The sequence below is a fragment of the Cyanobium sp. Tous-M-B4 genome (assembly GCF_024345395.1).
Taxonomy (GTDB): Bacteria; Cyanobacteriota; Cyanobacteriia; order PCC-6307; family Cyanobiaceae; genus Cyanobium_A.
The window spans coordinates 219028-330701 of the sequence record NZ_JAGQBA010000001.1 but is presented as its reverse complement, the minus strand read 5'-3'; the positions used below and the strand labels follow the sequence as shown (position 1 = coordinate 330701).

Here is a 111674-nt window from a genome sequence, read left to right as displayed (position 1 = left end):
GGGCCGCTGCTCTGGAATCTGGGGGCCTACCTCTGGCTAGCCGATCGCTTCGAAAGCCTTGCAGATGCCCTCGAGCAAGCGCAGGCTCTGCTGGCCTCGAGATGCGGCGAGCGACTGCGGCAAACCCTTGCCGATCCCAGCAAAAGCGGCAATTGGTAGCAATTGCAACCCTCAACTTGAAGCCAGCCGTGGTCTTGTAATTGGGTCGGTCAGCTTGAGCGCCGGCTCGATTTTTAGACCGGTTCGGTGCGCTTCTTTGTGGAGCCCGTCCGGAGTGCAGTTGCCGCCACTCCGGCCCATCCCAATCCAGCCATGTCCAACCTTTCGCGCCGCAAGTTTCTGATCACCGCCGCCGGTTCGGCAGCTGGAGCCATCTGGCTAGCTGCCTGTGGCAGCCCCAACAAAAAATCTGAAAATCAACCAACAAGTCAGACCGGCGGTGCTGATGCGCCTGAGCTGAAGACTGCCACCTTGGGCTTCATCGCCCTCACCGACGCCGCGCCCCTGATCATTGCCCTGGAGAAGGGTTTGTTCGCCAAGCACGGCATGCCCGAGGTGAAGGTGGTGAAGCAAACCTCCTGGGCCGCCACCCGCGACAACCTGGAGCTAGGCAGCAGCCGCGGCGGCATTGATGGCGCCCACATCCTTTCGCCAATGCCGCTGCTGCTAACTGCCGGCACGATCACCAAGACCAAACAGCCCCTGCCGATGTACACCCTGGCGCGGCTCAACCTGCAGGGCCAGGGGCTGTCGGTGTCGAAGGACTACCTGGCTAACAAGCTCAGCATCGACAACAAAGAGGGCCTTGCAAAAGCAACGCAACAGGCCAGCGCTAAGGGCAAGAAGTTCAAGGCGGCCGTTACCTTCCCCGGCGGCACCCACGACCTATGGATGCGCTACTGGCTCTCCGCCAATGGCATCGATCCCAATAAGGATGCCGACCTGGTAGTGGTGCCACCCCCCCAGATGGTGGCGAACATGCAGACCGGCACCATGGACACCTTCTGCGTTGGTGAACCTTGGAATCAGCGCCTGGTCAATAAGAAGCTGGGTTACACCGCCGCCGTCACCGGCGAACTCTGGAAAAACCACCCCGAGAAAGCCTTCTCGATGCGCGCCGACTGGGTTGATAAAAATCCCAAGGCCGCCAAAGCCCTGCTGATGGCCGTTCAGGAGGCTCAGATCTGGTGTGAAGACCCAGCAAACCTTGATGAGCTCTCTGAAATCACTGCCAAGGACAAATACTTCAAAGCCAACGTGGCAGACATTAAACCCCGTCTGGCCGGCGACATCGACTACGGCGATGGCCGCGTAGTTAAAAACAGCCCCCTAAGAATGCGCTTCTGGAGCGAAAACGCCTCCTTCCCCTTCAAGAGCCACGACCAGTGGTTCGTTACCGAAGATATGCGCTGGGGCTACCTACCCTCGGACACCGATATCGATGCCTTGGTGAACAAGGTGAACCGGGCTGATCTCTGGAAGGAGGCTGCCACTGCAATCGGTCAAGAAAAGGCCATTCCCAGCAGCGATTCGCGCGGCAAGGAAACCTTCTTCGACGGTGTGGTGTTCGACCCGGAAAATCCCAAGGCCTACCTAAACGCCCTGGCAATCAAGGCGATGAAGTGAGCTCCAACGCCCAGCAACTTCCCCGTTCCCACTCCCGCCATCCGTGACCCCCACCGCTTCCCCGGGCCGGCGCTCCCGCCGGCGCCGGCTGCTGCCGGCACTGCCCCAGATCCTGCCCTACCTGCTCTGCATCGGTGCCTTTCTGCTGGTTTGGCAGTTGCTTTCGGGCGCCCTTGGCGCTGCGCGACTGCCCGGCCCGATCAACGTGCTGGTTGATACCTGGGATCCCTACATCAGCCAGCCGTTTTTCGATGACGGTGGCACCAGCAAGGGCCTGGGCTGGCAGATCCTGATCTCGTTGCAACGGGTAGCTGTGGGCTACGGCCTAGCGGCCGTAGTAGGAGTTGCGGTCGGCGGCCTGCTGGGATTAAATCGCTTCGCCGGCAAAGGGTTTGATCCGGTGGTGCAGGTGCTGCGCACCGTGCCTCCGCTGGCCTGGTTTCCGATTTCACTGATGGTGTTTCAAGACGCCAATACCTCGGCGGTATTTGTGATCTTCATCACGGCGATCTGGCCGATCATTATCAATACGGCTGTGGGTATCCAGGAGATCCCCCAGGACTACACCAACGTGGCCCGGGTGCTGCGCCTTAGCAAGCGGGCCTACATCAGCAACATCGTGATTCCAGCCACGGTGCCCTACGTGTTCACCGGCCTGCGCATCGCCGTGGGCCTGGCCTGGCTGGCAATCGTGGCCGCAGAGATGCTGAAGGCCGACGGCGGCATTGGCTACTTCATCTGGGATGCCTACAACGCCGGCGGCGATGCCAGCTCCAGCCAAATAATCTTGGCGATCATTTATGTGGGCGTGGTGGGCCTGCTGCTGGATCGCCTAGTGGCCTGGGTGGGTCGCAAGGTGAGCAAGGGAGCCGCCTAAATGACCACTCCAGCTGGATTGATCAGCGTCGATGCCGTAACCCAGGTATTTCCCCTCGATGACGGCGGCCGCTACGTAGCTCTGCAGGGCATCAATCTCGATATCGCCGCAGGCGAATTTGTGTCGCTGATTGGCCACTCGGGTTGCGGCAAGAGCACCCTGCTCAACCTGTTAGCCGGGCTCGACCAGGCCAGCGAGGGCGGCATCTTGATGAATGGCCGTCAAGTGACCGATCCAGGCCCTGATCGCATGGTGGTGTTTCAGAACTATTCCCTGTTGCCCTGGCTCACGGTGCGCCAAAACATCGCCCTTGCCGTAAACACCGTCTACCCCTCCCAAAGCAACCAGGAGCGGCGCGAAATCGTTGAGCGCAACATCCAGACGGTGAATCTCAGCGCCGCCGCTAACAAATTTCCGGCCGAACTCTCTGGCGGCATGAAGCAGCGGGTGGCGATTGCTCGGGCCCTGGCCATACGGCCCAAGCTGCTGCTGCTCGATGAACCCTTTGGCGCCCTCGACGCCCTCACCCGCGGCAATTTGCAACAGCAGCTGATGCAGATATGCCAGGAATCGGGGCTCACCGCCGTGATGGTCACCCACGACGTTGACGAAGCCCTGCTGCTCTCAGATCGGGTCGTGTGCCTGAGCAACGGACCAGCAGCCGGCATCGGCCACATCTTGAAGGTGCCCCTGCCGCGCCCCCGGGACAGGCTCACGGTGATGGACCACCCCGCCTACTACCAGCTACGCGCCGAGCTGATCCACTTCCTGCAGGAGCAGCGCCGGCTCAAGCAACTAGCCGCCACCTCGCGATGACCACCGCTGCCTCTAGCCCTGCCTTCCTCGAGTTTCGGGACGTAGGCCAGGTGTTCCAGACTCGGCGCGGGCCATTTGAGGCCCTGCGTGACATCAATCTCCAGGTACGTCAGGGGGAATTCCTCTGTGTGATCGGCCACTCCGGTTGCGGCAAGAGCACCCTGCTCAACATGGTGTCTGGCTTTCTGCAGCCCAGCCACGGTTCGGTGACGCTGCACGGCAAGCCGATCACAGGGCCCGGCCCCGACCGGATGGTGGTGTTTCAGAACTACTCCCTGCTGCCCTGGCTCACGGTGTGGCAAAACGTGGAGATGGCCGTCAAAGCGGCCCGGCCCGAACTGGCTGCCGGCAGCCGGCGCGAGGTTGTGACTCACCACCTAGAGATGGTGGGCCTGATGGAGGCGCACACCAAACGACCTGGGCAGATTTCGGGGGGCATGCGCCAGCGGGTGGCGATCGCCCGCGCCCTAGCCGTGTCACCAGCGGTGCTGGTGCTGGATGAACCATTCGGTGCCCTTGATGCCATCACCAAGGAGGAGCTCCAAGAAGAGCTGCTGGCGATCTGGCGCGAGCAGAAACCCACCGTGCTGATGATCACCCACGACATCGACGAGGCCCTGTTTCTGGCCGATCGGGTCGTGATGATGACCAACGGCCCTGCCGCCGGCATCGGCGAAATTCTCGAGGTGCCCTTTGAGCGGCCCCGTCGCTACGAAGCCATCCAAGACGACCCCCGCTACGGCCAGCTGCGCAACCACGCCCTCGATTTTCTATATCGCCGCTTCGCCCACGACGTGGATTAGGTCAGGCCGGCGTCAGCGCCACCGCCGCTGCCTTGAGCTCCGGCTGCTTCGAAATCGGGCAGCCCAGCTCATGCATCAGTCGATTGGCCTCGCAGGCCAGCTCGCCTTGGGAAGCGCCCCAGTGCATCGGCAAAAACACGGTACCGGGCCGAATGCGATCGGTGATTTGCACCTTCACCGACACCGCACCGCGGCGCGACCGCACCTGGGCCCGGGCCCCATCCACCAAGCCCATCCGGGTCGCATCGCTTGGATGCACCTCCAGCAGCGGTTCGGGGTGGGCCTTAAGCGCCCGCGCCACATGGGCCGTGCGGGTCATGGTGTGCCAGTGGCCCAGCAGCCGACCCACGGTGAGCACCAGGGGATAGGAGTCGCAGGGGGGTTCGGCCAGGCCCAGGGGCGGATCAGCCCAGAGGCGTGCCTTGCCGGAAGGGGTAGGGAAGGCCAAATCGACATAGAGGCGCGCTGCGCCGCCGCCGGGGGCGGTGCCGGCGGGGAAGGGCCACTGCTGGGGGCCGTGCTCGGCCAGGAGCCTGTGGCTGAGGCCGCTGCTATCGCAGAGCCGACCGGCCGTGAGTGCCACAAATTCGGCATACACCTCTGCGGCGGAGACGTAGCTGAACTGATCGACAAAACCGAGGCGCCGGCCCAACTCCGCAAAGATCGCCCAGTCGGGCCGGGCTTCGCCGGGGGCCTGGCGGAAGGCAGAGCAGAGGGTGACGCGGCGCTCGGAGTTCACCATCACGCCAGCCTTCTCACTCCACTGGGCCGCCGGCAGCACCAGGTGGGCCAGGGCCTCGGTTTCCGTGCCGGCATAGGCCTCGCTCAGCACCACCAGCGGGCAGTGCGCCACCGCCGCCCTCACCCGATCGAGGCTGGGCATGCTCACCAGCGGGTTTGTGGCGGCCACCCACCAGAGGTCGAGCTCGCCGCGCTCCATCGCCTCGATCTGCTGCCACACCGCCAAACCGGGCTCTGGCGAAATCGAGCCAGCAGCAAAGCCCCAGTGGCTCTCCACCTCGGCCCGGTGCGCTGGATCACCTACGGCGCGGTAACCAGGCAACAGCTGGGCCAGCCCGCCCACCTCGCGGCCGCCCATGGCGTTGGGCTGGCCGGTGAGCGAGAAAGGTCCGGCGCCAGGGCGGCCGATCTGGCCACTCGCCAGGTGCAGGTTGCAGATCCCGGCCACGGTGGCGCTGCCCTCGCGGCTCTGGTTCACCCCCATCGACCAGAGGCTGAGCGCCGCATGGCTGGCGATCCACCAGTCGGCCAGCTGGCGCAGGTCAGCTTCGGCGATGCCGCATACCGCCGCCACCCGCGCCGGCTGCCAGCCCCGCCAGAGGGTCTCCAGCTCGGCAAAACCCTCGGTGCGGGCCTCCACGAAGGCCTGATCCACACCGCCATGCTCCAGCAACAGATAACCCAGGCCGCAGAGCAGGGCCAGGTCGGTGCCGGGGGCGATCGCCAGGTGCAGATCGGCGGCGTCGCTGGTGGCGGTGGCGCGCGGATCCACCACCACCAGGCGCGGCCCGGCCCCCTTGCGCCGGCGCTTGAGCAGCCGCTGGAAAAGCACCGGATGGCACTCGGCCGTGTTGGTGCCGATCAGCAGCACCAAATCGGCCAGATCGAGGTCGTCGTAGCAGCAGGGCGGGCCATCGGAGCCGAGGCTGCGGGCATAGCCGGCCACCGCCGAACTCATGCACAGGCGCGAGTTGGCGTCGAAGTTGTTGCTGCCCAGGGCGCCCTTGAGCAGCTTGTTGGCTGCGTAGTAGTCCTCAGAGAGGAACTGACCGGAGCCATAGATCGCCAACGCCTGCGGCCCCTTCGTGGCCAGGGTGGCCTGGATGCGCTCCACCAGGATGGTGAAAGCCCGCTGCCAGCTGATCGGCTCAAAGGGCTGGTCGGTTCGCGCGCGCCAAAGGGGCGTGGTGAGGCGGTTGTGGTGCAGGGTTTCACCCACCGTGGCGCCCTTGATGCACACCTGGCCCAGCGACGAGGGATGGTGGCGGTCGCCGCGGGCGGTCCAGAGGCCGCCGGGTTCGGCCGGAGCCTTCAGCTCCAGGCCGCAGCCCACGCCGCAGTAGGGGCACTGGGCTAGGGCAGCTGGACTGGCGGCCGGGCTGGCGGGATCACTGGCCATGGGGCCATTGGATCAAGCCGGAGCGCCCCATGATGGTGGCAGTTGTTACCGCAGTTCCCCTGGGCTCCCCCCTGGCCAGCACCTGCTTCGACTTCGAGGCCGACTTCAGCGCCGACCTGCGCTGCATTCCGATGGCCGTGCGGCGCAAGCTCGATCTGGCCGGCATCAAGCTGAAGCTGCAGCACTGGAGCGAGCTGGGCGAGGCCGAGCGCGCTGAGCTGCTGGCCTGGGCTGACGACCCCGTCGCCATCGAGGCACTGCGCCAGCACCTGCAGGCGCGCACCAACGCCCTCAGCGCCGGCCAGGCCAAGGACCTGCCCCGAGCCGACGCTGAGCCCTGGCAGCAGGCCGACCAACTGCCAGAAGTGCTGGCCGCCTCCTGCGCCCAGCTGAACCTTGAGCTGCGCTGCGGCGGCTGGGCGGAACTGAACGAACTGCAGCGCTTCGCCCTGGTGAAGCTCAGCCACCCGGGCCACGAGCACCGCAACCTGCCGCGGGCCCTGGCGGAGTTCGGGCTGCTGGCGTGAGCTCGCGAAGGCTGCCGGCCGCTGAACCAGGCCTGCCCCTACGCGCCTGTCTGCTCAGCGGTGGTGAGAGCCGGCGCATGGGCAGCGACAAGGCGCTACTGCCCCACCCTGAAGGCGGCACCTGGCTGGAGCGCAGCTTGCGCCTGCTGGCCCAGCTGGAGACGCCAATCACCCTGCTGAGCCGCCATGGGGCGCATCTGGAGCTGGCAGAAGAGTTGGCCCTCGAGCTGGCCCCGGGCTCGCCGATGACGGCCCTGACCGAACCACCGCCCTGGGAGGGGCCGCTGCTGGCCCTGCACCGGCTGATGCAGCAGCACCCCGACGAGCTGCTGCTGCTCTGCCCGGTGGACATGCCTGATCTCAGCCTGGCCGCCATGCAAACCCTGCTGGCGAGCGCAGCAACAGGGAGCCCGACCAGGCTCCAGCTGGCCCACGACGGTGAGCGGCTGCAACCGCTGCTGGGCCTGTATCCGAGCAGCCCACCGATCCGGGCCCACCTGGCCGCGGCGGTGGGGCTGGGCGAACGGCGCCTGCAGAGCTGGCTGGCCTCGCTGCCCTACCAGGCGGTGCCGCTGGATCCCCGCGCCATCCGCAACGTGAACCGGCCCTAAGCCAAGTCAGTTGGCCGATTCGCCCAGCGCCGCCACCATGCGCTCGCACCGCTCCAGCTCCGCCTCGACCAGTGCCAGCAGCTCCTGCCGCGGTGCCGGCAGCGGGAAGGGTCCCTCCTCATAGCGGGCCTCCACCGCAAACACCTGCAGCTCAAGCAGAAGGGGATCAAGCTGCTGACCAGCCAGAGCAACCAAATCTTCGAGGTCATGGACCCGGGGCGGCTGGCGATCAGCCAGCACAATCCAGGCTTTGAGCAGTTTCTCCACCGCCTGCTGGGCGGTGAAGCCCCAGTCTTCGTCGGGATAGGCAAGGTCAAGGGTCAGCCCCAGGCTGCGCACATGGCGGCGCACAATCGCCAGGAGCAGCAAGGCGTCTTCAGCGGGCGACATACAGCACCCGACCCTCACGAGCCACATCACCGAACACATGCCAACGGGAGCCACTCAGGCGCTCGGCATCAGAGCTGCCCGCCACCACTAGGTCGACAGCCACTCCCTGCCGACCCAGCGCTCGGTTGAAACGCTTCCAGCAAGCCATCTTTTCGGCCGGCGTGAGCTGGGGCTGGCCCACGATCACCGCTAGATCCAGATCTGAGTCGGGCCGTGCCTCACCCCTGGCCCGGGAACCAAACGCGATCACCGCCTGCACATCGGGTTCGGCGCACAGACGCGCCAAGGCTTCCCCAGACCTCTGGGGATCCACCCCCGGACCCAGCTCAGGAGCCGGCTCCAGCGCCAGGGGATGGCGCCAGGGGATGGTGGGCGGCGTGAAACGCTCGGCAGCGGAGGCGTCCATGCTGAAACGCTACCCCCGTCGACCTGTTGCCCGCCATAGCGTGATCGCCATGGCCAGTGCCACCGACCAGCTCAACCGGCCCCTGGGGGTGCTGCGGCTGTCGCTCACGGCCCGCTGCAACCTGGCCTGCCCTTACTGCTTGCCGGATGGGGTGGAGCCACCCGGCCTACTCACGCTGGAGCAGCGGCTGCAGGTGATCGGGGCGGCGGTGAGCCTGGGAGCCCGGAGCCTGCGGCTGACCGGCGGCGAACCCCTCCTGCACGGCGGCCTGGAAGAACTGATCGCCGCCGTGCAGCCCCTGCGCGCCACACACCCGGAGCGTCCCGGCCTACGCGAGATCGCCCTCACCAGCAATGGCCTGCTGCTAAGCGCTGAGCGAGCCCAGCAGCTACACGCCGCCGGCCTCGACCGGATCACCCTCAGCCTCGATGGCACCACGGCTGGGTCGGTTGCCCACATGGCTGGCCTGCCAGATGCCGCCGCTGGCGAGCGGGCCTTGGCGGCGGTGCTGGCGGCGATCGAGCACGCCCGCGCCGCCGGCTTTGATCCCGCCCGCGGCGCCCTCAAGCTCAACGCTGTGATTCAGCGGGGCGCCAACGATGATCAGGTGCTGCCCCTAGCGGCTCTGGCAAGGAAGCGGGGACTGGAGCTGCGGCTGATCGAGTTCATGGACGTGGGCAGCCGCAACGGCTGGCAGTCCGAGGCGGTGCTGAGTGCCGCCGAAATGCTGGAGCAAATCGGCGGCAGCTGGCCGCTTGAGCCGCTGGGTCGCACCGCCCACGGCACCGCGAGCCGCTGGCGCTACCGGGATGGAGGCGGAAGCCTGGCGGTGGTGGCATCGGTGAGTGCACCTTTCTGCGGCGACTGCAACCGTCTGCGGGTTACCGCAGATGGCGTCGCGTACTCCTGCCTTTTTGCCGCCCCGGGCAGCGGCTTGGATCTCAAACCATGGCTGCAGGAGGAGTCAGGCGCCGCAAAACTCGAGTTAGCCATGGCCAGCCTCTGGAATCAACGAAGCGACCGCTATAGCGAAGAGCGAAACACTGCAAAATCTGCCAACAGCGCACACGCCGAGATGGCTTACCTAGGGGGCTGAATGGATAACCAGACAGCATCAGCCTCGCCAAGTGGGCATACCTCCAGCCATCAAGGTGCCCCGATGGCGCCATAGCGCTTCGGGAGTGACGGAGATGTGGTTAGCGGCTGCCAACTTGACGGCCTCCTGGGTCGACCGAGTAGCCAGTAGAGCGGCAGTGAATGCAGGATCGCGCCGGGCCAGCTCTTTGAGATCGTGCAGAGCAACGGTGGATTGGGTTTGGCAGGTAGTCATCTCACTTTCCTCAACTATCTGTACCCAGGCTAAGAAGTCTGATTCAGTTCAGAGGTGAGTAAAAACACCCGTCTTGTCAGACACTTAAGGCCAAGACTCATACCTCCCGCAACCGCGGCAGCAGCTGCACCAGATTGCAAGGGCGGGTATCGGCATTGAGCTGGGCAGCAATCAGCCGATCCCAGGCTGTCTGCACCGCATCGAGGGAACCCGGCAGCACAAAAATCACGGTGCCATTAGCCACCCCCGCCAGGCAACGGCTCTGCAAGCTGCTGGTGCCGATCGATTCAAAGGAGAGCACCCGAAACAACTCACCAAAACCATCGATCGTCTTATCGAGCAGGGGCGCCACCGCCTCCGGGGTGCCATCGCGGCCGGTGAGCCCGGTGCCGCCACTGCTGATCACAACCTGCACGCCTGCATCGGCAATCCAGCGGCTCACTTCAGAGCGGATCTGGTAGCGGTCGTCTGGCACCAGCAGGCGCCCCACCAGCCGGTGGCCGGCAGCCTCAAGGCGCTGCTGGAGGGCATCACCGCTGCAGTCCTCAGCAAGTGTGCGCGTGTCCGACACCGTGAGCAGAGCGATGGCGAGGCTCACGGGCAGGGCTCAGGCGTTTGGGGCATTCTGGGCGGCGGAGCTGGGCGCTACCTAGCGATCACTTGACCCGAACCCTGCTGCTACAGGCCATGGCCGTCTCCGCTGATCCGGCATCGCAAGTGCGGGTGCGCCTTTTCGCCGGCTTGCGAGAAGCGATGGGCTGGAGCGAGCAACTCGTCGAGCTGGCCCCAGCCGCAGGAGGAGCCGACCCTGCTGGCACCACACCTGAACAGCTCTGGCGGCAGCTGGGTCTGCAGCCCGACCATCCCCCGACCGGCGTGCGGGTGGCAATCAATCAGCAGTTCGCCACCTGGGACTCAAGCCTGGCCGCTGGCGATGAGCTGGCCTTCCTGCCGCCGATCAGTGGTGGCTAACGCGATGTTGGCAATCCAGCTGGAAGCGGAGCCGTTCGAGCCGCTGTCGGCCCTGGCCGAGTGGCATCAATTGCTGGCTGCAGGGCTGGGAATACGGCCAGCAGCCGAGAGTCATTTCGTGGGCCGAGTGCGCCCCAGCGGCGCCAACGACGCGCCCCTCACAGCTCTGGAGCTGGAGCACTACCCGGGCATGACCGAGGCCTGCATCGCCTCCCTGGCGGCCGCCGCCGCTGGCCGGCACAGGGCGACTGCAGTGCTGGTGAGACATCGGATCGGCCTGGTGTTGCCGGGAGACGCAATCGTGCTGGTGGCTGTAGCGGCCGATCGCCGCGGCCCGGCCCAGCGCTGCTGCCAGGAGCTGCTGGAGGCCCTCAAGCACGAAGCCCCCTTCTGGAAACGGGAATGGAGCCAGGGGGTGGGCAGCTGGATCACGGGCAATACGCCTCTATGAAGCTCGGGCCCAGGAAGAAGTCCGCGACTCAGCAGACCCCAACTGTCTGTGCCACATTCATGGGCAGAAAAACTTGGAGAGCTGGCCGTGCACATGGTGGCGAATTTTTGGCCCGGAGCCACGCTGGAGCAATTCCAGGTGGAACTAGCTCAGCTGGAGGGCAAGGAGCAACCTCAGGCCCAGCTGCTGCGCACGGTGGCGGAGGTGGAAGGGGGTCTGATGATCGTGTCCCTTTGGGAAGGGCAGGCGCAATACGACAGCTGGGCTGAAGCCACCCTCCTGCCCCAGATCGATCTTCCAGGGGGCATGGACGGTCGCCCGGAACAACGCAAAGGGCTGGTAGTGGATCACTACTCCGTGCTGCCGGCCAGCTGAGCAGTTGGGGCCGCGGCCGGCACGCGGCTCAGAAGATCGGCAACCGCAGCAGCTGGGCCCAGAGCTGCGTTCCCGCCTCAAGATTGCCCAGCTCCGCCGGGATCTCCAGCAGCAGATCGGCCCCCTGCAGCGAGCCGATGCGGGAGGAGGCCTGGGAGCCCTCCACCCTGGCCAGCAGAGCCCCATCGGCCGCCACCACCAACCGGGCGCGGGCCAGCTCCGGTCGCCCAGCGCCACGCCGCAGCTCCTGATCCAGCCGCACCCGCAGACGGGGGAGCACCTGAATCGCGCCACCCTCCAACCGCTGCAGCGCCGGCCAGAGCAACTGCAGGGCCGTGATCGCCGCCGCCACCGGATTACCCGGCAACCCAAAAAAGGGCACCCCGACCACCTCTCCCCAGGCAAAGGGCCGGCCGGGCTTAAGGAACAGCTTCCAGAAGCGCACCTCCCCCAGCTCCCCAACCAACTGACGGATCCAGTCGCTGTCGCCAGCGGAGACGCCGCCGGTGCTCACCACCACATCGCAGCCGGCCGCCAGCTCCCGCAGGGCCTGGCGCAGGGGCTCGGGCTGATCGGCTACCACCCGCTGCTGCGTTACCCCATAACCCAGCTGCTCCAGCAAAGCGGCAAGCAGGACCGAATTGCTCTCCCAGATCTGGCCGGGGCCCCGAAGCAATCCGGGACTGAGCAATTCATCACCACTGATCAGCAAACCCAGCCGCGGCCGCTGGGTCACCGTCAACTGGCACACCCCGCAACTGGCCAGGCGTCCCAGCTCCGCCACCCCCAGCCGCTGGCCCGCCGCCACCAGCTCCTGCCCCGCAGCAGCCTCCTCCTCGGGCCCGCGGATCCAAACGGGAGCACCACAGGGTTTCAGCAGCTCCAGCTGATCCCCCTCCACCCCCACCAACTCCTGGGGTAGCACCCGGCCACTGCCCTGGGGCACCACGGCGCCGGTGAGGATCCGCACCGCCTCACCCGCTGCCAAAGCCGCGCCATAGGGGGCACCAGCGGCCGAAGTGCCCCGCAGGCGCCAGCGGGCACCCACCAGCGGCTGCTCGGATCCGGCAATGGCGTAGCCATCCATGATCGAAGCCCAGAAACCAGGCACGGCTGCCGCCGCCAGCACAGGTTCAGCGGTGATACGGCCCAGACAGGCCGCCAAGGGCAGCTGTTCCACCAGCCCCAGGGGCTGCAGCTGCTCCAGAATCCGCTCGCGGGCCAGCTCCAGCGGCAGGCCCTCCGGGCCGAAGGGTTCACCCATGCCGTTGCCACTCCCCACCGCGGCCGCCACTCTTGGCCAGCAGCCGCACCGGACCGATGGTCATGGCTGGATCGGCGGATTTGAGCATGTCGTAGAGGGTGAGCAGGCCCACCTGCACGGCCGTGAGCGCCTCCATCTCCACGCCGGTGGGGCCGATGGTGCGGGCGGTGGCTAGCAGCCGCAGGCCACTGCCATTGGCGGCGGGCTCGAGCTGCACACTCACGCCGCTGAGGGCGATCGGGTGGCAGAGCGGAATCAGTTCCCAGGTGCGCTTAGCAGCCTGGATCGCCGCCACCCGCGCCACCGCCAGCACATCCCCCTTGGGGGCGCGGCCCTCCAGCACCAGGGCCAGGGTGGCCGCCTCCATGCTGATGAACCCCTCAGCCGTGGCCTCGCGGCGACTGGCCGGGCGCTCGCCCACCTCCACCATGTGCACCTCGCCGGCGGCATTGAGGTGGCTCAACTGGGGTGCTGTCATCTCCTCCTCTTCAAACCGGGAGCCAGGCCCAAGCATGGATGGCCCGGCGCCAACCGTCCTCACCTCCCCCCATAACGTGAGGGTCGCTTCCCCCTCGTAATGACCGCTCGCCGCACCATCCCGGTCCTGCTACTCCTGGCCGCCGGCCTCGCCCCCCTGGCGCCACCCAACGCCCAGGCCGGCCCGCTGCTGCGCCGCGCCCAGGAACGCAAGGCCTGCCAGGAATTCGCCGGCAAACTCCAGGCCGCATCCAGCAATCCCCAGCAGGCCCAACTGGTGTACCAGCAGGGAGTGCTGAAGCTGGTCGAAACCTTCGGCGAAAACCCCTGTGGCGACATTCCTGCACCCACCGCAGCTGCTCCAGCTACCCCGGCACCTGCACCAGCCACCTCACCAGTCACCACCAAGCCCACCAATCCCCAGCAGGCTCAGGCATGCCAGGAGTTTGCGAGCAAGCTGCAGGGCGCCCAGGGCAACCCGGCCCAGGCCCAGCAGATCTATGCGATGGGCAGCCAGAAACTGAGCGGCATGTTCGGCCCCAACCCCTGTCCACAAATCAAGGCTCCATGAGCGGCAGCCGGCCGCCTGATCGGTGTGGCCTTAAGCCTGCATGGGGGTTCGCAAAAGCGCCTCAAAGGCCTCCACCTCAAGGGGATGACTGAACCAGTACCCCTGGTAGACATCGCAGCCCAACGCCTCCAGTACCGCCAGCTGGCCGGCGGTCTCCAAGCCCTCTGCCAGGGTCTCCAGGCCGAGGCCCCGACCCATGGCGAGGGCAGTCCTCACGATCGTGCGGGCTGAGTCACTGGTTTCGAGGTGCTGGATGAAGCTGCGGTCGATCTTCAACTTGTGCAGAGGCAGGCGATTAAGCACCGACAGGGAGGAATAACCGGTGCCGAAGTCATCGAGGGCCAGCCTCACGCCCAGGGCCGCCAGGTCCTGCACTTGGGCGGTCACGCCCGCCGCCGGCAGGATGCAGGTTTCGGTGATCTCCAACTCCAGCAGTCCCGCTGGCAGGCGATGGCGAGCTAGCAGGGCGGTCACCTGATCGACCAAGGGCGGCAGGGTGAGCTCAAACTGGCGCGGCGAGAGATTCACAGCCAGCCGGGGGATCTGCAGGCCCTCATCCAGCCAGGCCCGCAGCTGCCGGCAGGCTTCCTCCAGCACCCACTGGCCCAGCGGATGGATCAGGTTGGTGCGCTCAGCCAGGGCCACAAACCGCGCCGGGGGCACGGCTCCATGGATCGGGTCGTCCCAGCGCAACAAGGCCTCCGCGCCCAGGAAACAACCACTGCCGTCGTACTGGGGCTGGTACACCAACCGCAACGCCCCGTCGCCCAAGGCCCGATGCAGGCGCGCCTCCAGCGCCATCTCCCGACGCAGGCGGGTGGTGTACCTGGGCTCATAGGCCAGGGCGGTGCCCGGGGCCACCTCACGGGCGCGGCTGAGAGCGGTGGCCGCCCCCTGCAAGAGCGCTTCAACCTGGTCGCCATGGAGCGGCGCCAGGCTGTAACCGGCACTGAATCCCAGGGCCATGGGAGCCAGCTCATCCCCAACCGGCAGCTGGCTGAGGACAACCCGCAGCTCGCCCAGCACCGCTTCGGCCTGGCGGCCTAGGGCCACCGGATCATCGGCAGGGCCTGGAAGCTCCCGCACCAGCGCAAACTCATCCCCACCGAGTCGAGCCAGCAGATCGGAGGGCCCTGCCCAGGCCCGCAGACCGTTGGCCACGGCCTGCAGCAACCCATCGCCCACCTCCCGCCCGAAGCTGTGGTTGACCCGGCGGAAGCCATCGAGGTCGAGCCAGAGCACCAACCACGAAGGGCCCCCGGCCTGGGCCAACCGGGGCTCCAACTCGCGACGGCAGCCTTCCAGATTGACCAGACCCGTCAGAGGGTCGTGAAAGGCGAGGGCGGTCAGCTCGTCGAGGGCGCGGGTCAGGTCGGTGACATCTCGAAGCAAGAGGCCCACCGCCCGGGTTCGATCCGGCTCCGTGTCGCCGGGGGGGGGAGGCTGCAGGGTCATCTCAACCTGATGCGCCCTGCCGTCGGCCGCCAGCAGCGGCAGGGTGATCCGACGCTCCTGGCCAGCCAGCACCGCTCCCCAGATCTGCTCGAAGGCCCCCCGCCCCTGGGGCGTGAGGAACTCCAGCAGCCGCCGACCCTGCAGCTCCCCTTGCGCCACCGCCAGGATGCGATGCAGAGCGGGATTGGCGAACAACAGCCTGGTTCCCGAATCGATCTGGCCGAGACCATCCGCCAGCTGGGATACCAACGCCCTGTAGCGAGCCTCACTGCTACCCAGCGAGGCGAGCAGGCTGGCCTGCACCTGACGGGCCGTTTCGCTGCTCTCGAGCTGGCGGCGCACGCCGATGTCGCGCAGCGCCAGGGTCCAGCGGGGTTCACCCTGCTGGAGCAGCGGGTGGGCTTCGAGCTCCAGGGCCAGCGGCTCCCCCTGCAAGGGCTGCAGGTCCAGCTCCATCCGCAGCGGCACGGGCTCAGCCGTGGCCGCCAGCCGCTCCTCCAACAGGCGGACCTGGCCAGGATTGGGCATCCACTGCTGTAGCGACTGGCCGTAGAGCGCGTGCTGGGGCACCCCCAGGGCCTCGGCCAGACGGCCATTGGCCTCCAGGATCCGCCCACCGGCCCCTGCCAGGATCAGCAGGTCGCCGCTGAACTGCACCATCTGGCGCAGGTGGGGTAACGCATGAACCGCCTGCTGGAGTTCATGGCGCAGCCGCCGGATCTCCCGCTCCAGGCGCTGCCGATCCTCGGCAGAACAGGCGCTCATCGGCAGGCAGGACCGGCGGGGGGATCGTGAAGGGCCCCCAGCACAAACGCCTCAACGGCCGCCCGGTCCTGCAGCCCCAGGTGACGCGCGCCGGTGGGGGCAAGCATGCAGGGAATGCGGTCGAGCTCCTGACGCCACCAGGTGCTGAGCCGAGCCAAGGCTTTGGGGTCGAGAAACCGCTCCGGATCGGGCTCAACCCCTGCCTGCTGCTGGCAGTGGTGGAGCTGTTGGGCGTTGGCAATGTTGCGCTGATCGCGCCAGAAGGAGCGAAAGATCGCCGTGCGCAGGGGCGCCGCCAGGGCGGGTTCATCGGCTTCCACGGCAGCCTGCAGCAGCAGCGCCTGGTGGGAGTTGACCCACACCGGCGGCAGCTGAACCTCCACCTCAGGCGCGCGGCGCTGCACGTCGGCCACCTCCTTGAGCAGGGTGGTGTGATCGTCCGGTTGGTTGGTGGCGGAGAAATCGAACGGCAGGTGGGATTTGTGCTCCACCCCCACCCAGTACACCCGCTCAGCCACCCCCAGCTGATTCAGCCACTCGTTGAGGGTGAAGCAGTAGGGACAGTTGAAGTCTGAGATCACCACGATCCGGCTGCTCTGCAGTTCCGGCGGCAGTTCCAGCGGCTGGGGTGACACATCGGAACAGCTGATGGGTTCAACTGTAGGCAGTGCCCTGAGGCTTGCCCCATGCGCTGGAGCCGCCCCTCCACCTTCTTCTGCGCCTTCCTCACCCTGCTGAACGACCGGCTGGGGGAAAGCATTGTGTTTCCGCTGCTGCCCTTTTTGCTGGCGGGCTTCACCAGCGATGGCCGGGTGCTGGGCCTGCTGGCGGGCAGCTACGCCATAGCCCAGTTCGCCTTCACGCCCCTGATCGGTGCCCTCAGCGATCGCTACGGCCGCAAACCGGTAATCAGTGTCTGTGTGGCGGGCTCGGTGCTGGGCTTGGCCCTGTTTGCCCTCACCATCAGCCTGCCCTGGGCCAGCCTCTGGCCCGCCGCCCAGGCCGCCGGGTTGCCCCTGGCCCTGCTGTTCGGCGCTCGGCTGATCGATGGGGTGAGCGGCGGCACCGCCGCCACAGCTAGCGCCGTGCTCGCCGACATCTCGCCACCGGAAAAACGGGCTAAGGCCTTCGGCCTAATCGGGGTGGCCTTTGGCCTTGGCTTCATTCTTGGCCCCGCCCTAGGCGGGCTGCTCGGCCAGATCAACGTCACCCTGCCGCTGCTCGTTGCCGTAGCGATCGCCGTGCTCAACCTGGTGCTGGTGCTCACCGTGCTGCCGGAAACCCACCCTCCAGAAGCACGCCGGGCCATGCCGCGCAAACGGGATCTCAACCCCTTTGCCGCCTTGCAACGGGTGTTCACCAACCCCCAGGTGCGGCGCCTTTGCGTGGCATTTTTTCTGTTTTTCCTTGCCTTCAACGGCTTCACCGCCGTGCTGGTGCTCTATTTCAAGCAGGCTTTCAACTGGGGCCCCGGCCTCGCGGCCTCAGCTTTCCTGGTGGTGGGAGTAGTCGCCACCGTGGTGCAGGGCGGCCTGATCGGCCCGCTGGTGAAGCGCTTCGGCGAATGGCGCCTCACCCTGGCAGGCCTGGGCTTTGTGATCGCCGGCTGCCTGCTGATTCCCCTGGCCACCCGGGCCAACGCTCAACCGGTGGTATTCAGCGCCGTGGCGATCCTGGCCCTCGGCACCGGACTGGTCACCCCCTGCCTGCGCAGCCTGGTATCTCGCCGACTCGACAGCGAAGGCCAGGGCGCCGCCCTGGGCAGCCTCCAGGGGCTGCAGAGCCTGGGCAGCTTTGTTGGCCCACCGCTGGCGGGCCTGGCCTACGAAACCACCGGACGCCAAAGCCCCTTCTGGCTTGGCATCGCCTTGCTAGTGGGGGTGGCCCTGCTGGTGGCCGGTGGTCTTCCGGGCCGAAACGCGGCAATGACAGCAGGACTACACGGATCGGACAGTTGAGATTGCTACGTTGCCGCTAATCACAGCCAGGGTGCGGCATGGCGGAATCAACGGCTGAAACCCAGCTAGCTCCCGAGCTTTATATCAACCGAGAACTGAGCTGGCTGGAGTTCAACTACCGGGTGCTGGCACAAGCCCTAGACGAGCGCACGCCGCTACTTGAGCAGGCGAAGTTCAGCGCCATTTTCAGCAACAACCTCGATGAATTCTTCATGGTGAGGGTGGCCTCGCTGAAATCCCAGATAGATGCCGGGGTGAGCAGTCTCAGTGATGACGGACTCACCGCCCAACAACAGCTTCAGGCGATTCGCACCAAGCTGCGCCCCCTGCTGGAAATGCAGCAGCAGCACTACCGCCATTCCCTTAAAAGCCATCTGTCCGACTACGGCGTTCACCTCACCGACTACGCCAACCTCAACGCAGCCCAACGCGATTGGCTCAACGCCTACTTCCAGGGCGCCATTTTCCCGGTTCTCACCCCCCTGGCGGTAGATCCCTCCCACCCCTTTCCCTTCATCAGCAACCTGAGCCTCAACGTGGCCGCCCTGGTGCGCGACCCCGATACGGGTCAGCAGGAATTCGCCCGGGTGAAGGTGCCGCAGAAAAACCTGCCCCGCTTCGTCCAGATCCCCCCCCACCTGAGCGGCAAGCAACCCGAAGCCGTCTACACGGCCGTGCCTCTCGAGCAGGTGGTGGCGTTCAACCTCGGCCTGCTGTTCCCAGGCATGCATGTGGAGGGGCATTACTTCTTCCGCGTCACCCGCGACGCCGACCTGGAGTTGCGCGACCTAGAGGCCGACGATCTGATGGAGGCTCTTGAGGAGGGCCTACGCAAACGCCGCCGAGGCGGTGAGGTGGTGCGGCTGGAGGTGGCCGATGAGATGCCGGAAGCGGTGGTGCAGCTGCTGATGGAAGGCACCGCCGTCGAGGCGGAAGACGTTTACCGGATCAACGGACCCCTGGGTCTCGACGATCTGATGAGCCTGCTGGCCATTCCCTTGCCCCAGCTCAAGGAGAAGGCCCACAAGGGCCGCACCACACCAGCCCTGGCCCGCACCCAGAAGAGCCAGCTGGAAGACGGCTCTATCAAGGCGGAGGAGTTTGAAAGCATCTTCTCGGTGATCCGCCGGGGAGATGTGCTGCTGCATCACCCCTACGACCTGTTTTCCACATCGGTAGAGGAATTCCTCAACCAGGCCGCCGATGACCCCTCGGTATTGGCCATCAAGATGACCCTCTACCGCACCTCTAAGGATTCAGCGGTGGTGGCAGCACTGATCCGGGCCGCCGAAAACGGCAAGCAGGTGATGGCCCTTGTTGAATTAAAAGCCCGCTTCGATGAAGACAACAACATCCAGTGGGCTAAGCAGTTGGAGGCATCTGGGGTGCACGTCGTCTACGGCGTGCTGGGCCTGAAGACCCACACGAAAATCCTGCTGGTAGTTCGCAAGGAGAAGGAGCGCCTCAACAGCTACGTGCATATAGGTACGGGCAACTACAACTCCAAAACCTCCAGCCTCTACACCGATATCGGCCTGCTCACGGCCAGGCCGGAATTCGGCGCCGACCTAGTGGAGTTGTTCAACTACCTCACCGGCTTCTCAAAACAGCAAAGCTTCCGCCGCCTACTGGTGGCTCCAGTGACGCTGCGCAGCCGCATGGAAGGCTTGATCCGCCGCGAAATCGAACATGCCCAGGCCGGCAGGGGCGGCCATATCCGAGCAAAAATGAATGCCCTGGTGGATCCGGCGATCATCGCCCTGCTCTACGAGGCCTCTCAGGCCGGCGTCATGATCGAGCTGGTGGTGCGTGGCATGTGCAGCCTGCGGCCCCAACTGGAGGGCATCAGCGACAACATCCAGGTTGTGAGTGTGATCGGTCGCTTCCTTGAACACTCGCGACTGTTTTGGTTTTGCAATGGCGGCGAGCCCGAACTTTTCTTTGGCAGCGCCGACTGGATGTCACGCAACCTGGACAGACGAGTTGAAGCGGTAGCCCCGATCGAAGATCCAAAACTGCGCCATCAGCTTGAGCAGGTCATCGATCTCTACCTGAATGACACCAGTGCCTGGCACATGGACAATCAAGGAAAGTTCAGTCAACGACAGCTCGAAGGCGAACAACATCTGGTTCAGCGGGAGATGATGCGTCGCTGGCGCGGCGGTTTGGTGGCTTAATCAGCAGCAATCCATACAGGAATTCTTCCAAATCAAGGAGTTACAACCAACGCAACAGTGCTACATTCCAGCCAAATCCAATACGGAGGCTGGGGTGTGGGGACGCCTTTGCAATCCGCTTCAGACGTTGTTGACAGCAACGCCTCGAAGCAGTCGCCATCTTTGATGGCGCCAAATGCTGCTGCTAGCAAATCTGCGTCTGCAAAGGCACGCGCCACAGGCCCAAAAGCCGGAGGCCGGCTTAGTGCCGATTCAATTGGCTGGTATCTAGGCACCATTGGCCGGGTGCCGCTGCTCACGGCCGCCGAAGAAATTGAGCTGGCCCACCACGTGCAGGCCGGCAAACGCCTGCTGGAGCTGCCTGCAGGGGAGCACACCCCCAAGCACAAGCGCCAGCTGCGCATGGCCCAGCGGGCCCGCGATCGCATGATGGCCGCCAACCTGCGCCTGGTGGTGAGCGTCGCCAAGAAATATCAAAACCAGGGGCTGGAGCTGCTGGATCTGGTGCAAGAAGGGGCGATCGGCCTAGAGAGAGCTGTTGACAAGTTCGACCCAGCAATGGGCTACAAATTTTCGACCTACGCCTATTGGTGGATCCGTCAAGGGATGACCCGGGCGATCGACAACAGCGCCCGCACGATTCGTTTGCCGATTCACATCAGCGAAAAGCTGTCGAAGATGCGGCGGATCAGCCGGGAGCTTTCCCATCGGCTCGGCCGTCAGCCCAATCGCCTCGAGCTCTCCCATGCCATGGACATGGCCCCGCGGGACCTCGAAGATCTGATGGCCCAAAGCGCTCCCTGCGCTTCCCTCGATGCCCATGCCCGCGGCGAAGAAGATCGCAGCACCCTGGGTGAACTGATCGCAGATCCGGCCAGCAACGAGCACCTGGACTCGATGGACCGGCACATCCAAAAGGAGCACCTGGGCACCTGGCTCTCCCAGCTAAACGACCGGGAACAGCAGATCCTCAAGCTGCGCTTCGGCCTAGAAGGGGCCGAACCTCTCACCCTCGCGGAGATTGGCCGGCTGATCAATGTGTCTCGAGAGCGGGTGCGGCAGCTGGAGGCAAAGGCAATCATGAAGCTGCGCCTGATGAGCAACTACCAGCAGGCCGCTTGAGCCCATGGCCGCTGGATGGTCGCAGCAGCTGCTGGGAGTGGCGGCCGTTGCTGGCTGGCTGGCCCTGTTGGCGCTAGCGGCGCTGCAGGTGCGGCGTCGCTGGAATGGTCAACGGGAATGGAGTCGCAAGTTGGTGCACATCGGCACCGGCGCCGTGGTGCCGATCGCCTGGGCCACCGGGATCGATCGCCTGATCGCCATCCCCGCCGCCGGCCTGATCACGCTGCTGGCGGCAATGAACCATCGCTTCCGCCTGCTGCCAGCCATCGAAGATGTGGGCAGGGCCAGCTACGGCACCATCGCCTATGGGGCCTCAATAACCCTGCTGCTGCTGCAGTTTTGGCCGCAGCAACCCGCTGCCGTAGCCGCTGGCGTGCTGGTGATGGCCGTGGGTGATGGCCTCGCCGGACTGCTGGGCCCCCTGGTGAGCTCCCCTTGCTGGCTGGTGTGGGGCCAGCGCAAATCCGTCGTTGGCACCGGCGCCATGGCCGCTGGCAGCCTGGCCATGCTGCTGCTCGTGCATCAGCTGGCGATCGCGGCTGGCCTGCCCCACCCGGAGCTACCCGCCCTGCTGGCCATCAGCGCCACTGCAGTGGTGCTGGAGCAGGTGGCGGTGGGGGGCCTCGACAACTTCACGGTGCCGCTGGCAGCCGGCTGGCTCTGGCAACGGCTCAGCTAGAGCACTGGCTTAGCTAGCGCACCGCCTCAGCCAGGGTTTCGAGCACCTCCGAGGTGGTGGCCAGATCGATGCAGGCATCGGTGATGCTCTGGCCGTAGGTGAGCTGGCTTAGGTCTGACGGAATCTTCTGGCTACCAGCCACCAGATGGCTCTCCAGCATCACGCCCATCACGTGGCCAGAGCCGGCGCGCAGCTGGGCTGCCACCTGGGCTGCCACCTCTCCCTGGCGGCGATAGTCCTTGTTGGAGTTGCCGTGGCTGCAATCCACCATCACCCGAGGCGGCAGGCCGGCTTTGGCTAGCTCAGCAGCGGCTTCCTGCACCGCCTCCGGGTGGTAGTTGGTGCCACGCTTGCCACCCCGCAAGACCAGATGGCCATCGGGATTGCCCGTGGTGGTCACAATGGCGGCGTGACCGTCGTGGTTGATGCCCAGGAAATGGTGGGTCTTCGCCGCCGCTTCCATGGCATTGATGGCGGTGATGGCACTGCCGTCGGTGCCATTTTTGAAGCCGATCGGCATCGACAAACCCGAGGCCATCTCCCGGTGGGTCTGGCTTTCGGTGGTGCGGGCGCCGATGGCCGTCCAACTGATCAGATCGGCGATGTATTGGGGCACCACCGGATCGAGCAGCTCGGTAGCCGCCGGCAGGCCCATCTCGGCTAGGTGCAGCAGCAGGCCGCGGGCCACACGCAGTCCCGTATTGATGTCGTAGCTGCCATCGAGGTGGGGATCATTGATCAGGCCCTTCCAGCCCACGGTGGTGCGGGGCTTCTCGAAATAAACCCGCATCACGATCTCGAGCGCGTCCTTGTAGCGCTCATGGGCCTCGGCGATTGCCGCGGCGTATTCGTGGGCCGCGGCCACATCGTGCACCGAGCAGGGCCCCACGATCACCAGCAGACGGGAATCACTGCCATGCAGGATCGCCTTAATACGTTCTCTGGCTTGCTGGACCGTTGCCGTTGAACGATCGCTGATCGGCAGTTCGCGGTGCAAGAGCGCCGGAGGCACCAGCGGCCGGGTTTCCACGATGTGGAGATCGGAGGTGGGAAACATGAACCGGCTAGGCGCTGAGGCAGGCAAACCAGCCTAGAAGCTGCCTGGGTACAGGAGCATCTGCACAATCGGTCCATGCGGGCATGGGCAAGCTCATCCTGTCCTCCGGAGGGCGAATGCTCACCCCAGCCCGATCCCAACAAGGGGGGACGATTAACGTGACGCACACAGGATGTAGCTCAATGAGATTTCTAGCCAAAAGCATCCCCATTGATGACTCACTTACCCCGGCAGCCATAGACATTCAGGCCTCCCAGCTCAGCAGATATCATCTAATCAAGGATCTCGCTCTTAAAGGCACGGAGCAGGTCACCTGCTTTCTCCAGCGGGTCGAACAAATCCACAATCGTCCGGAAAGGTTGCAACTCAACCTGATCACTATCCTTTGCGAAGACGACAGCTCCCCGGAACAATCCCAGATATTACCTTTGTTTGATTTCATCGGCATTCACGGCAGCACTTTCAAGGCCTACGGCGTGATGCTCTCCACTTACCTTCATGACCTAGATCGCAAAGCCATCGATCAAGATCGTATCTCCGGCAGGGAGTCGACAACAGCCAGGATGGCACGACTTTTAGTAGATTCACTATTTTTACCAACATACTACAACAATAACAATCCTCCATTTTTAGATCAGACACCTGTTTTCATCTTTCCCGAAAGCCGAACGCTTAAACAAGGCGGTAGATCCTCTTCGACAGATCACTACATGGCCCAATTAGGCTTCAAAGCTAGCCATTGCTCACTCGAAAAAGAAGCCATTACTTTGCGTTTATTTCGCCATGAAAGCGAGGAGCATTCATGCGAATCGACATGGGCATGTAAGTCAACTAATCGCGCAATTCTTGCCGTCGGCCAGGCCTGTGTGGAAATGGCCAAGGGCATAGTCCCCGTGCCGGGAAGCTGTCTGAAACCGTTTGATCGAGCAGGCCTGAATGGAGACGTTCAAACCAGCCAGACCGCAATCGCCGAGCGTTGGCTGATACGGCACCAAGAAAGTGTCAGCCCTGGGTGACAGGCGAAAGCTGATCGAACAAGTGTTGGAGAGAGTCGTAAAAATTATAGCGAAGGCTCAGAATCCTTTCCATCCCCCTAGCCAGATCGGTGGCTTCACTCCGCTGTAATGCATCTAAGGCAAGAACTTCGCCCCTAGTCCCTGGCGAATGCCCGAGGTAACCATCGATCAGATCCGGCAGATGTTGGCGCTCATCATGATCAATGTGATCGGTGAGCTGCCTTAGGCAATCCTCGTTGGACGGGTCAGCAAACGAAGGGAAAGCGATCCTGAAACCCTTTAAAAAGGCCTGATATTCGATGGGGATGCACTTCTCTGTTGCCATGATCATCCCAACTATTACCGCCAGGCTGTCCTGTGGATCAATGGGATAGGGATCCCATGATTCCGCTGGTAGGCGTGAAAGATGGCAACTCTTGAGAGCCGGAGGATCCAGGAGGTCTAAGGCCGAACTCAACCGCTTTCCCCATTCCGCATGCGCTCCCTCACCAGTCTCTTGGCCTGTATCCGGATTCAGGCCCATTTCATCAGCAATATTGATCTGCAGGGCCCGCACAAGTTCGACCCGGCCTGCTGCCTCGGCCATCTGTTGCGCTAGCGAAAGCATCGGCAGGAAGCTATCAACAATAGTTTTGCGACGCCGATAAATCCAGGCAACTTCTGCCGGAGCAAAACAACCCCGGGCCAATTGCATAAGGAGAGGATGTTCTGCCAAATCGTGACAGAGCTGGCTTAGTTCACGATGGATGTCCGTATCAGCAGATATCTGAAAGCAATCATCTTGATTCTGCCTCAATAAAGCTTCGCTTATCACAACTTATTTGATTTAACTATGCATAAAAACCATATCAGCATTTAGGCCGGGATGCCGGCTCGCCATGGCGGACGCTCTCGTTCTGCAGCATTGCTCACCAAGCAGGGACCCATCGGTGACGAGAATGACACTAGAGATGATCACCCCACGGCCCATGCCCGACGCCGCTATCCCACCCGCCGAGCTGCTGAGCAGCTACCGCGCCGCTGCGGCCGAACGCGAAGCCCTGGGGGTGCCCGCCCTGCCCCTGAGCGCCGCACAAGCCAGTGCCCTCACAGAGCTGCTGAGCGCACCGCCCGCCGGCGAGGAAGCTTTCCTGCTGCACCTGCTGAGCGAGCGCATCCCCCCCGGCGTGGATGAGGCGGCCTACGTGAAGGCCGGCTGGCTCTCGGCCGTGGCCAAGGGCACGGCTACTACCCCCCTCCTGAGCCCCGTGGCGGCCGTAAAGCTGCTGGCCACGATGATCGGCGGCTACAACGTGAGCGCCTTGATCGAGCTGCTCAGCAACTCCGATCCGACCATCGCTAGCGCCGCCGCCGAGGGCCTGAGCAGAACGCTGCTCGTCTACGACGCCTACAACGAGGTGCTGGAGCTGGCGGCTGGCAACCCCTACGGCCAGCAGGTGATCGACAGCTGGGCCGCCGCCGAGTGGTTCACCGCCAAAGCCGAGCTGCCCGCCGAGATCACCGTGACGGTGTTCAAGGTGGAGGGTGAAACCAACACCGACGACCTCTCCCCCGCCACCCACGCCACCACCCGGCCCGACATCCCCCTGCACGCCATGGCGATGCTGGAAACCCGCATGCCCGGCGGCCTGGAGCTGATCAGCCAGCTCAAAACCAAAGGTCACCCGGTGGCCTACGTAGGCGATGTGGTGGGCACAGGCAGCTCGCGCAAATCCGCAATCAACTCCGTGCTTTGGCACACCGGCAGCGACATCCCCCACGTGCCCAACAAGCGCGGCGGCGGTGTGATCCTGGGCGGCAAGATCGCGCCAATCTTCTTCAACACCGCCGAAGATTCCGGCGCCCTGCCGATCGAGTGCGACGTAACGGCGCTCAACTCCGGCGATGTGATCACGATCCGCCCCTACGCCGGCACGATCGAGCGGGCCAGCGGCGAAGCGAATGCCGGAGAGATCGTGGCCCGCTTCGAGCTCAAGCCCAGCACGATCACCGATGAGGTGCGCGCCGGCGGCCGCATCCCACTGCTGATCGGCCGCTCGCTCACCGATAAGTTGCGCGCCCAGCTGGGGCTGGCCCCCTCCGATCTGTTCATCCGCCCAGTGGCCCCGGCCGACACCGGCAAGGGCTTCACCCTGGCCCAAAAGATGGTGGGCAAGGCCTGCGGCCTGGCGGGCGTGCGCCCCGGCAGCAGCTGCGAGCCGCTGATGACCACCGTGGGCTCCCAGGACACCACCGGGCCCATGACCCGCGATGAGATGAAAGAGCTGGCCTGCCTGGGCTTCTCCGCCGATCTGGTGATGCAGAGCTTCTGCCACACCGCCGCCTATCCCAAGCCGGTGGATCTCAAGACCCACGCCGAGCTGCCGGATTTCATGGCGTCCCGCGGCGGCGTGGCCCTGCGCCCTGGCGACGGCATCATCCACAGCTGGCTCAACCGCATGCTCCTGCCCGACACCGTGGGCACCGGCGGCGACAGCCACACCCGTTTCCCGCTCGGCATCTCCTTCCCGGCCGGCTCCGGCCTGGTGGCCTTCGCCGCCGCCATCGGCGCCATGCCGCTGGACATGCCCGAATCGGTGCTGGTGAAGTTCACAGGCAAGCTGCAGCCGGGCGTCACCCTGCGCGATGTGGTGAATGCGATTCCCTACGTGGCGATTCAGCAGGGCCTGCTGACCGTGGCCAAAGAAGGCAAAAAAAACGTGTTCAACGGCCGGATCATGGAGATCGAGGGGCTGCCCGATCTAAAGCTGGAGCAGGCCTTTGAGCTCACCGACGCCACCGCCGAGCGCTCCTGCGCCGGCAGCACCATCAAGCTCAGCGTTGAAACGGTGAGCGAATACCTAAGCAGCAACGTGGCGCTGCTCAAAAACATGATTGCCCGGGGCTACGGCGATGGGCGCACCCTGGCCCGCCGCATCAAGGCGATGGAGGCCTGGCTGGCCAACCCGGTGCTGCTGGAGGCCGATGCCGATGCCGAATACGCCGCCGTGATCGAGATCGATCTCAACCAGATCACAGAACCGATCCTGGCCTGCCCCAACGACCCCGACAACGTCAAAACCCTCTCCGAAGTAGCCGGCGCGGCCATAGATGAGGTGTTCATTGGCAGCTGCATGACCAACATCGGCCACTACCGCGCCGCGGCCAACGTGCTCAAAGGGCAGGGCGAAAATTCCGCGCGGCTCTGGGTATGCCCCCCCACCCGCATGGACGAGGAGATGCTCAAGGAGGAGGGCTACTACGCCATCTTCGAAGCGGCCGGCTCGCGCATGGAGATGCCGGGCTGCTCCCTGTGCATGGGCAATCAAGCCCGAGTCGAAAACGACACCACGGTGTTTTCCACCAGCACCCGCAACTTCAACAACCGCCTCGGCAACGGCGCCCAGGTGTACCTGGGCAGCGCCGAACTAGCGGCGGTGTGCGCCCAGCTGGGCCGCATTCCCTCCAGAAACGAATACCTAAAAGTCGCCGCCGAAAAGATCGATCCCTACGGCGCCGAGCTCTACCGCTACCTCAACTTCGATCAGATCGAAGGCTTCGAAGACAGCGGCCGCGTGCTGAGCAGCGAGCAGGAAGCCCAGGTGCTGGCGGGGGTGTGAGGCTCAGGTCAGCTCATAACAGCTGAGTCACATAATCGAGCTGAGTTAGGCCGCCGTTGCCGTCTGGGTAATTGGCAAAGCCAACTGTCACATCCCCGTACAGCGAATTAGCGGTACTCAGCACGCTGTCCTCTCCATCGCTACTACGCCTCACATCCAAATCCTGCCAACTGGCCTTGGCACGAAATCCACCCCTTTCGTTGCGTTTTACAGTGACGATGGAAGCGATGGAAAGGTCATCCTTAGCGTTCAGGCCAACACTGGTAGCAGGCAGCCGGTAATTGCCATTATCTGTGCGATAAATCCCTTCAAAGTGGCTTATCAAATTCTTATCTCGATTTCGATAAGAGAAGTTCGTGTAGTTCGAGAACTTACCCGTGATGCTGTCGTAATCAATCAGATATCCTTCACCTGCTTCTAATCGCCCTCCTGATCGATTCAAGGCGTCGCCAGATCCCCCAGCAATTGTGTAAGAACCTTTGCCATTGGCCCAGATTCCATAAGCCGTGTGGGTCACCAACGGATCGCGCTCTCCCGGGAAGCGGATGGGGATTTGGCGGCCCGTAGCCAACTCAACGATGAAAGCGGTGGAACTGAGGCTGAAGTAACCGGTGATGCCATCGACATCGGCGTTATCGGTGTTCCCGACTGCCAGGCCCCCATCGACGGAATGGACAAAGGTGTAGGTCCCCTTCGTGCCCAGCTGAGTGGTGCCCTGCACACTGCGCCAACCGCGACCCGTCGTGCCATCCACCGCTCCGGTGTAGACGAAGCCAACAACGGCTGGATTGTTCGCCGATGGAGTCTTACCGCGCAGATCACGGGTATAAGCGCCCACGAGATTGCCCAGGCCGGCACCGAGATTGTCGGGGCCATACACGCTGGTTCCCGCAGCGCCGAATTTCTTTGGCACGGCCACGGTGCTCCAGGTGCCGGAACCGCTAACACCGTTTTTCTCCACCGCATCCAAGGGCCCCTGGTATACCAAACCCAACGGGGTAGGGCCCGGCGAATTGTTAGCGCCAACCAACAGGAAAGTGCCCGGTGCGTCACCACCCTTAAGGCCCTGCAAATAGGTGACCACCGTGGGGTCTTTGCCTGGGTTGTACTGGAAGGGGGAGATGAATTGACGACGCTTGGCTGTCATGGCCAGGGGGCTTCAAAGGATTGTCAGCACTTGGCCGCACCCTGTCAGCTTGGCGCCCACTGCACAAGCTGGCGCAGTTTGGTATCAGTCCTTACAACAAACCGAAAAAATCAGCTCTCCCAGCGGAGGTCCCTAGCGTCCAAAAGTTGGTTGAACAGCTCCTCCATGCGTCGCATTTCTCTGCTCGCCGGCGGCATCGCCCTGGCCCTCGCTGGAGGCCTAAGCCTCACCGGCTGTGACCAGGTCACCCAGAGCGCCAAGGACGCCGCCACCTCTGCTGCCACGGGTGCCGCCCAGACTGCCCTAGGTCCAGCCGTGACCCCGGTGCTCGACCTGCTCAAGCAGGGCCAAAGCAAGGTGGCCTCAGGCGATCTAGCCGGTGCCGCCGCCTCCATGGGCGGCTTCGCGGCCATCTGGGAGAAGGCCGCACCAGTGGTCAAGCCCCTGGCCGGGGATAAGTGGGCCTCCATCGAAAGCGCTGCCCAAGGATTGAGCGGCACCTTCAGCAAGGGCACTCCATCGGCTGCCGATGCCAACGCAGCCATCAGTGGCCTGCTTGGCCCCCTCTCCGCCCTGGCCGGGAAGTAAATCGCGCCCCCGTGGTGAGACGCTGGAGGTCACCGTCCGGCGTCTCACCTGAACCAGGAAACCCTGCTGTTTGAGCCCGCCCAGCCGGCAGCCGGGGCGTTGCGGGCCGTGCTGGCCTTCCCCAGCACCTACACGGTGGGGATCACCAGCCTGGGTTACCAGGTGGTGTGGGCCACCCTGGCCCAGCGGGCCGATGTGGATGTACGCCGCCTATTCACTGACCAGGGCGATCCAGCGCACCGCCACTGCGACCTGTTTGGCCTGTCGCTGAGCTGGGAGCTGGATGGGCCGGTGCTGCTGGATCTGCTGGAGCAGCAGCGCATCCCGATCTGGGCGGCCGAGCGCGGCGACGACGATCCGATCGTTTTCGGCGGTGGGCCGGTGCTCACCGCCAACCCCGAGCCGCTGGCACCATTTTTTGATGTGGTGTTGCTGGGCGATGGCGAACTGTTGCTGCCAGCCTTCGTCGATGCCCTGCAGGCAGGCCGGGACGCTCCCCGGGCCGAACGGCTCAGGCGACTGGCGGCCGTACCCGGCGTGTATGTGCCCAGCCTCTATGTCCCCCGCTATAGCCCCGAGGGCGATCTGCTCGCGGTGGAGCCAAGAGAAGCGGGTATCCCGGCCACGGTGGCAAAACAAACCTGGCGCGGCAACACCTTGAGCCATTCGACTGTGATCACCCCGGAGGCGGCCTGGCCCTCAATCCACATGGTGGAGGTGGTGCGCAGCTGTCCGGAGCTGTGCCGCTTCTGTCTGGCCAGCTACCTCACCCTGCCGTTTCGCACCCCCAGCCTGGAAGACGGCCTGATCCCTGCGGTGGAAAAGGGCCTGGCCGCCACCCAACGGCTGGGATTACTGGGGGCCTCAGTAACCCAGCACCCCCAATTCGCCGACCTGCTGGCCTGGCTCGACCAGGACCGCTTTGAAGGCACGCGGGTGAGCGTCAGCTCGGTGCGGGCCGCCACCGTGACCGCCGAGCTGGGCCGAATCCTGGCCAAACGGGGCAGCAAATCGCTCACGATCGCGATTGAAAGCGGCAGCGAGCGCATGCGCCTGGTGGTGAACAAGAAACTCGCCACCGAAGAGATCTACGCCGCCGCCCGCTACGCCAAGGAGGGCGGGCTCACGGGCCTGAAGCTCTACGGAATGGTGGGCCTGCCTACGGAAGAAGACACTGATGTGGAAGCCACCGCCGAGCTGCTGCTAGCTCTCAAAAAAGCCACTCCCGGCCTGAGGCTCACCCTAGGAGTTAGCAGCTTCGTGCCCAAGGCCCACACGCCCTTTCAGTGGCAAGGCGTGCGTCCCGAAGCCGACAAGCGACTCAAGCTGCTGGCCAAGCGGCTCAAGCCCAAGGGCATCGAGCTGCGCCCCGAGAGCTACGGCTGGAGCGTGATCCAGGCCCTGCTGTCGCGCAGCGACCGGCGCCTAGCGCCGGTGATCGCTGCCGCCCGCGGCAAGCACGAGAGCCTGGGGGGCTGGAAGCAGGCATACCGGGCGGTGCGGGAGCAAACCTCAGGCCCCGAGAGCCCACCAGCCTGGGAGGAAGTGATCCACGCCACCTGGAGCCCGGAGCGGGTGCTGCCCTGGGCGCACCTGGAGGGGCCGCTGCCTGCGGCGACTCTCGCCAAACACAGGCTTGATGCGCTCGGCGAAGCTGCCTGAACCTCAAGCAAACACCGCCGTCCGCCCCCGGTAAACCATCACCTGGCGCTTGAGGTGCAGGCGCACGGCCCGGGCTAGGGCCAGGCGTTCGCAGTCGCGGCCGAGGCGGATCAGGTCGTCGACCTCATCGCGGTGGCCCACGGGCACGGTGGATTGGGCAATGATCGGCCCCCCATCCAGCTGCTCGGTCACGTAGTGACCGGTGGCACCGATCAGCTTCACGCCCCGCTCCCAGGCCCGGTGATAGGGCTGGGCGCCCTGGAAGGCAGGCAGGAAAGAGTGGTGGATATTGATCACTCGGTGGAAAGCATCCGGTGGATCAAAGCTCTCCAAAAATGCCGGCGTCAGCACCTGCATGTACTTGGCCAGTATCACCAGCTCGATTCCGTGCTCAGCAAGCAGCTCCAGGTGCCGTGCTTCAGCCTCCTCCCGGTTAGCGGCTGAGATGGGCACATGGGCAAAGCGGGCCCCAAATTCCTCGGCCAGGGCGCCAAGGTCGGGATGGTTGGAGATCACCAGCGGCACCTGCATCGGCAACTCCCCCGTGCGCGTGCGCCACAGCAAATCCAGCAGGCAGTGGTCCTGCTTGCTCACGAAGATCGCCACCGGCGGGCGCACATCTGAGAAGTTCACCTTGTATTGGCCGCCCAGGCGCTCCGCCAGGGCGCTGGCCGTGGGACAGATCGCCTCCCGCGGCAGCCCGAAACCCTCAAGCTGCCACTCAATCCGGCTCAAAAACAAGCCTGCTCCTTGATCGCTGTGGTGGTCGGCGTGCACGATGTTGCCGCCGTTAGCTGCCACCCAGCCCGAGAGTTCCCGCACCAGCCCAGGTTGATCCGGGCAGATCATCTGCAGGATGGCGGTGGCGGTAGTCATGGCCATGGTCAACGTCAGTTCAGACGTAGCACCTCGGCGGCATTTAGGGCCAGGTTGCGAGGGGCAACAGACAGGCCGGAAGAGCCAGCCCGCCCCGATAAACTCACCCCCACGAAAAGGTGTTGGTACCTGCTGATGGCTTCTGCGCGGATTCCTGAGGTTTTCACTGCTTTCAGCCAGCAGCTGCGCCGTTTAATGGTGCTCTGCCTTGCCACCGTGCTCTGCCTCGGCCTGAGCGCCTGTGACGGCAGCCAGGGCAAGAAGCCGCCGACCATCAGCCCAGAGGACATGGCCCTGATCGAGCGCCAAGCCGAGGGCTTCCTGGCAGCCCGCAACCGCCTGCCCGAGTTGGCCGCCCTCGTGAATGAGCGCAACTGGGTATTCACTGCCAACTTGATCCACGGCCCCATGCAGGAAGTTGGCCGGGAAATGAGCTACATCAACCAAAGGCTGCTGCCCGCCGACCGCCCCGAGGCAGAGAAGCGTGCCACCGCCCTGAAAACGGCCCTAGCCCAGCTCGATGAAGCGTCCCGCCTTCAAGACGGCGACAAGCTGCGTAAGGGTTACATCAAGGTGGCGAGCGGTTTTGGTCTCTATGCCCAGGTGTTGCCAACCCAAGTGCAGGAAGACCTCAAGCAGATCTGATTAAGCAAACCCATCCCGTCGGATCAGCCGTTAGGCGCCTTTCGATCGCTGTAATCGGCGCCGGCTTGGTTGGCCGTGCCTGCGCCTGGCAACTGCTGCAGCGTGGCCACCGAGTTTTGCTGATCGATCCAGGCCTGGACGGCCAGCGCGACCCCAGCTCAGGCAGCGAGGCGGCCCTGGGGGTGCTGATGGCCCAGGTGTTTCACCGCAACAGCGGCCGGGCCTGGCGGTTGCGTCAACGCAGCCTGGAGCTCTGGGGCCAATGGCGTCAGCAGTTGCAGGCCCAGGGCTGGGCGCTGCCCTGGCGGCCGGGCTTGCTACTGCTGGCCAGCACGCCTGAGGAACTGGAGCGCCAGCGGCAGTTGGTGACAAGCCGGCGGCAGCAGGGCTTTGCCTTGGAGCTCTGGGACCAGCCCCGGCTTGACGCCCTGGCACCAGCCCTGCCGATCGGAGCCCTGGGCGGGCTCTACTCCCCGGCCGACGGGCAGCTGGATCCCGGACCCGCCCTCGCAGCCCTGCTAGCCGATGGCCTGCGGCTGGGTCTGCAAACCTGCTGCGATCGAGTTCAGCGCCTCGAACAACGCCCCGGTGGCTGGAGCATGCACACCCGCAGCGGCGAGCTTCTGGAAGTGGAAGCGGTGGTGCTGAGCGCCGGGGTAGCCAGTACCGCTCTGCTGGCGGGCATAGGCCACCAGGTGCCCATGGAGCCGGTGTTAGGCCAGGCCCTGGAACTGGAGTTGCCACTCCCCACAAACTGGAGCAGCGCCAGCCCCTGGCCTGGGGCGGTGCCCTGGCCAGGAGCAGTGGTGTGGCAAGGGCTCAACCTGGTGCCCCGTGCCAGCAGCAAGCTTTGGCTGGGGGCCACCCTGGAGCCTGGCGATCAAGCCGATGCCGCCGCCCTCGCCAACCTGCAACAGCTGGGTGGTGCGGCGCCAGCCTGGCTGCAACAGGCCACCGTGGTACGCCAGTGGCAGGGCCACCGGCCCCATCCGATCGGCCGCCCGGCGCCCCTGCTCGAGCAGCTGGAGCCTGGCCTGGTGCTGGCCAGCGGCCACTACCGCAATGGCGTGCTGCTGGCACCGGCGACAGCGGAATGGGTGGCCGACCAACTGGAGCAAGGCTGAGAAACCAGCCAGCAAAGACCTTCTTAATCAAGCCCTAACCTGCCGGGACGCCACCCTTCACCAGCTACCTCCATGGCCGTCAGCCGCTTTCGCCCCAGCATCCTGTTAAGGGGCGCCCTCGGCTTGGCTGCCCTAATCAGCCTGAGCAGCTGCAGCAACGGCCAGACCTTGCAAGCCGCCGGCGCCAGCTTCCCGGCGGGCCTTTACCAACGCTGGTTTGCAGACCTGGCAAGCAAAGACAAGATTCGGGTCAACTACCAGTCGGTGGGCTCCGGTGCCGGCGTCCGCCAGTTCCAAGCCGGCACGGTGGATTTCGCCGCCAGCGACAAACCCCTGGACGCCCAAGAGGCTGCAGCGATCAAAAGGGGTGTCGTGCAACTACCCCTCACAGCTGGCGCCATCGCCGTGGCCTACAACCTGCCCGGTTGCAAGCTCAAGCTCAGCCAGGAGCAGCTGGTGCAGATCTTCGAGGGCAAGATCAGGAACTTCCAGCAGCTGGGCTGCGCCGACCAGGCGATCCAGGTGGTGGTGCGCTCCGATGGCTCCGGCACCACCTACAACTTCACCAATTCACTGGCCGCCTTCAGCCCCAGCTGGAAGAAAGGGCCCGGCGTTGGCAAGTCGGTGAACTGGCCCACGGGAGTGGGCGCCAAAGGCAATGAGGGCGTCGCCGCCAGCCTGCTGCAAACCAAAGGCAGCATTGGCTACGTGGAGGCGGCCTATGTGCGAGGCGTCCTCCAGGCCGCCGCCATCGCCAATCGCGCCGGCAGCTTCAGCCTGCCCGATGCCGCCAACGCCAGCCAGGCCCTGGCCACGATCAACTTGGGAGACGATCTCACCGGCAACGATCCCAATCCCAGCGCCGGCTATCCAATCGTGACCTTCACCTGGGTGCTGCTCTACAAAGATGGCAATGCAGCCAAGCTGCCCGCCCTGCAGAGCACCTTCAACTACGCCCTCAGCGAAGCAGCCCAAAAGCAAGCTCCATCTCTGGGCTACATCCCCCTGCCCGCTCCTGTCTTGGCCAAAGCGAAGAATGCCCTGGCCACCATTGGCCCCTGAGCCCCCATCAAAAAGCCCCCCTTGCGGGGGGCTAAAGATCACCTAAAGGCGCTCAATAAATCTGATCACTTGCTCTCAGTGAATTCAGCATCGATAACGTCGTCGCTGGATGCAGAGCTAGCCGCATCGGCACCAGCACCATTGCCACCAGGGGCAGCGCCGCCGGCCTCAGCTCCTGCAGCCTGCTGATACACGGCGGCACCAGCGGCATACAAGGCCTGCTGCAGGGTCTCGAGCTCAGACTTCATGGTGTCGAAGTCTTCCTTAGCGATCGCCTCCTTGAGCTTGGCGGAGGAGGATTCCACCTTGGCCTTGTCCTCAGCGCCCACCTTGTCGCCGAGCTCGCCGAGCTGCTTCTCCGACTGATAAACGAGGGTTTCGGCCTGGTTCTTCAGGTCGATCTTTTCGCGCTTCTCCTTGTCGGTAGCAGCGTTGGTCTCGGCATCCTTGACCATCTTCTCCACCTCGTTGTCGCTGAGGGTGGAGGCTCCGGTGATCGAGATGCTCTGCTCCTTGCCGCTGCCCTTGTCCTTAGCGGTGACGCTGAGGATGCCATTGGCATCGATGTCAAAGGTGACCTCGATCTGGGGAACGCCGCGGGGTGAAGGAGGAATGCCGTCGAGGCGGAAGGTGCCGAGCGACTTGTTGTCGCTGGCCATCTCGCGCTCACCCTGGAGCACGTGGATCTCCACGTTGGTCTGACCATCCACCGCCGTGGAATAAACCTCGGTTTTCTTGGTGGGGATGGTGGTGTTGCGAGTGATCATCTTGGTCATCACGCCGCCAAGGGTCTCAACGCCAAGAGACAGGGGGGTGACGTCCAACAGCAGGATGTCCTTGACCTCACCGGCCAACACACCGCCCTGAATCGCAGCACCAACGGCCACAACTTCATCTGGGTTGACGGTTTGGTTGGGGTCCTTGCCGGTAACGCGCTTGACCAGCTCAAGCACCGCCGGGATGCGGGTGGAGCCACCCACCATCACGATTTCGTCGAGTTCAGCAGAGGAGAGCTTGGCGTCCTTGAGGGCCTGCTCTACCGGCACGCGGCAACGATCAATAAGTTTGGAAGCCAACTCCTCAAACTTGGCCCGGGTGAGGGTGAGGTCGAGGTGCTTAGGGCCCTCCGGGGTGGCCGTAATGAACGGCAGGTTGATTTCGCTCTGGGTAGCACTGGAGAGCTCGATTTTTGCCTTCTCTGCCGCTTCGGTGAGACGCTGCAGTGCCTGCTTGTCCTGGCGCAGATCAATGCCCTCATTGGCTTTGAAGCTGGCGGCCAGGTAATCAACGATCACCTTGTCAAAGTCATCGCCGCCCAAGTGGGTGTCACCGGAAGTGGAGAGCACCTCGAACACACCATCGCCCACCTCAAGCACGGAGACGTCGAAGGTGCCGCCGCCCAGGTCGAAAACCAGGATGCGCTCATTGCTCTTGCGATCGAGGCCGTAGGCCAGGGCCGCGGCAGTCGGCTCGTTGATGATGCGCAGCACCTCAAGGCCAGCGATCTTGCCGGCGTCCTTGGTGGCCTGGCGCTGGGAGTCGTTGAAATAGGCGGGAACGGTGATCACCGCTTGGGTCACCGTCTCACCGAGATACTTGCCAGCGTCTTCGGCGAGCTTGCGCAACACCTGGGCGCTCACCTCCTCGGGGGCAAACTGCTTATTGAGAACGGGGCACTTCACCTTCACATTGGCGCCGGCCTTTTCAACGCCGTAGCTCACTTCCTTCGATTCTTCGTTGACTTCATCAACGCGGCGCCCAATGAAGCGCTTCACCGAATAGAAAGTGTTCTCAGGGTTCATCACCGCCTGACGCTTGGCGATTTGGCCCACCAGCTGATCCTGGTTTTTGGTGTATGCCACCACGGAGGGTGTGGTGCGAAACCCTTCGGCGTTGGCAATCACGGTGGGCTTGCCGCCCTCCATAACGGCGACACAGCTGTTTGTGGTGCCTAAATCAATGCCAACGACCTTGCCCATGGGTTACTAACTCCTTACGGTGAGTGGATCTGACTGGAAGCATCTTCAGCAGCTGGGGCCTTCCCAGGCGAGGGGTGGTTCCCGAACAGCTTCAGCCAGCCAGCCCACCTGCATGCCCCAGCCGATCTCCGGAAGTACTGCCCTAGCTGGGGTTCTCGGGGATCCGGTGCGCCACTCCCTATCGCCGGCAATGCACAACGCAGCCCTGGCGGAGCTGGGGCTCAACTGGGTGTACTTGGCCATGCCCACCAGCGCAGACCAGCTGGCGATGGTGGTGCAAGGGCTGGAGGCCATTGACTGCCGCGGCCTCAATGTGACCCTGCCCCACAAGCAAGCCGTGGCTGGTCTCTGCCGCAGCCTCTCGCCCCTGGCACAACGGGTGGGTGCGGTGAACACCTTGGTGCGGCACCAGCAGGGGGGCTGGCTGGGGGAAAACACAGATGTGGAGGGCTTCTTGGCTCCCCTACGCAGCACTGAGCAGAACTGGCAGGAGCGGCGAGCGGTGGTGCTGGGCTGTGGCGGCAGTGCCAGGGCTGTGGTGGCAGCCCTGGTGGAACTGGGCTGCAGCTCGATCGCCATGGCAAGCCGCAGCAGTGATCGCCTCGCAGCCCTGCTGGCCACCTGCCACAGCTGGGCGCCCCAACTGCGGGGGCTGGAATGGGCTGGGGGCAGCACGGCCCTAGCCGAGGCACTGGCCCGGGCAGACCTAGTGGTAAACACCACACCCGTGGGCATGGCTGCCACCGGCAATCCGGATGCGGCCCGGCAGTGCCCACTCGGCCCCAGCGAACTGGAAGCCTTACAACCCGGCGCCACCGTGTATGACCTGATTTACACACCCAGGCCCACGGCCCTGCTGCTGGCGGCGAGCCAGCGGGGCTGCCGGGGCCTGGATGGCCTGGAGATGCTGGTGCAGCAGGGGGCAGCCTCCCTGCGGCGCTGGAGCGGGCTTGAGCAAGTGCCCGTGGCGGCAATGCGCGCGGCAGCCCTAGCCCAGCTGGGCCCCTAGCCTGAAGGCTCTGGAAGTTTCTCCATCCATGCAGGATCCCCCGATCTGGCAGCGAGTGCTGGCGGCCCTGGCCTACCTGTTGCCCTGGAGCGACGCCTTCTCCTTCGGTAGAGGGCTGTTCGGCCTGTTCCCGGCACTGCAGTGGCTTGGGGTGCCGATCCTGCCGATCGCCCTGCTGGAGCAGGCGGTGCCCTTTGGCGGGCTGGTGCTGTTCTTAGTGCTGTTCCTGGCGGTGGTGCGCAACAGCAAGGTGCCCTACGTGATCCGCTTCAACGTGCTGCAGGCGATCCTGATCGACATCGTGGTGGTGCTGGTGAGCCTGGCCTTCCAGGTGCTGCAGCTCGGCGCCCTGGACTTCGTCGGCAAAACCCTCAGCAACACGGTGTTTATCGGCATTTTGGTGCTGGTGCTGTTTGCAGTGGTGCAAAACCTGCGGGGTAAGGAAGCCGATATTCCCAGCCTCTCAGAAGCCGTTCGGATGCAGCTGTAAGGTGTTTGATCCGTCGCTGGTGGGCATCAGCCCGCCGGCCGCTGCCCCAATTCCTGAGGCGACAACCCCGAAGCGACCATGACGCAGCCCTATTACGAGACCATGTACATCCTTCGTCCGGACATTCCGGAAGAAGAGGTGGAAACCCATGTCGCCAAGTACCGCGATCTGGTCACCGAATCCGGTGGTGAAGTGCTTGATTGCCAGATGCGCGGCAAGCGCCGCCTGGCCTATTCGATCGCCAAGCACCGCGAGGGCATCTATGTGCAGCTCAACCACAACGGCGACGGCCAGCAGGTAGGTCCGCTGGAGCGGGCCATGCGTCTCTCGGAAGATGTGATTCGCTATCTCACCGTCAAGCAAGACGGCCCTATGCCGGCACCACGCACCCTGCCCGGCGCCAGCACTGAAGCCGCTCCCATGGAACCAGCCACCGTCTGACCCAGGGACTCCAAATAGCTGCGGAGCTAATTCAGGCCTGGCTTGTAAAAAATCGGGCCCACTCGTAATCTCCGCCCATGGAGCCTGACGCCATACCACCAGCACCGAAGTGGCAGCCCTCTGTCGCTTCGGTTTTTTCTTGGCACCAGCAGCAAGAGCGCCAAAGCGAACTGGAACAGGAACTCGCCAAAACTCGGGAGGAGCTTGAGGCCATGCAGGCCCTGCTCGAAGACCTACCCAGCCTGTTTGAAGACAAATTTCGGCAGCGATTGCAGCCGATGCTCGACCAGCAACAGCGGCTGCTCAGCGACAACGCCAACCTGCGCCAGCACCTGCTGCAGTTACAGCCTGGCAGCGATACGAGTGTCCAGCGCCTGCTGCTGCCCCAGCAAGAGCCTGGCAGACCACGACTGCGCCAAGCCCTACTCCATGCCTTCGGCTTCAGCCCTAACCCGGAGCCCTAACGCCGGCGCTGGTTGGCCGCCCAGAGGCGGGTGGGCAGACCCCACACATAGATAAAGCCCTCGGCAGCCTTGTGGTCGAACTGATCTTCCGCGCCGTAGGTGGCCATATCGGGCACATAGAGGCTGTGGCTCGCACTGCTGCGGCCCACCACGGTGGCATTGCCCTTGTGCAACTTCAGCCGCACAGTGCCGTTCACGGTTTGCTGGGTGCGCTCCATGAAGCCATCAAGCGCATCCTTGAGCGGGCCATACCAAAGGCCCTGATACACCAGATCCGCCCACTGCTGCTCGAGCTGGCGTTTGGTGCGCAGCACATCAGCCGCCAGGGTGAGGCTCTCCAGCTCTTGGTGGGCCTTGATCAACAGCAGCAGGCCAGGGGTTTCGTAGATCTCCCGGCTCTTGATACCAACCACCCGGTTTTCCACCATGTCGAGGCGGCCGAAGCCGTGGCTGCCGGCGAGGGCATTTGCCTGGCGGATCAAGCTCACCGGATCGAGGCGCAGTCCGTCGATGCTCACCGGGTTGCCCTGCTCAAAGCCGATCTCAACGATCTGGGCCTGATCCGGCGCCGCATCCACCGACACGGTCATGGCGTAGATCTCCTCGGGCGGCTCCACGTTTGGATCCTCCAGGGGGCCGGCTTCGATCGAGCGGCCTAGGAGGTTGAGGTCGATCGAATAGGGCGACTTCTTACTCACCGGCGAGGGGATGCCACAGCGCTCGCCGTAGGCGATCGTTTGCTCGCGGCTCATGCCCCACTCCCGCGCCGGGGTGAGCACCTTGAGATCCGGGGCGAGGGCGCCGATAGCCACATCGAAGCGCACCTGATCGTTGCCCTTGCCGGTGCAGCCGTGGGCCACCGCATCGGCGCCCACCTCGCGGGCAATCTCCACCAGTCGCCGCGCGATCAGGGGCCGGGCCAGGGCGGTGGAGAGGGGATAGCGGCCTTCATAGAGGGCGTTAGCCCGGATAGCCGGGAAGGCGAATTCGGTGATGAAGGGCTCGATCAAGTCGCCCACGATCGACTGGCTGGCCCCTGAATCGAGCGCCTTCTGGCGAATCGGCTCCAGCTCGTCGCCCTGGCCTAGGTCAGCGGCGAAGGTGATCACCTCCTCCACGCCCCACTCCTGCTTCAGGTAGGGAATGCAGACGCTGGTGTCTACGCCGCCGGAATAGGCCAGCACCGCCTTCTTCGCCCGACCCATCAACGCCTCTCCATGCGTTTAGTTGCTCGATTCTCCCCTGTCGGGGTGTGGCAGGGACCAGTGGGTCAGCAACCACAACCCCATTAGCAGGGGCGGCAGACCCACCAGCAGCCACACCACCCCCTGCTGCAGGGGCAACGGCTGGGGCCAGCGCTCGCCCGCTGCGGCCAGCGCGGCACTGATGGCCAGGGCCAGGGCCCAGACCTTCAGCACCCCGGCGAGGGGGCTGGCCTTTTGGCTGCTGGTAGGCATGCTCTGGTGGGCTGCATTTGCTTTGCAGCTATGGTGACTGATTGGTCTGTATGGGCCTAGCCCCAGACCTAGCTACCGGTAGGCGCACGCATGAGCACACTCGCGACCAGTGACAGCAGTCGACTCGACACGATCAATCCCTCGCTGACCCGCTACCGGCGCAGCGATCCAGCTCCGGTGCTGCCCTTGCGCGATGAGCCCGATCTGCTGAGCTGGCTGGAGAGCAGTGGCCGCCTAGTAGCGGATGAAGAAACCGCCAGCACCGAAGTGAGCACGGTGGAAGAGGAGGAGCTTTCCGCCCTGATGGGCGAGAAGGAGGACTACAACAAGGACGACGAACAACAAGACGAAGACTGGGAAGACTGAGTTCCGCAGGGGAAACTGGGGCGATCGCCGTCCCTTTCCCTTGCTTGTTTCGACCCCGGCTGCCCTACTCAGCGGTTTGTTGTTGCTGGCCTGTCTGCTGTGCGACTGGCTTAGCGGCGCGCCCCAGCTCACCGTGCCGCTGCTAGCTGCCGGCCTGATCAGCGCTGGAGTCACCGGTTGGGGGGTGCCGCGACTGCGCCAGCTCAAGCTCGGCCAGGTGATTCGCGCTGAGGGGCCCCAGGGCCACCTCAGCAAGGCAGGCACTCCCACCATGGGCGGACTGCTGGTTGTGCCCGTGGGGGTGCTGGTGGGCGGCCTGCTGAGCCCGAGCGATCCACGCCTGCTGGCTGTTGCCGCCGTAACCCTGGCCTACATGGCGATCGGCGCCGTCGATGACTGGCGCAGCCTCACCCGCCGCACCAACACGGGCCTCACGCCCCGGGGCAAATTGCTGCTCCAGGCCGGCGCGGCCCTGTTGTTTCTGATCTGGGCCGCAGCAGGCCAGTGGCTGGGTGGGGCCTCCCCTGGCGACATCGCCCTGCCCCTGGGCTGGGTGCTGCCGATCGGTTTGCTGATCTGGCCGCTGGGGTTGTTTGTGTTTATGGCCGAAAGCAACGCCACCAACCTCACCGATGGCCTCGACGGCCTGGCCGCAGGCTGCGGCGCCGTGGTGTTCACAGGCATGGGGCTGCAGCTGATGCTGCGCGGCCATGAAGGCGATGCGGCTATGGCCGGTTTCTGCGCCGCGATGGCTGGCTGCTGGCTGGGCTTTCTGGTCCACAACCGCCACCCGGCTCGGGTGTTCATGGGCGACACCGGCTCGCTGGCCATGGGCGCAGCCCTCAGCGCCGTCGCCTTGCTCTCCAACAGCCTCTGGCCCCTACTGCTGATGGGCGGCGTCTTCCTAGCGGAATCGCTGTCTGTGATCCTGCAGGTGTGGGTGTTCAAGGCCACCAAAGACCCAGCCACGGGCCAGGGCCGGCGCCTGTTCAAGATGGCGCCGCTGCACCACCACTTCGAACTTGGTGGGCTCAACGAACAGGTGGTCGTGATCCGCTTTTGGCTCGCCAGCCTGCTACTGGTGGGATTGGGTTTAGTGCTGCTGCCCTAAGCCCTGCCCTCGCCTAACACCCATGGCTTACTTCACCTGGAAGGACACCGGCCTCAGCTCCGACTGCGCCAGCCTGGCCGCCATGGCTGCCCGCTTCGAGGAGGCCGCTGGCCTGATGCGCCGCATGGCCAGCGAGGGCTTTCAGCTGGAACGCCACAGCGATGGCCAGCACATCACCCACCCAGATCCAACCGTATTTGAGGCCTATGGGTTCATCAACGAGGAATCGCCGGTGCGGCAGCTGACGTTGCTGAACTAATCAGTTTCGACGCAGATAGCCCACCAGCCACACCACCACAAACGCCAGGGAGGAAAGCCCCAGGTAGATCAGGGCCCATTTCTGCAAGGTGGCGATGTCCCAGCCAAACAACAGGCCGTTGGCGGCGTCCCCAGCCGTACTGAAACCCAAGGGCAATCCCAACAGCCAAGCCATCAACGCGCCCCAGTGTGCAAAAAGATCAGTCCTATCTTGCTGTCCTGCCCGCGATCCGGGCGACCACCATGACCTTTCCTACCCCCCTCACTCTTCCCGCCACCTTGATGCTGCTCGGCAGCGGTGAGCTGGGTAAGGAGGTGGCCATCGCAGCCCAGCGGCTCGGCTGCCGTGTGATCGCAGTGGATCGCTACGCCAACGCCCCGGCCATGCAGGTGGCTGATGTCGCTGAGGTGGTCGCCATGACCGACCCAGAAGCCCTCAAGGCGGTGGTGCGCCAGCACCGGCCCAATCTGGTGATTCCAGAGATAGAAGCTCTAGCGGTGGATGCCCTCGCGGAGCTGGAGGCGGAAGGCATCTGCGTGATTCCCACCGCTCGGGCCACGGCCGTGACCATGAATCGCGACCGCATCCGCGACCTGGCGGCAGCTGAGCTGGGGCTGCGCACCGCCCGCTTTGCCTATGCCAGCAGCGCCAGTGAACTGGCAAGCGCCGCTGCCGGCCTGGGCTGGCCCGTGGTGGTCAAACCGGTGATGAGCTCCTCGGGCAAGGGCCAAAGCGTGGTGCGGGGTCCCGAAGAGATTGCTGCTGCCTGGGAGGCAGCGCTGGCGGGTGCCCGAGGTGGCGGCGAGCTGGTGATCGTGGAGGAGTTCCTGCACTTCGAGCTCGAAATCACCCTGCTCACCGTGAAGCAATGGCAAGGGCCAACGCTCTTCTGTCCGCCGATCGGCCACATCCAGGAGCGGGGCGACTACCAGTGCAGCTGGCAGCCAGCCCAGATGCCGGCCGCCGCTCTAGAGGCGGCCCAGGCCATGGCCCGCAGCCTCACCGACAACCTGGGCGGCGCCGGCCTATTTGGCGTTGAATTTTTCCTATGCAAAAGGCCCAGCAGCAACTCCGATCAGCCAGATGAGCTTGAGGTGGTTTTCTCCGAGCTCTCACCACGCCCCCATGACACCGGCCTGGTGACGCTGGTTGGCCAGAACCTGAGCGAATTCGAACTGCACCTACGGGCGCTGCTAGGCCTGCCGATCCCGTCGATCCAAAGCCTGGGAGCCGCTGCAAGCCGGGTAATTCTGGCCAACACCGACGGAGCAGCGGTCTCCTACGGCGGGGTAGCGCAGGCCCTCAGCGAAACCGATACGGAGGTGCTGCTTTTCGGCAAGCAGCACGCCCGGCCCCAGCGGCGCATGGGCGTAGCCCTGGCCCGCGGCAGTTGTGAGGCGGAAGCACGCCGGAAGGCAGACATGGCCGCAGCCCACATCCAGGTGCGGGCCTCCAGCTGAACAAGCGGCGCTCACCCCCTGGTGCAGCAGGAATCTGGCCCTTAAGGTGCGCGGAATAGGAGCCGATATGAGCCAGGCCCAGCCCCGCCCGCGTAGCAACCGACGCGAAAGCAGCCGCGGGGCTGTGGTCACCGACCTACGCAACCGTCGCGAGCTGCGTCAAGCAGCGCCAACCACCAACGCCAAACCCCAAACACCGCCAAAGCCTCGACGACGCAAACCGCCAGTTCTGGCCTTCTTACTAGGTATAGGCCTGGGCTATGGACTTGCCGGGCCCCTGCCGCAAATGGCCTCAGGGGTTTGGGCAGCCATGTTGCGCGGACCAAGCCAGCTCACCAGCATGATCAACCCATTCGGAAACGGCAACCGGCGCGTCGTTGTGATCGGCACAGACAAGGTGGGCGAAAACACCGATGTGATGTTCACGGTGCAGCTCAAAGATGGGGTCACCCAGCTCACCCAGGTGCCGCGCGACACCTTCGTGGAATCTGCCGAGTTCGGCGTAATTAAAGCCAATGCCCTCTATGCGTTTGGTGGCATGGGCGTCCTGAAACAGGAACTCACCAGCCTGCTAAATGCTCCAGTGGATCGCTATGTGCGGGTGAATATGCGCGCTGTGGAGCACCTAGCCGATGCCATTGGTGGCGTGGAAGTTGATGTGCCTAAGCGAATGTATTACGTAGACAATGCCCAGAACCTTTACATCGACCTTTATCCAGGGCTGCAGGTGCTGAAAGGTGAGCAACTCGAAGGCTTCCTGCGCTTCCGCCATGACGAGATGGGCGATTTAGGACGGATGGAGCGCCAGAAGCTGGTGCTGGCACAAGTATTTCGCAAACTGGCCCAGCCCTCCACCCTGGCCCAGCTACCGGAATTGCTGAAAGTCGCCGGCGAAGACGTCAAAACCGATCTTTCGCCAGTGGAGATGGGCCAACTGATCTCGGCGATGGCCAGCACCAAACTGAGCACCCAGCAACTTCCGGGCCGCCTGTTCTGGCACAACGACCTCAGCTACTGGATGCCCAACGGCAATAGCCACTACGCCGGGGTTGGCAGCGACCAAGACAGCCAATAGGTTGGTGTTGGATTTGGTCTGGACATGGCCGTCGCAATCACGCTAAATCGCTTGCTAGGCCTTGCTAGTGGTCTGCTGCTAATTACTGGCGTCTATGGCTGCGACGAACTATCGCGCGCCCACCGCAAGGATGACCCCACCTCAGCGCTGAATACAAAGACATCCAAATGGCGTGGCAACTCCTCCGACGGTTCTTACAGCAAGGTTGACCAAGTAAGCACGGGAAAAAACAGCTTTGTCTTCACCGAAACCTGGTACAAAAAAGGTCCTAGACCTATCAAAACCTCAGGCTCTGGCCGCTTCGAAGTATCAAACAGCACCAACATCTACACTTACAGCAAACCCTCGGGAGTGGTGGTAGTGCGCACAGAAGATAGCCCCGACGAGATATCTACAGTAGACACCGTAATTAATACCACCATTCCCCTATTCAAGGTAGGAGAGCAGATTACCTACACGGTGCGGGATTAGGTGACCTATCCAGCGTCTGCACTGCAAACGTAGACCTGATGGCATGGGGATCTTGTTGAAACCAACAACACAGATGCATGTCGCAAGCCTTAAGCTGAGATCAATTGACAAACAGTTTCCTTAGGCCATGGGAATTACTTGGGATTGCGCACAATTAAGCACCCCATGGCATCATCCAGAAAAAACTCTGCTTGAGATTGCATCAGAGGCTGATATCGAGATGGTATCGGCATGCGGAGGCAAGACTATTTGCAGCACATGCAAAGTTGAAGTAATTGAAGGCCTAGATCAGCTTGAGCCTAGGTCGCCAGAAGAACTGCGAATAGCTGAACGGCTAAAGTGGGGAGACAATATTCGCCTTGGATGTGCCACCCGCTTCAAAAGTGGTGGCACAGTGGTAATTAAGCGACTAATTAAGCCCCCAAACGAAAGAAAAGCAGAGAAAAGGCGATTAAAGCAAGACGGACTAGGAGTAATCCGCAGCCTAGCGGTTTTATTTGTTGACCTAAGAGGCTTCACTCCATTATCAGAGAGCATCCCAGCGTTCGATTTGGTATATATTCTCAATCGATACTTTACATCACTCAAGGAAGAGATTATAAAAAATAATGGCACAATAAATCTCTGGGTTGGCGATGAAATGAGTTGTGTCTTCGGCATTAATGAAATGAAGCATTCATCCTATTGCGAAGACGCCGTTCAAACTGCTATCTCGATTAAAAAGAGGATTGGAGTTTTATCAGAAGCATTAAAAAATGAATTTTCTGTAGAAATTGACATCGGCATCGGCATTCACTACGGACCTGCCGTTGTTGGCAATATTGGACCGATTGACGACCTGAGATTTGGCCTTGTCGGAGATGCTGTTAATATTGCAAGCAGAGTAGAAAGAAAAACAAGGGAAATTGGCTGCGACATACTTATCACAAGCAATGTTCGCGATAATCTTTCCGAATCCAAGATTTTATTCCCCCAAGAACACCTTGTAGCCCTTAAAGGTGTAAGCAAAGAGATGGCCGTGTACCCACTCAATTGCACAAGCTGAACCAAGCAAGACTGTGGTTTTTTTAAATTAATTCAAATCCCTAATAATTCAAAACCTCTCCTCAGGCAACCACCACCTCAGGAGGATGCTGCTCCAGCACCTGCTTGAGATACCTGCCCGTGTGACTGGTGGGATGCTCGGCAACCTCTTCTGGGGTGCCCGTGACCACGATCTCTCCTCCCTTATCTCCCCCTTCTGGACCAAGATCCACGATCCAGTCGGCACAACGGATCACATCGAGGTTGTGCTCGATCACCAAGATCGAGTTGCCCTTGTCGACGAGGCGTTGCATCACATCCATCAACTTGTGCACATCAAAGAAGCTGAGGCCGGTGGTGGGTTCGTCGATCAGATAAAGGGTTTTGCCAGTAGCGCGCTTGGAAAGTTCGGTGGCCAATTTCACCCGCTGGGCTTCACCCCCCGAAAGGGTGGGGGCTGGCTGGCCGAGCTTCACGTAGCCCAGGCCCACATCCACCAAAGTGCGCAATCGATCAGCAGCCTGGGGGATGGCTGAAAACACATCGGCGGCCTGCTCCACCGTCATTTCCAGCACATCAGCAATCGTGTGACCCTTGTAGGTCACCTGCAACGTTTCGCGGTTGTAGCGAGCTCCCTTACATACATCGCACTGCACATATACATCTGGCAGGAAGTTCATCTCAATCACATTGACGCCCTGGCCACTGCAGGCCTCACAGCGGCCACCCTTGACGTTGAAACTGAACTGACCAACCTGATAGCCCCGGGCCTTGGCTTCCACCGTGGCCGCAAACACCTGACGGATCGGGTCAAAAGCGCCCGTATAGGTGGCGGGGTTGGAGCGGGGCGTACGACCGATCGGTGATTGATCGATCACGATCACCTTGTCGATCGCCTTGATACCGCGCAGCTCACCTAAGCCAGGTGGAAATGGCACCTTCATGCCCAGCTGGTGCTCCAAGGCCGGATGCAGCAGCTCATTCACCAGGGTGCTCTTGCCACTGCCACTCACCCCGGTGACGCACACCAGCCGCCCCAGTGGAATCTCCACATCGAAGCCGGCAAGGTTGTTGCGCTCGCAGTCCACCATCGTGAGCCGGCGGCTGCCGGTACTGCGCCGCTCAGCTGGAGTCGGAATCGAGCGGCGGCCACTGAGGTAGGCCCCGGTAAGGGAATCCTCGGCGGCCAGTAGATCCTCAAAGCTGCCCTCAGCCACAATGTGGCCGCCGTGCACCCCCGCCCCCGGGCCGATATCCACCACGTAGTCGGCCGCACGAATCGTGTCTTCGTCGTGCTCCACCACGATCAAGGTGTTGCCTAGATCCCGCAACTTCAGCAAGGTATTAAGCAGCCGGTCGTTGTCACGCTGGTGCAAACCGATGCTGGGCTCATCCAGCACGTAGAGCACTCCGGTGAGGCCCGCGCCGATCTGGGTCGCTAACCGAATCCGCTGGGCTTCGCCACCGCTGAGGGTCATGGCGGGCCGATCCAGGCTCAGATAATCGAGCCCCACATCCAGCAGAAACTTCAAGCGCAGTCTTATCTCACGCAACACCAGATCACCGATCTGGATCTGGCGAGGACTGAGCAACGGATCAGCACCCTCGCTCTCTCCCACCCCCATCAGCGACTCAATCCGGCGCAGGGTTTCGCCCACACTCACCGCCGTGAGTTCGTGGATGGCATAGGGCCCCACCCGCACCGCGAGCGCTTCCGGCCGTAATCGCAGGCCGTGGCAGGTGGCGCAGGGCACCAGCTCGAGAAACTTCTCCAGCTTTTGGCGCACAGATTCGCCGCTAGCGTCGCGCAACTGGCGCTCCAGGATCGGCAAGATGCCTTCAAACGGCCGCTCGTAGCCGGCGCTCTTGCGATAGCGGCTGTCGGCCTGAATGGTGATCGGCTCCTGGCTGCCATGCAGCAGCACCTCCTGCTGCTCAGCGCTGAGCTGATTCCAAGGCGTCTTGATCTCAAACTTGTACGCCTCCCCAACCGAATAAAGCAGGGAGAAGTAATAGGAATTGTCCTTATCCGCCCAAGGCGCAATCGCCGCATAAACGGGCAGGGAGGGATCGGGCAACACCCGCTCGGCGGTGAACTTGCGCAGGTGGCCGATGCCGTGGCAATCGGGGCAGGCGCCGTAGGGGCTGTTGAAGGAGAACAGCCGCGGCGACAGCTCCTCCATCACGGCACCGTGCACCGGGCAGGCGAAATTTTCCGAATAGAGCCGCTCCCGCTCCACCCCCTCAGGCAGCTCCTCATCGGCCTTGGGCACCACCTCCACCAGCGCCAGACCATCGCCCCTTTTAAGAGCAGTGCGCAGCGAATCGGTGAGCCGCTCCTGCACCCCCTCGCGGGCCACAAGCCGGTCCACCACCACCTCAATGTTGTGGGCGTGGTTTTTATCTAGCTCGATGTTGTCGGCGAGCTCACGCACTTCGCCATTGATGCGCACCCGCGCAAAGCCCTCGGCCACCAGGCCGCCCAGCAACTTGACGTGGCTGCCCTTCTTGCCGCGCACCACCGGCGCCAGCAATTGGTAGCGGGTGCCCTCGGGCAAGGCCAGGATCTGATCCACCATCTCATCGATGGTTTGGGGCCGAATCGAGCGATCGCACTGGGGGCAGTGGGGTTCCCCAGCCCGGCCGAACAGCAGACGCAGGTAGTCCTGGATCTCCGTCACCGTGCCAACGGTGGAGCGGGGGTTGTGGCTGGTGGATTTCTGATCGATCGAAATGGCCGGTGAGAGCCCCTCGATTGCATCCACATCAGGCTTATCCACCTGGCCCAGAAACTGGCGCGCATAGGCCGAGAGGCTCTCGACGTAGCGGCGCTGGCCCTCGGCAAAGATCGTGTCAAAAGCCAGCGAACTCTTACCGCTGCCGCTCACACCGGTGAACACCACCAGGCGATTGCGCGGAATGGTGAGGTCGACGTTTTTGAGATTGTGCTGACGGGCGCCCCGCACCCGGATCACATCCTCAAAAGAGCCGCCGCTGAGCACACGGCTCGGGTCAAGGGCCTTTTCGTGAACGGTCTGGGCGAGGGTTCTGCTGGCGGCTGCACCATTGGTGGCAGAGCTAGAGGCTGCAGAGCTCTTGGCGCGGGGCATCCTGCAGGTTCAGCAACGATGCACTCTAGGAGCAGTGCCCGGCTAGCTGTCAGCCGAGGGTGTTGATGGCACGAGCCAGGATCACGATGAACACGAGAATCATTGAAGAGCTATGGATCAGCTGCAGAGTCTTGAGTTTGGATCCGATTAACAGATGCCCCTCAGGTGCTGCAAAACAGTTACTGGATAATGTTGTGAAGTAGAGATAATCGATTGGCCCGGGGATCCAGTCGGTCGAATTGAAGCGCACATCCTCGATCGCCTCTTCCGGAAACAGAATTCCCAGCGGTAGCCTGGGCTGCTCGGCGGAGTGAGCATCAGCGCTGATAAGGCGCAAGGGGTAATCGAAATACCAGTACCAGAAAAAAAAACTCAGATTCACCGAGACATACAACAGCAGACCATCCAGCAAAAGTGCATAGGAAGCGATTCCTAGGCGAACGATGCCAAGGTTCAACGAAGCCAGATTGGCTATCACCTCAGCCGAGCCGAGGGCTCCCAGCAGTGCCAGCAGACGGCGCGAACAGGCTGCGTTTCGGCGCAGCCTGGGTAGATAGGCCCACAACAACAAAGCCAGGTACAGCACCAGGCTGAGGGCGTAGGCCAGCATCAGCCCGTAGATGCATGTTACGAGCCAACTGGAGTAGGCGATCTCCCGGTGCAGAAGATGCTGCAGCAGTTGCCAGCGGATCAGCGCGCCGATCAGCACGGAAGCCAGCAACGCGCTCACATAGGGCAACGCGGCACGGGCGCTACTCATAAACCGTGGGCCTCCAGCAAGCTGGCGGCATAGCTACGGGCCTCGCCGGAATCGCCACCCGCCAGTTCGGCCAGCTCCGCCTGACGGGCCTGGGTGTCCCGCAGCTGGGACACCCGCGTATGGGTGACCCCCTCCAACACCTGCTTGGAGACGCGGAAGTGGTGGTCTGCCGCCGCGGCCACCAGGGGTTGGTGGGTGACGCAAAACACCTGGCGCTGCTTAGCCAGGCGGGCCAGCAACTCGGCCATGGCGCCGCTCACCCGGCCACTCACGCCCGTATCGATCTCATCGAAAAGCAGGGTGACGTGCTGGTCTGCCGCGGCCAGACAGGTTTTCAGAGCCAGCAGAAAGCGCGACATCTCACCGCCTGAAGCCACCTCAGCCAAGGGCGCCAGGGGCACACCCGGGTTGGCTGAAAACTGAAACTGCACCGCATCGGCTCCCTCCTCCCCAGCTGGCGCTGGTGCAATCGCCACCGCGAAGCGCACATTGGCCAATCCCATCGGCCGCAGCGCCTGCATCAGTTGCTGCTCCAGGGCAGTGGCGGCCTGGCGGCGGGCGGCGCTGAGCGAGGCATTGGCCTGATCGCGAAGCTGGCGGGCTCGCTGCTCCGCCAACTCCAGGGCCTCCAGGGAAGCTTCGCCACCGCCGGGGGCCAGTTGCTGCCGCAGGCGATCGCGCAGGGCGATCAAACCAACCAAATCCTGGCCATGGCGCCGCTCCAGGGCCTTGAGCTGGGCCATGCGCTCCTGCAGCTCCGCCAAGCTTTCTGGGTCACTATCAAGTCCAGATCCGTAGCGATCCAGATCGCGGGCCAGATCCTGCAAAGCCGCCAAACCGTCACTGCAGCAACTGCGCAGCTCCCTGACGCCGCCATCTAATGCCTCCATCTGCAGCAGCTCCTGTTCGCAAGCTGCCAGGTGGTCCAGCACCGATGGCGCCTGCTCTGCACCCTCCAGCAAGCGGCCCAGCAAAACCATCACCCCCTCCTGCAGCCGCACCCCATGGGCGAGGCGGTTTTCCTCGTTTTGGAGCTGCTGACGCTCCTGGGGATCTTGCAGCTGGGCCGCCTCCAGATCGGCCAGCAGTTGCTCCTGAGCCGCGCGCTGCTGCTCTAGCTGATCCCAGTCGCTGCGAGCCTGCTCCAGCGCCGCCGCCGCCTGTTTCCAATGGCGCCAGGCCGCCGCCACCGGCTCCAGCAAAAGCGGAAGGGTTTCACCGCCAAAGCGATCCAGCCAGCGGCGCTGCTGACCGGGCCGCGCCAGCTGCTGGGTTTGGCCCTGAACGGTGAGATCGAGGAGCAGGGGGCGCAGCTCCTGGATCTGGGCCCGGCTCACCACCACGCCATTGAGCCGATTGCGGCTGCTCAGACGCTCCTCCGTGAGGCGCCACTCGCGCGAAAGCAGCAGTTCGTCCTCCTCAACCTCCAGCTCTTGCTGCTGCAACCAGGCCTGCAAAGGGGGCGAAAGGCTGAAGCTGGCCTCGATCGTGCCGCGCTCAGCGCCGCGGCGCAGCAGCCTGGCGCCGGCGCTGCCCTGGGCACCACCCAAAAGGGCATCGAGGGCATCAAGCAGGATCGATTTACCTGCTCCCGTCTCACCGGTCAACACCGTGAAGCCCTCGCTGAAGCTGAGCTCCAGCCGCTCGATCAGGGCGATGTTGCTGAGGCGCAGTCCCGTGAGCACGTCGGCCTCCGCTAACCGGACTGGGGTACCGGCCAGACCGTAGCGGCAGTGGGATTCGTTTAGAAGGGGGTTGGTGCGCCTTAGCGGTGCTTCGTCCGCCCAACTCCCATGGATCCCGACAACAACCAAACCGAGTTGGGTGACTTTCTGGAGGCCGCTGGCCTGCTGAGCTACGACCCGGCCGCCATCACCCGGATTTACACCGGCCACCCGCAACGGCTATTCCGGCGCCTGTGGCAAACCCTGGTGCCGATCGGGCTCTACCTACTTGGGGTGGGCTTTGATTGGCTCACCGGGCGGCTCAAGGCTACGGAGGTAGCCAGGTCCCGCGCCAAGGAGGCAGCGGATCTAGTGGCTTCACTCGGCCCCGCTTTCATCAAAGCCGGCCAGGCCCTCTCCACTCGGCCCGACATCGTGCCGCCGCTGCTGCTGGAGGAACTTGCCCAGCTGCAAGACCAGCTGCCTGGCTTCGACTCCGCCCTGGCGATGGCCTGCATCGAAGAGGACCTGGGCGCTGCAGTGCTCGATATCTACGAGCAACTCGACGCCGAGCCGATCTCAGCCGCTTCGCTGGGCCAGGTGCACAAGGGTGTGCTCAAGGGGGGTCAAGCGGTGGCCGTAAAGGTGCAGCGCCCGGGCCTGCGGGAGCAGATCACGCTCGACCTCTACATCGTGCGCAACATTGCTTCCTGGCTTAACCAAAACGTCGGCCTAATTCGCTCAGACCTGGTGGCCCTAATCGATGAACTGGGCAAGCGGGTGTTTGAGGAGATGGACTACTTCAACGAAGCCGCCAACGCCGAGCGCTTCGCCGAATTACACGCCCACAATCCCCGGATCACCGTTCCACGCATCTACCACCAGGCCACTAGCCGCCGGGTGCTCACTATGGAATGGATCGAGGGGGTGAAACTCACCAATCTCGAAGCTGTGCGCGGCATTGGCGTAGACCCCGACGACATGGTGAACGTCGGTGTTAATTGCAGCCTGCAGCAATTACTGGAACACGGCTTTTTCCACGCCGACCCCCACCCCGGCAACCTGTTAGCTCTGGCAGATGGCCGGCTCGCCTACCTCGACTTCGGCATGATGAGCGAGGTGAGCCGCGAATCACGCACCGGCCTGATTCAGGCGGTTGTACACCTGGTAAATCGCAGTTTCGACAAGCTGAGTAAGGATTTCGTCAGCCTGGGCTTCCTGGCTGAAGACGTAAACCTCGAGCCAATAGTGCCCGCTTTTGAAAAGGTGTTCGGTCAAGCGATCGAGCAGGGAGTCAGCCGCATGGATTTCAAAGCGGTCACTGATGACCTTTCAGGCGTGATGTATCGCTTCCCCTTCCAGGTGCCGCCCTACTACGCCCTAATCATCCGCTCGCTTGTGACCCTGGAGGGCATCGCCCTCAGCGTTGATCCCGAGTTCAAGATCCTTGGAGCCGCCTACCCCTACTTCGCCCGGCGGCTGATGGAAGACCCCGATCCCACCCTGCGCCAGAGCCTCAAGGAGATGCTCTTCGACGGCGACATCTTCCGCTGGCAACGGCTCGACAACCTGATCGCTAGCGCCTCCCAAGGAGCCCAGCTCGATCTCGAAGGCCTACTTGATCAGGTGCTGAGCTTTCTTTTCTCAGCAAACGGCGGGCTGCTCCGCCAACAGCTGGTAGACGCCATGGTTGGCCGCATGGATGCCATGGCCTGGCAAACCACCCTGCGCATCGGCAAACGCTTACCAGAGCGGTTCCAACCTCCAGGTCTGCGCCGTCACCGTTTGAGCGAAGCGGGTGAACCGCTGCTCGACCTCGAGCCAGTGCGCCAGTTGATGGGGATATTGAAAGCCTTGCCCGGCTTCGAACCCCAGATGCTGCTGCGCCGCCTGCCACGCCTTGTGGGAGAACCCGAACTACGCCAGATGGGAGTTCAACTAGCCAAAGGGCTGGCCGAGCGCAGCATGGTGCGCCTGGTGCGAGATGTGCTCGTCGCAGCCTGAATTTGAAAGCAATCGCCGTAGGCTTATCGCCATGCAAAAAGCGTCGATAGGCCGTAAACGTCAGGCCCTTGTTTCCATCGCCCTGGGCTTAAGCCTGGTAGTTCCTTGGCCTGCGGTCAGTCTGCCGCCAGCTGGTGCTGCTGAAAATCTGGTTTTTGTGAGCGGTGCCTTTCGCCGCTCCATTGCCGTTGCCGACCTGGAGCATCTGGCTAAGACCGGCCAGGCCCGAGGCCTGCTAGCCGATATTTTGAGCTTCAGCCGCCAAAATCCCCAGGAGATCGCCAAGCTGCTGAATCAGTCGGTGAGCCTGCCTGTAGCACTTGTGAGCAGGCTGCTCAACACCCGAATCGGCGAGGCAATCCTGCAGCGCCTAGCTGTAGTTGTGTTCCCGCTCAAGGCATCCCAGGCCGGGATTCCAGCCATGCGCTCCGCCATGGTGCTGGGGGTAGTTGAAGGCAACGGTTCGATATCTGCCCTTTCGTTCTTGCGCGCTTATCCCGCCCAGGAGATGGAAGTGAGCATCCCCGCCTTGATGAACCTGCTCAGCAAAGCCAGCTCGATTACCGAGCTGGTGCGCTTCTTCTCCGAATCACCGCTTGATGGGTTGCGCGGCGACGCGCCAGCAGCTGCGCCGTAGATTCACTGAAGTCACTGTCTAAATCGTGTCCTTGCTCCGTTCTCTGCAGCGTTTGAGCAAGGTCCCCTTTGCTGCCCGTCCCACCATGCAGGACTGGCCTGGCCTGATCGAGGCCTATCGGCGCTGGCTGCCAGTTTCAGAGCGCACACCCGTAATCACCCTGCGGGAAGGTTCCACACCTCTGATCCCAGCCCCGGTGATCGCCGAGCGAATCGGCCGCAGCGTCAAGGTCTATCTGAAATACGACGGCCTCAACCCCACCGGCTCCTTTAAAGACCGGGGCATGACCATGGCGATTTCCAAAGCCAAGGAAGCCGGTTCTGAAGCAGTGATCTGCGCCAGCACCGGCAATACCTCTGCTGCTGCGGCCGCCTATGCCCGCCGCGGAGGCATGCGGGCCTTTGTGCTGATCCCAGATGGCTATGTAGCCCAGGGAAAGCTGGCCCAAGCCCTGCTCTACGGCGCCGAGGTAATCGCCATCCAGGGCAACTTCGACAAAGCCCTGGCGATCGTGCAGGAAGTTGCCAACAAATATCCGGTCACCCTGGTGAATTCGGTGAACCCCTACCGATTGCAGGGCCAAAAAACCGCCGCCTTCGAGGTGGTGGATGCCCTTGGTGAAGCGCCGGACTGGCTTTGCATCCCGGTTGGCAACGCCGGCAACATCAGCGCCTACTGGATGGGATTCAACGAGTACTTAAAAGAGGGCCATTGCCGCAAGCTGCCCCGAATGATGGGCTTTCAAGCGGCTGGTTCTGCTCCTTTGGTGCTGGGACACACGGTTGAGCAGCCAGACACCATCGCCACGGCGATCCGCATCGGCAACCCGGTGAATCGTGAAAAGGCCCTAAACGTGCGCAGCGAAAGCGGTGGCAACTTCATGGCCGTCACCGACGCTGAGATTATCGATGCCTACAAGCTGCTGGGCAGCGGCGAGGGCGTGTTCTGCGAGCCAGCTAGTGCCGCCTCGGTCGCAGGCCTGCTCAAGCACCACCAGGAGGTGCCTCAGGGAGCCACGGTGGTTTGTGTGCTCACCGGCAACGGCCTCAAGGATCCAACTACCGCCATCGAAAACAATGACGCCCGCTTCCATACCGGTCTGGAGGCGGACACCGCCAAGGTGGCCGAAGTGATGGGTTTCTAAGCAATCCCAGGCCAGGCCCAAGCCCAGGCCTAGCCAAAAGCTTCAACCAATCAGCAAAGCGTCTGCTGAACAGCTGGGGAAAAGTCGCCAGAAACCGCGGAGAAGCTCTCGCCTTAGCCAAGTCCCTCGGCCTCAAAGTTTTCCCCAACTACGGGAAACGGCGGAAAAGCCGATTTTTACCCCAGCTGGCCGAGGCCAAACCCCAGGGCTGATCCAGACCAAAGCCAGCTGCAGCAAAGAGATTTTCGGTTTTCCCCGGTTTCCTCAACCCCTACTAAAACGGTTTTAATTTCTTTCTTGAGCTTGATCAATCAAACCCTTAGAAGAACGCAGCAAGACGGATCACCGGCGTTGCGGAATCAGCCGCCCTGTGGAAGCGTGGGGGAGCCCTTGATCAAGCCGTCAGGCTCCCCGGCACAAACGCCATGAAGCTGGTCTGCTCCCAGTCTGAACTCAGCTCCAGCCTGCAGCTGGTGAGCCGGGCCGTGGCAAGTCGTCCCACCCATCCGGTGCTGGCCAACGTGTTGCTCACCGCTGATGCGGGCACGGGCCGACTCAGCCTCACCGGTTTTGATCTCAGCCTGGGCATTCAGACCAGCATCAGCGCCAGCGTTGAGACCAGCGGCGCCATCACCCTGCCGGCCCGGTTGTTTGGTGAAATTGTTTCGCGCCTCTCGAGTGATAGCCCGATCACGCTGAATTGCGCTGAGGGTTCCGAGCAGGTGGAGCTCACCAGCCTTTCGGGCAGCTACCAGATGCGGGGCATGCCTGCCGATGATTTTCCCGACCTGCCCCTAGTGCAGAGCGGTACGCCGATTCGCTTGGAAGCGGAAGCCCTGGTTAAGGGTCTGCGCGCCACCCTATTTGCCAGTAGTGGCGACGAAGCCAAGCAACTGCTCACTGGTGTGCACCTGGGCCTTGATCCGGCCGGGCTGGAATGTGCGGCAACGGATGGCCATCGTCTGGCCGTGCTCCGGCTTGCCCATGCGACCGCCTCTGGCCAAAACGAAGCCGAGGAGCCTTTTGCCGTCACCGTGCCAGCTCGCTCGTTGCGGGAGCTGGAGCGTCTGCTCTCAGGACGTCAATCTGAAGAGCCCTTAAGCCTGTTCTGTGATCGCGGCCAGGTGGTGTTCCTCTGGGCCGACCAGGTGCTCACCAGCCGCAGCCTTGATGGCACCTACCCCAACTACCGCCAGTTGATTCCAGAGAGCTTCACTCGCACGATCAATCTCGAGCGCCGCGCTCTGGTGTCGGCTCTTGAGCGAGTGGCTGTGCTTGCTGATCAGCACAACAATGTCGTCAAGCTCAGTGCCGAGCCCGCCACCGGTCAAATATTGATTCAGGCCGATGCCCAGGACGTGGGCAGTGGTTCTGAAGGACTCGCTGCCACCATCGAGGGTGAAGCGATTCAGATTGCCTTCAACGTGCGCTACCTGCTCGATGGCCTCAAGGCCATGGCCTGTGATCGGGTGCTGTTGCAGTGCAACGCCCCCACCACGCCTGCGATTTTGACTCCTGCGGAAGGGGATCAATTCACCTACCTGGTGATGCCCGTTCAGATCCGCAGCTGACGGTGGCTCCCCTTCCGGAGCAGGTGCTGCTGAGTGAGTTGCTGCGTCGACATGTCCGCTGTGATCAGGGGCTCGATCACGGTGCCGGCGTGCAGGTGTGGATGCATCCCCCTGTTCACCGGGTGCTGGGTTGGGTTTCAAAGCCGTCGGCTTTTGGCAATCGCCGCGAGGTGTGGCGTCTCAACCAGTTGCGGGGCATTGCCGAGCTGGAAGTACTGGTGCAGGGCGAACCAGCCGAAACCGAGCTTGGTGTGTTGGAGAAGTTGCCGACTTTGATCGATGCGGCTGTGCTGGATCGCCGTCAGCAACCGATCGGCACCCTGGCTGATGCCGCCATCGATTTGCGTAGTGGCCGTATTCGTCATTATTTGGTGAGTCGCAGTGATCCACGTCTGCCGGGCAGTAGCCGTTGGCGATTGAGCTTGGATCGCCTGCTGGATCAGCAGCCAGGCCAGGTGCTCACCGCCCTGGAGAGCATCGACGATCTGCCCCTAGCCCGGGCAAGTGTGCGGCAAGAGTTTTTGCGTCGTTCAAGGCGCTGGCGCGATCAGGTGCAGGAGGCGGGCAACCGATTTGAGGAGAGGCTGGAGGGTTGGCTTGAGGAGCCGCCCTGGCAGGAGCCGGAGGGGTTAGATCAGCCCTACGAAACCGATGCCCCCCCTCGCCGCCGCCGTTCTGAACCTCCTGCTGAAGAGGAAGATCCCTGGATTTGAACCCCGCCTAGACCAGTTCCAGTTGCATTGAGGCCCGCTCGGCGAGACTGGAGTGATCTTGCCCAGCTGCACGTGGTTGCCGCCTCTTTCGAAGCACCGGCCTATTCGGTTCCCGATGCCCTCAAGAAGGAGAACCTCAGCCAGGCCGACTACGACGAGATTTGCCGTCGCCTCGGTCGCGCTCCCAATCGGGCCGAACTGGGCATGTTTGGGGTGATGTGGTCGGAGCACTGCTGCTACCGCAACTCGCGCCCGCTGCTGCAGGGATTCCCCACCACCGGACCCCGGATCCTGGTGGGCCCCGGTGAGAACGCTGGCGTGGTGGATCTGGGCGAGGGCCAGCGCCTCGCCTTCAAGATCGAAAGCCACAACCACCCCTCGGCGGTGGAGCCGTTCCAGGGGGCGGCCACGGGTGTGGGCGGCATCCTGCGCGACATCTTCACCATGGGCGCCCGGCCGATCGCCCTGCTCAACGCCCTGCGTTTCGGACCCCTGGAGGACGAGCGCAACGTGGGCCTGATGGAGGGCGTGGTGGCCGGCATTGCCCACTACGGCAACTGCGTGGGCGTGCCCACCGTGGGTGGGGAGGTGGCGTTTGACCCCAGCTACTCCGGCAATCCGCTGGTGAACGCCATGGCCCTGGGGCTGATGGAAACCGAGGAGATCGTCTGCTCCGGCGCTGAGGGGGTGGGCTACCCGGTGATCTACGTGGGCAGCACCACCGGCCGCGATGGCATGGGCGGTGCCAGCTTCGCCTCGGCTGAGCTCACCGAGGCCTCTCTCGATGATCGCCCCGCCGTGCAGGTGGGTGATCCCTTTTTGGAGAAGGGCCTGATCGAGGCCTGTCTGGAGGCCTTCCAGAGCGGTGATGTGGTGGCCGCCCAAGACATGGGTGCTGCCGGCCTTACCTGCAGCTGCTCGGAGATGGCCGCCAAGGGCGGCTTGGGCATCGAGCTCGACCTCGACAAGGTGCCCGCCCGCGAGGCCGGCATGACCGCCTATGAGTTTTTGCTGAGCGAATCCCAGGAGCGGATGCTGTTTGTGGTCAAGCCCGGCCGGGAGGAGGCGCTGATGGCGCGCTTCAGCCGCTGGGGCCTGCAGGCCGCCGTGGTGGGCCGGGTGCTGGAAGACAACATCGTGCGGGTGCTCCAGCACGGCGAAGTGGCGGCCGAGGTGCCCGCCAGCGCCCTGGCGGACGACACGCCGATCAATCACCACACATTGCTAAGCGAGCCACCGGCTGAGATCCAGGCCCACTGGCGCTGGAGCGAGGCCGAATTGCCCGCCGAGTTGCCGTTCAGTTGGAATGACGCCCTGCTGGCGCTCCTCGACGATCCCACCATCGCTTCCAAGCGCTGGGTGTACCGCCAGTACGACCATCAGGTGCAGGCCAACACGGTGGTGCTCCCCGGCGGCGCCGATGCGGCCGTGGTGCGGCTGCGGCCCCAGCAGGGTGAGGGCGCCATGGCGGCAGCCAGCCGTGGCGTGGCGGCGGTGGTGGACTGCCCCAACCGCTGGGTGTCCCTCGACCCCGAGCGCGGCGGCATGGCGGCGGTAGCCGAGGCGGCCCGCAACCTCAGCTGCGTGGGGGCCGAGCCCTTGGCCGTGACGGACAACCTCAATTTCCCTTCGCCGGAAACCCCCACCGGTTACTGGCAGTTGGCGATGGCCTGCCGCGGCCTTTCGAAGGCCTGCAGTGCCCTGGACACCCCGGTCACCGGCGGCAACGTCTCCCTCTACAACGAGACCCGCCTGCCCGATGGCCGCATGCAGCCGATCCACCCCACGCCGGTGGTGGGCATGGTGGGCCTGGTGCACAATCTGGAGCACGTGCGCGGCCAGGCCTGGTGCCAGGTCGGCGATGCCATCTGGCTGCTGGGGGTGCCGCTGGAAATGGGCGAGGCTCCCGCCGATCCACGCTTGAGCCTGGCCGGCAGCAGCTATCTGGAGCGGCTGCATCGAGCCGTAACCGGGCGCCCGCCGGAGATTGATCTGCAATTGGAGCGCGCGGTTCAGGGCTTCCTGCGCCAGGCCATTGCCCAGGGCTTGGTGGCCTCCGCCCACGACCTCAGCGATGGCGGCCTGGCGGTGGCTGCGGCCGAGTGCTGCATCGCCACCATTTCTGTAATGCCTCTGGGGGCCGAGCTGGAGATCCCGGCTAGCAGCGCCCGGTTGGATCGGCTGCTGTTTGCCGAGGGTGGTGCCCGCATCCTTGTGAGCGTGCCCGCAGGCCAAGATGCCTCCTGGCAGCAGGCTCTTGCGGCTGCTGCAGTGCCGGCCGAGCGGCTAGGTGTGGTTACGGCCGCTGCCAGCCTGGTAATCCGCCAAGCAGGCCAGCCTTTGCTTGAGCAGAGCCTGGCGGCACTGGAGGCCTGCTACGAGCAGGCCATCCCGCGGCGAATGGGCGAGGGCGCTCGTGCAGAATGAAATTTCACCGTGATTGTTGATGGGCCTGTGCTGGTGATGCGTCCGGACAAGCCCGAGGAAGCCTGCGGCGTCTATGCCGTGCTGGCGCCGGGGCAACCGGTGGCCAACCTCACTTACTTCGGCCTATACGCCCTGCAGCATCGCGGCCAGGAATCGGCCGGTATCGCTGTGTTTGATGCAGAGCGCAAGGTGCGCCTGCACAAGGACATGGGCCTGGTGAGCCAGGTGTTTGATCAGGCCGTGCTGGAGCGCCTTACTGGCGATCTAGCCATCGGCCACAACCGCTATTCCACCACCGGCAGCAGCAAGGTTTGCAACGCTCAGCCGGTGGTGCTCAACACCCGCATTGGCCCTTTCGCCCTTGCCCATAACGGCAATTTGGTCAATGCAGCCGAGCTCCGCCACGATCTGGCGTCCATTGCCAGCGAGCTCACCTCCACCACCGACTCCGAACTGATCGCTTTTGCGATTCAGCAGGCCGTGAACCGGGGCCTGGATTGGGATGGGGCGATTCGGGCCGCTGCCGAGTGCTGCCGCGGTGCCTTCAGCTTGGTGATCGGCACGCCTGATGGGCTTTTTGCCCTCCGGGATGGCCATGGCATCCGGCCTTTGGTGTTTGGCCATATCGGTGAAACGGAGCAAGCCCAGTGGGTGGTGAGCAGTGAGTCGTGCGGGCTCGACATCATCGGTGCCGCCTTTGATGGCGATGTTGAGCCCGGCGAAATCATCCATTTCCGTCCAGGCCAAGCCGAACCCAGCCGCAGCCGTTGGTGCGAGCAGCCCACCAAGCTGTGCGTCTTCGAGATGATCTATTTCGCCAGGCCTGATAGCCGCTTCTTCGGCGAATCCCTTTATAGCTACAGGGTGCGAATTGGCGAGGCCCTGGCCCGGGAAACACCGGTTGAAGCCGACATAGTCATTGGCGTTCCCGATTCCGGTATTCCGGCAGCGATTGGCTATTCCCAGCTCAGCGGTATCCCGTTTGCTGATGGCTTGATCAAGAACCGCTATGTGGGCCGCACCTTCATCCAGCCCACCCAGGCGATGCGGGAGGCCGGCATCAGGGTGAAGCTCAACCCGCTGCCAGATGTGCTTGCCGGCAAGCGCGTTGTGGTGATCGACGACTCAATTGTGCGGGGCACCACCAGTCGCAAGTTGGTGCAAGCCCTGCGGGATGCCGGGGCCACTGAGGTGCATATGCGGATTAGTTCGCCGCCGGTTACCCATCCCTGTTTCTACGGCATCGATACCGATACCCAGGACCAGCTGATTGCTGCCCGCCTCACCCTGGAAGAAATCGCAACCCATCTTGGCGTCGATTCGCTCGCCTACCTGAGCAAGCAGGGCATGGTGGATGCGGCCCATGCAAATTCCGCCCACTTCTGCACCGCCTGCTTTGACGGCGCCTATCCCATCGAAATGGACGAGCAGGTGAGCTCCAGCAAGTTGATGCTTGAGCCGGCCGGTATCGCTGCCAAGGTGCTGCAAGAGCTCTAAGGGCTGCCTGGTGCCCTCCGTAGTTAGTTGATAAGAGGTATCAGCTCCTGAATTTGCTGGCCTTGGGGCAGCTTCAAGTTGACGCCTATGCCGCTAGTGTCTTCGCCTTCCAGCTCGTTTAAGTCGATTCGGCAGCTCCAGCCCTTATCGGTCAATAGTCCCAATACGGCGCTTCCAACCGCAGCACTTGTTGGGCTTTGCAGGTCGACCAGGTAATCGCCCCGCTGTTGCAGCCGCAGGCCGATCTGACCCATGTCGCCCCGCTGACAGGGCCGCAGGCTCGACACCAGCAGCCGCTTCAGTTGACCACTGGCAGTGGCCAGCACCACTGCGCTTTGGTTTGCGCCGTTGGTTTCCCCTTCCGTTGCAGGCAGGCAGGCGGCACCCACCAGCTGCTCTCCGGGCAACAGGCGCATCAATAGGGGGCCTTGGGCAGCGCGCCCCATCAGGGGCAGCTGGGTTTCATCGAGGCTTAGCCGCAGCACGCGGCCGCTGCTGGTCGCCACTACCAAGGTGTCTCCTTCCTGGCCGGCCACCACCCGCCGCAGGGTCACGCCCTCCTTGAGCTTGAGCACGGTGGTGGCCCGGCCAGACAGTTCCTGAAACTCCTCAATCGGCAGCCGTTTGAAGCGCCCGTCGCTGCTTAGGAGTCCCAGGCTGCCTTGGCCGGGTAGGGGAAGCACCTGCACCACCGCTTCGCCTTCGATGCTGTCGGGAAGGAAGCGCTCCAGCTTCCCCGGCTGCTGGCCGGCGAATTCCCAGCGCAATAAGGCCACCCGGCCACTACCCGTGAAGGCCAGCAGCAGCGGTTGCTCGGCGATCGGCAGGATCAGCCGGGCTGGTGCCGGATGCTCTCCTAGTTGGATGGGTTCATCTAGGTGCAGGCGCCCCAGCATTTGGGCGCTGAGGATTTTCACGGCTCCATCGGCCTGGATCAGTAGCCGGCTTTCAGGGGCCAGGGCGCCAAAGGCTTGCTGGCGCTGCAGTTCGGCGTTGGGGCGGATGGCTGCAGCTCGCTGGGCCACCAGGGCATCGCCGCCCTCCACTAGCCGGGTGCGCCGGGGCGTGGCAAAGCGCTTGCGCAGGGCTTTGAGTTCGGCCACCAGGGTGTCAAGCAGCACGGTGCGGTCGTCCAGCAGGTGGCGCAGCCGCTCGCGTTCCACCGCCAATTCGGCAGCTTCCTTGCGCAGGCTTTCCTGTTCAAGGCCCGTGAGGCGCCGCAGTGGCATCGACAACACCGCATCGGCCTGACGCTCGCTCAGGTCGAGTTGCACCTGTAGGGCCGCTCGGGCACTGGCGGCATCGGGTGCTGCGGTGATCAGGGCGATCACCTGCTGCAGGGCATGGAGCGCCTTGAGCAGGCCTTCCACGACCTCAAGGCGGTCTTCGCAGCGCTTGAGGGCGTGGCGGGTGCGGCGGATCAGGGTCAGTTCCCGGTAGTCCAGGAATTCCTGCAGTAGGCGCCGCAGGTTCAGCTGAACCGGCTGGCCGTTTACCAGGGCCAGCATGATGGCGCCGAAGTTGCTTTGCAGGGCGGTGCGGCGCTGCAGGTCGGCCAGCACGGTTTCGGCGTTGGCGTCGCGGCGGAGTTCAACCACCACCCGCATGCCTTCACGGTCGCTTTCGTCGCGGATATCGGCGATGCCGCCGATCTTGCCGTCATTTACCTGTTCGGCCAGTTTCTCAATCCAGCCGGCTTTGCTGAGCTGGTAGGGCAGCTCGGTGATCACCACGGCGCCGCGGCGATGGCGTCCCTTTCCTGGCTGTACCTCCTCGATGTGGGCGACGCCCCGCATCGGGATGCTGCCGCGGCCCACGAGGTAGGTATCGCGGACCCCTTGCCCCACCAGTACTTCGCCACCGGTGGGAAAGTCGGGGCCGGGCACTAGCTCCAGCAGCTTTTCGTCGCTCAGCTCCGGTTTGCGCACTAAGGCGATCAGGGCATCCACCACCTCGCCCAGGTTGTGGGGCGGGATGTTGGTGGCCATACCCACGGCGATACCGGTGCAGCCATTTAGCAGCAGGAAGGGCAGCTGGGCTGGCAGCACCGTCGGCTCCTGCTGGGAGCCATCGAAGTTGGCCGCGAAATCAACGGTGTCGGCGCCGATTTCATCGAGCAGCGCTTCGTTGGCGATTGGAGCCAGACGGGTTTCGGTGTAGCGCATCGCCGCCGGCGGGTCGTCGTCGACGGAGCCGAAGTTGCCGTGGCCATCCAGCAGGGGATGGCGGCTGGCGAAAGTTTGCACCTGGCGCACCAGGGCGTCGTAGACGGCCTGATCACCATGGGGGTGGTACTTGCCGAGTACGTCGCCGACGACCCGGGCGCATTTGCGGTAGGGACGATCAGGGGTGAGCCCCAGCTCGTGCATCGCAAACAGAATGCGGCGCTGCACTGGCTTGAGGCCGTCGCGTGCATCCGGCAGGGCCCTACCAACGATCACGCTCATGGCGTATTCGAGGTAGGAGCGCTGCATCTCCAGGTGCAGCGCAATCGGCTCGATGCGGGCGTCGTTGCCCGGTCCGATGGATTCGCCTGGTCGCTCCTCGGCCATCCGGTGTTGGGGTCTGGGGCAGCAAGCTGGGGCTCAGCCTACAGATGCTGTCCAGGCCTCCCCATTTACTCCTCGTCGCTGCTTTCGCCCTCCGGGCTGGCATTGGCAAGGGCCCGATCCACCACCGGTTTGAGTTCGGCCAGCTTGAAGAGTTCGGCGGTGGTGCTGCGCAGCTTCGGACCCCAGAGCTGCTCCTTCTGGTGGCTGTCGAGCACGTAGTTGGGTTCGGTGTCGAGGGCCTTGCCAACCAATTCGACAGCTTCGCTGCGATTTTCCGGACCGTTGGCAAACAGACTGGCTGCCAGGGCCAGGGTTGGTTCAGCCGCATCTGGCTTGATCTTCAACACCTCGCGCCAGCGGCTGATGGCCGCCTTTGTATTGCCCTGCTCGAACAACACCAGCCCCTGGTTGTTGAGGGCTTCCCAGAAGCCTTTGCGCAGGGAAGAGGCCCGCTCAAAGGCAGCCAAGGCTTGGCCGCTCTGGCCTAGCAGGATGCGGGCGTTGCCCAGGTCGAAATAGGCGCCGGCGTTGCGCTTATCCAGTTTCAGGCCCTGCTCCAAAAGGCCGATGGCCTCATTGGGTTTGCTGGCCCGCAGGGCTAGGGAACCCTCGGCAAACCAGATTCCAGGGTTGCGTGGATCGAGTTGCTTGGCCTTGGCCAACGATATGCCTGCCTGTTCAAGCTGGTTGCTGCGCAGCTGGGCCTCGGCCAGCAAGACCCAACCGCGAGGATCTTCTGGTAGCAGCTGCACCGTCAGGGCAGCCAGCCTGGCGGCGTCCCTGGCTTGACCAAGTCGCAGCAGCCGGGCCGCCGCCTGGGCGATGCCCAGACCTGCAGCTTCGAGTTCTTGCCGTTGGGGCACGTACACGTAGGGCACCAACGCCCGGGCGGGCAGCCCCGATGTCAGCAGTAGCCCGAGGGCAGCGGGCAGCAGGGCAGTTCTGAAATCAGGGCGCGACCAGCGCGGAGCCATTACGGGGAGACGGGTTTGGCCAGCCTAGGCAGTGCCGCTCCGGCTGGCCCGCAGGTTGCGCCGCCACATCCAGGGTTTGAGTCGGCGCAGGGCCGAGGCTCGCAGCTTGGTATCCCAGTCGGAGTCGCTCCATCCCAGGGCTTCCTCGGCCTGCAGGTTCAGCAGCCAGGGCCGGGGCTGCAAATCCGTATCTTCACTGCTTCGCAGCGGCTGTTGATTCCAGGGACACACGTCCTGGCAGATGTCGCAGCCGGCGACCCAGCCCGCCAATTTGCTGGTGATCGCTTGCGGCAGTTCGGGATCGCGGTTTTCGATGGTGTGAAAGGCCAGGCAGCGGCGGCTGTCCACCACGAAGGGCTCGGTGATGGCGCCGGTGGGACAGGCAGGCAGGCAGCGGCTGCAGCTGCCGCAAAGGGGTGTGGCGGCAGCATCGGCAGGCAGCTCCAAGGTGGTGAGCAGGTGGCCCAGCAGTAGCCAGGAGCCCCGCTCGCGATTGATCAGGTTGCCGTTTTTGCCAATCCAGCCCAGCCCGGCCTGCTCGGCCCAGGCCTTATCCATCAGCGGTGCACTGTCGACGCAGGCCCGCCAACCCACCCCAGGCACCTGCTGCTCCAGCCAGCGACCCAGCTGGCGCAGGCGGCCATCGATCACCCGGTGGTAGTCCCGCCCCCAGCCGTAGCGGGCCACCTTGAGCGCCCCCGGTGCCCGATCGGCCTCCACGTAGTAGTTGAGGCCAACCGCCAGCAGGCTGCGCACCCCGGGCAGCAGTTGCTCCACCGCGCGCCGGCGCGGGTCGGCCATCCAGGCCATGTCGGCTTGATAGCCCGCTGCCAGCCAGCGCTCCAGGGCCGCCGTTCGCAGGCCTAGGCGCTCTCCGGCAGGCACGGCGGCGAGGCCCACAGGGTCAAAGCCAAGCTGCTGGGCTTGCTGTTTTAAACGGAGTGCAAGGTCGTGATGGGCGTTCAGCGTCATCGCCCGTACAGTTGCGCCGTTGTCTAAATCTGCCGCGAGACCCTTCTGTGAGCACTGCTTCCTTCGGCCGCCTGGGCCACCTGTTGCGTTGGCTCGGCCTCACCCTGGTCGTGTTGCTGGCCCTGCAGTTGCTGGTGCTGCTGGGCTCTTGGAACTGGGCTGAAGAGGGATATCGCCAGCTGCTGATGGATCGGCTGGTCAACCAGTCACCGATGGCCTTAGTTGGTTTGCTGCTGATGCTATTTGGCAGTCGCATCGACCATCCGGCCGCTGGCCGCACCCCGCTGCGCTGGCTTGTGGCCGTAGTGAGCATCCTGCTGGCCCTTGCCCTGGTCGTGGCGGTGCCGGTTTCAATCAGCGGCGACCGCAGCCTCTCCGAACAGGCAGACCAGCAGCTGGCTGCTCGCAAGGGTCAGCTGGAAATGGCCCGCGCCCAAATGGACAATCCCCAGGTAATTAACCAATTGATTGCCCAGGCCGCCCAGGCCGGTCAGATCCCCGCTGATGCCACTCCGGAGCAGCAGCAGGCGGCTGCTAAGAGTTTCATGCAGCGCCAGTTGCAGCAGGCCGAAGGTCAGCTGCAGCAGCAACAGCGCGCTCGCGATCTCACGGTCAACCAGCGTCGTTACGGCGGCACTGGTACAGCAGTTGTGCTGGCCATTGGCTTCGTGCTTCTGGCCTTAGTGGCCCTGCTGTGAGGCCGGCTGGCTAAGTTGAAAGCAGATTGCTGAAGGCCGGATCTCCGGATTGTCACTTGGTTCAATCCAGCCCCAGATCGGATCAGCCCCTAGGGGATCGGCTTCAATCCGATCTCAAGAACGATTTGATCGCTGGTTTGCTGGTGGTGATTCCACTGGCAACCACGATCTGGCTGGGCACCACGGTGAGCCGTTTCGTGCTGGCGTTTCTCACCTCTATCCCAAAGCAGTTCAATCCCTTCAACACCCTCAATCCGGTGTTGCAGGAGCTGATCAACCTGGGCGTTGGCCTACTGGTGCCCCTGCTCGGCATCCTGTTGATCGGCCTGATGGCCCGCAACATTGTTGGTCGCTGGCTGCTTGAGTTTGGCGAAGGGACCCTGCTGCGCATCCCCCTAGCTGGCTCGGTTTACAAAACCCTCAAGCAGCTGCTCGAAACTTTTCTCCAGGGCAACTCCAGCAAGTTTCGTCGGGTCGTGCTGGTCGAGTATCCACGCGAGGGTCTCTACGCCCTGGGCTTTGTGACTGGCGCGATCGGCTCTGCCCTGCAGGCAGGCTTCACCGAGCCAATGCTGAGTGTGTTCATTCCCACCGCGCCGAATCCAACCACCGGCTGGTACACCGTTGTGCCAGAGGGTTCTGTTAAGGATCTCGAGATCTCGGTGGAGGATGCTTTCCGCACAATCATTTCCGCCGGCATCGTCAACCCCGACGAGCGCTCCACCCCCAATCGCAGCTTCTCCAGCCTGCTGGCCCAGCTGCGCACTCCCCAACTTTCCTGAGGCAGAACCCACCTGATGCAGAGCCGCACCCTCTCCCGTGAACTGGCCCTGCTGATGCTTGGTCAGACCAGTGATCGCGGTTCGTCTGCCCCGGCCCTGCCAACTGGCATGGAGGGCCTGTTGCAGCAGGTGCTCGCCACCCTCAGCCAGGACGTGCGTGAGTCTCTGGATCGCTCCGCTGAAGACCTGCAGACCGCCCAGCAGCAACTGCTTGATAGCGAGTTGCAGGAGCAGGGTGAGCAGCAGTTGCCCCGGGTGCGCCAGCACCTCAACGCCGGCCTAGTCGCGGCTGAACAGGCCCTTAACCGCCTCTCTGCAAGTCTGGAGTTGCCCCGGCTGCTGATGCTGGCCGACCAAGAAGAGGTGCGCCTCGGCGCCATTGCCCGGGTTGAGGCCGTGCTGCGCGACCGTCAGGCGATCGATGAGCGGCTCGATCGTGTGATGGAAGGGTGGCGTCTTACTCGCCTGCCCCGCATCGATCGGGACATCCTGCGGCTAGCCGCCGTAGACCTCGAGAGCTTCCGCACCCCTCCTGCCGTGGCCTGTAACGAAGCTGTGGAGTTAGCCAATCGCTATAGCGATGAGCAGGGCCGCCGCATGATCAACGGGGTGCTGCGGCGCTTCACGGCAGCTCGTTCAGCGGCGGAGGCCTGAGCAAAGCCATGGTTTACGACTGGTTTAATCGCACCGGCCCATCTCCAGCTGACCCATCAGCAACCCCGGCGCCAGCTTCTGAACAGGTTTCGGGTCAGGCTCCAGACCAGGCTCCAGAACAGCCGCTTGAGAGTTCGTCCGATCCCAACGCTGAGGCGCTGGAATGGGCCCGCCAGGCCTATGCCCGCCTCAAAGCCCAGCAGGAGGAGCAAAAGCGGCTGCAGCTTGAGGCCGAATCTGCCGCTGAGTCCCCTCTCCCGGATTCTGTACAGCCTGTACAGGTCAATTCACAGCAACCCGAACAGGTACTTGAGCAGGATCTTGAGCAGGTTGCCCAAGCGGCCACTCCAGTGGCAGCGCCCCTTTCCCTGCTGGAGCAGGCAGCGGCCCAGCGGGCTGAACGCCAACAGGCGATCACCGCGTCAGAGGCTCCTGCCCTTGAAGCCCCTGCAGCGCCAGAGCTAGCTGAGCCCAGCCTGGGCGCTTTCGACACCACCTTCACCTGGTCGGCTGAGGTGCTCGCGGCCCAGGGCAAGCGGGTTGATCAGGTGTCGCTTGAGGAGATCGACTGGCTGGCTCGTTTGCGCCAGGGCCTCGAGAAAACCCGCCAGGGCTTGGTCACCCAACTGCTCGACAACCTCGGTGATGACCCGCTCACGCCAGAGGTGGTTGATGGTCTGGAAACCACCCTGCTGCGGGCAGACGTTGGGGTGGAGGCCACCGACCGGGCCCTTGGCGCCCTTCGCCAGCGGCTCAATCAGGAGGTGGTGGATCCCGCCGAAGGCCTGCGCTTCCTTAAGGAGCAGCTGCGCGCCATCCTCGACCAACCGATCGAGGCCAGTGGCCAGCCCCTGCTAGCCCCCCGCCGCGAGCAGCTCAACGTGTGGCTGTTGGTGGGGGTAAACGGCGTTGGTAAGACGACCACGCTCGGCAAGCTGGCCAACTTGGCGGTGCGCAGCGGCTATAGCTGCCTGATCGCTGCTGCTGACACCTTCCGGGCCGCGGCGGTGCAGCAGGTGCAGGTGTGGGGTGAGCGCAGCAAGGTGCCGGTGATCGCCAATCCCAGCGCCAATGCCGATCCAGCGGCCGTCGTTTACGACGCCATCGGTGCTGCCCAGGCCAAGGGCACTGAGCTGGTGTTGGTGGATACGGCTGGCCGGCTGCAGACCAAGCACAACTTGATGGAGGAGCTCAGCAAGGTGCGCAGGATTGTCGACAAGCTGGCGCCGGAGGCGGTGGTGGAGTCGCTGTTGGTGCTGGATGCCAGCCAGGGTCAAAACGGCCTGCGTCAGGCGATGGCTTTTGCCAAGGCCGCCGGCCTAACCGGCGTGGTGCTCACCAAGCTCGATGGCAGCGCCCGCGGTGGTGTGGCCCTGGCCGTCGCCTCTGAAGCCGGGCTGCCAATCCGTTTCATTGGCGCTGGTGAGGGTATTCGCGACCTGCGGCCCTTTAACAGCTTTGAGTTTGTTGAGGCCTTGCTGGCTCGCTGAGGTCCTGCTTGCCTTTGCCGGTAGGTCACTTGCCTGCGTCGCCGCTATCTTGCGAAACCGCCGCGGCCGCACCGTGCCCAATCGGTGAGCAACAAGCCGCCCCCCCATCCGGTTTCTCCCCAGGGTCCGGCCCTGTTGTCGGCTGCAGCCTCGCTGCGGCAGCTACTCGACAGCCTCAGCCGGGAGCAGCGGCGCAACCAGGAGCTGCTGGCTTCCCTGGCTTTTGCCCTGCGCAGTTTCACCAATCTGGGCCGCTTTCTGGAGCTGGTGCCGCTGGTGGCGGCCCGGCTGGTGGAAGCAGAGGGGGCTCTGCTGGTGGTGTTCCACGAGGATGGTCGCCTCTGGCGCGAGTATCTGCAGGCCACGCCGGCGGAGCCCTGCGCCGAGCTGGTGCGCCAGTTGGCGGCGTTGGCGGATGGGGAGTTGGCAGCTCTCAGCGGTGATGCGGCCGTGGCGGCCTTGCTTGATCAGCGGGTGGGCCGGCTGCTGGGTGGAGCCCAGGTGGTGGCCACATCGGTAGTTTCCCGCAGCCTGCAGCGAGGCCGCCTCTATATCTTCAGCAATCGGCAGGGCTTTGCCTGGAGCGAGGTGCATCGCCGCCACCTGCAGCTGGTGGCTGATCTCAGTGCCGTCGCTCTGGAAAACGAGGCCCTGCTTCAGACCATGCGGCGCCATGAGCGGCTCGATCGCCAGCTCAGCATCGGTGCTGAAATCCAGGCCCAGCTGCTGCCCGACCACTGCCCGGTGATCGATGGCGTTGAGCTGGCAGCCCGTTGCCGCCCTGCCTTTCAGGTGGGCGGTGACTATTACGACTTCATCCCCACCCGCCCCCAGCTGCTGGGCCGCCGCCGCGAACAGGCTCGCTGGGCGCTGGTGATGGGCGATGTGATGGGTAAAGGGGTGCCGGCAAGTCTGCTGATGACCATGCTGCGCGGCATGTTGCGGGCCGAGGTGCTGAGCGGCCACTCCCCCGAGCGCATCCTTCACGACCTCAACCAGCTGGCCCAGGAAGACCTGGCCCAGTCGCACCGTTTTGTGACCCTCTTTTATTCCGATTACGACCCCCGCACCCACCTGCTGCGCTACGCCAATGCGGCTCACAATCCGCCCTTGATCTGGCGGCGCCAGCGCAACCAGGTGGAGCGCCTTGACGCCCCAGGCCTGCTGATTGGTTTGCAGAGCGAAGCCGATTACGGCCTTGAGCAAATCGTGCTGGATCCAGGCGATGTGCTGCTCTATTACACCGACGGGGTGACCGAGGCCACCGGCTTCAGCGGCGAGCGCTTCGACGAGGAGCGGTTGGTGCGCCAGTTGCAGGCGGCCTGCCGCTCCGGCATCGGCGCTCAGGGGATTCTCGACCAGCTGTTTGCCCGCTTGGATCGCTTCGTGGGGGCAGACCGGCAGCTCGACGATGACGCTTCGATGGTGGTGCTCAAGGTGAAGGAGGAGCTGATGCTGCCCTCCCTGCCAAGCTGATTCCCTGCCTAGCGCCGCCCGCCGAGCCCCGAATGGCTGTTGATTCCACCGCGTCTACCTGGAGCCAGCGCTTCGAGCAGGGCCTGCATCCGGCGATCGAGCGCTTCAACGCTTCGATCGGTTTTGACATCACCCTGTTGCAGCAAGACCTGGACGGCTCCATCGCCCATGCCCGCATGTTGGGCAGTTGCGCTGTGATCAGCGAGAGCGAGGCGGTTCAGTTGATCGAGGGCCTGGAAAATGTCAGAGCCGAGGCAGCCAGGGGCGAGTTCAATCCCGGCCTGGAGGCTGAAGATGTGCACTTCGCCGTTGAGCGGCGTCTGATTGAGTTGCTCGGCCCCCTGGGCAAGAAACTGCACACTGGCCGCAGTCGCAACGACCAGGTGGGCACTGACCTGCGTCTGTGGCTACGCGGCCAAATTGATGCCATTGACGGGGGCTTGCTGCGCTTCGAGCGGGCCCTGCTGGCTCAGGCTGAGCTGCACAGCACGGTCTTAATCCCCGGCTACACCCACCTGCAGCGGGCCCAGCCGGTGTGTCTAGCCCACCACCTACTGGCTTATATCGAGATGGCCGAGCGGGACCGGGCCCGTTTGGCTGACGTGCGCGGTCGGGTGAACATCTGTCCCCTAGGGGCTGCGGCCCTAGCGGGCACGCCGGTGCCCATCGATCGGCGCCAGACCGCCGCCGAGCTGGGCTTTGACACCATCTACGCCAATAGTCTCGATGCGGTTAGTGACAGGGACTTTGCGGTCGAGTTCATGGCTGCCGCCAGCTTGGTGCTGGTGCACTTAAGCCGGCTCAGTGAGGAGGTGATTCTCTGGGCCAGCGAAGAGTTTGGCTTTATCGGCCTCACCGACCGCTGTGCGACTGGCAGCAGCCTGATGCCCCAGAAAAAGAACCCTGATGTGCCCGAGCTGGTGCGGGGTAAGAGCGGCCGGGTGTTTGGCCACCTGATGGGTTTGCTGACCATGATCAAGGGCCTGCCCCTCGCCTACAACAAGGATTTCCAGGAAGACAAGGAGGCCCTGTTTGATGGGGTGCGCACCTGCCTCGATTGCCTGGAGGCGATGGCGATCCTGTTTGAAGAGGGGCTCGAGTTTCGGCCCCAGCGCCTGGAGGCTGCAGTGGCGGCGGATTTCTCCAACGCCACCGATGTGGCCGACTACCTGGTGGCTAAAGGGGTGCCCTTCCGCGAGGCCTACCAGTTAGTGGGCGGCCTGGTGAAGGGCTGCCTGGCTGAGGGAATCCTGCTGCGCGACCTGCCCCTGGGGCGCTGGCAGCAGCTGCACCCTGCCTTTGAAGCCGACATTTATGAGGCCATCACTCCCCAGCAGGTGGTGGCGGCCAGGCGCAGCGAGGGCGGCACGGGCTTTGACCAGGTTCAGCGGCAGTTGCAGCGAATTCGGATGCGACTTGCCTGCTGAAAGCAGCCAGCTTTGGCTAGTCGTCTTAGGGTGGATCGGTTAGTGGCCCACTGGCCCACATGCATCGGTCCCGCGGCCGATCTTCAGTTCGTGAGTATTTTTGTCGGCAACCTTCCCTTCCGCGCTGAGCAGGAAGACGTGGCGGAATTGTTTGCACCCTTCGGTGAGGTGTCTAGCTGTTCCCTACCCCTTGAACGGGATACCGGGCGCAAGCGCGGTTTCGCCTTTGTTGAGATGGGCGATGAAGCAGCAGAGGCAAAGGCCGTTGAGGCATTGCAGGGTGCTGAGCTGATGGGTCGTCCCCTGCGCATCAACAAAGCCGAGCCCCGCACCGGCGGCGGCGGTGGCGGCGGAGCTGGTGGTGGTGGTCCGCGCCGGGGTGGTTATGGCGGGGGCGGTGGTGGTTACGGAGGTGGAGGAGGTGGTGGCTACTCAGGTGGCGGCGGAGGTGGCTACAACCGCGGCAGTGGTGGCGGAGCAGGAGGAGGTGGTGGCTACGCAGGTGGTGGCGGCGGTTATGCCGGTGGCGGCGATCGGGGATCCGGTGCTCGCGGCTGGGAAGATCGCAGCTATGGCGCCGGCAATCCTGCTGGTGGCGACAGCTTCGATGCTGGGCGCACCCGCCGCCGCCGCAGTGGCGGTGGCGATAGCAGTGGCGGCGACTTCTACGGTGGCGCCGAGGGCTAGTAGCCCCGCTCCGCCAGGGCCAGGGCCGCGGCTGCCAGCACGCCAGCATCCGCGTCCCTTGACCCTGCTTTTTCGGTGAGTTGCTGGCGCCAGCGTTTGGCGCCGCTTACCCCCTCCACCACATGCACTAGGTGGCGGGCGATAGGCCACAGCCGTCCGCCTCGACTGCGCCATTGCTCGGCGTAGGCAACCAAACCCCCCACCACGCTGGAGGCTGTGGCCAGCGGCTGGCTGTCGTCGGCGTAGATCTGCTGGTCCACCTGCCTCCATTGGAGGGGATGGGCATAAGCAGCCCGACCCACCATGGCCCCGTCCACCAATTCGAGCTGCTGCACGCAGGCGTCCAGGCTTTCCAGACCGCCGTTTAATTCGATGCTCAGATGCGGTCGATCGCGCTTGAGGGCATGCACCAGGTCGTAGCGCAGGGGCGGGATCGTGCGGTTCTGTTTGGGATCGAGCCCCTCCAGCCATGCTTTGCGCGCGTGTACTGCAAATCGCTGGGCCCCCGCTGCCGCCACCGCATCCACGAAGGCCAGCAACTCGGCGTAGGAGTCGCGCTCATCAATGCCGATGCGGTGTTTGACCGTTACTGGCAAAGGGCAGGCGGCGGCCATGGCGGCAACGCAGCGGGCCACCTGGTGGGGATCGGCCATCAGACAGGCCCCAAAGCGGCCTTTTTGCACCTTCTCGCTGGGGCAGCCCACATTCAGGTTGATTTCGTCGTAGCCCCATTCAGCCGCCAGGGCAGCGGCCTCAGCCAGCAAGCCAGGATCGTCGCCGCCCACTTGCAGGGCTAGGGGTTTTTCGATCGGATCGAAGCCCAGCAGGCGCTCCAACCGCCCCCCCGGTGCGCTGGCATCGGGTGCTTGCCTGGCGTGGTGTAGGGCCTGGGCTACCACCATTTCGGTGTAAAGCAGGCTGCGCCTGCTGATCTGCCGCATCAGCACCCGGAAGTGCCGATCGGTGTAGTCCATCATCGGGGCCACACTGAAGCGATAACTGGCTGGATCGATTTGGCCCATCTCCCCATGCTGCCAATTCATGCTGCCGTTGTCGTGGCCGGTGGCGGTGCCGCCGGCTTCATGGCCGCCATCTGTGCTGCTGAGGCCGGCCTCGGCGATATCGCCCTGCTGGAAGCCACCACCGAGCCGTTGCACAAGGTGTTGATCAGTGGCGGTGGGCGCTGCAATGTCACCCATGCCTGCTGGGATCCTCGGGCGTTGGTGGGGCACTATCCCCGGGGCGGCCAAGCCCTGCGGGGTCCCTTTTCGCGCTTTGCTCCTGGCGATGCCGTCGCCTGGTTTGCTGACCATGGCCTCGAGCTGGTGGAGGAGCCGGACGGACGCCTATTTCCCCGTTCAAACCGTTCCGAATCGGTGGCAGCCACCCTGCGCCGAGCAGCCCTCCAGGCCGGGGTGCAGCTGCACACGGGGGTGAGCTTGCAGCGGGCCGCGGCAGCTGCTGCCGGTGGTTTTGACCTGCTGGTACGGGGCGGTGGGGCGATCAGAGCTGATCGGTTGGTGCTTGCCACCGGCAGCCATCCCAGCGGCCGTCAGCTGGCGGCCGCTTTAGGCCACGGGCTGGTGGCGCCTGTGCCGTCCCTATTCACGTTGGCTTTGGCCGGCGATCCCCTGCTCGAGCTGGCCGGAGTGGTGATGGATCCGGTGGAGCTGGCTTTGCATCTGCCCCAGGAGCCCCAGGCCGCTCGGGCTGGCCAGCCTTTTCGCCAGCGGGGCCCGGTGCTGATCACCCATTGGGGTCTGTCCGGTCCAGCCACCCTGCGGCTCACGGCTTTTGCTGCCCGCGCCCTCAAGGCCAGCGGCTATCGGGGCGAGCTGCGCCTTGATTGGAGTGGCGGCCTGTCCCAGCAGGATCTTGAGGGCTTGTTTGCCGAGGCCAAGCGAGACCAGGCCAAGCGGCAACTAGCCAACTGGCGCCCCTGGCCCGCCCTTAGCCGGCGCCTGTGGCTGGCCCTGTTGCAGCGCCATGGCTTAGATCCTCAGCAGCGCTGGGCTGACCTTGCTAAGCGGCACCAGCAGCTGTTGGTATCGGCGTTGCGTGATACCCGGCTGGCCATTACCGGGCGGGGCCCCTTCGGCGAAGAATTCGTGACGGCAGGGGGCATTCCTCTTGGTGAGGTGAACCTGGCGACGATGGAGAGCCGCCAGCAGCCTGGTCTTTATTTGGTGGGCGAACTCTTGGATGTGGACGGGGTGACGGGGGGGTTCAACTTCCAGCACTGCTGGAGCAGCGGCTGGCTGGCTGGCCAGGCACTAGCAGCGGATTGAAAAAGATCTAACAGAAAAGAATTTATTTGATTTCGTCGAATATGGAAAACATTGGCAAGTACATAGCGACCAAAATTGAAGCAACAATCCCACCCACTAAAACTATCATGGCGGGTTCAAGCATGGAGGTGAGAGCTTTGACGGTTGTCTCAACCTCGTCTTCATAAAAATCAGCAACTTTCGAAAGCATGGCATCCATCTCCCCCGTCTCTTCCCCAATGGAAAGCATGCTAATTGCCAAATCTGGAAACACTTTAAGTGTGCCCAGTGCGACGCTGAGGGGAATGCCTTGGAGTACTTCCTGCCGACCGATGTTGATTGCATCTGAAACAATTACATTTCCCGCAGTTTCACGAACAATATCCAAAGACGACAGGATTGGAACTCCTGCCTTGGACAGGGAGCTAAAAGTTCTACAAAACTGTGCGGTAGCTGTTTTTTGAATCAAATCTCCGAACAGGGGAATCTTGAGAATTAGAGCATCGACCCTGCGTCGACCGATTGGGGTTGCATAGAATCGGCCAAAAAGAAAAACAGCTATTATAATTGCTACAATCAAATAGAGGGAAAATGGTGATCTCAGCAATTTGCTTAGGTCGACAAGCATTTGGGTGAACCAAGGAAGTTTCGCTCCGAGATCCTCGAAAATTCCAGCGAAAGTAGGAATGATGAAGATCGTCATGCCTAGGAAGACTGCAACTGCGATGAAAAGTACCGCTACTGGATAGGCCAAGGCACCCTTAATTTGGTTCTGGAGTTTGGCGTTATCCTCAAGTAGTTTCGCGAGTCTCTTGAGGGTGTCATCCAGTACACCGCCAGCCTCTCCGGCTTCCACCATCGCTACGCTGAGCTTGTCGAAGACCTTGGGCCAGCGACGCAACGCTTCGCCAAAAGAGATGCCTTGATTAACTTCCAAGCTTATTGATTGAAGGGCGCGCTTGAACAGCGGCATCTTTTGCTGGGAGGCCATTAGATCGATGCTGCGCACGATCGGCACACCAGCATTGATCAAGGCAGACATTTTGCTGGCAAAGACAGCCTTGTCCTTGATTCCGGGTTTGGCTTCCAGAAGCTCACTCAACTTGGAAAACTTAAGTTGTTTATTGAGTTGGCTTGCTGCACTCGATCCCGTTGCCGTGGCTTTTGGCTTGGCCTTGATTTCAATGGCTCTGATGCCTCGCAGCCTCAAGCTGCGCTTGGCCTGGGCTGGATCGGGCGCCTCAATATCCACAAGCACTGACTTGCCTTGAGGATTGACGTAAGTGGCAACGAAGGCAGGCATGGCTTAGGAGTTCTTAGTAGTTCATCAGCCCAGTTGGTTGACTAAGCGTTTCAGCTCTTCAGGCTTTGAGGTTTTTACTAGGGCTTCATCCATCGTGACTTGGTTGCTGAGCACCAGATCCCCTAGGGCTTTTTCCAGCGTTTGCATTGATAGTTGACCGCCTGTCTGAATTGCAGAGTAAAGCTGAGCGGTTTTACCTTCCCTGATCAGGTTTGCGGTGGCTGGTGTATTGATCATGATCTCCTGGGCCATGACGCGTCCAAATTGGCCGGGGCTTGGATTGTGCCGTTTGCACAGGGTCTGGGCAAAAACGGCCACAAGGCTGCTGCTTAGCTGGACCCGAATCTGGGTTTGCTGGGTGGGAGGAAAAACATCCACCATGCGGTCCACGGTCTGGGCGGCCGAACTGGTGTGCAGCGTGCCGAATACCAGGTGACCGGTCTCAGCTGCCGTAATTGCTAATTGGATGGTGTCCAGATCTCGGAGCTCACCCACCAGGATTACATCGGGATCTTCCCGAAGGGCTGCCTTTAGGGCATTGGCAAAACTGCGGGTGTCATCGTTGAGCTGGCGTTGATGGATGACACTTTTTACCGGTTTATATGTGAATTCAATTGGATCTTCAATGGTCAATATATGTTCTGCTCGGGTTTGATTTATGTGTTCGAGTATGGCCGCCAAGGTTGTGGTTTTGCCTGAGCCGGTGGGGCCTGTTACCAGAACCAGCCCTTTGGGCATATGGCTTATTTCCTCCACAATCGGTGGTAGTCCCAGGCTTTCTAGCGTGGGCACGCTGTTGCCAAGGGCTCGCAGGCAGGCCGCGTAGGTACCCCTTTGGCGATAAACATTAACCCTGAAGCGGGCGATCCCTTTAAGGCCATAGGCGCAATCTAATTCCCAGGTTTGCTCTAGCTGCTTGCGCTGGGCATTATTTAGCATCGAGAAGATTAGTTTATTGCAGCTTTCTTCGTCCAAGGAATCATCATGTATTGGCCTGAGTTGACCGTTGAACCTTCCATAGGGAGGTAGGCCTGCACTGATATGGAGATCACTGCCGCCATCCTTCACAAGCTGGGTCATCAAGTCTTCAATCATCACGGCCATGGGGCGCTCAGCGGCTGGTTAGACAGTAGGGACATTCGAGCCAATCGTCATGGAGCCCGGCGCCGCAGCTGCTGCAGGTGAGGGTGCTCAGTGACTTGGAGCGGCGTTCTGATTCCAGCCCCGAATCAGTGAGCAGCATCCGTTCGACCTCGGCCAGGGTTGTGTGACCTTCGCGCACTAGCTGCAGCCCGTAGCCCAAAAGGGTTTTCATGCCGTTTTCAAGCGCCATTCGTCGCAGTACATCGGTGGTTTCCCTCTTGGCGACAGCTGCTGCCAAGGTGTCCGTCATGCGCAGGATTTCGTAAACTCCAACCCTTCCTTTGTAGCCCGCACCGTTGCAAGCAGGGCAGCAGCCTTCCTGGTTGCGGTTCTGGGTGTTGGCCCTGAAGAAGGTCACCTCGGTTTCGTGGCTACTCAAAAGACCAAAACGCGCCAGTTCTTCCGGGTTGGGGGTGTAGCTGATTCGGCAGGCCGAGCACACCCGTCGCAGCAGCCGCTGGGACACGATGCCCAGCAGGGATGCGCTCACCATGAAGGGCTCCACACCCATTTCATCGAGGCGGGCGATGGCGCTGGCTGCGTCGTTGCAGTGCAGGGTGGTCATCACTAGGTGGCCGGTAAGTGCGGCCTCGATCGCCGTTTTGGCGGTCTCCAGGTCGCGGGTTTCTCCCACCAGCAAAACGTCGGGATCCTGGCGCATGAAGGCACGTAGCGCCGTACTGAAATCGAGCCCCTTCTCTCGGTTTACTTGGGTTTGGGTGATGCCATGCAGGGTGTATTCGATTGGGTCTTCAACCGTCGAAATGTTGATGCCTGGATCGTTGCGCTCAGCCAGTAGGGCGTAGAGGGTGGTCGATTTGCCCGAGCCGGTCGGGCCCGTTACCAGAATCATTCCGTAGGGCTTAGATCCAAGCTCCCGCAGGGTTCTGCGGGCATCCGCATCGGTGATCAGGGTTTCCAGGCCGAGCTGGGTGGCGCCGCTGTCGAGTAGGCGCAAGCATATTTTTTCACCGTTACGGCTGGGTAAAGTGCTAACCCGGAAATCCATTTTGCGGCCGCGGAACATGCGCCTGATGCGGCCGTCTTGAGGCAATCGCCGTTCGGCGATGTCCAGCTCCGCCATGATTTTGATGCGTGATGTCACGGCCGGCGTCAGGCTCTTTGGCAGATCCTCAAAGTGCTTCTGCAGTACACCGTCGAGGCGAAAGCGGATTTCCAGGGTGTTTTCCTGGGGTTCCACGTGAATATCACTGGCTCCAGAGGTAAGAGCCTCGATCAGGATCCGGTCCACCAAGCTGACGATTGGTGACGCATTGGCACTGCTGCTGGCAGCTGCCGCATTGATCTCCAGATCTTCGACATCGGCGACCTCTTGCCGCTGTCCTTCGGAGGTGCCCGGGATGCCTAGGTCTTTGGTTAAGGAGCGGGGGGCGTTAAAGCTTGCAGGTGGTCGTGGTTGGGCTGGTCTGGAGGCTGCGGGAGAAGGAGTTGGTGCTTTTGGCGTGAGCGCAGTTGTGAGATTTGTCGCTAAGGCCAACTTCAGCTCCGCGTTGAAGCCGGCACGTTGCAATTCCTCACTTAAATTCTGGCGTTGCTGGGGCCCCCAGTTGCTCGGTACGGCAACTACCAATCTTCCATTGGCTTCTTGAAGGGGCAAGGCGCCCAGTTCGCGCCAGCGCGCCTCTGGCAGCCCTTTGCCCGTAAAAAGTAAGTCTTGACCAAGGGCCTGCAACTCGATTGCTTGCAGCACCGGCTCACCAATCAGTAGCTCAACCTCTAGACGCTGCTGCTCTTCGCTGCTGGCTTCAGGGACGGGGCGGGAAGGGGTGAGGGTCATGGAGCCAGAAGGTGCGGGCTTCCGCCGCTTGTGGGAGGTAGGCCTTGAGCTTCAACATGTCTAGAACCAAAGTCCGACCTTGTCAGCCATGAGCGGTGACACCTCGATGAGCGGTGACAGCAACCTGGGAGCTGGGGCGCCCCAGGCAGCTGATCCCAGCGAGATTCCGGCTACTCCGGAGATTGAGGCAGGCCAGGAGGCAGGCTCTGACCAGATTTCTGATCAGGGTTCCGATCTGGCTGGCCAGCTGGCTGCACTCAAGGCAGAGCATGAGGGCCTCAACGGCCAATACATGCGCCTGGCTGCCGACTTCGACAACTTCCGCAAGCGCCAAAGCCGCGACAGCGAAGACCTACGCCTCCAGATCACCTGCTCCACTTTGGGTGAAATTTTGCCGGTGGTCGACAACTTCGACCGGGCAAGGCAGCAGTTGAATCCCCAGCACGAGGAAGCTCAGGCGTTGCATCGCAGCTATCAGGGCCTCTACAAGCAGCTGGTGGATGTGTTCAAGCAGCTGGGGGTTTCACCAATGCGTGTAGAGGGTGAACCCTTCGATCCCAGCTTGCATGAGGCGGTTTTGCGTGAACCCAGCGAGACCCATGCCGAAGATGTAGTGATCGAGGAGTTGCAGCGCGGCTACCACTTAAATGGTCGGGTGCTGCGCCACGCCCTGGTCAAAGTGTCGATGGGGCCTGGTTCCGGCGCCGTCACTGCAGGCTCCCAAGCTGCTGGCTGCCAAGCAGCTGAGAATGGCCAGGCTGAGGAGCAGGACGGCTGATGGCCGACTACTACGACCTGCTCGGCACCGCCCGCGACGCCGATCCAGACACTTTGAAGCGGGCCTACCGGCGGATGGCCCGGCAGTACCACCCGGATGTCAACAAAGATCCTGGGGCTGAAGACAAATTCAAGGAGATCGGCCGGGCCTACGAGGTGCTCAGCGATCCCCAGACTCGCGCCCGTTACGACCAGTTTGGTGAGGCGGGTCTAGGTGGCGGCGGCGCGCCTGATATGGGCGACATGGGCGGCTTTGCCGACCTGTTTGAGACCTTCTTCAGTGGCTTTGGGGGGGCGGGTGCTGGAGCAGGTCCGCGGCGGCGTGGTCCCCGTCAAGGCGATGACCTGCGCCTCGACCTCACCATCAACTTCCAAGAGGCGGTATTTGGTATCGAGAAGGAGGTGCAGATTCGGCATCTCGAAACCTGCAGCACCTGCCAGGGCTCCGGTGCCAAGTCGGGCAGTGGACCCACAAGCTGCGGCACCTGTGGCGGCGCCGGCCAGGTGCGTCGGGCCACTCGCACCCCATTCGGCAGTTTTACCCAGGTGGCGGCTTGTCCCACCTGTGAGGGCAGCGGCCAGGTGATTGCCGACCCCTGCGGCGCCTGCGGTGGCCAGGGTCTGCAGCAGGTGCGTAAAAAGCTGCGCATCAACATCCCAGCTGGGGTTGATTCCGGCACCCGGCTGCGGGTGGCAAATGAGGGCAATGCGGGCCAGCGGGGTGGACCCGCCGGCGATCTCTATGTGTTCCTAAGCGTTCAATCGGCTGCCGGCTTGCGCCGCGATGGCATCCACATCCACTCGGAGGTGACGCTCAATTACCTCCAGGCCATTTTGGGCGACACCATCGAGGTAGACACGGTGGACGGCCAGGAGTCGTTAGAGATTCCAGCTGGCACCCAGCCCGGAGCGGTTCTCACCCTGCAGAGCAAGGGGGTGCCCAAGTTGGGCAATCCGGTGGCCCGAGGCAACCACCTAGTCAGCATCAAGGTGCAGCTGCCCACCAAGCTCAATGCTGAGGAGCGGGAGTTGCTGGAGCAGCTGGCCGGCCACCACACCAGCAAGGGCCACAAGCATCCCCATAAGAGCGGTTTGTTTGGGGGCCTCTTCGGTTGAGCGCCGGTTGGGCAGACGGCAACCCAGATGCCCAGCTTGATCTGCGTGGCATTGCTTGTCCGCTCAACTTCATTCGCACCAAGCTGGCCCTGGAGCGTTTGCTTCCTGGCCAGATCCTGCAGGTGGACCTAGATCGGGGAGAGCCCCAGCAGCAGGTGACCCAGGGGCTGGAGAGCTCAGGTCATGGAGTTACCTGCTGCGATCACCCGGAGCAACAAGGGGCCGTGCGGCTGCAGGTTCGTTGTCATGGGGGTTGAGCCTGGGCGATTGCGCCTAATGGGGCAGGTGGTGGCTCTGCTGGCCAATTACTGCTGGGTGGAACTGGATCAGGTAGGGCCCACCGGCCTGAGTCGACTTTTGTGCACCCGGCGCACCCGCCTTGGCAAAAGCGGCCAAACCATCGCCGTGGGCGATCGCGTCTGGGTGGATGGCATCGACTGGCCTGCTGGCCGGGCGGCTGTGGCGGCCCTGGAGCCGCGTCAGAGCCTGCTTGAGCGGCCCGCCGTGGCCAACGTGGCCCTCGTGGTCGTGGTGGTGGCGCTGGCGGAGCCAGAGCTGGACCTGCTCCAGCTCACACGCTTTTTGTTGACGGCTGAGGCGACGGGCCGGCCGGTGCAGTTGCTGTTCTCCAAGGCGGATCTGGTTTCGCCTGACGAGGTGGCCAGTTGGTGCCAGCGAGCTGCTGCCTGGGGTTACGACGCCCTGGCGGTATCTACCAGTAGTGGCGAGGGCATGGAGCCTTTGCTGCAGCGGCTGGCCCAGCCAGGTATCGCGGTGCTTTGTGGACCTTCTGGGGTGGGGAAGAGCAGCGTGCTCAACGGTCTTTGCCCCGAGCTGGGCCTGCGGGTGGCGGCGGTGTCAGGGCGGCTGCAGCGGGGCCGCCACACCACCCGCCACGTGGAGCTTTTCCCCTTGGCACCCGGAGCCCTGCTGGCCGACACGCCTGGATTCAATAGGCCGCGGCTGCCTTCCGACCCCTTTGCCTTAGGCCCCCTGTTCCCGGAGATTCGGCAACGCCTGGGCTTGGGCTGCTGCCGCTTCAGCAATTGCTTGCACCAGGGCGACCCCGGCTGCGCCGTTGGCTCCGATTGGGAGCGGTACCCCCTTTATGCCCAGTGCCTGAGCGACCTGCTGCTGGATGGCGAGCGAACGGGCTGGGTTGCGGACTCCCCAGACGGGTCGGGGCTGCGGCGCCGCGGTCAGGGTCTAGAGCCCCGCCTGGCGCCCGGATTGCGGCAGCTCTCCCGGCGTCGCCAGCGTCAGCAGCTGCTGGATGGGGAAGAGGACGGCCAGGCTGGCACTGGAAAAACGACGGATTTCAGCCGCCTAGACCTGGCAGATTGAGATTCAGGCCACCGGTGAGCTCTTCCATGCGGCCTTTCATCGTGCCGGTGGACAGCTCGTAGGCGGCTTGCAATGCATCCAGCACGGCGGCCTCGCTGGCGGCAGCCCCTTCGGCGATCAGTTCGGGGGCCAGTTGTACTCGCAGCGGTTGCTGGTTGCCCGTGAGCCAGATGCTGGCCCGGCCGTCGGCGCTGCGGCCCTCCAGTTCCATTGCATCAAGTTCTTCCTGGAGCTTCTGGGCGTTTTGCTGCAGCTCCTGGGCCTTCTTGAAGGCCTCGGTGAGCTGACCGAAGTTGGGGAGTCCGAAGCCAGCCATGCCCTAGAAGTTGCTCGGCTCAGGCTAAGGGGCAGCTAGTGCTCCGGGCCGAAACCCAGCCGCTTTACCTCAGGGTGGAGGGTCAGGCCGTGGCTGGCCAGCACCCGGCGTTGCACTTCTGCGATTAAGGCATCGATGTCACTGGCGCTGGCCTGGCCAATGTTGACGATGAAATTGGCGTGGATTGGCGAAACTTGGGCATCACCGATCTGCAGTCCTTTTAGGCCCAGCGCTTCGATCAGCTGCCCCGCTTTCTGTGGTTCTGGGTTGCGAAAAACACTGCCGCAGCTGGGCTGTTGATAGGGCTGGGTGCTGGTGCGGCTGTGCAGATTGGCACTGGTGCGCGAGGTGATGGCTGCGGGGTCGTGGCCGGCCTCCAGCTGGAAGGTGGCTGCCAGCACGATCCAGGTCTCCGCCTGGAGGCGGCTGTGGCGATAGGCGAAGTCCAGTTCCCGGGCTTCCAGCTCGAAGGACGTTGCGGGATTGGCAGGGTCCAGCACCCGCACCGAGTGCAAACATTCGGCCGTGCAGCCGCCTTGAGCGCCCGCATTCATCACCACCGCGCCCCCCACGGTGCCTGGGATGCCCACGGCCCACTCCAGGCCGCTCAGGCCAAGCCGGGCTGCTTTGCGGGCCAGGGTGGGGATCGGTTCTCCGGCTTCCGCTTCCACCAGGCCGCTGGCGGCGTCGAGCCGGCTCCCCTGTAGCCGCCTGTTGCAGATGGTGAGGCCGGGCAGGCCGCTATCGGCGATCAGCAGGTTGGAGCCTGCGCCGATGCAGCGCAAGGACAGGCCCTGGGCCCGGGCCCAGGCCGCCAGAGAAATCAGCTCATCGCGGTCTCCAGGCTCGGCAAACCACTCCGCTGGTCCTCCCACCTTCCAGGTGGTGAAGGGCTGAAGCCCAACCCCTTGGCGTAGGCCAGGGTGGCAGCTAGGGGCCGCAATCATCAGGCTCAGGCCGCCAGGGGGGCTGCAGAGGCAGCGATGGCGCTGTCAACTGCTTGCTGGTGCTGTTCGAGGCGTTCCCAGAGGCTGTTGACGTCCCCTGCACCCATGGCGATCACCAGATCACCCTCTTGACTCTTGGCGGCCACCTGGGCGGCGAGCTCGTCGAGAGTGTTTGCCACCGCTACCGGCAGGTTGGGTGCCAGCTGCCGCACCGCCTCGGCCATGGCGGCGCTGGAGATGCCTGGAATCGGCGCTTCACCAGCGGCGTAGAGGGGCGCGATCAGCACGGAATCGGCTTCCGACAGGGCCGCTGCAAAGCCGTCCAGAAACTGGGCTGTGCGGCTGTAGCGATGGGGCTGAAACACTGCAACTAAACGCCGTGGCGCCACGGGCAGGGCGCTGCGGCCGCTGTCCACCATCAGCCTGGCCATGGCCAGGGTTGCGGCCACCTCGCTGGGGTGGTGGGCGTAGTCGTCGACCACCAGCCGGCCCTGCCACAAACCGCGGAAATCAAAGCGCCGTCCTGGGGCCTGGAGGGCGGCTACCGCTTCGCTCAGCTCGGCAAATGAAACCCCCTCCAGCCGGCAGGCGGCCATGGCCGCAACCGCGTTGCTGAGGTTGTGACGACCGGGCAAGGGCAGTTCAAAGCGGCCCACCAGTTCACCGTATTCAAAGAAGTCGGCAACGGTGCCGTCACCCCTTTGCTCTTGGGCAATCGCTGCAAAGGAGACGCCTGCGGCGCTTTCGATCGACCACCAATGGCTGGCTTTGAACCGCTCGCGCAGCACCGGGTCGTCGTGGTTTGCCAGGAGCCTTGATGTGTTGCCGGCGAATCTTTGCAGGGTGGTGATCAGGGCTTCGAGGTCGGGGTAGTGGTCCGTGTGGTCGAGTTCGACGTTGGTGAGCACGCCGAGGGATGAGCGGAATTTCACCAAGGAGCCGTCCGATTCATCCGCCTCCGCCACCAGCAGCCTGCCCTCGCCATGGCGACCGTTGCTGCCAAAGGCGGGCACGATCCCGCCTATCACCGCGGTGGGGTCGTGTTGGGTGGCCGCTAGCAGGGTGGCGATCAGGGTGCTGGTAGTGGTTTTGCCATGGCTTCCGGCTACGGCGATGGAGTCCTGGCTATTGATCAGGGCGGCCAGCACGTCGGAGCGGTGGCAGATCGCCAGGCCCATGCGACGGGCCTCCAGGAGCTCCGGGTTGGTCTCTGGTACGGCGGAGCTAATCACCACTTGAGGTGAGACCGAGGTTCCACTGCGAATAGCAGCAACCGTGGCGGCATTCTGCTCCAAAAACACCCGCACCCCCAGACGCCGCAAGCGGTCGATCACGGCGTTTTCCCTGGGGTCGGAGCCACTTACCGCGTAGCCCCTTTCCGCCAGGATCCCCGCTAGGGCAGACATGCCGATGCCGCCAACCCCAATGAAGTGGAGCGGTTGGTGACGATCGAGCAGGGGCGCCAAACGCAACTCCAAATCAGGGTTCAGGTGATCACAAAATTAAGCTGACAACAGCCCGAAAACCTTTACGAGATGCTGCGCGTTTGCGCATGGTCCTCGGCGTGCGCCCTTCCTGCAAGAGGGGAGACCGGATCAATTTCTGTATGATCTGCAGCCAAAACCACCTTCGCTAGCGGCTTTTGCCGTGATCGGCCATGACTCTGCGCGTTGCGATTAATGGATTTGGCCGGATCGGTCGCAACTTCACCCGCTGCTGGCTGAGCCGTGGGGCCAACACCGGCATCGAACTGGTGGGCATCAATGGCTCCGGTGACACCAACACCATGGCCCACCTGCTCAAGTACGACTCCATGCTCGGCCCCCTGCGGGGCGTGGAAGTCACCACCACCGAGGACACGATCGTCCTCAACGGCAAGACGATCAAAACCTTCTACGACCGCAATCCCGCCAACCTTCCCTGGAAGGAATGGGGCGTTGATCTGGTGATTGAGTCCACCGGCGTGTTTAACGACGATGTTGGCGCCAGTAAGCACTTCGAGGCTGGTGCCAAAAAGGTAATTCTCACGGCACCTGGCAAGGGCGCAAAAGTTGGCACGTTTGTGGTGGGCGTTAACGCCGATCAATACCGCCACGAAGATTGGGACATTCTCAGCAACGCCAGCTGCACCACCAACTGCATGGCTCCTGTGGTGAAGGTGCTGGATCAAGCATTCGGCATCGTCAAGGGCACGATGACGACCACCCACAGCTACACCGGTGACCAGCGCATCTTGGATGCGGCCCACCGCGACCTGCGTCGTGCCCGGGCCGCTGCGGTCAATATTGTGCCTACAAGTACCGGCGCGGCCCAGGCTGTGGCGCTGGTCTATCCGCCGATGAAGGGCAAGCTCAGCGGTATCGCTATGCGAGTGCCAACCCCGAACGTCTCGGTGGTTGACATGGTGCTTGATATCAGCCGCGACACCACCAAGGAGGAGGTGAATGCCCTATTGAAGGCTTCATCGGAAAATGCCATGAAGGGCATCATTAAGTATTGCGATCTACCTTTGGTTTCCAGCGATCATGCCGGTACTGACGAATCAACGATCATTGATTCTGAGCTCACTCTTGTAATGGGCGGCAACATGTTGAAGGTTATCGCCTGGTATGACAATGAGTGGGGTTATAGCCAGCGGGTTGTTGATCTGGCTGAAATTGTTGCCAAGCAATGGAAGTGAGCTGAGCCAAACGTCCAACTCTTAAGCCGCCCTCAAGGGCGGCTTTTTTAATGCTGAGATTGCAAGTTCAGCTGTGGGGCTGGAGATTTTCGGATCCTGATAGCACTCGTGCTTTGACGATGCCGTCGTCAGCGGTGAGTTCTTCAAGAACATCAAAGCCATCCACTACATAACCAAAAGCGGCATAGCGGCCGTCGATCAGGTTTAGGCCGGCAGGGGTCAGTTCAGGTTCGAACAGGAAGAGGAAGAACTGGGAGGAGCCGTCGTCTAGCACTTCATCGGAGTGGGCCCAGCCCAGGGTGCCCTTGGTGGAGAAGGGCAGTTCTGGTGCGGCCTTGAACATGCCGAGGTCTTCGAAGGTTTGGTTGTAGAAGGGCTCGCTCTGGCCTGGCACCTTGATCTCTAGCGGCACCTTGCGCTCCGTTTTGGTTTTCGGGTCGATGTAGCCATCATTTGGGCCCTCCGGATCGCCGGTTTGCAGCACGTAAAAATCTTCGGCGCGAATGAAGGGCAGTCCGTCGTAGAAGCCGCGTTGCACCAGATCAACAAAGGCGCCGGCGGTGAGGGGCGCGTTGTAACCGTCTACAACTGCGGTTAGGTCGCCTTTAGTGGTGGTGAGCTGCACGGTTGCCCGGCCCAATAGCCTGGGCAAATCGGCAAATTCAGCCGGAATTTGATAAGGGAACGGCCCCACCAGCAGGTCTTCGGCTTTGCCGATGCTGTTGAGGGCCTCACGGCGGGCTGCCAGGAAGGGGTCGCGCTCCTGGCTTTCGGTGGCGGCGGCGAGCACTTGCAGTTGCTCTCCGACCTGCTCCAGCAGAGCTGTGGCCTCGGTTTTCGCTGTGGCATCGAAGCCTTCGAGCATGGCTGCCTTGCGGCTGCCCAGTAGGGAAATGCAGCGCCGCACGGAGCTGGCTAGGGCTGGCCAGCGCTTAGCGCGCAGGTCGTCGCTGGTGGCCTCGAGGCGATGCTGAAGCTCCTGCAGGTCGGGGGCCTTGATTGGCAAGGCATTGCGCAGCAGCGCTGCCGGGTCGGTTACGGCGTTGCCCTGGGGCAGGGCAGCCCAGGCGGTGGGGGCAGCGAGCAGCACAACCAGCATCAAGCTGGCCACACCAGCAAACCAGCGCGCCCACGTTGAGCCATTCGCCCAGCTGGATTGGCCCCGTGCCATGGCAACACCCTGTCGTTGAGCGGACTTTGGCACAACTTCAGGGCCTCCGGAATGGTCCCGTAGAGGCCCGTTCCGGTAGCCAGCCTTACAATCCCCCAGATCTGAACCGCCGGAATGATCTCCAGCAACGACTTTCGAACCGGTACCTCAATTGAGCTGGATGGCCAGGTCTGGAGGGTCGTTGAGTTTTTGCACGTCAAGCCCGGCAAGGGATCGGCGTTCGTGCGCACCAAGCTCAAGGCGGTGCAGAGCGGCAACGTCGTGGAGAAGACCTTTCGCGCCGGCGAGATGCTGCCCCAAGCCATTCTCGAAAAGAGCACCCTCCAGCACACCTACATGGAGGGTGACGACTACGTGTTCATGGACATGGGCAGCTACGAGGAAACCCGGCTGACGGCCAAACAGATTGGTGACAGCCGCAAGTACCTCAAAGAGGGCATGGAGGTGAACGTGGTGGCCTGGAACGGCAAACCCTTGGAGGTGGAACTACCCAACTCGGTAGTGCTGGCGATCACCCAGACCGATCCGGGCGTTAAGGGCGATACGGCCACCGGCGGCACCAAGCCTGCGATCGTTGAAACGGGAGCCCAGGTGATGGTGCCCCTGTTCCTGTCGATCGGCGAGAAAATCAAGATCGATACTCGTACCGACAGCTATCTGGGCAGGGAGAACTGATCGCCATGCAGCTCAACCACGACCAGCTTCAGCACCTTCTCGCCTTGCTTGGCGAGAGCGACATCCAGGAGTTGAAGCTCGAAGGAGACGACTTCCGCTTGGAGGTGCGTCGCAACCTTCCCAGTGCAGCTCCCACGACTGTTTTTCAGGCCAGTGCCGCACCGGCCCAAGTGCTGCAGGCAGCGGCCCCCCTGCCCGTTGCACCCTCGGCTCCACCGCCACCGGCTGCTGCCAGCCGCGGCGACCTGCTTGAGGTCACAGCACCGATGGTGGCCACCTTCTATCGGGCTGCGGCCCCTGGCGAAGCGCCATTTGTGGAAGTTGGTGCCCGCATCAAAGTCGGCCAGACCGTCTGCATTCTTGAGGCAATGAAGCTGATGAATGAGCTGGAGTCTGAGGTGGGCGGTGAGGTGGTTGAAATCCTGGTGGAAAACGGTACCCCCGTGGAATTCGGTCAGGTGTTGATGCGGGTGCGGCCGGCCTGATCGGTTGCGCTGGAATCCTCAGCCCAGATCCCTTGCCGTAACCAGGGCAGCCGCCATGCTGTCGGCCCTGGCTAGGCCTTGGCCAGCGATCGCGAAGCCTGTGCCGTGATCTGGTGATGTGCGCAAAAACGGCAACCCCAAGGTGGTGTTGACGGCGGCATCAAAGGCCAGCAATTTCACCGGGATCAGTCCCTGGTCGTGATACAGCGCCAGGTAGCCATCAGGGCCTGGTCTGGGGCCCTGCCAGGCGGCGGCTGCGCTAAGCCAGCAGGTGTCTGGTGGTAACGGCCCCTCGAGCTGCACCTCTGGATGCTGGCGGCGCCAGGCTTCCAGTGCTGCCTCCAACCAGGCGCTCTCCTCCTGCCCCAGGCGCCCCGCCTCGCCGGCATGGGGATTGAGTCCTGCCACCACTAGGTGGGGGGCTGGGTTAAAGCGCTGGCAGAAGGCCAGGAGCTTATCCAGCTTGCGTTGCACCAAGGCTCCATTGAGATGTTGGGGTACGGCGGCTAGCGGAATGTGGGTGGTTGCCAGCAGGGTGTTGAGGCGCCAGTGGCCCGCGGGTGCTAGCGCGGTAAACAGCATCGAGGCTTCGGGGCTGCCGCTGAGTTCCGCCAGCCGCTCGGTTTGGCCCGGGTAGGGGTGGCCGGCATCGTGCCAGCTGGCCTTGGCGATTGGCGCTGTCACCAAGGCCCGGCAGCGGTCGCTTTGCACCAGCTCGACGGCGGTGGTGAGCCAGTTGAAGCTCGCTGCTCCGCAGGCCGGGGTGCTGCGTCCTTGCTGGCAGCTCTCCATTAGGGGTAGATCGACAATTTCCAGCTCTGCCGGATCCCGCAGCGGTTCCCTGCTGCTGGGCTTGAGCAGCTGATAGCTGGTTTCCAGCCAGCGGCGGCAACCCACCAGTAGGGGCTGCTGGGAGCGCCATTCCTCTCTGGCCAGGGCCTTGAGAGTTACCTCAGCGCCGATGCCGGCAGGATCCCCTAAGGCAATGGCAAGCCGGGCTGGGGTGGGGTTGGATGGGGCCTGGCCGCTTGTGGTGGAGCCCATGCTGCGCTGGTTGTTGTTGGGGGGTCTGTTGCTGGGTCTGGGCACGGGGCTCAGCAAGGGCTGGATCGAGCTGCGTTGGGGGCGGTTGCTGGCTGATTTGGGCCTGCCCTACGTGGTTGATCCCGGGGATCTGCGGGACTGCCCGCCACCTAGCTCCTCCACTAAGCAGGCCCGGTAGCCCTCCCGGTAGTTGGGATAGCGCAGCTCGTAGCCCAGCTGATGGGTCAGCAGCTGGTTGCTGACTCGCCGGTTTTCGCTCCAGAAGCTGCGGGCCATGGGGCTCATGCTGCCGGCGATCTCGGTGTAGTGCTCCATTGCTGGCAGTTTGTGCCCCAGTAGGTGGGCCGCATAGCCCAGGGTCTCGCTGGAGGGGCAGGGGCAGTTGTCGGTCACATTGACCACGGTCGGGCGCTCCCCCTGCGGCCGGGCCAGGCAGTGCAGCAGGCAGCCGACGATGTCGTCGACATGTACCCGGCAAAACACCTGACCGGGCTTGTGAATGAGACGGCTCTGCCCCGCTTGCAGGGCCGCAAATGGCGAGCGGTTGGGTCCGTAGATGGCTGGCAGCCGGAATATTTGCACGGGTAGCCCTGTAGCCAGCCACGCCTGCTCCGCCGCCAGCCGGGCCTGACTACGGCCGGCTCTGGCTGGGGTTGGGGCGGTTTCGTCAACCCAGGCCCCAGCGGTGTCGCCATAGACGCCGGTGGTGGAGAGATAGCCCAGCCATTGCAGGGGCAGCTCTTGCAGGCTTGGTCCTAGTAAGCGCAGCACCGGATCGCCCTGGTCTGGATCCGGGGGCACGCAAACCACCACATCCGTGATGCCGGCCAGGGCGCCAGGGGCTGGCAGGGAGACGCCGTCTGAAGAGCTGTTGAAGGGGAGCCACTCCAGGCCGCCGCTGCTGGAACGTGGTTGGCGGCTGGTGAGGCGAACCGCCATGCCGCTGCGCTGGGCGGCCTGGGCAAGCCGCAGGCCCGTGAATCCGCCGCCGATAACCAGCAGTTGGCGGGCGGGCTTGACAAGTGCCCGGATCATGAGTACACCTGTATTATTCCTGAAATGATCGCCATGACGGTCTCGGTTTTCACGGTCCCAGCTTTTACGGTCTCAGCTTTTCCTGTTACAGGTTCTCGTTCCGCAAGCTCCATTGCGCCAGGCTTGCGTGCTGCTCTTGACTTCCCGGCACCAATCTCTAAGACGCCGGTCTCCCCAAGGCAACGGTCCCGCTCCAGTCGTCGTGAGATCGCCGTGCCGGCGGTGTTGGCGGGGGTGCTGCTGCTGCTGGCTTTGGTGGTTGCCCCTGAGGGACCTCAGGTTCAGGAGGCCATCTGCCAGCGCCACAACGGCGCCGAGGCCTGCCGGGTCTGGTGAGGTTCCACCAGTTCTTCCAATTGGCCGGGATGTACCCACTGCAGCAGCCGCATCGCTAGGCGCAGGTCTCCATCGGTCCAGGCACGAATCGCCATGGAGCGGCGGGGGTCGTAAAAGGGCTGCCGCCGATACCAGGCAAAGGCATCCGCATCTCCCTTATCGCCATTACAGGCCAGACAGGCTGGCACGCAGTTCTCGGTGACACTGAGCCCGCCCCGACTCTGGGGGTGCACGTGGTCGATTGATTCCGAGCGCTCACCGCAGTAAATGCAGTGTTGGTCGGTGATGCGATGTAGGGATTGGCGCCAGCGTCTGACGCGCAATTTGGGACAGAGATCCTCTAGGAACACCCCATCCCTGGTCTGCATCAGCGCGACTCGGTTGACCAAAGTTTGCCCCCACCACCTGGGGTGTCAATGTGTCGACGATTGCACTTCCGCGGATGCGCTGTCTGCTGCGGCTGGGGGCGACGGGTTTGATTGAGGTAGTTAGCCCCTACGACGCGGTTACCCAGGCCCAGTTGCGGGCGATCCGCCCCCGGGGGAGTTGGTCGGGTCGGCAGCGTTGCTGGTCATTTCCCCTAGAAGCTGCCGCCGCCTTGCAGCACGCTCTGGCAGGCCGGTTTCCTGTGCAGCCCGAGCTGGCCCAGTGGCTCGCCTGGCTGGAGCAGCCCCTGCCCCCCCTGCCGCCCCATCGGCAGTTGGTGGCGTCGGCAGATTTGGAGCAGCCCCTGCTGGATGGCCGGCTCCTCTTTGCCCATCAGCGGGCCGCGGTGCGCTGGCTGCTGGCCCGTCGCGGCGCCGTGCTGGCGGATGCCATGGGCTTGGGTAAGACGCTCACGGCCCTGATGGCGGCCCGGGCCATGGTGCGCCAAGCCGATTGCCGCATCCTGGTGATTGCCCCGGTTGGTCTGCACGACCATTGGCAGGGTGAGGCGGCCAGCCTTGGCCTGCATCTGGAGCTGCACAGCTGGGCCCGGCTTCCCGACGCCTTGCCGCCCGCCGGCACCGTGCTGATCGCCGATGAGGCCCACTTCGCCCAAAACGGCCATACCCGCCGCAGCCAGGGGCTGCTGCGCCTGGCTCGCCACCCCAGGCTGCGAGCCATCTGGCTACTGACCGGCACGCCGATGAAAAATGGCCGCCCAGCCCAGTTATTTCCCCTGCTGGCGGCGATCGGCCACCCCCTGGCTCGCGATCAACGGGCCTTTGAAGAACTCTTCTGCCAGGGTCATTGGCGCGAGCAGGGCGGACGGCGCCTCTGGCAGGCGAATGGGGCCAGCCACTTGGAAGACCTGCAGCGGCTGGTGCGGCCCTTGGTGCTGCATCGGCGTAAGCAGGATTGCCTCGACCTGCCCCCCAAGCGGCGCCAGCTCTGGCCCGTGGAGCTTGATGAGCCTTCGGCCCGCGGCTTTCAGCACCGGCTGCAGGTCAAGGTTGACGACTATCGCCGTCGGGCTGCCCTCGGTGAGGTGCGCCGCGATGCCGAGGTGCTGGCCGTGCTCACGGCCCTGCGCCAGATCGGCTCCGATTACAAACTTCCAGCCACCCGGGCCCTGGTGGCACCGTTGCTGGCGAAGGGCGAGGCGGTGGTGGTGTTTACGGCCTTCGTGGCTACGGCTGAGCTGTTGCACCGCAGTTTTGAAGACAGTTGTGTCCTCACCGGCGCCCTGCCGCCGGCCCAGCGCCAGGCCCAGGTTGATGCTTTTCAGCGCGGTGACCATTCCCTGCTGATCGCTACCTATGGCACCGGGGGCCTGGGCTTCACCCTGCACCGGGCGCGGCATGTGGTGCTAATGGAGCGCCCTTGGACCCCAGGGGATGCGGAACAGGCAGAAGATCGCTGTCACCGCATTGGCATGGGGGCCTGCCTGACCAGCCATTGGCTGCAGCTGGGCGTTGCCGACCAGTTGGTGGACGGCTTACTGGCCAGTAAGGCCGAGCGCATCGCCGTGTTGTTGCAGCGCCGCTCCCAGCTGCTGGAGCGCCGCAGCTTGCCGGCCATGATGCGAGACCTGATGGGTCGCTGGTGAGGCTGCTCAAGGTTGGGGCCGGGCTTTGCCACTGCCCACGGCTTTGGTATCGCCTTCCCTGCAGAGCTGTTGACGCAGGTTCAGATCGGTGCGCAGTTGGGGATCCAGGCTGGCTGGCGGTTTAGAGCGGGCAAGGGCTGCAGCTCGGTTGATATCAGCGCAGGCTGCTGCCTCGTTGCCCGCCAGGCTGTGCAGCAAGTAGCGATCGTTGAGAGGGCCTGGGTTGGTTGGAAACGCCGCCACTACGGCATCGCAGCGGCGGATCTGCTCATTTAGTTGGTCGAGCTGCACGGTTTGCAGGCAGTCATCGCTGCGTACTTGGCGCTGGGGTAGGGGCTCTTCAGCGCAGCCACCGGCAAGCAGCAGCAGGCCGGCCAGGGCGGCCAAGCGGCCCCCCGCTCGGCAGCCGCTTCGGCATAAATTTTCGCGTGCCTTATTGACCCAGCCGCTCACTGCGGGAGGTGCCGCTAGGCGCTGGGCTGGTGCTGGCTTCTGGCTTGGCTTCGGGTTTTGCGAACAGGTCACCTAGGTAGCGGCCGCAGTCGGGAAACACGCTGGGGTTCTGCACCACAGCTTCCGTGATCATCACCGCGGCGTGTTCCGGGGAGGTCTTGAACAGTTTGTCGTTTTGGCGTTTGATCACCGCGTAGGCGGCATCCCAGCTCACCTGGTGGTTGTTGCCGCTGTTGCGCATAAAGCAGTAGATCTGAGCCCCCTTGCCCCCTGAGCCGGCGTTGGCGGCGGCGGTATTGGCCTCAGCTGTCTGGGCCTGGCCGGGTAGGGCGAGGCCGAATCCAGCAGCGCTGCAAACCAGGATCAATAGGGCACGGCGCAGCCCGGGAATCTGCTGCGAAGTAATTTTTAGTGCCATGGCCTGGGGCGTCAACGGGGGATACCGGGGCCCACCGTATCGATCTCTTTGGCCTAAGTCGAGTCTGGGGCAGGGAAGAGCTCTGGCCTTGGCTGCTGCTGGTTTGTGTGTTGTGATCGGCTCCCACGCCCTGATTGCCATGGCTTACGAGTCGGTTTCCTTCCGCATCAGCCGTAATGCTGAAGATTTGGCCCAAACCGTGCACGCCCTCTCCCAGCGGCTGGTGAGGCTGGAGCAGCGTTTGGAAGCTACGGAGCTGCTACTTGATCGCCACGGGGAGTGTGATCCCCAGGAGATCACCAGTCTCGACAACGTTGAACGACTGCTGGTCGACTGTCGCGCTTTGCTCGAGCTCACCGACAACAACGAGCTCACCGATCAACGTGAGCTCACCGATCAAGATGAGCTCACCGACCAAAACCACGAAATGGCCGCAGCGGCTTGATCCCGGGGGCTGGCCAACGGTGTCAGAATGGGAAGAAAGCAGTTATGGCATACCCCACACCCTCCCAAAACAGTTCCACCAATCGCTGCTCGCAAGCTTCGGGCTTAGCTCCGTCAGTTACCAACCAGGCTCCTTCCGGCCGCAGTGGCTACCCACCTACCTCTGGAGAGGGGGAGCATCAGCTGGAGAAGCTGGAGTTTGCACTTGCAGTGGCCCTCACCCGGGGTGATGAGCAGCGATCCCAGGCTTTGCGTGATCAAATTGCCGCGTTGGGTGGCAATCGGGAAGAGCCAGGAACCTGAAGCGCGGAGGTGGCCTGGGTTGGCTAGGTGATGTTTTCACTGGTCATGTTCGGCCTGGCGTATGATCAAAAGGAATGCTTTGATCTTGGAAGGGATATATCAACCCTTGTCAGGATGGCTAAAACCGATTTTGCGTGGGCCATTTCCGTTCAGATACCGTTGAAATGACTGCCATTTTTGCTAGTCCTGCGCGTACTTCTTCGTTGGCCGCACCCTCGGCTGATGCGCGTGAACAATTCCTTGTTTCGATTCGGGCCGATGAGGCTCGGGCACGCCTTGCCGCTGAGCAAGGAGATTTGCCCCAGGCCGCGCGCTTCATCATTGCGGCTTTGGATGGCGAGCGTCGGATGGCGGCCACCGGCCCCCAGGTTTTGCAGCTGATCAAGCCTCGTGGCTAAATTAGGCTAATTTCTCTGGCCTAATTCGCCTCTGATCCAATTCGGCTCTGTTCCAATTCGAGGGCCTAAGAATAAAGCGGGTGACCGGACTCGAACCGGCGACGTTCAGCTTGGGAAGCTGACATTCTACCACTGAATTACACCCGCAAGGTGTATAAATCAAATTAGCAGAGTCTTGGGGAGAACGGCGCAAAGGCGTGCTCTCCCCTGACGTTTGCTCAGCCCTGGGCCAGGGCTGCTGCACAGGCGGCTACGCCAGCACCGGCGCTGCCTTTGTGTAAGCCCAGATCCTGCAGGGTTGCTTCGATGGCAGCTACGGCTGTGAGCACGTCGCGATCACAAACAAAGCCCAGGTGGCCGATGCGGAACACCTTGCCCTTGAGGTGATCCTGGCCACCAGCCAGCAGAATGTCGAATTTTTCTTTCACGGCTTTGCGCATCGCTTCGGCGTCGATGCCTTCTGGTGCCACAGCGGTGATGGCCGGGCTGCCACAGCCCTCCGCGGCATAGAGGGGCAGACCAATCGCCTGCATGCCTGCTTGGGCCGCCGCCCGATGACGGGCATGGCGGGCGAAGATTTTTTCAAGACCCTCTGCCTGCATCATTTCCAGGGCTGCTTCGAGGGCGAAGTAGAGGTTGATGGCGGGGGTGAAGGGGTTGCTGTCGGCATGGGCCGATTTGCGGTATTTGGCCAGATCCAGATAAAACTTCGGCAGATCGGAGTGCTTGCAGGCTTCCCAGGCCCGGTCGCTCATGGCCACGAAAGCCAACCCCGGCGGCATCATGTACCCCTTCTGGGAGCCGGAACCGATCACGTCGATGCCCCATTCCTCCATGGGCACATTGCAGGCACCCAGGCTGGTGACGCAGTCGGCGATGCAGAGGGCGGTGCCGTGGACCTTGACGTGCGAGGCGATGGTCTGCAGATCGTTGATTACCCCAGTGGAGGTTTCCGAGTGGGTGAGGATCACGGCCTTGATCGCTTTGGCAGTGTCGGCTTCAAGGGCGACGCGGAAGGCCTCGGGATCTAGGGGCTGGCCCCATTCGGCCTGGACTACCTGCACGTTCAGTCCATAGGCCTTGGCCAGCTTCACCCAGCGCTCGCCAAACTTGCCGTTGTCACCGCAGAGCACCGTGTCGCCCTTGCTCAGCACGTTGATAATTCCCGCCTCCATGGCAGCGGTGCCGCTGCCCGTGATCACCAGCACGTCGCCCTTTGTCTGATGCAGCCACTGCAGCTGTTGGGTGGTGCGCTTAACGATTTTCTGAAAGTCGGCGCTGCGGTGGCCGATCGGGTGGCGGCCCATGGCAAGCAGGACGCGTTCCGGCACCGGGGTGGGGCCGGGGATCATCAGGCTGAGTTTGTCCTGCATGGCTAGGGGATACGGCGGGCGGCGGCGGACCGCACAATCAACCACCATAAAAAACAGTGTTCTTTCTGCCGTTGCTTGAACTGAATCAAACCGAGCCTGCCTCGGCGGATGTCACTGCCGGATACACCGTGCCGGTGTGGCTCACGGCCGCAGCCCGGGCGGCCCTGGTGAGCCTGCTGGGCCAGCCCTGGCAGCGTCACCAGCCCCTTTGGCTCCATCCCGAAGCCGAGGCGGCCGGCGAGCTGCCCGCCCAGGTGCCGGTGCAAGCGGCCGCGCCCTTGGCCGATGGCTGGGTGCTGGCCATGGCCTGCTGTGATCCGGGGCCGGAGGTGCTCGACCTCACCCGTGGCTTGCAGCTATGGGTGCAATTGCGCTGGCTGGAGGGGCCAGGTAAGTGGCTCGAGTTGCGGGCTGGCGAGGGGGTGGGGGTGCTGCAGGCCAGTGGTGAGGCGTGCGTGTCGGCCTATGCCGAACAGCTGCTCGAGTGCAACCTGCAGCCCCTAGTGCCGCTGGGAAAGCGTTTGGAGCTGCAGGTGGTGATCCCAGAGGGCAGGCGTCTGGCCGAGCGCACCAGCAATGCAGCTTTTGGGGTGGTGGATGGCCTGGCCTTGATCGGCACCCAGGCTGAGGTGCAGCGCAGCGCCGGCCCCGACCAGCTGGCCCAGGCCCTGGCGGCCCTGCGCGAACGCGCCGCAGCGCCTGCTTTCTGCGCTGATTTGGTGCTGGTGATCGGTGAGAACGGGCTCGATCTGGCTCCCAGACTGGGTTTGCCGCCTGAGCTTTTGCTCAAGGCGGGCAACTGGCTCGGACCGCTGCTCGTGGCGGCGGCCGAGGCCGGCGTGCGCCGCCTGCTGCTGCTGGGTTATCAGGGCAAATTGATCAAGCTGGCCGGCGGCATCTTCCACACCCACCACCACCTGGCCGATGGTCGCGCTGAGGTGCTCACGGCCCTTGCGGCCTTGGCCGGGCTGGGGGGTGAGTCCTTGCAAGCCCTTCACGACGCCCCCACCGTGGAGGCGGCGCTGGGAGACCTGGCCCAGCGGGACGCTCCGCGGGCCGAGCGGCTGCGTCAGGCCATTGCGGCGGCGGTGGAGCAGCGCAGCCTGCGCTACCTGGCCCGCTACGGCCAGGAGTCGATGGTGGTTGGGGCCGTGCTGTTCGATCGCTCCCGCCAGATCTGCGGCCAGGGCCCGGTTGGCTTGGAGTTGCTCACGGCTTTACGCAGCCATGCCCGGAGCGACGCCTAGGCTGGTTCGAATGCTCCAGGGTCCAGCGTTGTCGATGTCTTCCACCGCTTCCCCTACCGCCCCAGTGCCCCAGCTCGACGCCACCTCCCAGTCGACGCGCTATCCGGCGATTGTGATTCTTGATTTCGGCTCCCAGTATTCGGAGCTGATCGCCAGGCGGGTGAGGGAAACCGAAGTCTTCTCCCTAGTGATGGGCTACACCACCACGGCCGAGGAGCTGCGGGCGATTGCCCCCCGGGGCATCATTCTCAGCGGCGGTCCCAGTTCGGTGTATGAGCAGGGGGCTCCCGTGTGCGACCCGGCTATCTGGGAGCTAGGAATTCCGGTGCTGGGCGTTTGCTACGGCATGCAGCTGATGGTGCAGCAGCTGGGTGGCTCGGTGGTGGCCGCCGGTCGGGCGGAATACGGCAAGGCTCCGCTGCACGTTGATGACCCGATCGATTTGCTCACCAACGTCGAAGACGGCTCGACGATGTGGATGAGCCACGGCGACTCGGTGGAAAAGCTGCCCGAGGGCTTCTTGCGGCTGGCTCACACCGACAACACCCCAGAGGCCGCCGTCGCTGATCATCAGCGGCGCTTATACGGCGTGCAGTTTCATCCTGAGGTGGTGCACTCCACCGGCGGCATGGCAATGCTGCGTAATTTCGTTTACCACATTTGTGGTTGTGAGGCCGATTGGACCACAGCAGCTTTCATTGACGAAGCGGTGGCTGATGTGCGCGCCCAAGTCGGCGATAAGCGGGTGTTGCTGGCTCTATCGGGAGGCGTTGATTCCTCCACCCTCGCCTTTTTGCTGCACAAGGCGATTGGCGACCAGCTCACCTGCATGTTCATCGATCAAGGCTTCATGCGCAAAGGCGAGCCTGAGTTTCTGGTGGAATTTTTCGACAAGCGCTTCCACATCAACGTGGAATACATCAATGCCCGCGAGCGCTTCATCAGCAAGCTCGATGGCATCACCGACCCGGAGGAGAAGCGCAAGCTGATCGGCACGGAATTCATCCGGGTGTTTGAAGAGGAAAGCAAGCGCCTCGGCCCCTTCGACTACCTGGCCCAGGGCACCCTCTATCCCGATGTGATCGAGAGCGCCGGCACGGGTATTGATCCCAAAACCGGTGAGCGGGTGGCGGTGAAGATCAAAAGCCACCACAACGTTGGTGGCCTGCCCAAGGATCTGCAGTTCAAGCTGGTCGAACCCCTGCGTCGTTTGTTTAAGGACGAGGTGCGCAAGGTGGGCCGCAGCCTGGGCCTGCCCCAGGAAATCGTTGGCCGGCATCCCTTCCCCGGTCCTGGTCTGGCGATTCGCATCCTCGGTGAAGTCACCAGCGAGAAGCTCAACATCCTTCGTGACGCCGACCTGGTCGTGCGCGAGGAGGTGAAGGAGGCGGGCCTCTACAACGAGATCTGGCAGGCTTTTGCCGTGCTGCTGCCGGTGCGCAGCGTGGGGGTGATGGGCGATAAACGCACCTATGCCTTCCCGATCGTGCTGCGCTGCGTCTCCTCGGAAGACGGCATGACGGCCGATTGGTCTCGCCTTCCCTACGACTTACTCGAGAAAATTTCCAACCGCATCGTCAATGAGGTCAAGGGTGTGAACCGGGTGGTGCTCGACATCACCAGCAAACCGCCTGGCACCATCGAGTGGGAGTAGGTGTTGCGGGAGTAGCCCGGGACGCCGACCTTCGATACCATCAGCTCCCAGCCCATACGTCGTGACTGCCGCCTCCGCGCCCCCCAGCTCGACATCCCCCGATCCCGACATGCAGCGACGGCTGCAGCAGGACAGCATCGTCCTGGCCGGCAAAACCATTTATCTCAATCCCTTTCTGTATTGGCGCCGTTTCGATGCCAATACGGACCGCTGGCTGCGGGAGCCAGGCCAGTTGATGGAAGACCAGATCGTCAGCAACCGGCTGCGCTTCTATCCCGAGGTGGACTGGGAGCTGCTTGAAGAGGGCGAGCGGGCCGCCAAAGATGGCGCCGTGGAGATGTTCCTCAAGAGCCTGGAGCTGATCAGCACCTTCAACCCTGAGCTCTCGGCCGGTCATCTGCTCGAGGTTGAGCGCAAGATGGCGGTCACCAAGAAGAAATCATTTGAGCGCTGGGTGACCCGCTCCCTGCGCCGGCGCCAGCAGGAGGAAGAGAAGGCTCGGCGACGCTTTGACCGGGAGCGCACCCTGCGGGCCTGGGGCGAATGGCTGGCCCTTGATGTAACCCGCCAGGCCTTGGTGCCACTGGCCTCGCTGCTGGTGATCGCCGTGGCGGCGGGTTGGTGGTGGGGTAGCCAGCAGAACTGCCGCCAGGTGATTGTTGATCCAGGGATCCAGCGGCTGGCTCCCTGAGCACCGGGCTGCAGGCAGGTCAGACTGTGGTTCCTGAGCCAGGAATGCCGCCATGGCCACCGACCCCTTTGATGCTCTCCGGCTCACCTTGATGCAGGACGTCCTGCCCGTGGGTTTGGCGGTGGTGGAGCGGGCCCGTAAGGGCGGGGCCCGCGAGGTGATGGCAGCCTTTGACGGCCAGGAGGCCGATCCCCTCGGCAGTCTGCGGGAGGAGGGCGAGCCTGCCGCTAGTCAGCTGCGCCAGGGCCTGGATCGGGTCAGCCCCGGTCTGGGCAACCCGGTGATGAAGGTTGAGGTCCACGATGTGGCCACCGAGGTAGGGGCTGAGGGAGCACACCAAGCCGATCCCCAGGACGCCTTAGAGCTGCAGCAGGGTCTGGCCCGCATTGCTGCTCGACTGGAGCAGCTGGAGCAGCGACTCGAGCCCAACGCCTGACCATGGCCTTTGGTCCAGTTGCCTCCCGCCACACCGGCATGGGCCGTCAGTCGGCTCTGCTGCTGGCCGTGGTGTTGCTGTTCAGCGGTGCCATGGTGGCGCGCCTGGCCTGGTTGCAGTTGCTGCATGGCGCTGAGAACCGCGCCAGGGCCGATGAAAACCGAATTCGGCTGATGCCCCGCAACCCGATCCGGGGTCGCCTTTTGGATCGTCATGGCCAGGTGCTGGCCACCAGCCGGCTCACCTACAACCTCTACATCCAGCCGCGGGAGGTGGGTGACGCCCAGTGGCCGGCCCTACGAGATCGCTTGGCGACGGTGGTTGGCTTGCCTGCGGCCCAGCTGGAGGCGCGCCGACGCAGTGGGGCCAATGCGGAGGGATTTCGGATAGCTCTGGCGAGTGGCCTGAAGTCTGAGCAGGTGCTGCGCTTCCGGGAGCAGGCCGCCGGGCTCCAGGGCGCCGAGGTGGATGTGGACATCCTGCGCAGCTATCCCCACGGCCGGCTGGCAGCCCACGTGCTCGGTTACACCAGCGGGATCACGGAAGAGGAATACACCCAGCTCCAGCCCAAGGGCTACCGGATCCAGGATCGGGTGGGCCGCAGTGGGGTCGAGAAGCAGTTTGAAGGGCACCTGCGCGGCGAGTGGGGCGGCCAGCAGGTGGAGGTGAACGCCGCCGGCCAGGTGCAGCGCATCATTGGGGAGAAGTCTGCTAAGGCTGGCCAGGACCTGCGGCTCACCCTGGACCTGGCCCTGCAGCAGGCGGCAGAGCGGGCCCTCGACGGGGTGCGCAAGGGGGCGATCGTGGCGCTCGACCCCCAAACCGGAGCAATTCGGGCCCTGGCCAGCCGGCCCACCTTTGACCCCAATGTTTTTTCGCCAGCGCCAAGTTCCAGCCAGTGGAGCAGCCTCAATTCCCCCGATGCTCCCCTGCTGAATCGCGCCTTCCAGGGCTTTCCACCGGCCAGCACCTTCAAGATTGTCACCTCAGTGGCGGGCCTGGAGTCGGGCCGCTACACGGCCGACTCGAAGGTGATGACGATGAATTCGTTCTGTTATGCGGGCCTTTGCTATGGCGACCATGGCGCCCATGGGGCCATCGGTTTTCCTTTCGCCCTGGCCGTGAGCAGCAACACCTTCTACTACCAGGTGGGGCTGAAGGTGGGCCCCGATGAGCTGTTCAAAGCCGCCCGGCGCATGGGCTACGGCCAGGTCACGGGCATTGAGTTGGTGGAGGAGGAGACCCCGGGCTTGCTGGGCGATCAGGCCTGGAAACAGGAGGTGCTGGGTGAGGGCTGGACACCCGTGGACACCATCACCTCGGCCATTGGCCAGGGGGCCCTGCAGGTGACCCCGATCCAGATGGCACGGCTTTATGCCGCGGTGGCCAACGGTGGTTGGCTGGTGACGCCCCACCTGGTGGAGCGCCCCACGAAACGCACCTGGATCGGCCTTAAGCCGGCCACCCTGCAGGTGCTGCGGGATGGGCTGCGCCAGGTGGTGACCATCGGCACCGCCAAGCTCCTCAATGATCCCAGCCTGCCTCCGGTGGCTGGCAAAACCGGCACTGGCGAAGATCCACCCCGGCCTGATCACGCCTGGTTTGGCGGCTATGCCCCGGCGGATAAGCCCACCTTGGTGATCATCGCCTTCGGGGAAAACTCCGGCGGCTATGGCGGCACGGTGGCAGCTCCGATGGTGAAGGCTTTGATGAATACCTGGTTCCGGGGCAGCCTGCCGGGGCAGCCGCCCCAGTCCTGATTCAGGCCACCAATTGCAGGTTGGGCTTGGTCAACAGGCGTTGGTAGTAGCCGCGCAGTTGTTCGGTAGCTCCAGCCCAACCCCAGCGCTCGGCTTCCTCGCGGGCGTTGGTGCGTAGCTCGGCCCGCTGACTGGCATCGCCAAGCAGGCGCTCCACCGCTGCAGCCAGGCTGCCTTCCTGGTCTGGTTCGTAAAGGCAGCCATTGACCCCATCGCTGACGATGTCGGGGATGCCACCGCGGTTGGCACCAACCACCGGGCAGCCGGCCGCCATGGCCTCCAGCAGCACCAGTCCCAGGGTTTCGGTGCTGGAGGGGAATAGAAAAGCGTCGCCGCTGGCATAGGCCGCCGCCAGCTCTTGCCCGGCTAGGTAGCCCACAAAGTGGGTAGGTGTGCCGGCAAAGATCTTCTCGAGTTGCAGGCGGTAGGGACCATCTCCCACTAAGGCCAGCCGGGCATCGGGCATTGCTTCAAGCACGGGCCGGATCCGTTCAATTTGTTTTTCCGCAGATAGCCGGCCGATGTAGAGCAGCAGCTTGCCGGTGTCGCTCTGGCCATTTAGCAGCCGCTGCCGCATGGCATCGGAGCGCAGCGCCGGTTGGAAAAGTTCAGTGTCTACGCCGCGCTGCCATAAATCGGTGTGCTGGATTCCTTTTTCACTGAGCTCTTGCACCATGGCTGTGGAGGTGCAGAGGTTGAGGCGAGCCTGGTTGTGGGCAGCTTTGAGCAGTTCCCACAGCAGCGGCTCGAGCATGCCCATGCCGTAGTGCTCCAGGTATTTGGGCAGATGGGTGTGGTAGCTGGCTACCAGGGGATAGGCCTTGGTTTTGGCCAGCCAGATGCCGCCGAGCCCCAGGACGGCGGGATTGACAACGTGGACAAGATCTGGCTTGAAGCGATCCAGGGCTTCTGCCACCGCCGGACGAGGCAGGGCCAGCTTGAGCTCGGGATAGAGGGGTAGGGGCATTGCTGGCACCCCCACCACCTGGGCTCCCATGTAGGTCTCCGGGGCGCCTTCCGGGCAGAAGATCAGCACCTCATCGCCAGCCGCCACCAGATGCTGCACCGTCTTGGTGAGCCGGGTGACGATGCCGTCCACCTTGGGCAGAAAGGTTTCGGTGAAAAAGGCGATCTTCAAGGGTCTGGAGTCGCGCCTCAGGCCGTCTGGATGGCCTGAGCCTGGGTTTGGGTCCAGGCGGATTGGCAGGGAATGCGACTGCGGTCGCAACGATCAGCCCAGCGGCGGGCTACATCCACCACTTCAGCTAGCAGGCCGTCATCGAGGGTGGTGGGGTTGAGACCCAGCTCGATGAAGCAGCGGTTGTCCACGATGAGGTCGTTTTCGACGGCTTCGTTGCGCGGATTGGGCAGGTAATTGATCTGGGCGTCCGTGAGAGCCGCCACCTTGCGGGCTAGTTCACCCACCTGGTGGCTTTCAGTCATCTGGTTGAAGATCTTCACCCGCTCACCCCTGGCAGGCGGATTTTCTAGGGCCAGCTGCACACACTTCACCGAATCGCGGATGTGGATGAAGGCGCGGGTCTGGCCGCCGGTGCCGTGCACCGTGAGCGGATAGCCGATCGCTGCCTGCATCAAAAAGCGATTGAGCACGGTGCCGTAATCGCCGTCGTAGTCGAAGCGGTTGGTGAGGCGCGGGTCGCGCTCGGTGGCCTCGGTGTTGGTGCCCCAGACGATCCCCTGGTGCAGATCGGTGATGCGGATCTGGTCGTTTTTGTTGTAGTAGAGGAAGAGCAGCTGGTCCAGCGTCTTGGTCATGTGATAGACGCTGCCCGGGCTGGCCGGGTGCAGGATTTCCTCCTCGAAGCGGCTGCCGTCGGGCTGGGGCACTTCCACCTTGAGGTAGCCCTCGGGGATGGTGGCGCCGCGGTGGGAGCCGTAGCCGTACACACCCATCGTGCCTAGGTGCACGATGTGGATGTCGAGGCCGCTCTCCACGATCGCGGCAAGCAGGTTGTGGGTGCCGTTGACGTTGTTGTCGACGGTGTAGCGCTTGGTGGCGCTGCTTTTCATCGAGTAGGGAGCTGCGCGCTGCTCGGCGAAATGCACCACCGAATCGGGCCGCTCGTGGCGCAGTAGCTCCAGAAGCCGGTCGTATTCCCTGGCGATGTCCAGATGGACAAACCGCATCGGCTTGCCGCCCACCTGTTCCCAAGCCTTAAGGCGGTCGCCCATGGTGGCGATCGGCGTCAGCGACTCCACCTCCAGGTCGACGTCGATCTTGCGCCGGCTGAGGTTGTCAATGACAACAACCTCATGGCCCGCATCGGCCAGGTTCACCGCGCAGGGCCAACCGCAGAAGCCGTCGCCACCGAGAACGAAGACCTTCATTGCAACCCCCATTCCGAAAACCCCAGACCCCTGCAGGACGAGCGGATGCTCCGCTCCGCAAACTACTACAGGCGTTCGGCTTCAGCTCCCTACCCGGCCAACCTCGGGCGAACTGGGATTGGCGTTTGCCCGTATGGGCAGCCGACCGGCGTGGAAGGCGCTGCGGCCGGCCTCGCAGGCCATGGCCATGGCCTGCGCCATCGCCGGGGGGTCGCCTGCCAGGGCAATGGCGCTGTTGATCAGCAGGGCGTCTGCGCCCATTTCCATCGCCTGGGCGGCCTCGCTGGGCACGCCGATACCGGCGTCTACCACCACGGGCACCTTGGCGTTTTCGATGATCAGGGCGATGTTGGCGGCGTTGCGGATGCCCTGGCCCGAGCCGATCGGCGAGCCCAGGGGCATCACGGTGGCGCAGCCAGCCTCTTCGAGTCGCTTGGCCAAGAGTGGATCGGCATTGATGTAGGGCAGCACCGTGAAACCCTCCTTCACCAGTTGCTCAGCGGCTGCCAGGGTGCCGAATGGATCGGGCAGCAAATGACGGGTGTCTGGAATCACCTCCAGCTTCACGAAGCTGTTGTCCTCCTGGCCTGCCAGCTTTGCCAGCTCCCGTCCCAGGCGGGCCACCCGGATCGCCTCCTCGGCGGTGGCACAGCCGGCCGTGTTGGGCAACATCCAGATGCGCTGCCAGTCGATGGCCTCCAGCAGGCCTAAATGGCCGGCAGCCTGGCTCTGGACCCGGCGCACGGCAACGGTCACGATTTCGCAGTCGCTGGCCGTCAGGCTGGCCTGCATGGCCGCCAGGCTCGGATATTTGCCTGTGCCGGTCATCAGGCGGCTGCGGAAGCTGCGCCCACCGATCACAAGTGGATCCCGGAGGCTGGGCGGTTCGCTGGTGGGAGCGGTGGTGACCAAGGGGCAGGGCCAAATCTCGGCAACGGTCCTAGCCTCCCATTAGTCGGTTTTGTTGTTGTGTCTTTCGCCGTTCTTCGTGCTGCCCTGCCGTTAGCTGCAGTGCCGCTGGCGCTGTTGCCAATGGGTTTGTTGCCCGTGCAGGCGGCTACTCCCCTGGCCAGTGAGGCCTTTGTGCCTTTCAGCCCTCCCGCGGCTGCCAGCGTCGGGGGTGAGTCGCTCAGTGGCCTGGGGGGTGCGGAGACCTTTGATCCAGTTGGCCGGGCCCGGTTGCTGGCCGGGGAGATGCCGCTCGTATGGAGGGGTACCTATCAACCCTTTGACAATTCCCAGATTGTGAGTGCTGAGCTGAGGCTTGCCTCGGTTAAGCCGATGGGTCAAATGATCGACCTGCGCGGTGAACTAACGGTGGGAGGGGTTACCACTCCTGTGCAGGGCAACCTCAACGCCGAATCAGACCAGCTCGACCTGCTGATGCTCTGCCAGTGCGAGGTGGCGGGTTTGGAGATGGGAGGGGTATTTACGGGTCTGCAGGGCCTGCAGTTGTCAGGCTGGCAAGCCCCCCGTCTCACTAACCCAGGCGGCCGCCTGGATCTGCGCCCCCTATCAAGCTCAAGCCGCGTAGAGACACCAAGCCGTGGCTCTGCTGTGCGCGGGCTTTGGTGAAGTTTGACTAGATAATCGTTTAGGCCGCCCGATTCAGGCCGGCCTTGCGATCGAGAAGTTTCAGCCGTTTGCGGGCGGTTTTGTTGTTGGCGTCAAGCGCAATCACCTGCTCATAGGTCTGCTTGGCCTCCTCCAGCTTGAGCTGCTTTTCCAGGGCGAAGGCAAGATTGTTGAGTGCTACCGGGTAGGAAGGCTTGGCTTCCAATGCCAGCCGGTAATGGCGAATTGCTGTTTTGTAGTTATTTTGAGCAGCTAAAGCGAAACCTAGGGCGTTTTGAATCACGGCTTGGGCTTCAGCCGGCTCTTTAGCCGCTTCAGCTTTCTTTAGAGCTTGCTTAAGTGATTCGGCGGCTTGCCCGTACAAGCGCTTGCGTAACTGCACAGAGCCAAGCTCGTACAACGTGGCCGCGTCGGAGGGCTTAGGGCCCTCACTACGCTCCAACTTTGCCAGGGTGACTTCATCTGAGCGCACGCGCCAGATTTGTCGGGCCACCACAACGGCAGCGACCCCTAGCAGGACGATCAGCCCAATTAGGTAGGCCTGTGGAAGGAGGGCGTCCAACAAAAAGACCTACCAGTGGAACTCAGTTTGAAGCGGCACCCACGACGCTGGTGAAGCTGCCTGGGTCGACCACGGCAAGCTGGGCCAGCATTTTGCGGTTGATGCGTACGTCTGCTTTCTTTAAACCACCCATGAAGCGGCTGTAGCTCAGGCCATTGAGCCGAGCTGCTGCGTTGATTCGGGCGATCCAGAGGCGGCGAAAGTCGCGCTTGCGACGGCGGCGGTCCCGATAGGCATTGCAAAGCGCCTTCATCACCCGCTGGTTGGCGGTGCGGAAGAGGGAACCATTGCCGCCGCGGAAGCCACGGGCTAGGCGAAGAACCTTGTTACGGCGTTTGCGGGCAACATTGCCCCTCTTGACGCGTGACATAGAAGTAGATCAGGAAGATAGAAGTGAAAATCGGCCGAGGTCGCTCTCTCAGGCGTAGGGGAGCATCGCCCTCACGTTGTCTGCATCGCGCTCATCAACAACAGCCATTGTGCCCAGATGACGCTTGCGCTTCGGGCTCTTGTGATCGAGCAGGTGGTTGAGGAAGGCCCGGCGACGCAGAAACTTGCCGGTGCCGGTGGCCTTGAACCGCTTGGCGGCTGCTTTGCGGGTCTTGAGCTTCGGCATTTCTCGCGTTGCGGCGGGCACAAACAAGCAGAGTACGACGTGGCAGTGCCTTCCTCCAAGACCCCTTCTTTCAAGCAATGTTTTCAGTCCGGTCCTCTTCGGCCCAATCGTTGTTGCCGTTAGCCGTTTGGGCCAGCACGCTGCTGCTCGCGGGAGGATGTCGGGCCGCTGCACCGCCCATTTCACCTGGATCCGGCCCTGCTTCTGCGCTGCATTGGCCCGTGCAGGCTCCGCCGGCAGTGGCGGCCACAGCGCCGGTGCTCTGGGTGGCTCTGGCGGCCCATTTGGGTCCGCCTACTCCCTTGGAGCTTCGCAGCGCGGCCGGAAACCTCACCCTACTGAGTGCGACGGGCCAGCGGTTTCAGGCGCCCCGGCTGCAGTTGCACTGGCGCAAGCTGCCGTTGGCCCAGCCCTTAGCGCTGCGCCGTCAGGTGTGGGGGCCCTTTGCCAGCTACGAGAGCGCCCAGGAGGCTGCTGGACGCTGGCGACTGGCCGGTGCCACCCCTGTGATTGCCCACCCGGCGGAGTGGGAGGTGTGGGCCGCGCCAGAGGCCCCAGCGCCCGCTGGAGTTAGGCCGCGGCTCGTCGAGCAGCTGCAGCGCGATCGCCTGGTTTTGGAGCTGCAGCGCTCGGATGGCCCGGTTCGCTTTGAGGGGCCCTTGCGCTTGGAGGCCCCGGGGGGGCTGCGCTGGCAGGGGGGGGTGTTTGCAGGCCCGTTCCGGCTCCAGGGAGATGCCTACGGCAGCTGGTCATTGGTGGAGGAGGTGCCCTTAGAGCGCTACCTACTTGGGGTTGTGCCCCATGAGATCGGGGCAGGATCCCCCGCGGCTGCCCTGGCTGCCCAGGCGGTGCTGGCCCGCACCTGGGCCCTGCGCAACCAGGGGCGATTCGTGGTGGATGGCTACCACCTATGCGCCGATACCCAATGCCAGGTGTACGCAGACCCCCGCCAGGCCGGAGCAGCTGTACGCCAGGCGATTGCCGCCACTCAACATCAAGTGTTGAGCTGGCAGGGTGCGCCGATTCATGGCGTGTATCACGCCACAAATGGGGGGATTGCGGCCGGGTTTGAGGAGGTGTGGAGTGGGGACTCCCTGCCCTACCTGAGGCCGCGGGTGGATGGTCCGCCGGCCGTTGCAGCCGCTGTGGTTTTGCCGTTGCAGCTAGCCCGGCTAGGGGCGGCCCTGGCGGCCACCGCCCGCGCCTATGGCTTTGACCATCCCCGCTTCCGCTGGTCTCGCCAGCTCGATTCGGCCCAGATTCAGCAGGCCTTGAGCCGTGCTGCCCTGCCCTTGGGCCTGCCGCCCACACGCCTGGCGGTGCTGGAGCGGGGCCCCAGTGGAAGGGTATTGGCGCTGGAAATCCAGGCGCAGGGAGCCAGCGGAGTGCGACAGAGCCTGGTGCTGCGCCGTGATGCGATTCGCCGCACCTTGCGGCAGTTGCCCAGCACCCTCTTTGTGTTGCGGCCGGATGGCCCGGGTCGCTGGATTTTCGAGGGGGGAGGGTTTGGCCACGGTGCAGGCCTGTCCCAAGCTGGAGCTATCGACTTAGCCCGGCGTGGCTGGAGCCTGGCTCGCATCCTCGATCACTACTATCCGGGCACCAGCCTCCAGTCCCTCAGGGCGTTGCCAGGCATCAGCCCCCTGTCCCAGCCCGGCTCGGCCGCCGGTTCCCCTTAGAGTTCGGCGACTTTCGGGATCGCCATGGCTGCGGGTGGCCGTACCACCGATCACCGTCGCGGCAAGTCGGCCCTGTTCCTGATCGGCTGCGGCTGGGCGGGAATGGCTCCCCATTGGCTCCATGAGTCGCTGCGCCTGATCCCGGCCCTCACCCTGGCCGTGCTGCTTGGGGGCTACAGCCTGCGCACCGTGTTGCGCCAGGTTTTTGGTTCGCTAGGCAGCTCAGAACCAGCTCAAGCCTCCACCGCCCAAGGGGCGGAACCCCTGCCCGCAGTGGACGTGGTGGTGGCGGCCCGCGATGAGCAGGCAGTTATTGGCCGCCTGGTAGAGCGCATTGCTCAGTTGAGCTACCCGCCGGGGCAGATGCGGCTCTGGGTGATTGACGATGCCAGCAGCGATCGCACTCCCCAGGTTTTGGCTGATCTCCAGGAGCGTCATTCTTTTCTGCAGGTATTGCGGCGTGAGCCAGATGCCGGCGGCGGCAAATCGGGCGCTCTGAATTTGGTGCTGCAGCAGCTTCAGGGCCGCTGGATGTTCGTGCTCGACGCTGATGCCGACCTCCAGAGCGACACCCTGGAGCGGCTGATTCCCTACGCAGAAGCTGGTGGCTGGTCGGCGGTGCAGTTGCGCAAAGCTGAGGTGAATGCCACTGCCAATTGGCTGACCCGGGCCCAGGCCATGGAGATGGCCCTCGACGCCGTGATCCAGCAGGGTCGCTTAGCTGTGGGAGGCGTGGCCGAATTACGCGGCAATGGCCAGCTGCTGCGCCGGGACGCCCTGCTCAGTAGCGGTGGTTTCAACGAGGACACGGTCACTGACGACTTAGACCTCAGCTTCAGGCTGCTGCTCGACGGCCAGCCGATTGGCATCCTCTGGGATCCGCCGGTGCAGGAAGAGGCGGTGCTGAGTGTGGCTGCCCTTTGGCGCCAGCGTCAGCGTTGGGCTGAAGGCGGTTTGCAGCGCTTCTTTGATTATTGGCCCGGCCTGATTTCGGAGCGTCTCAGCGCTAGTCAGAAGCTTGATTTAACAAGTTTCTTTCTGCTCCAATACTTTTTGCCGGTGGTAGCGATTGCCGATTTGCTCGGCGCCTTGATTACGGGCACCCGCCCAACCATCTGGCCCCTTTCCTTTGTTGCTTTTGGCCTCTCTGGAGGAGCGATTTTGGCCGGTTGTCGTCGCCCTAGCGAGGGCCCGGCCCTGCCGACCATGAGCGTCTGGAACCTGCTCCTAGGCATTGCCTATTTGAGCCACTGGTTTGTAGTGATTCCCTGGACCACTCTCCGCATGGCCCTGCTCCCCAAGAGCCTGGTTTGGGCCAAAACCATGCACCTCGGCGAGGAGGAAGAGTCTCAAATCGAAGATCCGGCAACCGCCTGATTACTCGTTACACACCTGATTACCCGTTACACAATTGTGCTGGCCACGCTCAAGCAGCCGCCTCCTCTGCATCGCAAGTCAATGCATCGCCTGTTAATTCATCGAGCGGCCCATCGAGTTCAACTACTTCGCCATTGAAGAACTCCGCCAGCCTTCTGGCCTTGTCATCGAGGGGTGCGGCTAAGGGGGGCGCAATAGGTGCTGCGGCTGGAGGATTGGCTGCTGGGGTTGGTAGGGGAGCTGGGGCTTGATTCGCTGCTGGGTTTGGCAGGGGTGCCGGGCCTGGCAGTGGTGCTGGTGTTGGCGGTGGTGGTGTCGGTCTGGGGGTGGCGGCACTGGGGGGGCCCCCAGTTGGTGCGGCGCTCTCCCCACCCCCTTCCAATGTGAGCTGGCGGGGGCTGCCGAGGGCCTTAGCTACCGCTGCTTCCAGCAGGGGCAGGCGGCTCTGCACCATGGCC

112 protein-coding genes, 1 tRNA gene and 1 pseudogene (2 of these 114 only partly in view) are annotated in these 111674 nt (G+C 63.4%); 69 read left to right on the top strand and 45 right to left on the bottom strand.

The genetic code is table 11. The annotated features are described in order from the left end of the window. The 5 genes and pseudogenes from KBY73_RS01680 to KBY73_RS01660 form a co-directional block, all read left to right on the top strand. A protein-coding gene (locus KBY73_RS01680) for an anthranilate phosphoribosyltransferase (protein WP_254935612.1) crosses the window boundary here: on the top strand, positions 1-159 show its final stretch. It extends 927 nt beyond the left edge of the window; only the last 159 of its 1086 coding nucleotides appear in the window; its start codon lies beyond the left edge, outside the window; the stop codon is at positions 157-159. 153 nt (positions 160-312) lie between these two features. Next, complete coding sequence (locus tag KBY73_RS01675; protein WP_254935365.1) at positions 313-1626, top strand: CmpA/NrtA family ABC transporter substrate-binding protein; 1314 nt, start codon at positions 313-315, stop codon at positions 1624-1626. A gap of 43 nt (positions 1627-1669) precedes the next feature. Next, the gene (ntrB, locus tag KBY73_RS01670; RefSeq protein ID WP_396096395.1) at positions 1670-2503 is read left to right on the top strand and encodes a nitrate ABC transporter permease; all 834 of its coding nucleotides are present in this window, start codon (positions 1670-1672) and stop codon (positions 2501-2503) included. Then, positions 2504-3307: pseudogene (locus KBY73_RS01665) on the top strand (nitrate ABC transporter ATP-binding protein); the annotation flags it as partial. Between the two features lie 8 nt (positions 3308-3315). Then, positions 3316-4122 (top strand): ABC transporter ATP-binding protein, encoded by an 807-nt coding sequence (locus KBY73_RS01660; RefSeq protein ID WP_254935364.1) that lies wholly within the window; start codon positions 3316-3318, stop codon positions 4120-4122. A 1-nt stretch (position 4123) separates the two neighbouring features. Here KBY73_RS01660 and KBY73_RS01655 read toward each other — a convergent pair whose 3' ends face one another. Then, positions 4124-6262 carry a molybdopterin oxidoreductase family protein gene (locus tag KBY73_RS01655; RefSeq protein WP_254935363.1) on the bottom strand — a complete coding sequence of 713 codons (2139 nt, stop codon included), beginning with the start codon at positions 6260-6262 and terminating at the stop codon, positions 4124-4126. A 29-nt stretch (positions 6263-6291) separates the two neighbouring features. Here KBY73_RS01655 and KBY73_RS01650 point away from each other — a divergent pair, with 29 nt between their 5' ends. Both KBY73_RS01650 and KBY73_RS01645 read left to right on the top strand, forming a co-directional pair. Continuing rightward, a complete protein-coding gene (locus KBY73_RS01650) occupies positions 6292-6789 on the top strand; it encodes a nitrate reductase associated protein (RefSeq protein WP_254935362.1) in 498 nt (165 codons plus the stop codon). Next, positions 6786-7400: a molybdenum cofactor guanylyltransferase gene (locus KBY73_RS01645; RefSeq protein WP_254935361.1), complete on the top strand. Its 615-nt coding sequence runs from the start codon at positions 6786-6788 to the stop codon at positions 7398-7400. Before KBY73_RS01650 ends, KBY73_RS01645 begins: the two co-directional genes overlap by 4 nt. 6 nt (positions 7401-7406) lie before the next feature. Here KBY73_RS01645 and KBY73_RS01640 read toward each other — a convergent pair whose 3' ends face one another. Continuing rightward, the gene (locus KBY73_RS01640; RefSeq protein WP_254935360.1) at positions 7407-7790 is read right to left on the bottom strand and encodes a HEPN domain-containing protein; all 384 of its coding nucleotides are present in this window, start codon (positions 7788-7790) and stop codon (positions 7407-7409) included. Next, positions 7777-8196, bottom strand: coding sequence for a nucleotidyltransferase family protein (locus KBY73_RS01635; protein WP_254935359.1), 420 nt, complete (start codon positions 8194-8196; stop codon positions 7777-7779). Before KBY73_RS01635 ends, KBY73_RS01640 begins: the two co-directional genes overlap by 14 nt. Positions 8197-8245: 49 nt before the next feature. Here KBY73_RS01635 and KBY73_RS01630 point away from each other — a divergent pair, with 49 nt between their 5' ends. Beyond that, the gene (locus KBY73_RS01630) at positions 8246-9292 is read left to right on the top strand and encodes a GTP 3',8-cyclase MoaA (RefSeq protein WP_254935611.1); all 1047 of its coding nucleotides are present in this window, start codon (positions 8246-8248) and stop codon (positions 9290-9292) included. Between the two features lie 18 nt (positions 9293-9310). Here KBY73_RS01630 and KBY73_RS01625 read toward each other — a convergent pair whose 3' ends face one another. After that, the gene (locus KBY73_RS01625; RefSeq protein WP_254935358.1) at positions 9311-9526 is read right to left on the bottom strand and encodes a hypothetical protein; all 216 of its coding nucleotides are present in this window, start codon (positions 9524-9526) and stop codon (positions 9311-9313) included. 97 nt (positions 9527-9623) lie between these two features. Next, entirely contained in the window at positions 9624-10124 is a 501-nt protein-coding gene (moaB, locus tag KBY73_RS01620; RefSeq protein WP_254935357.1) for a molybdenum cofactor biosynthesis protein B, read from the bottom strand. A gap of 89 nt (positions 10125-10213) precedes the next feature. Here moaB and KBY73_RS01615 point away from each other — a divergent pair, with 89 nt between their 5' ends. The 3 genes from KBY73_RS01615 to KBY73_RS01605 all read left to right on the top strand — a co-directional run bounded on the left by KBY73_RS01615 (position 10214) and on the right by KBY73_RS01605 (position 11324). Further along, the gene (locus KBY73_RS01615; protein WP_254935356.1) at positions 10214-10498 is read left to right on the top strand and encodes a MoaD/ThiS family protein; all 285 of its coding nucleotides are present in this window, start codon (positions 10214-10216) and stop codon (positions 10496-10498) included. After that, positions 10461-10949 carry a molybdenum cofactor biosynthesis protein MoaE gene (locus tag KBY73_RS01610; RefSeq protein WP_254935355.1) on the top strand — a complete coding sequence of 163 codons (489 nt, stop codon included), beginning with the start codon at positions 10461-10463 and terminating at the stop codon, positions 10947-10949. Before KBY73_RS01615 ends, KBY73_RS01610 begins: the two co-directional genes overlap by 38 nt. Positions 10950-11042: 93 nt before the next feature. Next, positions 11043-11324, top strand: coding sequence for a hypothetical protein (locus KBY73_RS01605; protein ID WP_254935354.1), 282 nt, complete (start codon positions 11043-11045; stop codon positions 11322-11324). Positions 11325-11352: 28 nt separating this feature from the next. Here the strand turns inward: KBY73_RS01605 and KBY73_RS01600 are convergent, their stop codons facing one another. Continuing rightward, on the bottom strand, positions 11353-12588 hold the full coding sequence (locus KBY73_RS01600; RefSeq protein ID WP_254935610.1) for a molybdopterin molybdotransferase MoeA: 1236 nt from the start codon (positions 12586-12588) through the stop codon (positions 11353-11355). After that, entirely contained in the window at positions 12581-13102 is a 522-nt protein-coding gene (gene moaC / locus KBY73_RS01595; protein WP_254935353.1) for a cyclic pyranopterin monophosphate synthase MoaC, read from the bottom strand. The genes KBY73_RS01600 and moaC overlap by 8 nt, the downstream gene beginning before the upstream one ends. Before the next feature lie 63 nt (positions 13103-13165). Here moaC and KBY73_RS01590 point away from each other — a divergent pair, with 63 nt between their 5' ends. Continuing rightward, positions 13166-13636 (top strand): hypothetical protein, encoded by a 471-nt coding sequence (locus KBY73_RS01590; protein WP_254935352.1) that lies wholly within the window; start codon positions 13166-13168, stop codon positions 13634-13636. A 30-nt stretch (positions 13637-13666) separates the two neighbouring features. On the opposite strand, the gene KBY73_RS01585 is transcribed toward KBY73_RS01590, so the two are convergent. After that, on the bottom strand, positions 13667-15856 hold the full coding sequence (locus KBY73_RS01585) for a bifunctional diguanylate cyclase/phosphodiesterase (RefSeq protein ID WP_254935351.1): 2190 nt from the start codon (positions 15854-15856) through the stop codon (positions 13667-13669). Then, on the bottom strand, positions 15853-16491 hold the full coding sequence (locus KBY73_RS01580; protein ID WP_254935350.1) for a DsbA family protein: 639 nt from the start codon (positions 16489-16491) through the stop codon (positions 15853-15855). The genes KBY73_RS01585 and KBY73_RS01580 overlap by 4 nt, the downstream gene beginning before the upstream one ends. Before the next feature lie 51 nt (positions 16492-16542). Here KBY73_RS01580 and KBY73_RS01575 point away from each other — a divergent pair, with 51 nt between their 5' ends. The 4 genes from KBY73_RS01575 (at position 16543) to KBY73_RS01560 (ending at position 21792) form a co-directional block, all read left to right on the top strand. Next, positions 16543-17814, top strand: a complete 1272-nt coding sequence (locus KBY73_RS01575) for an MFS transporter (protein WP_254935349.1) — start codon at positions 16543-16545, stop codon at positions 17812-17814. Positions 17815-17852: 38 nt separating this feature from the next. Beyond that, positions 17853-19991 carry a polyphosphate kinase 1 gene (ppk1, locus tag KBY73_RS01570; protein ID WP_254935348.1) on the top strand — a complete coding sequence of 713 codons (2139 nt, stop codon included), beginning with the start codon at positions 17853-17855 and terminating at the stop codon, positions 19989-19991. A gap of 96 nt (positions 19992-20087) precedes the next feature. Then, positions 20088-21113: a sigma-70 family RNA polymerase sigma factor gene (locus tag KBY73_RS01565; RefSeq protein WP_254935347.1), complete on the top strand. Its 1026-nt coding sequence runs from the start codon at positions 20088-20090 to the stop codon at positions 21111-21113. Between the two features lie 4 nt (positions 21114-21117). Then, positions 21118-21792: a diacylglycerol/polyprenol kinase family protein gene (locus tag KBY73_RS01560; RefSeq protein ID WP_254935346.1), complete on the top strand. Its 675-nt coding sequence runs from the start codon at positions 21118-21120 to the stop codon at positions 21790-21792. Between the two features lie 13 nt (positions 21793-21805). Here the strand turns inward: KBY73_RS01560 and KBY73_RS01555 are convergent, their stop codons facing one another. Continuing rightward, entirely contained in the window at positions 21806-22849 is a 1044-nt protein-coding gene (locus tag KBY73_RS01555) for a 3-deoxy-7-phosphoheptulonate synthase (protein ID WP_254935345.1), read from the bottom strand. 83 nt (positions 22850-22932) lie between these two features. On the opposite strand from KBY73_RS01555, the gene KBY73_RS01550 reads away from it, so the two are divergent. Further along, the gene (locus tag KBY73_RS01550; RefSeq protein ID WP_254935344.1) at positions 22933-23865 is read left to right on the top strand and encodes a hypothetical protein; all 933 of its coding nucleotides are present in this window, start codon (positions 22933-22935) and stop codon (positions 23863-23865) included. Here the strand turns inward: KBY73_RS01550 and KBY73_RS01545 are convergent. Next, positions 23852-24679, bottom strand: coding sequence for an iron-containing redox enzyme family protein (locus KBY73_RS01545; RefSeq protein WP_254935343.1), 828 nt, complete (start codon positions 24677-24679; stop codon positions 23852-23854). The genes KBY73_RS01550 and KBY73_RS01545 overlap by 14 nt on opposite strands. Positions 24680-24833: 154 nt before the next feature. Between KBY73_RS01545 and acnB the strand changes: the two genes are divergently transcribed. Beyond that, positions 24834-27464, top strand: coding sequence for a bifunctional aconitate hydratase 2/2-methylisocitrate dehydratase (acnB, locus tag KBY73_RS01540; RefSeq protein ID WP_254935342.1), 2631 nt, complete (start codon positions 24834-24836; stop codon positions 27462-27464). Between the two features lie 13 nt (positions 27465-27477). Here the strand turns inward: acnB and KBY73_RS01535 are convergent, their stop codons facing one another. Then, entirely contained in the window at positions 27478-28611 is a 1134-nt protein-coding gene (locus KBY73_RS01535; protein WP_254935341.1) for a hypothetical protein, read from the bottom strand. Between the two features lie 165 nt (positions 28612-28776). On the opposite strand from KBY73_RS01535, the gene KBY73_RS01530 reads away from it, so the two are divergent. Both KBY73_RS01530 and KBY73_RS01525 read left to right on the top strand, forming a co-directional pair. Beyond that, positions 28777-29199: a hypothetical protein gene (locus KBY73_RS01530; RefSeq protein WP_254935340.1), complete on the top strand. Its 423-nt coding sequence runs from the start codon at positions 28777-28779 to the stop codon at positions 29197-29199. 108 nt (positions 29200-29307) lie between these two features. Then, the gene (locus tag KBY73_RS01525; protein ID WP_254935339.1) at positions 29308-30861 is read left to right on the top strand and encodes a radical SAM protein; all 1554 of its coding nucleotides are present in this window, start codon (positions 29308-29310) and stop codon (positions 30859-30861) included. A gap of 3 nt (positions 30862-30864) precedes the next feature. On the opposite strand, the gene purU is transcribed toward KBY73_RS01525, so the two are convergent. Beyond that, the gene (purU, locus tag KBY73_RS01520) at positions 30865-31737 is read right to left on the bottom strand and encodes a formyltetrahydrofolate deformylase (protein ID WP_254935338.1); all 873 of its coding nucleotides are present in this window, start codon (positions 31735-31737) and stop codon (positions 30865-30867) included. Positions 31738-31872: 135 nt separating this feature from the next. Between purU and psbQ the strand changes: the two genes are divergently transcribed. The 3 genes from psbQ to pstS all read left to right on the top strand — a co-directional run bounded on the left by psbQ (position 31873) and on the right by pstS (position 34568). Continuing rightward, positions 31873-32382 carry a photosystem II protein PsbQ gene (psbQ, locus tag KBY73_RS01515; protein WP_254935337.1) on the top strand — a complete coding sequence of 170 codons (510 nt, stop codon included), beginning with the start codon at positions 31873-31875 and terminating at the stop codon, positions 32380-32382. After that, positions 32379-33506, top strand: coding sequence for an FAD-binding oxidoreductase (locus KBY73_RS01510; protein ID WP_261349099.1), 1128 nt, complete (start codon positions 32379-32381; stop codon positions 33504-33506). Before psbQ ends, KBY73_RS01510 begins: the two co-directional genes overlap by 4 nt. 72 nt (positions 33507-33578) lie before the next feature. Continuing rightward, positions 33579-34568 carry a phosphate ABC transporter substrate-binding protein PstS gene (gene pstS, locus KBY73_RS01505; RefSeq protein ID WP_254935336.1) on the top strand — a complete coding sequence of 330 codons (990 nt, stop codon included), beginning with the start codon at positions 33579-33581 and terminating at the stop codon, positions 34566-34568. A 65-nt stretch (positions 34569-34633) separates the two neighbouring features. Here pstS and dnaK read toward each other — a convergent pair whose 3' ends face one another. Then, the gene (dnaK, locus tag KBY73_RS01500) at positions 34634-36547 is read right to left on the bottom strand and encodes a molecular chaperone DnaK (protein WP_254935335.1); all 1914 of its coding nucleotides are present in this window, start codon (positions 36545-36547) and stop codon (positions 34634-34636) included. A 112-nt stretch (positions 36548-36659) separates the two neighbouring features. On the opposite strand from dnaK, the gene KBY73_RS01495 reads away from it, so the two are divergent. The 4 genes from KBY73_RS01495 to KBY73_RS01480 all read left to right on the top strand — a co-directional run bounded on the left by KBY73_RS01495 (position 36660) and on the right by KBY73_RS01480 (position 38951). Then, a complete protein-coding gene (locus KBY73_RS01495) occupies positions 36660-37556 on the top strand; it encodes a shikimate dehydrogenase (RefSeq protein ID WP_254935334.1) in 897 nt (298 codons plus the stop codon). A 10-nt stretch (positions 37557-37566) separates the two neighbouring features. After that, positions 37567-38046, top strand: a complete 480-nt coding sequence (locus KBY73_RS01490) for a Tic20 family protein (RefSeq protein WP_254935608.1) — start codon at positions 37567-37569, stop codon at positions 38044-38046. 78 nt (positions 38047-38124) lie between these two features. Continuing rightward, positions 38125-38487, top strand: a complete 363-nt coding sequence (rpsF, locus tag KBY73_RS01485; protein ID WP_106502591.1) for a 30S ribosomal protein S6 — start codon at positions 38125-38127, stop codon at positions 38485-38487. A gap of 77 nt (positions 38488-38564) precedes the next feature. Beyond that, positions 38565-38951 (top strand): hypothetical protein, encoded by a 387-nt coding sequence (locus tag KBY73_RS01480; RefSeq protein WP_254935333.1) that lies wholly within the window; start codon positions 38565-38567, stop codon positions 38949-38951. Here the strand turns inward: KBY73_RS01480 and KBY73_RS01475 are convergent. Both KBY73_RS01475 and KBY73_RS01470 read right to left on the bottom strand, forming a co-directional pair. Continuing rightward, complete coding sequence (locus KBY73_RS01475; protein ID WP_254935332.1) at positions 38948-40156, bottom strand: argininosuccinate synthase; 1209 nt, start codon at positions 40154-40156, stop codon at positions 38948-38950. The two genes, KBY73_RS01480 and KBY73_RS01475, sit on opposite strands and share 4 nt — an antisense overlap. An 18-nt stretch (positions 40157-40174) precedes the next feature. Then, positions 40175-40408 (bottom strand): hypothetical protein, encoded by a 234-nt coding sequence (locus tag KBY73_RS01470; protein WP_254935331.1) that lies wholly within the window; start codon positions 40406-40408, stop codon positions 40175-40177. A gap of 90 nt (positions 40409-40498) precedes the next feature. Between KBY73_RS01470 and KBY73_RS01465 the strand changes: the two genes are divergently transcribed. Genes KBY73_RS01465 through KBY73_RS01455 form a run of 3 tightly spaced genes read left to right on the top strand, consistent with a single transcriptional unit; the run spans position 40499 to position 42144 of the window. Then, complete coding sequence (locus KBY73_RS01465; RefSeq protein WP_106502587.1) at positions 40499-40774, top strand: DUF3134 family protein; 276 nt, start codon at positions 40499-40501, stop codon at positions 40772-40774. A gap of 40 nt (positions 40775-40814) precedes the next feature. Beyond that, positions 40815-41885, top strand: coding sequence for a phospho-N-acetylmuramoyl-pentapeptide-transferase (gene mraY / locus KBY73_RS01460; protein WP_254935330.1), 1071 nt, complete (start codon positions 40815-40817; stop codon positions 41883-41885). 22 nt (positions 41886-41907) lie between these two features. Beyond that, positions 41908-42144 (top strand): hypothetical protein, encoded by a 237-nt coding sequence (locus KBY73_RS01455; protein ID WP_254935329.1) that lies wholly within the window; start codon positions 41908-41910, stop codon positions 42142-42144. Here KBY73_RS01455 and KBY73_RS01450 read toward each other — a convergent pair whose 3' ends face one another. Beyond that, entirely contained in the window at positions 42145-42318 is a 174-nt protein-coding gene (locus tag KBY73_RS01450; RefSeq protein ID WP_193486212.1) for a cytochrome B6, read from the bottom strand. 68 nt (positions 42319-42386) lie between these two features. Between KBY73_RS01450 and purT the strand changes: the two genes are divergently transcribed. The 4 genes from purT to KBY73_RS01430 all read left to right on the top strand — a co-directional run bounded on the left by purT (position 42387) and on the right by KBY73_RS01430 (position 46195). Further along, entirely contained in the window at positions 42387-43604 is a 1218-nt protein-coding gene (gene purT / locus KBY73_RS01445; RefSeq protein ID WP_254935328.1) for a formate-dependent phosphoribosylglycinamide formyltransferase, read from the top strand. A 67-nt stretch (positions 43605-43671) separates the two neighbouring features. After that, the gene (locus tag KBY73_RS01440; RefSeq protein ID WP_254935327.1) at positions 43672-44679 is read left to right on the top strand and encodes an LCP family protein; all 1008 of its coding nucleotides are present in this window, start codon (positions 43672-43674) and stop codon (positions 44677-44679) included. A gap of 24 nt (positions 44680-44703) precedes the next feature. Further along, positions 44704-45150, top strand: a complete 447-nt coding sequence (locus KBY73_RS01435; protein WP_254935326.1) for a hypothetical protein — start codon at positions 44704-44706, stop codon at positions 45148-45150. Between the two features lie 127 nt (positions 45151-45277). After that, complete coding sequence (locus KBY73_RS01430; protein WP_254935325.1) at positions 45278-46195, top strand: adenylate/guanylate cyclase domain-containing protein; 918 nt, start codon at positions 45278-45280, stop codon at positions 46193-46195. Positions 46196-46256: 61 nt separating this feature from the next. Here KBY73_RS01430 and uvrA read toward each other — a convergent pair whose 3' ends face one another. Genes uvrA through recN form a run of 3 tightly spaced genes read right to left on the bottom strand, consistent with a single transcriptional unit; the run spans position 46257 to position 51728 of the window. Continuing rightward, entirely contained in the window at positions 46257-49283 is a 3027-nt protein-coding gene (gene uvrA, locus KBY73_RS01425; RefSeq protein WP_254935324.1) for an excinuclease ABC subunit UvrA, read from the bottom strand. A gap of 49 nt (positions 49284-49332) precedes the next feature. Then, on the bottom strand, positions 49333-49992 hold the full coding sequence (locus KBY73_RS01420; protein WP_254935323.1) for a hypothetical protein: 660 nt from the start codon (positions 49990-49992) through the stop codon (positions 49333-49335). A gap of 47 nt (positions 49993-50039) precedes the next feature. After that, positions 50040-51728 (bottom strand): DNA repair protein RecN, encoded by a 1689-nt coding sequence (gene recN / locus KBY73_RS01415; RefSeq protein WP_254935607.1) that lies wholly within the window; start codon positions 51726-51728, stop codon positions 50040-50042. Positions 51729-51836: 108 nt separating this feature from the next. Between recN and KBY73_RS01410 the strand changes: the two genes are divergently transcribed. The 7 genes from KBY73_RS01410 to purF all read left to right on the top strand — a co-directional run bounded on the left by KBY73_RS01410 (position 51837) and on the right by purF (position 61700). After that, on the top strand, positions 51837-53711 hold the full coding sequence (locus KBY73_RS01410) for an AarF/ABC1/UbiB kinase family protein (protein ID WP_254935322.1): 1875 nt from the start codon (positions 51837-51839) through the stop codon (positions 53709-53711). A gap of 31 nt (positions 53712-53742) precedes the next feature. Then, positions 53743-54348, top strand: coding sequence for an alpha/beta hydrolase (locus KBY73_RS01405; RefSeq protein WP_254935321.1), 606 nt, complete (start codon positions 53743-53745; stop codon positions 54346-54348). 85 nt (positions 54349-54433) lie between these two features. Further along, the gene (thrC, locus tag KBY73_RS01400) at positions 54434-55492 is read left to right on the top strand and encodes a threonine synthase (RefSeq protein WP_254935606.1); all 1059 of its coding nucleotides are present in this window, start codon (positions 54434-54436) and stop codon (positions 55490-55492) included. A gap of 425 nt (positions 55493-55917) precedes the next feature. Beyond that, positions 55918-57063, top strand: a complete 1146-nt coding sequence (gene dnaN, locus KBY73_RS01395) for a DNA polymerase III subunit beta (RefSeq protein ID WP_254935320.1) — start codon at positions 55918-55920, stop codon at positions 57061-57063. A gap of 2 nt (positions 57064-57065) precedes the next feature. Continuing rightward, positions 57066-57776 (top strand): RNA methyltransferase, encoded by a 711-nt coding sequence (locus KBY73_RS01390; protein WP_254935319.1) that lies wholly within the window; start codon positions 57066-57068, stop codon positions 57774-57776. A 72-nt stretch (positions 57777-57848) separates the two neighbouring features. Further along, positions 57849-60203, top strand: a complete 2355-nt coding sequence (gene purL / locus KBY73_RS01385; protein ID WP_254935318.1) for a phosphoribosylformylglycinamidine synthase subunit PurL — start codon at positions 57849-57851, stop codon at positions 60201-60203. 36 nt (positions 60204-60239) lie between these two features. Next, on the top strand, positions 60240-61700 hold the full coding sequence (gene purF, locus KBY73_RS01380) for an amidophosphoribosyltransferase (RefSeq protein ID WP_254935317.1): 1461 nt from the start codon (positions 60240-60242) through the stop codon (positions 61698-61700). 23 nt (positions 61701-61723) lie between these two features. On the opposite strand, the gene KBY73_RS01375 is transcribed toward purF, so the two are convergent. From KBY73_RS01375 to queG, 3 genes are all read right to left on the bottom strand, one after another. Beyond that, positions 61724-64252, bottom strand: coding sequence for a DNA topoisomerase (ATP-hydrolyzing) subunit A (locus KBY73_RS01375; RefSeq protein ID WP_254935316.1), 2529 nt, complete (start codon positions 64250-64252; stop codon positions 61724-61726). A 65-nt stretch (positions 64253-64317) separates the two neighbouring features. Further along, positions 64318-65226 (bottom strand): tetratricopeptide repeat protein, encoded by a 909-nt coding sequence (locus tag KBY73_RS01370; RefSeq protein ID WP_254935315.1) that lies wholly within the window; start codon positions 65224-65226, stop codon positions 64318-64320. 24 nt (positions 65227-65250) lie between these two features. Continuing rightward, positions 65251-66198 (bottom strand): tRNA epoxyqueuosine(34) reductase QueG, encoded by a 948-nt coding sequence (gene queG / locus KBY73_RS01365; RefSeq protein ID WP_254935314.1) that lies wholly within the window; start codon positions 66196-66198, stop codon positions 65251-65253. 47 nt (positions 66199-66245) lie between these two features. On the opposite strand from queG, the gene KBY73_RS01360 reads away from it, so the two are divergent. From KBY73_RS01360 to KBY73_RS01330, 7 genes are all read left to right on the top strand, one after another. Further along, positions 66246-66896 (top strand): HpsJ family protein, encoded by a 651-nt coding sequence (locus KBY73_RS01360; protein ID WP_254935313.1) that lies wholly within the window; start codon positions 66246-66248, stop codon positions 66894-66896. Positions 66897-66952: 56 nt separating this feature from the next. After that, complete coding sequence (locus KBY73_RS01355; RefSeq protein WP_106632521.1) at positions 66953-67678, top strand: DUF502 domain-containing protein; 726 nt, start codon at positions 66953-66955, stop codon at positions 67676-67678. 15 nt (positions 67679-67693) lie between these two features. Further along, the gene (nusB, locus tag KBY73_RS01350) at positions 67694-68332 is read left to right on the top strand and encodes a transcription antitermination factor NusB (RefSeq protein ID WP_254935312.1); all 639 of its coding nucleotides are present in this window, start codon (positions 67694-67696) and stop codon (positions 68330-68332) included. Positions 68333-68340: 8 nt separating this feature from the next. After that, on the top strand, positions 68341-69822 hold the full coding sequence (gene ftsY, locus KBY73_RS01345) for a signal recognition particle-docking protein FtsY (protein ID WP_254935311.1): 1482 nt from the start codon (positions 68341-68343) through the stop codon (positions 69820-69822). 84 nt (positions 69823-69906) lie between these two features. After that, positions 69907-71298, top strand: a complete 1392-nt coding sequence (locus KBY73_RS01340) for a PP2C family protein-serine/threonine phosphatase (protein ID WP_254935310.1) — start codon at positions 69907-69909, stop codon at positions 71296-71298. A gap of 32 nt (positions 71299-71330) precedes the next feature. Further along, positions 71331-72725, top strand: a complete 1395-nt coding sequence (gene argH, locus KBY73_RS01335; protein WP_254935309.1) for an argininosuccinate lyase — start codon at positions 71331-71333, stop codon at positions 72723-72725. Between the two features lie 90 nt (positions 72726-72815). Continuing rightward, complete coding sequence (locus KBY73_RS01330) at positions 72816-73412, top strand: RNA-binding protein (protein ID WP_254935308.1); 597 nt, start codon at positions 72816-72818, stop codon at positions 73410-73412. Here the strand turns inward: KBY73_RS01330 and dusA are convergent. Then, positions 73409-74455 (bottom strand): tRNA dihydrouridine(20/20a) synthase DusA, encoded by a 1047-nt coding sequence (dusA, locus tag KBY73_RS01325; RefSeq protein WP_254935307.1) that lies wholly within the window; start codon positions 74453-74455, stop codon positions 73409-73411. The genes KBY73_RS01330 and dusA overlap by 4 nt on opposite strands. Between dusA and KBY73_RS01320 the strand changes: the two genes are divergently transcribed. After that, positions 74441-75700: an NAD(P)/FAD-dependent oxidoreductase gene (locus tag KBY73_RS01320; protein ID WP_254935306.1), complete on the top strand. Its 1260-nt coding sequence runs from the start codon at positions 74441-74443 to the stop codon at positions 75698-75700. The two genes, dusA and KBY73_RS01320, sit on opposite strands and share 15 nt — an antisense overlap. A 22-nt stretch (positions 75701-75722) precedes the next feature. On the opposite strand, the gene KBY73_RS01315 is transcribed toward KBY73_RS01320, so the two are convergent. The 3 genes from KBY73_RS01315 to KBY73_RS01305 are packed head-to-tail and all read right to left on the bottom strand — an operon-like array spanning position 75723 to position 79923. Continuing rightward, entirely contained in the window at positions 75723-76982 is a 1260-nt protein-coding gene (locus KBY73_RS01315; protein ID WP_254935305.1) for a type II secretion system F family protein, read from the bottom strand. Positions 76983-77006: 24 nt separating this feature from the next. After that, entirely contained in the window at positions 77007-78086 is a 1080-nt protein-coding gene (locus tag KBY73_RS01310; RefSeq protein WP_254935304.1) for a type IV pilus twitching motility protein PilT, read from the bottom strand. Positions 78087-78093: 7 nt separating this feature from the next. Then, the gene (locus KBY73_RS01305; RefSeq protein WP_254935303.1) at positions 78094-79923 is read right to left on the bottom strand and encodes a GspE/PulE family protein; all 1830 of its coding nucleotides are present in this window, start codon (positions 79921-79923) and stop codon (positions 78094-78096) included. A gap of 88 nt (positions 79924-80011) precedes the next feature. Here KBY73_RS01305 and grpE point away from each other — a divergent pair, with 88 nt between their 5' ends. Genes grpE through rsgA form a run of 4 tightly spaced genes read left to right on the top strand, consistent with a single transcriptional unit; the run spans position 80012 to position 83160 of the window. Next, positions 80012-80701 carry a nucleotide exchange factor GrpE gene (grpE, locus tag KBY73_RS01300; RefSeq protein ID WP_254935302.1) on the top strand — a complete coding sequence of 230 codons (690 nt, stop codon included), beginning with the start codon at positions 80012-80014 and terminating at the stop codon, positions 80699-80701. Continuing rightward, complete coding sequence (dnaJ, locus tag KBY73_RS01295; protein WP_254935301.1) at positions 80701-81816, top strand: molecular chaperone DnaJ; 1116 nt, start codon at positions 80701-80703, stop codon at positions 81814-81816. The genes grpE and dnaJ overlap by 1 nt, the downstream gene beginning before the upstream one ends. Beyond that, positions 81813-82073, top strand: a complete 261-nt coding sequence (locus tag KBY73_RS01290) for a sulfurtransferase TusA family protein (protein ID WP_254935300.1) — start codon at positions 81813-81815, stop codon at positions 82071-82073. The genes dnaJ and KBY73_RS01290 overlap by 4 nt, the downstream gene beginning before the upstream one ends. Next, positions 82063-83160 carry a ribosome small subunit-dependent GTPase A gene (gene rsgA, locus KBY73_RS01285; RefSeq protein WP_396096372.1) on the top strand — a complete coding sequence of 366 codons (1098 nt, stop codon included), beginning with the start codon at positions 82063-82065 and terminating at the stop codon, positions 83158-83160. Before KBY73_RS01290 ends, rsgA begins: the two co-directional genes overlap by 11 nt. On the opposite strand, the gene KBY73_RS01280 is transcribed toward rsgA, so the two are convergent. The 3 genes from KBY73_RS01280 to murC are packed head-to-tail and all read right to left on the bottom strand — an operon-like array spanning position 83135 to position 85889. Further along, on the bottom strand, positions 83135-83476 hold the full coding sequence (locus tag KBY73_RS01280; protein WP_254935299.1) for a YbaB/EbfC family nucleoid-associated protein: 342 nt from the start codon (positions 83474-83476) through the stop codon (positions 83135-83137). The two genes, rsgA and KBY73_RS01280, sit on opposite strands and share 26 nt — an antisense overlap. Positions 83477-83511: 35 nt before the next feature. Beyond that, positions 83512-84423 carry a UDP-N-acetylmuramate dehydrogenase gene (gene murB / locus KBY73_RS01275; RefSeq protein ID WP_254935298.1) on the bottom strand — a complete coding sequence of 304 codons (912 nt, stop codon included), beginning with the start codon at positions 84421-84423 and terminating at the stop codon, positions 83512-83514. A 5-nt stretch (positions 84424-84428) separates the two neighbouring features. Next, complete coding sequence (murC, locus tag KBY73_RS01270; RefSeq protein ID WP_254935604.1) at positions 84429-85889, bottom strand: UDP-N-acetylmuramate--L-alanine ligase; 1461 nt, start codon at positions 85887-85889, stop codon at positions 84429-84431. Between the two features lie 191 nt (positions 85890-86080). Between murC and gap the strand changes: the two genes are divergently transcribed. Next, positions 86081-87103 carry a type I glyceraldehyde-3-phosphate dehydrogenase gene (gap, locus tag KBY73_RS01265; protein WP_254935297.1) on the top strand — a complete coding sequence of 341 codons (1023 nt, stop codon included), beginning with the start codon at positions 86081-86083 and terminating at the stop codon, positions 87101-87103. A 67-nt stretch (positions 87104-87170) separates the two neighbouring features. Here the strand turns inward: gap and KBY73_RS01260 are convergent, their stop codons facing one another. Then, complete coding sequence (locus KBY73_RS01260; RefSeq protein WP_254935296.1) at positions 87171-88274, bottom strand: peptidylprolyl isomerase; 1104 nt, start codon at positions 88272-88274, stop codon at positions 87171-87173. Between the two features lie 114 nt (positions 88275-88388). Here KBY73_RS01260 and efp point away from each other — a divergent pair, with 114 nt between their 5' ends. Next, positions 88389-88949 (top strand): elongation factor P, encoded by a 561-nt coding sequence (gene efp, locus KBY73_RS01255; RefSeq protein ID WP_106632504.1) that lies wholly within the window; start codon positions 88389-88391, stop codon positions 88947-88949. A gap of 5 nt (positions 88950-88954) precedes the next feature. Continuing rightward, complete coding sequence (gene accB / locus KBY73_RS01250) at positions 88955-89434, top strand: acetyl-CoA carboxylase biotin carboxyl carrier protein (protein ID WP_254935295.1); 480 nt, start codon at positions 88955-88957, stop codon at positions 89432-89434. Positions 89435-89452: 18 nt separating this feature from the next. On the opposite strand, the gene pdxA is transcribed toward accB, so the two are convergent. Continuing rightward, positions 89453-90478, bottom strand: coding sequence for a 4-hydroxythreonine-4-phosphate dehydrogenase PdxA (gene pdxA, locus KBY73_RS01245; RefSeq protein WP_254935603.1), 1026 nt, complete (start codon positions 90476-90478; stop codon positions 89453-89455). A 108-nt stretch (positions 90479-90586) separates the two neighbouring features. Next, positions 90587-91513 (bottom strand): SDR family oxidoreductase, encoded by a 927-nt coding sequence (locus KBY73_RS01240; RefSeq protein ID WP_254935294.1) that lies wholly within the window; start codon positions 91511-91513, stop codon positions 90587-90589. Between the two features lie 123 nt (positions 91514-91636). On the opposite strand from KBY73_RS01240, the gene KBY73_RS01235 reads away from it, so the two are divergent. Further along, positions 91637-91849: a hypothetical protein gene (locus KBY73_RS01235; protein ID WP_254935293.1), complete on the top strand. Its 213-nt coding sequence runs from the start codon at positions 91637-91639 to the stop codon at positions 91847-91849. Here KBY73_RS01235 and KBY73_RS01230 read toward each other — a convergent pair. Continuing rightward, positions 91795-92217 carry an HNH endonuclease gene (locus tag KBY73_RS01230; protein ID WP_254935292.1) on the bottom strand — a complete coding sequence of 141 codons (423 nt, stop codon included), beginning with the start codon at positions 92215-92217 and terminating at the stop codon, positions 91795-91797. The two genes, KBY73_RS01235 and KBY73_RS01230, sit on opposite strands and share 55 nt — an antisense overlap. A gap of 74 nt (positions 92218-92291) precedes the next feature. On the opposite strand from KBY73_RS01230, the gene KBY73_RS01225 reads away from it, so the two are divergent. Continuing rightward, positions 92292-93881 (top strand): DEAD/DEAH box helicase, encoded by a 1590-nt coding sequence (locus KBY73_RS01225; protein ID WP_254935291.1) that lies wholly within the window; start codon positions 92292-92294, stop codon positions 93879-93881. A 6-nt stretch (positions 93882-93887) separates the two neighbouring features. Here the strand turns inward: KBY73_RS01225 and KBY73_RS01220 are convergent, their stop codons facing one another. Both KBY73_RS01220 and KBY73_RS01215 read right to left on the bottom strand, forming a co-directional pair. After that, complete coding sequence (locus KBY73_RS01220) at positions 93888-94268, bottom strand: hypothetical protein (protein ID WP_254935290.1); 381 nt, start codon at positions 94266-94268, stop codon at positions 93888-93890. A gap of 46 nt (positions 94269-94314) precedes the next feature. After that, positions 94315-94752: a DUF6554 family protein gene (locus tag KBY73_RS01215; RefSeq protein ID WP_254935289.1), complete on the bottom strand. Its 438-nt coding sequence runs from the start codon at positions 94750-94752 to the stop codon at positions 94315-94317. Positions 94753-94864: 112 nt separating this feature from the next. On the opposite strand from KBY73_RS01215, the gene KBY73_RS01210 reads away from it, so the two are divergent. The 3 genes from KBY73_RS01210 (at position 94865) to KBY73_RS01200 (ending at position 95897) form a co-directional block, all read left to right on the top strand. After that, complete coding sequence (locus KBY73_RS01210; RefSeq protein WP_254935288.1) at positions 94865-95197, top strand: chemotaxis protein; 333 nt, start codon at positions 94865-94867, stop codon at positions 95195-95197. A gap of 44 nt (positions 95198-95241) precedes the next feature. Beyond that, on the top strand, positions 95242-95499 hold the full coding sequence (locus KBY73_RS01205; RefSeq protein ID WP_254935287.1) for a hypothetical protein: 258 nt from the start codon (positions 95242-95244) through the stop codon (positions 95497-95499). A 203-nt stretch (positions 95500-95702) separates the two neighbouring features. After that, entirely contained in the window at positions 95703-95897 is a 195-nt protein-coding gene (locus KBY73_RS01200; RefSeq protein WP_254935286.1) for a hypothetical protein, read from the top strand. Between the two features lie 75 nt (positions 95898-95972). Here the strand turns inward: KBY73_RS01200 and KBY73_RS01195 are convergent. Together KBY73_RS01195 and KBY73_RS01190 are read right to left on the bottom strand one after the other, a co-directional pair. Further along, positions 95973-96044: transfer RNA gene (locus tag KBY73_RS01195), tRNA-Gly, on the bottom strand. Positions 96045-96115: 71 nt separating this feature from the next. Beyond that, positions 96116-97270 (bottom strand): alanine--glyoxylate aminotransferase family protein, encoded by a 1155-nt coding sequence (locus KBY73_RS01190; protein WP_254935285.1) that lies wholly within the window; start codon positions 97268-97270, stop codon positions 96116-96118. A gap of 80 nt (positions 97271-97350) precedes the next feature. On the opposite strand from KBY73_RS01190, the gene cbiD reads away from it, so the two are divergent. The 5 genes from cbiD to mrdA all read left to right on the top strand — a co-directional run bounded on the left by cbiD (position 97351) and on the right by mrdA (position 103058). Then, positions 97351-98517: a cobalt-precorrin-5B (C(1))-methyltransferase CbiD gene (gene cbiD / locus KBY73_RS01185; RefSeq protein WP_254935602.1), complete on the top strand. Its 1167-nt coding sequence runs from the start codon at positions 97351-97353 to the stop codon at positions 98515-98517. A gap of 34 nt (positions 98518-98551) precedes the next feature. Then, positions 98552-100171 (top strand): glutamine-hydrolyzing GMP synthase, encoded by a 1620-nt coding sequence (gene guaA / locus KBY73_RS01180; protein WP_254935284.1) that lies wholly within the window; start codon positions 98552-98554, stop codon positions 100169-100171. A 109-nt stretch (positions 100172-100280) separates the two neighbouring features. Next, the gene (locus tag KBY73_RS01175) at positions 100281-100862 is read left to right on the top strand and encodes a hypothetical protein (protein WP_254935601.1); all 582 of its coding nucleotides are present in this window, start codon (positions 100281-100283) and stop codon (positions 100860-100862) included. A gap of 52 nt (positions 100863-100914) precedes the next feature. Beyond that, positions 100915-101298, top strand: a complete 384-nt coding sequence (locus KBY73_RS01170; RefSeq protein WP_254935283.1) for a hypothetical protein — start codon at positions 100915-100917, stop codon at positions 101296-101298. Positions 101299-101300: 2 nt separating this feature from the next. Next, positions 101301-103058, top strand: a complete 1758-nt coding sequence (gene mrdA, locus KBY73_RS01165; protein WP_254935282.1) for a penicillin-binding protein 2 — start codon at positions 101301-101303, stop codon at positions 103056-103058. Between the two features lies 1 nt (position 103059). On the opposite strand, the gene KBY73_RS01160 is transcribed toward mrdA, so the two are convergent. The 3 genes from KBY73_RS01160 to KBY73_RS01150 all read right to left on the bottom strand — a co-directional run bounded on the left by KBY73_RS01160 (position 103060) and on the right by KBY73_RS01150 (position 106319). Then, on the bottom strand, positions 103060-104196 hold the full coding sequence (locus KBY73_RS01160; RefSeq protein WP_254935281.1) for a glycosyltransferase family 1 protein: 1137 nt from the start codon (positions 104194-104196) through the stop codon (positions 103060-103062). A 17-nt stretch (positions 104197-104213) separates the two neighbouring features. Further along, the gene (locus KBY73_RS01155) at positions 104214-105407 is read right to left on the bottom strand and encodes an NAD-dependent epimerase/dehydratase family protein (RefSeq protein ID WP_254935280.1); all 1194 of its coding nucleotides are present in this window, start codon (positions 105405-105407) and stop codon (positions 104214-104216) included. An 81-nt stretch (positions 105408-105488) separates the two neighbouring features. Next, positions 105489-106319, bottom strand: a complete 831-nt coding sequence (locus KBY73_RS01150) for a thiazole synthase (RefSeq protein ID WP_254935279.1) — start codon at positions 106317-106319, stop codon at positions 105489-105491. A 57-nt stretch (positions 106320-106376) separates the two neighbouring features. Between KBY73_RS01150 and KBY73_RS01145 the strand changes: the two genes are divergently transcribed. Next, on the top strand, positions 106377-106982 hold the full coding sequence (locus tag KBY73_RS01145; protein ID WP_254935278.1) for a hypothetical protein: 606 nt from the start codon (positions 106377-106379) through the stop codon (positions 106980-106982). A 19-nt stretch (positions 106983-107001) separates the two neighbouring features. On the opposite strand, the gene KBY73_RS01140 is transcribed toward KBY73_RS01145, so the two are convergent. Genes KBY73_RS01140 through rpmI form a run of 3 tightly spaced genes read right to left on the bottom strand, consistent with a single transcriptional unit; the run spans position 107002 to position 108160 of the window. Continuing rightward, a complete protein-coding gene (locus KBY73_RS01140) occupies positions 107002-107544 on the bottom strand; it encodes a tetratricopeptide repeat protein (RefSeq protein WP_254935277.1) in 543 nt (180 codons plus the stop codon). A 22-nt stretch (positions 107545-107566) separates the two neighbouring features. After that, entirely contained in the window at positions 107567-107914 is a 348-nt protein-coding gene (rplT, locus tag KBY73_RS01135) for a 50S ribosomal protein L20 (protein WP_254935276.1), read from the bottom strand. Between the two features lie 48 nt (positions 107915-107962). Further along, positions 107963-108160: a 50S ribosomal protein L35 gene (rpmI, locus tag KBY73_RS01130; RefSeq protein ID WP_254935275.1), complete on the bottom strand. Its 198-nt coding sequence runs from the start codon at positions 108158-108160 to the stop codon at positions 107963-107965. A gap of 221 nt (positions 108161-108381) precedes the next feature. On the opposite strand from rpmI, the gene KBY73_RS01125 reads away from it, so the two are divergent. Next, positions 108382-109839: a SpoIID/LytB domain-containing protein gene (locus KBY73_RS01125; protein ID WP_315858390.1), complete on the top strand. Its 1458-nt coding sequence runs from the start codon at positions 108382-108384 to the stop codon at positions 109837-109839. A 24-nt stretch (positions 109840-109863) separates the two neighbouring features. Continuing rightward, on the top strand, positions 109864-111216 hold the full coding sequence (locus tag KBY73_RS01120) for a glycosyltransferase family 2 protein (protein ID WP_254935273.1): 1353 nt from the start codon (positions 109864-109866) through the stop codon (positions 111214-111216). A gap of 49 nt (positions 111217-111265) precedes the next feature. On the opposite strand, the gene KBY73_RS01115 is transcribed toward KBY73_RS01120, so the two are convergent. Next, positions 111266-111674, bottom strand: partial view of a DNA polymerase III subunit gamma/tau gene (locus tag KBY73_RS01115; RefSeq protein WP_254935272.1) — the 3' portion only. 1409 nt of this gene lie beyond the right edge of the window; 409 of the gene's 1818 nt are visible here — the last part of the coding sequence; its start codon lies off the right edge, out of view — the gene reads right to left on this strand; its stop codon occupies positions 111266-111268.

Bases quoted from the DNA above. Each gene is read 5' to 3' on its own strand.
- argH (WP_254935309.1), top strand. From the start codon at position 71,331: ATGGCTGTTGATTCCACCGCGTCTACCTGGAGCCAGCGCTTCGAGCAG.
- nusB (WP_254935312.1), top strand. From the start codon at position 67,694: ATGCAGAGCCGCACCCTCTCCCGTGAACTGGCCCTGCTGATGCTTGGT.
- mrdA (WP_254935282.1), top strand. From the start codon at position 101,301: ATGGCCTTTGGTCCAGTTGCCTCCCGCCACACCGGCATGGGCCGTCAG.
- psbQ (WP_254935337.1), top strand. From the start codon at position 31,873: ATGGCTTCTGCGCGGATTCCTGAGGTTTTCACTGCTTTCAGCCAGCAG.
- thrC (WP_254935606.1), top strand. From the start codon at position 54,434: ATGCAGGACTGGCCTGGCCTGATCGAGGCCTATCGGCGCTGGCTGCCA.
- dusA (WP_254935307.1), bottom strand. From the start codon at position 74,455: ATGAATTGGCAGCATGGGGAGATGGGCCAAATCGATCCAGCCAGTTAT.
- KBY73_RS01175 (WP_254935601.1), top strand. From the start codon at position 100,281: ATGCAGCGACGGCTGCAGCAGGACAGCATCGTCCTGGCCGGCAAAACC.
- KBY73_RS01240 (WP_254935294.1), bottom strand. From the start codon at position 91,513: ATGATCCGGGCACTTGTCAAGCCCGCCCGCCAACTGCTGGTTATCGGC.
- acnB (WP_254935342.1), top strand. From the start codon at position 24,834: ATGCCCGACGCCGCTATCCCACCCGCCGAGCTGCTGAGCAGCTACCGC.
- KBY73_RS01530 (WP_254935340.1), top strand. From the start codon at position 28,777: ATGCGTCGCATTTCTCTGCTCGCCGGCGGCATCGCCCTGGCCCTCGCT.
- KBY73_RS01610 (WP_254935355.1), top strand. From the start codon at position 10,461: ATGAGCTGGCCTTCCTGCCGCCGATCAGTGGTGGCTAACGCGATGTTG.
- KBY73_RS01320 (WP_254935306.1), top strand. From the start codon at position 74,441: ATGCTGCCAATTCATGCTGCCGTTGTCGTGGCCGGTGGCGGTGCCGCC.
- KBY73_RS01495 (WP_254935334.1), top strand. From the start codon at position 36,660: ATGCCCCAGCCGATCTCCGGAAGTACTGCCCTAGCTGGGGTTCTCGGG.
- dnaK (WP_254935335.1), bottom strand. From the start codon at position 36,547: ATGGGCAAGGTCGTTGGCATTGATTTAGGCACCACAAACAGCTGTGTC.
- KBY73_RS01120 (WP_254935273.1), top strand. From the start codon at position 109,864: ATGGCTGCGGGTGGCCGTACCACCGATCACCGTCGCGGCAAGTCGGCC.
- KBY73_RS01455 (WP_254935329.1), top strand. From the start codon at position 41,908: ATGGCTTACTTCACCTGGAAGGACACCGGCCTCAGCTCCGACTGCGCC.
- rplT (WP_254935276.1), bottom strand. From the start codon at position 107,914: ATGTCACGCGTCAAGAGGGGCAATGTTGCCCGCAAACGCCGTAACAAG.
- KBY73_RS01635 (WP_254935359.1), bottom strand. From the start codon at position 8,196: ATGGACGCCTCCGCTGCCGAGCGTTTCACGCCGCCCACCATCCCCTGG.
- KBY73_RS01470 (WP_254935331.1), bottom strand. From the start codon at position 40,408: ATGCCTACCAGCAGCCAAAAGGCCAGCCCCCTCGCCGGGGTGCTGAAG.
- KBY73_RS01190 (WP_254935285.1), bottom strand. From the start codon at position 97,270: ATGCAGGACAAACTCAGCCTGATGATCCCCGGCCCCACCCCGGTGCCG.
- KBY73_RS01600 (WP_254935610.1), bottom strand. From the start codon at position 12,588: ATGGGTGAACCCTTCGGCCCGGAGGGCCTGCCGCTGGAGCTGGCCCGC.
- KBY73_RS01170 (WP_254935283.1), top strand. From the start codon at position 100,915: ATGGCCACCGACCCCTTTGATGCTCTCCGGCTCACCTTGATGCAGGAC.
- purF (WP_254935317.1), top strand. From the start codon at position 60,240: ATGCGTCCGGACAAGCCCGAGGAAGCCTGCGGCGTCTATGCCGTGCTG.
- KBY73_RS01410 (WP_254935322.1), top strand. From the start codon at position 51,837: ATGGATCCCGACAACAACCAAACCGAGTTGGGTGACTTTCTGGAGGCC.
- KBY73_RS01440 (WP_254935327.1), top strand. From the start codon at position 43,672: ATGAGCCAGGCCCAGCCCCGCCCGCGTAGCAACCGACGCGAAAGCAGC.
- KBY73_RS01655 (WP_254935363.1), bottom strand. From the start codon at position 6,262: ATGGCCAGTGATCCCGCCAGCCCGGCCGCCAGTCCAGCTGCCCTAGCC.
- KBY73_RS01590 (WP_254935352.1), top strand. From the start codon at position 13,166: ATGACCGCTCGCCGCACCATCCCGGTCCTGCTACTCCTGGCCGCCGGC.
- KBY73_RS01305 (WP_254935303.1), bottom strand. From the start codon at position 79,923: ATGACCCTCACCCCTTCCCGCCCCGTCCCTGAAGCCAGCAGCGAAGAG.
- KBY73_RS01310 (WP_254935304.1), bottom strand. From the start codon at position 78,086: ATGGCCGTGATGATTGAAGACTTGATGACCCAGCTTGTGAAGGATGGC.
- KBY73_RS01625 (WP_254935358.1), bottom strand. From the start codon at position 9,526: ATGACTACCTGCCAAACCCAATCCACCGTTGCTCTGCACGATCTCAAA.
- rpmI (WP_254935275.1), bottom strand. From the start codon at position 108,160: ATGCCGAAGCTCAAGACCCGCAAAGCAGCCGCCAAGCGGTTCAAGGCC.
- KBY73_RS01615 (WP_254935356.1), top strand. From the start codon at position 10,214: ATGGCCGTCTCCGCTGATCCGGCATCGCAAGTGCGGGTGCGCCTTTTC.
- KBY73_RS01660 (WP_254935364.1), top strand. From the start codon at position 3,316: ATGACCACCGCTGCCTCTAGCCCTGCCTTCCTCGAGTTTCGGGACGTA.
- rpsF (WP_106502591.1), top strand. From the start codon at position 38,125: ATGACGCAGCCCTATTACGAGACCATGTACATCCTTCGTCCGGACATT.
- KBY73_RS01550 (WP_254935344.1), top strand. From the start codon at position 22,933: ATGGGCAAGCTCATCCTGTCCTCCGGAGGGCGAATGCTCACCCCAGCC.
- KBY73_RS01475 (WP_254935332.1), bottom strand. From the start codon at position 40,156: ATGGGTCGGGCGAAGAAGGCGGTGCTGGCCTATTCCGGCGGCGTAGAC.
- queG (WP_254935314.1), bottom strand. From the start codon at position 66,198: ATGACGCTGAACGCCCATCACGACCTTGCACTCCGTTTAAAACAGCAA.
- KBY73_RS01280 (WP_254935299.1), bottom strand. From the start codon at position 83,476: ATGGCTGGCTTCGGACTCCCCAACTTCGGTCAGCTCACCGAGGCCTTC.
- accB (WP_254935295.1), top strand. From the start codon at position 88,955: ATGCAGCTCAACCACGACCAGCTTCAGCACCTTCTCGCCTTGCTTGGC.
- KBY73_RS01230 (WP_254935292.1), bottom strand. From the start codon at position 92,217: ATGCAGACCAGGGATGGGGTGTTCCTAGAGGATCTCTGTCCCAAATTG.
- KBY73_RS01405 (WP_254935321.1), top strand. From the start codon at position 53,743: ATGCAAAAAGCGTCGATAGGCCGTAAACGTCAGGCCCTTGTTTCCATC.
- dnaN (WP_254935320.1), top strand. From the start codon at position 55,918: ATGAAGCTGGTCTGCTCCCAGTCTGAACTCAGCTCCAGCCTGCAGCTG.
- KBY73_RS01605 (WP_254935354.1), top strand. From the start codon at position 11,043: ATGGTGGCGAATTTTTGGCCCGGAGCCACGCTGGAGCAATTCCAGGTG.
- grpE (WP_254935302.1), top strand. From the start codon at position 80,012: ATGAGCGGTGACACCTCGATGAGCGGTGACAGCAACCTGGGAGCTGGG.
- KBY73_RS01450 (WP_193486212.1), bottom strand. From the start codon at position 42,318: ATGGCTTGGCTGTTGGGATTGCCCTTGGGTTTCAGTACGGCTGGGGAC.
- gap (WP_254935297.1), top strand. From the start codon at position 86,081: ATGACTCTGCGCGTTGCGATTAATGGATTTGGCCGGATCGGTCGCAAC.
- pstS (WP_254935336.1), top strand. From the start codon at position 33,579: ATGGCCGTCAGCCGCTTTCGCCCCAGCATCCTGTTAAGGGGCGCCCTC.
- KBY73_RS01650 (WP_254935362.1), top strand. From the start codon at position 6,292: ATGATGGTGGCAGTTGTTACCGCAGTTCCCCTGGGCTCCCCCCTGGCC.
- KBY73_RS01260 (WP_254935296.1), bottom strand. From the start codon at position 88,274: ATGGCACGGGGCCAATCCAGCTGGGCGAATGGCTCAACGTGGGCGCGC.
- purU (WP_254935338.1), bottom strand. From the start codon at position 31,737: ATGACTACCGCCACCGCCATCCTGCAGATGATCTGCCCGGATCAACCT.
- murB (WP_254935298.1), bottom strand. From the start codon at position 84,423: ATGATTGCGGCCCCTAGCTGCCACCCTGGCCTACGCCAAGGGGTTGGG.
- efp (WP_106632504.1), top strand. From the start codon at position 88,389: ATGATCTCCAGCAACGACTTTCGAACCGGTACCTCAATTGAGCTGGAT.
- pdxA (WP_254935603.1), bottom strand. From the start codon at position 90,478: ATGGGCTCCACCACAAGCGGCCAGGCCCCATCCAACCCCACCCCAGCC.
- KBY73_RS01585 (WP_254935351.1), bottom strand. From the start codon at position 15,856: ATGAGCGCCTGTTCTGCCGAGGATCGGCAGCGCCTGGAGCGGGAGATC.
- KBY73_RS01535 (WP_254935341.1), bottom strand. From the start codon at position 28,611: ATGACAGCCAAGCGTCGTCAATTCATCTCCCCCTTCCAGTACAACCCA.
- dnaJ (WP_254935301.1), top strand. From the start codon at position 80,701: ATGGCCGACTACTACGACCTGCTCGGCACCGCCCGCGACGCCGATCCA.
- KBY73_RS01435 (WP_254935326.1), top strand. From the start codon at position 44,704: ATGGCCGTCGCAATCACGCTAAATCGCTTGCTAGGCCTTGCTAGTGGT.
- ppk1 (WP_254935348.1), top strand. From the start codon at position 17,853: ATGGCGGAATCAACGGCTGAAACCCAGCTAGCTCCCGAGCTTTATATC.
- KBY73_RS01370 (WP_254935315.1), bottom strand. From the start codon at position 65,226: ATGGCTCCGCGCTGGTCGCGCCCTGATTTCAGAACTGCCCTGCTGCCC.
- KBY73_RS01205 (WP_254935287.1), top strand. From the start codon at position 95,242: ATGGCATACCCCACACCCTCCCAAAACAGTTCCACCAATCGCTGCTCG.
- KBY73_RS01375 (WP_254935316.1), bottom strand. From the start codon at position 64,252: ATGGCCGAGGAGCGACCAGGCGAATCCATCGGACCGGGCAACGACGCC.
- KBY73_RS01225 (WP_254935291.1), top strand. From the start codon at position 92,292: ATGCGCTGTCTGCTGCGGCTGGGGGCGACGGGTTTGATTGAGGTAGTT.
- KBY73_RS01430 (WP_254935325.1), top strand. From the start codon at position 45,278: ATGGGAATTACTTGGGATTGCGCACAATTAAGCACCCCATGGCATCAT.
- KBY73_RS01555 (WP_254935345.1), bottom strand. From the start codon at position 22,849: ATGTTTCCCACCTCCGATCTCCACATCGTGGAAACCCGGCCGCTGGTG.
- KBY73_RS01155 (WP_254935280.1), bottom strand. From the start codon at position 105,407: ATGAAGGTCTTCGTTCTCGGTGGCGACGGCTTCTGCGGTTGGCCCTGC.
- KBY73_RS01480 (WP_254935333.1), top strand. From the start codon at position 38,565: ATGGAGCCTGACGCCATACCACCAGCACCGAAGTGGCAGCCCTCTGTC.
- guaA (WP_254935284.1), top strand. From the start codon at position 98,552: ATGTCTTCCACCGCTTCCCCTACCGCCCCAGTGCCCCAGCTCGACGCC.
- uvrA (WP_254935324.1), bottom strand. From the start codon at position 49,283: ATGCCCCGCGCCAAGAGCTCTGCAGCCTCTAGCTCTGCCACCAATGGT.
- KBY73_RS01675 (WP_254935365.1), top strand. From the start codon at position 313: ATGTCCAACCTTTCGCGCCGCAAGTTTCTGATCACCGCCGCCGGTTCG.
- KBY73_RS01465 (WP_106502587.1), top strand. From the start codon at position 40,499: ATGAGCACACTCGCGACCAGTGACAGCAGTCGACTCGACACGATCAAT.
- KBY73_RS01315 (WP_254935305.1), bottom strand. From the start codon at position 76,982: ATGCCTGCCTTCGTTGCCACTTACGTCAATCCTCAAGGCAAGTCAGTG.
- KBY73_RS01640 (WP_254935360.1), bottom strand. From the start codon at position 7,790: ATGTCGCCCGCTGAAGACGCCTTGCTGCTCCTGGCGATTGTGCGCCGC.
- KBY73_RS01630 (WP_254935611.1), top strand. From the start codon at position 8,246: ATGGCCAGTGCCACCGACCAGCTCAACCGGCCCCTGGGGGTGCTGCGG.
- ftsY (WP_254935311.1), top strand. From the start codon at position 68,341: ATGGTTTACGACTGGTTTAATCGCACCGGCCCATCTCCAGCTGACCCA.
- rsgA (WP_396096372.1), top strand. From the start codon at position 82,063: ATGGGGGTTGAGCCTGGGCGATTGCGCCTAATGGGGCAGGTGGTGGCT.
- purT (WP_254935328.1), top strand. From the start codon at position 42,387: ATGACCTTTCCTACCCCCCTCACTCTTCCCGCCACCTTGATGCTGCTC.
- moaC (WP_254935353.1), bottom strand. From the start codon at position 13,102: ATGCTTGGGCCTGGCTCCCGGTTTGAAGAGGAGGAGATGACAGCACCC.
- KBY73_RS01560 (WP_254935346.1), top strand. From the start codon at position 21,118: ATGGCCGCTGGATGGTCGCAGCAGCTGCTGGGAGTGGCGGCCGTTGCT.
- KBY73_RS01215 (WP_254935289.1), bottom strand. From the start codon at position 94,752: ATGGCACTAAAAATTACTTCGCAGCAGATTCCCGGGCTGCGCCGTGCC.
- KBY73_RS01575 (WP_254935349.1), top strand. From the start codon at position 16,543: ATGCGCTGGAGCCGCCCCTCCACCTTCTTCTGCGCCTTCCTCACCCTG.